The 114,448-nt window shown below is 64.0% G+C and carries 104 protein-coding genes (1 of these 104 running past the window's edge); 56 read left to right on the top strand and 48 right to left on the bottom strand.

Features of this window, described 5'->3' with window-relative positions; translation table 11 throughout:
• The first annotated feature begins 626 nt into the window (after positions 1-626).
• From RT513_RS03020 to RT513_RS03000, 5 genes are all read left to right on the top strand, one after another.
• Positions 627-1,955, top strand: coding sequence for a sensor histidine kinase (locus tag RT513_RS03020; protein WP_290689055.1), 1,329 nt, complete (start codon positions 627-629; stop codon positions 1,953-1,955).
• Positions 1,933-2,613 carry a response regulator transcription factor gene (locus RT513_RS03015; protein ID WP_290689057.1) on the top strand — a complete coding sequence of 227 codons (681 nt, stop codon included), beginning with the start codon at positions 1,933-1,935 and terminating at the stop codon, positions 2,611-2,613. Before RT513_RS03020 ends, RT513_RS03015 begins: the two co-directional genes overlap by 23 nt.
• 246 nt (positions 2,614-2,859) lie before the next feature.
• Positions 2,860-3,843, top strand: a complete 984-nt coding sequence (locus tag RT513_RS03010) for an iron ABC transporter substrate-binding protein (RefSeq protein ID WP_290689059.1) — start codon at positions 2,860-2,862, stop codon at positions 3,841-3,843.
• 14 nt (positions 3,844-3,857) lie between these two features.
• Complete coding sequence (locus tag RT513_RS03005; protein ID WP_290689061.1) at positions 3,858-5,447, top strand: ABC transporter permease; 1,590 nt, start codon at positions 3,858-3,860, stop codon at positions 5,445-5,447.
• Positions 5,444-6,502, top strand: a complete 1,059-nt coding sequence (locus tag RT513_RS03000) for an ABC transporter ATP-binding protein (RefSeq protein ID WP_088214671.1) — start codon at positions 5,444-5,446, stop codon at positions 6,500-6,502. Before RT513_RS03005 ends, RT513_RS03000 begins: the two co-directional genes overlap by 4 nt.
• Before the next feature lie 179 nt (positions 6,503-6,681).
• Here RT513_RS03000 and RT513_RS02995 read toward each other — a convergent pair whose 3' ends face one another.
• From RT513_RS02995 to RT513_RS02950, 10 genes are all read right to left on the bottom strand, one after another.
• Positions 6,682-7,731: a linear amide C-N hydrolase gene (locus tag RT513_RS02995; protein WP_290689064.1), complete on the bottom strand. Its 1,050-nt coding sequence runs from the start codon at positions 7,729-7,731 to the stop codon at positions 6,682-6,684.
• Between the two features lie 1,115 nt (positions 7,732-8,846).
• The gene (locus RT513_RS02990; RefSeq protein WP_313533523.1) at positions 8,847-9,518 is read right to left on the bottom strand and encodes a phosphoribosyltransferase; all 672 of its coding nucleotides are present in this window, start codon (positions 9,516-9,518) and stop codon (positions 8,847-8,849) included.
• Positions 9,515-10,678 carry a M20 aminoacylase family protein gene (locus RT513_RS02985; RefSeq protein ID WP_290689068.1) on the bottom strand — a complete coding sequence of 388 codons (1,164 nt, stop codon included), beginning with the start codon at positions 10,676-10,678 and terminating at the stop codon, positions 9,515-9,517. Before RT513_RS02985 ends, RT513_RS02990 begins: the two co-directional genes overlap by 4 nt.
• Before the next feature lie 2 nt (positions 10,679-10,680).
• Positions 10,681-12,462 carry an adenine deaminase gene (locus RT513_RS02980; protein ID WP_290689070.1) on the bottom strand — a complete coding sequence of 594 codons (1,782 nt, stop codon included), beginning with the start codon at positions 12,460-12,462 and terminating at the stop codon, positions 10,681-10,683.
• Complete coding sequence (locus RT513_RS02975) at positions 12,459-13,379, bottom strand: nucleoside hydrolase (protein WP_290689072.1); 921 nt, start codon at positions 13,377-13,379, stop codon at positions 12,459-12,461. The genes RT513_RS02980 and RT513_RS02975 overlap by 4 nt, the downstream gene beginning before the upstream one ends.
• Before the next feature lie 4 nt (positions 13,380-13,383).
• A complete protein-coding gene (locus RT513_RS02970) occupies positions 13,384-14,409 on the bottom strand; it encodes an ABC transporter ATP-binding protein (protein ID WP_290689074.1) in 1,026 nt (341 codons plus the stop codon).
• A complete protein-coding gene (locus RT513_RS02965; RefSeq protein ID WP_088214679.1) occupies positions 14,402-15,181 on the bottom strand; it encodes an ABC transporter permease in 780 nt (259 codons plus the stop codon). Before RT513_RS02965 ends, RT513_RS02970 begins: the two co-directional genes overlap by 8 nt.
• Entirely contained in the window at positions 15,178-16,005 is an 828-nt protein-coding gene (locus RT513_RS02960) for an ABC transporter permease (RefSeq protein ID WP_088214680.1), read from the bottom strand. Before RT513_RS02960 ends, RT513_RS02965 begins: the two co-directional genes overlap by 4 nt.
• Before the next feature lie 77 nt (positions 16,006-16,082).
• Positions 16,083-17,108, bottom strand: a complete 1,026-nt coding sequence (locus tag RT513_RS02955) for an ABC transporter substrate-binding protein (RefSeq protein WP_290689078.1) — start codon at positions 17,106-17,108, stop codon at positions 16,083-16,085.
• On the bottom strand, positions 17,108-18,175 hold the full coding sequence (locus RT513_RS02950) for a LacI family DNA-binding transcriptional regulator (protein WP_218821907.1): 1,068 nt from the start codon (positions 18,173-18,175) through the stop codon (positions 17,108-17,110). Before RT513_RS02950 ends, RT513_RS02955 begins: the two co-directional genes overlap by 1 nt.
• Positions 18,176-18,765: 590 nt before the next feature.
• Between RT513_RS02950 and RT513_RS02945 the strand changes: the two genes are divergently transcribed.
• Positions 18,766-20,763, top strand: a complete 1,998-nt coding sequence (locus RT513_RS02945) for a BCCT family transporter (RefSeq protein WP_290689082.1) — start codon at positions 18,766-18,768, stop codon at positions 20,761-20,763.
• A 74-nt stretch (positions 20,764-20,837) separates the two neighbouring features.
• Here the strand turns inward: RT513_RS02945 and RT513_RS02940 are convergent, their stop codons facing one another.
• On the bottom strand, positions 20,838-21,698 hold the full coding sequence (locus RT513_RS02940) for a GH25 family lysozyme (RefSeq protein ID WP_290689084.1): 861 nt from the start codon (positions 21,696-21,698) through the stop codon (positions 20,838-20,840).
• 230 nt (positions 21,699-21,928) lie between these two features.
• Between RT513_RS02940 and purU the strand changes: the two genes are divergently transcribed.
• Entirely contained in the window at positions 21,929-22,813 is an 885-nt protein-coding gene (purU, locus tag RT513_RS02935) for a formyltetrahydrofolate deformylase (protein WP_290689086.1), read from the top strand.
• 543 nt (positions 22,814-23,356) lie between these two features.
• On the opposite strand, the gene RT513_RS02930 is transcribed toward purU, so the two are convergent.
• Positions 23,357-23,908 (bottom strand): TetR/AcrR family transcriptional regulator, encoded by a 552-nt coding sequence (locus tag RT513_RS02930; RefSeq protein ID WP_088214686.1) that lies wholly within the window; start codon positions 23,906-23,908, stop codon positions 23,357-23,359.
• A 110-nt stretch (positions 23,909-24,018) separates the two neighbouring features.
• Here RT513_RS02930 and RT513_RS02925 point away from each other — a divergent pair, with 110 nt between their 5' ends.
• Genes RT513_RS02925 through RT513_RS02915 form a run of 3 tightly spaced genes read left to right on the top strand, consistent with a single transcriptional unit; the run spans position 24,019 to position 27,784 of the window.
• Entirely contained in the window at positions 24,019-24,516 is a 498-nt protein-coding gene (locus RT513_RS02925) for a (2Fe-2S)-binding protein (protein WP_088214687.1), read from the top strand.
• Positions 24,513-25,544 carry an FAD binding domain-containing protein gene (locus RT513_RS02920; protein WP_290689090.1) on the top strand — a complete coding sequence of 344 codons (1,032 nt, stop codon included), beginning with the start codon at positions 24,513-24,515 and terminating at the stop codon, positions 25,542-25,544. Before RT513_RS02925 ends, RT513_RS02920 begins: the two co-directional genes overlap by 4 nt.
• A complete protein-coding gene (locus tag RT513_RS02915; protein ID WP_290689092.1) occupies positions 25,541-27,784 on the top strand; it encodes a xanthine dehydrogenase family protein molybdopterin-binding subunit in 2,244 nt (747 codons plus the stop codon). The genes RT513_RS02920 and RT513_RS02915 overlap by 4 nt, the downstream gene beginning before the upstream one ends.
• Positions 27,785-28,058: 274 nt before the next feature.
• Here RT513_RS02915 and RT513_RS02910 read toward each other — a convergent pair whose 3' ends face one another.
• Genes RT513_RS02910 through RT513_RS02890 form a run of 5 tightly spaced genes read right to left on the bottom strand, consistent with a single transcriptional unit; the run spans position 28,059 to position 32,710 of the window.
• Positions 28,059-29,105, bottom strand: a complete 1,047-nt coding sequence (locus RT513_RS02910; protein ID WP_290689094.1) for a P1 family peptidase — start codon at positions 29,103-29,105, stop codon at positions 28,059-28,061.
• Between the two features lie 9 nt (positions 29,106-29,114).
• Positions 29,115-29,858, bottom strand: a complete 744-nt coding sequence (locus tag RT513_RS02905) for an amino acid ABC transporter ATP-binding protein (RefSeq protein WP_290689096.1) — start codon at positions 29,856-29,858, stop codon at positions 29,115-29,117.
• 3 nt (positions 29,859-29,861) lie between these two features.
• The gene (locus RT513_RS02900) at positions 29,862-30,971 is read right to left on the bottom strand and encodes an amino acid ABC transporter permease (protein WP_290689098.1); all 1,110 of its coding nucleotides are present in this window, start codon (positions 30,969-30,971) and stop codon (positions 29,862-29,864) included.
• 4 nt (positions 30,972-30,975) lie between these two features.
• Positions 30,976-31,821, bottom strand: coding sequence for an ABC transporter substrate-binding protein (locus tag RT513_RS02895; RefSeq protein WP_290689103.1), 846 nt, complete (start codon positions 31,819-31,821; stop codon positions 30,976-30,978).
• 28 nt (positions 31,822-31,849) lie between these two features.
• Positions 31,850-32,710 (bottom strand): D-amino-acid transaminase, encoded by an 861-nt coding sequence (locus RT513_RS02890; RefSeq protein WP_290689105.1) that lies wholly within the window; start codon positions 32,708-32,710, stop codon positions 31,850-31,852.
• Between the two features lie 149 nt (positions 32,711-32,859).
• On the opposite strand from RT513_RS02890, the gene RT513_RS02885 reads away from it, so the two are divergent.
• Positions 32,860-33,804, top strand: coding sequence for a LysR family transcriptional regulator (locus tag RT513_RS02885; RefSeq protein ID WP_290689107.1), 945 nt, complete (start codon positions 32,860-32,862; stop codon positions 33,802-33,804).
• On the opposite strand, the gene RT513_RS02880 is transcribed toward RT513_RS02885, so the two are convergent.
• Together RT513_RS02880 and RT513_RS02875 are read right to left on the bottom strand one after the other, a co-directional pair.
• Complete coding sequence (locus RT513_RS02880) at positions 33,789-34,403, bottom strand: PadR family transcriptional regulator (RefSeq protein WP_290689110.1); 615 nt, start codon at positions 34,401-34,403, stop codon at positions 33,789-33,791. The two genes, RT513_RS02885 and RT513_RS02880, sit on opposite strands and share 16 nt — an antisense overlap.
• A 56-nt stretch (positions 34,404-34,459) precedes the next feature.
• A complete protein-coding gene (locus RT513_RS02875; protein WP_290689112.1) occupies positions 34,460-35,398 on the bottom strand; it encodes a LysR family transcriptional regulator in 939 nt (312 codons plus the stop codon).
• A 128-nt stretch (positions 35,399-35,526) separates the two neighbouring features.
• Between RT513_RS02875 and chvE the strand changes: the two genes are divergently transcribed.
• From chvE to RT513_RS02835, 8 genes are read left to right on the top strand one after another with little or no spacing between them, the layout of a single operon-like run.
• Positions 35,527-36,591, top strand: a complete 1,065-nt coding sequence (gene chvE, locus RT513_RS02870) for a multiple monosaccharide ABC transporter substrate-binding protein (protein WP_088214697.1) — start codon at positions 35,527-35,529, stop codon at positions 36,589-36,591.
• 52 nt (positions 36,592-36,643) lie between these two features.
• Positions 36,644-38,251 carry a multiple monosaccharide ABC transporter ATP-binding protein gene (mmsA, locus tag RT513_RS02865; protein WP_290689114.1) on the top strand — a complete coding sequence of 536 codons (1,608 nt, stop codon included), beginning with the start codon at positions 36,644-36,646 and terminating at the stop codon, positions 38,249-38,251.
• Entirely contained in the window at positions 38,248-39,456 is a 1,209-nt protein-coding gene (gene mmsB / locus RT513_RS02860; protein WP_290689116.1) for a multiple monosaccharide ABC transporter permease, read from the top strand. Before mmsA ends, mmsB begins: the two co-directional genes overlap by 4 nt.
• 3 nt (positions 39,457-39,459) lie before the next feature.
• Positions 39,460-40,428, top strand: a complete 969-nt coding sequence (gene araD1, locus RT513_RS02855; protein ID WP_290689118.1) for an AraD1 family protein — start codon at positions 39,460-39,462, stop codon at positions 40,426-40,428.
• Between the two features lie 42 nt (positions 40,429-40,470).
• Positions 40,471-42,216, top strand: a complete 1,746-nt coding sequence (araD, locus tag RT513_RS02850; RefSeq protein WP_290689120.1) for an L-arabinonate dehydratase — start codon at positions 40,471-40,473, stop codon at positions 42,214-42,216.
• Positions 42,216-43,115 (top strand): 2-dehydro-3-deoxygalactonokinase, encoded by a 900-nt coding sequence (locus RT513_RS02845; protein WP_290689122.1) that lies wholly within the window; start codon positions 42,216-42,218, stop codon positions 43,113-43,115. Before araD ends, RT513_RS02845 begins: the two co-directional genes overlap by 1 nt.
• On the top strand, positions 43,112-43,723 hold the full coding sequence (locus tag RT513_RS02840; protein ID WP_290689124.1) for a 2-dehydro-3-deoxy-6-phosphogalactonate aldolase: 612 nt from the start codon (positions 43,112-43,114) through the stop codon (positions 43,721-43,723). The genes RT513_RS02845 and RT513_RS02840 overlap by 4 nt, the downstream gene beginning before the upstream one ends.
• Complete coding sequence (locus tag RT513_RS02835; RefSeq protein ID WP_290689126.1) at positions 43,720-44,577, top strand: SMP-30/gluconolactonase/LRE family protein; 858 nt, start codon at positions 43,720-43,722, stop codon at positions 44,575-44,577. The genes RT513_RS02840 and RT513_RS02835 overlap by 4 nt, the downstream gene beginning before the upstream one ends.
• On the opposite strand, the gene RT513_RS02830 is transcribed toward RT513_RS02835, so the two are convergent.
• From RT513_RS02830 to RT513_RS02810, 5 genes are all read right to left on the bottom strand, one after another.
• Positions 44,578-45,501 carry a Gfo/Idh/MocA family protein gene (locus tag RT513_RS02830; RefSeq protein ID WP_290689129.1) on the bottom strand — a complete coding sequence of 308 codons (924 nt, stop codon included), beginning with the start codon at positions 45,499-45,501 and terminating at the stop codon, positions 44,578-44,580.
• A 91-nt stretch (positions 45,502-45,592) separates the two neighbouring features.
• Positions 45,593-46,705: an ABC transporter permease gene (locus tag RT513_RS02825; protein WP_088214705.1), complete on the bottom strand. Its 1,113-nt coding sequence runs from the start codon at positions 46,703-46,705 to the stop codon at positions 45,593-45,595.
• A gap of 1 nt (position 46,706) precedes the next feature.
• Positions 46,707-49,475, bottom strand: a complete 2,769-nt coding sequence (gene rbbA, locus RT513_RS02820; protein WP_290689135.1) for a ribosome-associated ATPase/putative transporter RbbA — start codon at positions 49,473-49,475, stop codon at positions 46,707-46,709.
• The gene (locus RT513_RS02815) at positions 49,472-50,539 is read right to left on the bottom strand and encodes an HlyD family secretion protein (RefSeq protein WP_088214707.1); all 1,068 of its coding nucleotides are present in this window, start codon (positions 50,537-50,539) and stop codon (positions 49,472-49,474) included. Before RT513_RS02815 ends, rbbA begins: the two co-directional genes overlap by 4 nt.
• Before the next feature lie 759 nt (positions 50,540-51,298).
• Positions 51,299-52,021 carry a GntR family transcriptional regulator gene (locus RT513_RS02810; RefSeq protein ID WP_290689137.1) on the bottom strand — a complete coding sequence of 241 codons (723 nt, stop codon included), beginning with the start codon at positions 52,019-52,021 and terminating at the stop codon, positions 51,299-51,301.
• 109 nt (positions 52,022-52,130) lie between these two features.
• On the opposite strand from RT513_RS02810, the gene dctP (RT513_RS02805) reads away from it, so the two are divergent.
• Genes dctP (RT513_RS02805) through RT513_RS02785 form a run of 5 tightly spaced genes read left to right on the top strand, consistent with a single transcriptional unit; the run spans position 52,131 to position 57,826 of the window.
• The gene (gene dctP / locus RT513_RS02805) at positions 52,131-53,111 is read left to right on the top strand and encodes a TRAP transporter substrate-binding protein DctP (protein ID WP_088214379.1); all 981 of its coding nucleotides are present in this window, start codon (positions 52,131-52,133) and stop codon (positions 53,109-53,111) included.
• Positions 53,112-53,124: 13 nt separating this feature from the next.
• Positions 53,125-53,676 carry a TRAP transporter small permease subunit gene (locus RT513_RS02800; RefSeq protein ID WP_088214380.1) on the top strand — a complete coding sequence of 184 codons (552 nt, stop codon included), beginning with the start codon at positions 53,125-53,127 and terminating at the stop codon, positions 53,674-53,676.
• The gene (locus tag RT513_RS02795; protein ID WP_088214524.1) at positions 53,676-54,989 is read left to right on the top strand and encodes a TRAP transporter large permease; all 1,314 of its coding nucleotides are present in this window, start codon (positions 53,676-53,678) and stop codon (positions 54,987-54,989) included. The genes RT513_RS02800 and RT513_RS02795 overlap by 1 nt, the downstream gene beginning before the upstream one ends.
• 21 nt (positions 54,990-55,010) lie before the next feature.
• Positions 55,011-56,303, top strand: a complete 1,293-nt coding sequence (locus tag RT513_RS02790) for a malonyl-CoA decarboxylase domain-containing protein (RefSeq protein ID WP_290689334.1) — start codon at positions 55,011-55,013, stop codon at positions 56,301-56,303.
• The gene (locus tag RT513_RS02785; RefSeq protein WP_290689141.1) at positions 56,300-57,826 is read left to right on the top strand and encodes a malonate--CoA ligase; all 1,527 of its coding nucleotides are present in this window, start codon (positions 56,300-56,302) and stop codon (positions 57,824-57,826) included. Before RT513_RS02790 ends, RT513_RS02785 begins: the two co-directional genes overlap by 4 nt.
• A 47-nt stretch (positions 57,827-57,873) precedes the next feature.
• Here the strand turns inward: RT513_RS02785 and RT513_RS02780 are convergent, their stop codons facing one another.
• Positions 57,874-58,932: a glycerophosphodiester phosphodiesterase family protein gene (locus tag RT513_RS02780; RefSeq protein WP_290689143.1), complete on the bottom strand. Its 1,059-nt coding sequence runs from the start codon at positions 58,930-58,932 to the stop codon at positions 57,874-57,876.
• A 220-nt stretch (positions 58,933-59,152) separates the two neighbouring features.
• Between RT513_RS02780 and RT513_RS02775 the strand changes: the two genes are divergently transcribed.
• Genes RT513_RS02775 through RT513_RS02765 form a run of 3 tightly spaced genes read left to right on the top strand, consistent with a single transcriptional unit; the run spans position 59,153 to position 61,782 of the window.
• The gene (locus RT513_RS02775) at positions 59,153-59,989 is read left to right on the top strand and encodes an ABC transporter ATP-binding protein (protein WP_088214382.1); all 837 of its coding nucleotides are present in this window, start codon (positions 59,153-59,155) and stop codon (positions 59,987-59,989) included.
• Positions 59,989-60,771: an ABC transporter permease gene (locus RT513_RS02770; RefSeq protein ID WP_290689146.1), complete on the top strand. Its 783-nt coding sequence runs from the start codon at positions 59,989-59,991 to the stop codon at positions 60,769-60,771. Before RT513_RS02775 ends, RT513_RS02770 begins: the two co-directional genes overlap by 1 nt.
• A 21-nt stretch (positions 60,772-60,792) precedes the next feature.
• Positions 60,793-61,782: an ABC transporter substrate-binding protein gene (locus tag RT513_RS02765; protein ID WP_290689148.1), complete on the top strand. Its 990-nt coding sequence runs from the start codon at positions 60,793-60,795 to the stop codon at positions 61,780-61,782.
• 57 nt (positions 61,783-61,839) lie between these two features.
• Here the strand turns inward: RT513_RS02765 and RT513_RS02760 are convergent, their stop codons facing one another.
• From RT513_RS02760 to RT513_RS02740, 5 genes are read right to left on the bottom strand one after another with little or no spacing between them, the layout of a single operon-like run.
• Positions 61,840-63,525, bottom strand: a complete 1,686-nt coding sequence (locus RT513_RS02760) for an amidohydrolase (protein ID WP_290689150.1) — start codon at positions 63,523-63,525, stop codon at positions 61,840-61,842.
• Between the two features lie 16 nt (positions 63,526-63,541).
• Positions 63,542-64,570 carry an extracellular solute-binding protein gene (locus RT513_RS02755; RefSeq protein ID WP_290689152.1) on the bottom strand — a complete coding sequence of 343 codons (1,029 nt, stop codon included), beginning with the start codon at positions 64,568-64,570 and terminating at the stop codon, positions 63,542-63,544.
• Between the two features lie 22 nt (positions 64,571-64,592).
• On the bottom strand, positions 64,593-65,396 hold the full coding sequence (locus RT513_RS02750) for an ABC transporter permease (protein ID WP_088214387.1): 804 nt from the start codon (positions 65,394-65,396) through the stop codon (positions 64,593-64,595).
• Positions 65,389-66,297, bottom strand: a complete 909-nt coding sequence (locus RT513_RS02745) for an ABC transporter permease (RefSeq protein ID WP_290689158.1) — start codon at positions 66,295-66,297, stop codon at positions 65,389-65,391. Before RT513_RS02745 ends, RT513_RS02750 begins: the two co-directional genes overlap by 8 nt.
• A gap of 3 nt (positions 66,298-66,300) precedes the next feature.
• Positions 66,301-67,365 (bottom strand): ABC transporter ATP-binding protein, encoded by a 1,065-nt coding sequence (locus RT513_RS02740; RefSeq protein ID WP_409518392.1) that lies wholly within the window; start codon positions 67,363-67,365, stop codon positions 66,301-66,303.
• A gap of 302 nt (positions 67,366-67,667) precedes the next feature.
• Here RT513_RS02740 and RT513_RS02735 point away from each other — a divergent pair, with 302 nt between their 5' ends.
• The 8 genes from RT513_RS02735 (at position 67,668) to paaZ (ending at position 75,281) form a co-directional block, all read left to right on the top strand.
• On the top strand, positions 67,668-68,501 hold the full coding sequence (locus tag RT513_RS02735; protein ID WP_290689162.1) for a PaaX family transcriptional regulator C-terminal domain-containing protein: 834 nt from the start codon (positions 67,668-67,670) through the stop codon (positions 68,499-68,501).
• Positions 68,502-68,685: 184 nt separating this feature from the next.
• Positions 68,686-69,678 carry a 1,2-phenylacetyl-CoA epoxidase subunit PaaA gene (gene paaA, locus RT513_RS02730; protein WP_088214390.1) on the top strand — a complete coding sequence of 331 codons (993 nt, stop codon included), beginning with the start codon at positions 68,686-68,688 and terminating at the stop codon, positions 69,676-69,678.
• 44 nt (positions 69,679-69,722) lie between these two features.
• On the top strand, positions 69,723-70,007 hold the full coding sequence (paaB, locus tag RT513_RS02725) for a 1,2-phenylacetyl-CoA epoxidase subunit PaaB (protein WP_035709888.1): 285 nt from the start codon (positions 69,723-69,725) through the stop codon (positions 70,005-70,007).
• Positions 70,007-70,795: a 1,2-phenylacetyl-CoA epoxidase subunit PaaC gene (gene paaC / locus RT513_RS02720; RefSeq protein WP_290689168.1), complete on the top strand. Its 789-nt coding sequence runs from the start codon at positions 70,007-70,009 to the stop codon at positions 70,793-70,795. The genes paaB and paaC overlap by 1 nt, the downstream gene beginning before the upstream one ends.
• 4 nt (positions 70,796-70,799) lie before the next feature.
• Entirely contained in the window at positions 70,800-71,324 is a 525-nt protein-coding gene (gene paaD / locus RT513_RS02715; RefSeq protein WP_290689170.1) for a 1,2-phenylacetyl-CoA epoxidase subunit PaaD, read from the top strand.
• An 18-nt stretch (positions 71,325-71,342) separates the two neighbouring features.
• Entirely contained in the window at positions 71,343-72,419 is a 1,077-nt protein-coding gene (gene paaE / locus RT513_RS02710; RefSeq protein WP_290689172.1) for a 1,2-phenylacetyl-CoA epoxidase subunit PaaE, read from the top strand.
• Complete coding sequence (locus RT513_RS02705) at positions 72,412-73,158, top strand: Phenylacetic acid catabolic protein (protein WP_290689174.1); 747 nt, start codon at positions 72,412-72,414, stop codon at positions 73,156-73,158. The genes paaE and RT513_RS02705 overlap by 8 nt, the downstream gene beginning before the upstream one ends.
• Before the next feature lie 47 nt (positions 73,159-73,205).
• Positions 73,206-75,281 carry a phenylacetic acid degradation bifunctional protein PaaZ gene (gene paaZ, locus RT513_RS02700; protein WP_290689176.1) on the top strand — a complete coding sequence of 692 codons (2,076 nt, stop codon included), beginning with the start codon at positions 73,206-73,208 and terminating at the stop codon, positions 75,279-75,281.
• Positions 75,282-75,326: 45 nt separating this feature from the next.
• On the opposite strand, the gene RT513_RS02695 is transcribed toward paaZ, so the two are convergent.
• The 4 genes from RT513_RS02695 to paaG all read right to left on the bottom strand — a co-directional run bounded on the left by RT513_RS02695 (position 75,327) and on the right by paaG (position 78,591).
• Positions 75,327-75,926 (bottom strand): TetR/AcrR family transcriptional regulator, encoded by a 600-nt coding sequence (locus RT513_RS02695; RefSeq protein WP_088214395.1) that lies wholly within the window; start codon positions 75,924-75,926, stop codon positions 75,327-75,329.
• A 66-nt stretch (positions 75,927-75,992) separates the two neighbouring features.
• Positions 75,993-77,303 carry a phenylacetate--CoA ligase PaaK gene (gene paaK / locus RT513_RS02690; protein WP_290689179.1) on the bottom strand — a complete coding sequence of 437 codons (1,311 nt, stop codon included), beginning with the start codon at positions 77,301-77,303 and terminating at the stop codon, positions 75,993-75,995.
• Positions 77,304-77,344: 41 nt separating this feature from the next.
• Positions 77,345-77,776: a hydroxyphenylacetyl-CoA thioesterase PaaI gene (gene paaI, locus RT513_RS02685; RefSeq protein ID WP_290689336.1), complete on the bottom strand. Its 432-nt coding sequence runs from the start codon at positions 77,774-77,776 to the stop codon at positions 77,345-77,347.
• A 26-nt stretch (positions 77,777-77,802) separates the two neighbouring features.
• Positions 77,803-78,591, bottom strand: coding sequence for a 2-(1,2-epoxy-1,2-dihydrophenyl)acetyl-CoA isomerase PaaG (paaG, locus tag RT513_RS02680; protein ID WP_290689181.1), 789 nt, complete (start codon positions 78,589-78,591; stop codon positions 77,803-77,805).
• Positions 78,592-78,834: 243 nt separating this feature from the next.
• Between paaG and RT513_RS02675 the strand changes: the two genes are divergently transcribed.
• The 5 genes from RT513_RS02675 (at position 78,835) to RT513_RS02655 (ending at position 83,394) form a co-directional block, all read left to right on the top strand.
• On the top strand, positions 78,835-79,989 hold the full coding sequence (locus tag RT513_RS02675; protein WP_290689183.1) for an ABC transporter substrate-binding protein: 1,155 nt from the start codon (positions 78,835-78,837) through the stop codon (positions 79,987-79,989).
• A gap of 101 nt (positions 79,990-80,090) precedes the next feature.
• Entirely contained in the window at positions 80,091-80,963 is an 873-nt protein-coding gene (locus RT513_RS02670) for a branched-chain amino acid ABC transporter permease (protein WP_290689185.1), read from the top strand.
• Between the two features lie 4 nt (positions 80,964-80,967).
• Positions 80,968-81,924: a branched-chain amino acid ABC transporter permease gene (locus tag RT513_RS02665; protein ID WP_290689187.1), complete on the top strand. Its 957-nt coding sequence runs from the start codon at positions 80,968-80,970 to the stop codon at positions 81,922-81,924.
• Entirely contained in the window at positions 81,921-82,706 is a 786-nt protein-coding gene (locus RT513_RS02660) for an ABC transporter ATP-binding protein (protein ID WP_290689189.1), read from the top strand. Before RT513_RS02665 ends, RT513_RS02660 begins: the two co-directional genes overlap by 4 nt.
• Positions 82,693-83,394 (top strand): ABC transporter ATP-binding protein, encoded by a 702-nt coding sequence (locus RT513_RS02655; RefSeq protein WP_290689191.1) that lies wholly within the window; start codon positions 82,693-82,695, stop codon positions 83,392-83,394. The genes RT513_RS02660 and RT513_RS02655 overlap by 14 nt, the downstream gene beginning before the upstream one ends.
• A gap of 5 nt (positions 83,395-83,399) precedes the next feature.
• Here the strand turns inward: RT513_RS02655 and RT513_RS02650 are convergent, their stop codons facing one another.
• Complete coding sequence (locus RT513_RS02650; protein ID WP_290689193.1) at positions 83,400-84,446, bottom strand: substrate-binding domain-containing protein; 1,047 nt, start codon at positions 84,444-84,446, stop codon at positions 83,400-83,402.
• Positions 84,447-84,616: 170 nt separating this feature from the next.
• On the opposite strand from RT513_RS02650, the gene RT513_RS02645 reads away from it, so the two are divergent.
• The 7 genes from RT513_RS02645 (at position 84,617) to pcaD (ending at position 91,983) form a co-directional block, all read left to right on the top strand.
• The gene (locus RT513_RS02645) at positions 84,617-85,690 is read left to right on the top strand and encodes a sugar ABC transporter substrate-binding protein (protein ID WP_290689194.1); all 1,074 of its coding nucleotides are present in this window, start codon (positions 84,617-84,619) and stop codon (positions 85,688-85,690) included.
• A gap of 62 nt (positions 85,691-85,752) precedes the next feature.
• Positions 85,753-86,598: an ATP-binding cassette domain-containing protein gene (locus RT513_RS02640; protein ID WP_290689195.1), complete on the top strand. Its 846-nt coding sequence runs from the start codon at positions 85,753-85,755 to the stop codon at positions 86,596-86,598.
• Positions 86,595-87,848: a sugar ABC transporter permease gene (locus RT513_RS02635; protein WP_290689196.1), complete on the top strand. Its 1,254-nt coding sequence runs from the start codon at positions 86,595-86,597 to the stop codon at positions 87,846-87,848. The genes RT513_RS02640 and RT513_RS02635 overlap by 4 nt, the downstream gene beginning before the upstream one ends.
• A 12-nt stretch (positions 87,849-87,860) precedes the next feature.
• Positions 87,861-88,589 carry an SDR family oxidoreductase gene (locus RT513_RS02630; RefSeq protein ID WP_290689197.1) on the top strand — a complete coding sequence of 243 codons (729 nt, stop codon included), beginning with the start codon at positions 87,861-87,863 and terminating at the stop codon, positions 88,587-88,589.
• Position 88,590: 1 nt separating this feature from the next.
• Positions 88,591-90,201: an FGGY-family carbohydrate kinase gene (locus tag RT513_RS02625; RefSeq protein WP_290689198.1), complete on the top strand. Its 1,611-nt coding sequence runs from the start codon at positions 88,591-88,593 to the stop codon at positions 90,199-90,201.
• A gap of 98 nt (positions 90,202-90,299) precedes the next feature.
• On the top strand, positions 90,300-91,205 hold the full coding sequence (locus tag RT513_RS02620) for a LysR family transcriptional regulator (RefSeq protein ID WP_290689199.1): 906 nt from the start codon (positions 90,300-90,302) through the stop codon (positions 91,203-91,205).
• A gap of 1 nt (position 91,206) precedes the next feature.
• Positions 91,207-91,983, top strand: a complete 777-nt coding sequence (gene pcaD / locus RT513_RS02615; RefSeq protein WP_256947237.1) for a 3-oxoadipate enol-lactonase — start codon at positions 91,207-91,209, stop codon at positions 91,981-91,983.
• A gap of 29 nt (positions 91,984-92,012) precedes the next feature.
• Here the strand turns inward: pcaD and RT513_RS02610 are convergent, their stop codons facing one another.
• From RT513_RS02610 to RT513_RS02595, 4 genes are read right to left on the bottom strand one after another with little or no spacing between them, the layout of a single operon-like run.
• Complete coding sequence (locus RT513_RS02610; protein ID WP_290689200.1) at positions 92,013-92,729, bottom strand: SDR family NAD(P)-dependent oxidoreductase; 717 nt, start codon at positions 92,727-92,729, stop codon at positions 92,013-92,015.
• Positions 92,726-93,016, bottom strand: a complete 291-nt coding sequence (gene catC, locus RT513_RS02605) for a muconolactone Delta-isomerase (RefSeq protein ID WP_290689201.1) — start codon at positions 93,014-93,016, stop codon at positions 92,726-92,728. The genes RT513_RS02610 and catC overlap by 4 nt, the downstream gene beginning before the upstream one ends.
• 1 nt (position 93,017) lies before the next feature.
• Positions 93,018-93,314 (bottom strand): YciI family protein, encoded by a 297-nt coding sequence (locus tag RT513_RS02600; RefSeq protein WP_256947238.1) that lies wholly within the window; start codon positions 93,312-93,314, stop codon positions 93,018-93,020.
• 8 nt (positions 93,315-93,322) lie between these two features.
• Positions 93,323-94,660, bottom strand: coding sequence for a short-chain fatty acid transporter (locus RT513_RS02595; RefSeq protein ID WP_290689204.1), 1,338 nt, complete (start codon positions 94,658-94,660; stop codon positions 93,323-93,325).
• A gap of 215 nt (positions 94,661-94,875) precedes the next feature.
• Between RT513_RS02595 and RT513_RS02590 the strand changes: the two genes are divergently transcribed.
• Positions 94,876-95,889, top strand: a complete 1,014-nt coding sequence (locus RT513_RS02590; protein ID WP_290689206.1) for a cyclase family protein — start codon at positions 94,876-94,878, stop codon at positions 95,887-95,889.
• A gap of 11 nt (positions 95,890-95,900) precedes the next feature.
• On the opposite strand, the gene RT513_RS02585 is transcribed toward RT513_RS02590, so the two are convergent.
• The 5 genes from RT513_RS02585 to dctP (RT513_RS02565) are packed head-to-tail and all read right to left on the bottom strand — an operon-like array spanning position 95,901 to position 100,050.
• Entirely contained in the window at positions 95,901-96,752 is an 852-nt protein-coding gene (locus RT513_RS02585; protein WP_290689208.1) for a shikimate dehydrogenase, read from the bottom strand.
• Positions 96,749-97,189 (bottom strand): type II 3-dehydroquinate dehydratase, encoded by a 441-nt coding sequence (locus tag RT513_RS02580; protein ID WP_290689210.1) that lies wholly within the window; start codon positions 97,187-97,189, stop codon positions 96,749-96,751. Before RT513_RS02580 ends, RT513_RS02585 begins: the two co-directional genes overlap by 4 nt.
• Positions 97,190-97,203: 14 nt before the next feature.
• Positions 97,204-98,505 carry a TRAP transporter large permease gene (locus tag RT513_RS02575; protein ID WP_290689212.1) on the bottom strand — a complete coding sequence of 434 codons (1,302 nt, stop codon included), beginning with the start codon at positions 98,503-98,505 and terminating at the stop codon, positions 97,204-97,206.
• A complete protein-coding gene (locus tag RT513_RS02570) occupies positions 98,502-99,011 on the bottom strand; it encodes a TRAP transporter small permease (RefSeq protein ID WP_088214416.1) in 510 nt (169 codons plus the stop codon). Before RT513_RS02570 ends, RT513_RS02575 begins: the two co-directional genes overlap by 4 nt.
• Before the next feature lie 49 nt (positions 99,012-99,060).
• Positions 99,061-100,050: a TRAP transporter substrate-binding protein DctP gene (dctP, locus tag RT513_RS02565; RefSeq protein WP_088214417.1), complete on the bottom strand. Its 990-nt coding sequence runs from the start codon at positions 100,048-100,050 to the stop codon at positions 99,061-99,063.
• A 139-nt stretch (positions 100,051-100,189) separates the two neighbouring features.
• Between dctP (RT513_RS02565) and RT513_RS02560 the strand changes: the two genes are divergently transcribed.
• From RT513_RS02560 to radC, 5 genes are all read left to right on the top strand, one after another.
• The gene (locus tag RT513_RS02560) at positions 100,190-100,870 is read left to right on the top strand and encodes a GntR family transcriptional regulator (protein WP_290689227.1); all 681 of its coding nucleotides are present in this window, start codon (positions 100,190-100,192) and stop codon (positions 100,868-100,870) included.
• The gene (locus tag RT513_RS02555) at positions 100,867-101,526 is read left to right on the top strand and encodes a GntR family transcriptional regulator (RefSeq protein WP_290689229.1); all 660 of its coding nucleotides are present in this window, start codon (positions 100,867-100,869) and stop codon (positions 101,524-101,526) included. The genes RT513_RS02560 and RT513_RS02555 overlap by 4 nt, the downstream gene beginning before the upstream one ends.
• Positions 101,527-101,553: 27 nt before the next feature.
• Entirely contained in the window at positions 101,554-103,434 is a 1,881-nt protein-coding gene (locus RT513_RS02550; protein ID WP_088214533.1) for a bifunctional sugar phosphate isomerase/epimerase/4-hydroxyphenylpyruvate dioxygenase family protein, read from the top strand.
• A 92-nt stretch (positions 103,435-103,526) separates the two neighbouring features.
• Positions 103,527-105,575: a catalase gene (locus RT513_RS02545; protein WP_290689231.1), complete on the top strand. Its 2,049-nt coding sequence runs from the start codon at positions 103,527-103,529 to the stop codon at positions 105,573-105,575.
• Between the two features lie 405 nt (positions 105,576-105,980).
• Entirely contained in the window at positions 105,981-106,721 is a 741-nt protein-coding gene (gene radC, locus RT513_RS02540) for a RadC family protein (RefSeq protein WP_088214421.1), read from the top strand.
• Between the two features lie 534 nt (positions 106,722-107,255).
• Here the strand turns inward: radC and RT513_RS02535 are convergent.
• From RT513_RS02535 to RT513_RS02520, 4 genes are all read right to left on the bottom strand, one after another.
• Positions 107,256-108,053, bottom strand: a complete 798-nt coding sequence (locus RT513_RS02535; RefSeq protein WP_290689235.1) for an enoyl-CoA hydratase-related protein — start codon at positions 108,051-108,053, stop codon at positions 107,256-107,258.
• Complete coding sequence (locus RT513_RS02530) at positions 108,050-108,841, bottom strand: acyl-CoA dehydrogenase family protein (protein WP_290689237.1); 792 nt, start codon at positions 108,839-108,841, stop codon at positions 108,050-108,052. The genes RT513_RS02535 and RT513_RS02530 overlap by 4 nt, the downstream gene beginning before the upstream one ends.
• Positions 108,838-109,998 (bottom strand): acyl-CoA dehydrogenase family protein, encoded by a 1,161-nt coding sequence (locus tag RT513_RS02525; RefSeq protein ID WP_256947239.1) that lies wholly within the window; start codon positions 109,996-109,998, stop codon positions 108,838-108,840. Before RT513_RS02525 ends, RT513_RS02530 begins: the two co-directional genes overlap by 4 nt.
• A 64-nt stretch (positions 109,999-110,062) precedes the next feature.
• A complete protein-coding gene (locus RT513_RS02520; protein WP_088214424.1) occupies positions 110,063-110,875 on the bottom strand; it encodes an IclR family transcriptional regulator in 813 nt (270 codons plus the stop codon).
• 177 nt (positions 110,876-111,052) lie between these two features.
• On the opposite strand from RT513_RS02520, the gene RT513_RS02515 reads away from it, so the two are divergent.
• The 3 genes in view from RT513_RS02515 to RT513_RS02505 are tightly spaced (at most 28 nt apart) and all read left to right on the top strand, a layout consistent with a single transcriptional unit that may run on beyond the window.
• Entirely contained in the window at positions 111,053-112,273 is a 1,221-nt protein-coding gene (locus tag RT513_RS02515) for a CaiB/BaiF CoA transferase family protein (RefSeq protein ID WP_290689241.1), read from the top strand.
• Between the two features lie 11 nt (positions 112,274-112,284).
• The gene (locus tag RT513_RS02510) at positions 112,285-113,451 is read left to right on the top strand and encodes an acyl-CoA dehydrogenase family protein (protein ID WP_290689243.1); all 1,167 of its coding nucleotides are present in this window, start codon (positions 112,285-112,287) and stop codon (positions 113,449-113,451) included.
• 28 nt (positions 113,452-113,479) lie between these two features.
• On the top strand, positions 113,480-114,448 hold the 5' portion of the coding sequence (locus RT513_RS02505) for an acetyl-CoA hydrolase/transferase family protein (protein WP_290689245.1). It continues 291 nt past the right edge of the window; only the first 969 of its 1,260 coding nucleotides appear in the window; its start codon is at positions 113,480-113,482; its stop codon lies beyond the right edge, outside the window.

Raw genomic sequence — 114,448 nt, 5'->3', positions numbered from 1 at the left:
GTCGAGGGGCTTGGGGCTGACGCCCTTGAGAGCCGGTTCTCCGTCGCGGCGAGCCGTGCCGGAAAGTTTGCGTGGGTGCATGGGCGCGGCCAGGTATCCCGCAGATCGCGCCTTGTGGAACGCAGCCACCCCTCCCGCTTCACATGCGCAGGAGGGGTATTCAAGTCACGCTCGATACTCCGCCCAACCGGGTTGTTGATCTCATGGAACTGCCAGCATTCCCAACGATGCCTAGGCAAGTACCTTCGACCGATGCCCGGATCAGCTATCCCTCCTTCCGACCGAATAGTGGCGGCGGGCGGTGCGCGGGTGTGGTTATCATCGCCGCATGGCAAGGATTTGCTCGGCCGGATAGCGGGATGACGACTATACGTGCGGTCGGATTAGCGCCTCTGGGAGCACGGTAGCGGGTGATGCAAGCAGCACCGCCCCGCAACGGGCGAAAGCGCCGTCCCCGCGATCATTCCAGCTTCGGGTCCACCAGCTTCGGATTGACGCTCGCGGCGAGATGAAGAAACCTCTCCCATCTTGTTCCCCGCCTGGCCACTGGATCCGAAAGAAGCATGACACCCGCTCCCTCAAGGCAAGGAAAGCACCGTACCGGACGGGCCGCGTTTGCTGAGCCCATGAGGCAGTTCATCCTGCTCGCCGGCAGCGTGCTGCTTGCCGGGATGATCGGCACCGGCTTCTGGGTCAACGGGGAGGTCCGAAAGATCGTCACGCAGAATGCCGGGGCCGTCACGGCGCTCTATGTCGATGCGATGATCACCCCGGCCGCGCAGGATCTCGAACTGCCGGGAGGGATCGGCGATGCCACCCGCACCCTGCTGGAGGAGATCGTGCGGCGCGGAGAGCTGAGCCGGCAGGTGTCGGCTTTCAAGCTCTGGAACACGGCGGGGGAGGTCGTGTACAGCACCCGGCCCAGGATGACCGGCCAGGCCGGGAGAGACAATCCGCGGTTGAGAGCCGCCCTTGACGGTCAGGTTCATGCCGCGCTGCGCAGGGTGACCATGCCGCCGGAAGCCGAACCGCAGGATCTGATGGAGGTCTATAGCCCCGTCCATTCGACGACCACCGGTCAGGTCATCGGCGCGGCAGAATTCTATACCGGCAGCGAGACCTTGCGCGCGAACCTGTTCCGCAGCCAGTTGAACAGTTGGCTTGCCGTCGGACTGGTGACGCTGGGAATGTTTGCGGCCCTCTACACGCTTTTCGCCCGCAGCGCGCGGACGATCAGGCAGCAGAAAGCGGCGCTGGACGACAAGATTGCCGAGCTTTCGGCTTCGCTCGTCCACAATGACGCTCTGGCGCGGAAAGTGGAGCGGGCAAATCAGCGCGCCACGGAGATCAACGATCTCACGCTGAAGAGGCTGTCGGCAGATCTGCATGACGGGCCCGCGCAACACCTCGCCTTCGCCGCGATGCGCCTCGACGGCGTCAAGGGACAGGAAGAGGTGGCAGAGGCGGTGGATGCTGCCCTGACCGAACTGCGCTTCATCTGTCGCGGCATGGTGTTGCCCGAACTTCGCAAGCTCGACGTTGCGGCGATTATCCGCCGCGCCGTCGCCGCGCATGAAGCCAGAGTGCGGCAGGGCGTCACGCTCTACATGCCGGATACGCTGGCGGCATTGCCGCTTCCGCTGCGCAACTGCATCCATCGTTTCGTGCAGGAAACCCTCAACAATAGCGCCCGCCACGCGCCGCGGGCCGATCTGGCGGTGCATGTCCGCTCCACGGATGGCGGCATCGGTATCGAGGTTACCGACACCGGTCCCGGCTTCGATCCGGGCGCCGAAACCGCGGGGCTGGGGCTGGCCGGACTGCGGGAACGAGCGCTCAGCCTGCGCGGAACATTCAGCTTGCGCAGCGACGAGGGGGCAGGCACATCCGTTGCCATGTGGTTGCCCGCATGCGCCGAAGGCAAAGCTCCTAATGACACGCATCCTGATCGTTGACGACCACCCGATCTTCCGACGCGGCTTGGCCCTGTCCCTCGCCGAGGCGGGAGATCTCGTGGTTTGCGGAGAGGGGGCCACGGCGGAGGAGGCCGTTTCCCTTGCCCGGAGCCTGCGGCCCGATGTGGTTCTGCTCGATCTTTCGCTGCCGGGGGGCGGATTGTCGGCGCTGCCTGCGCTGCGCCTTCTTACCGGGGTGGCCGTCGCGGTGCTGACCGCCTCGGAGGACAGCGACGATCTGACCAACGCTTTGTCGGCGGGAGCGGCGGGATATATCGTCAAGGGCGTGGGAGGCCGCACATTGATCGACGCGGTGCGCACCATTGCCCGGGGGGAGGGTTACGTCACTCCGACGGTCGCCGCCCGTGTCATCTCCGAGATGGGGCGCGACGCAAGGATGAGCCTCCCCGCCTGCGACGATCAGCAGGCGGGACTTCGTGCGCGTCTGCTGGACCAGCTCACCCCGAGGGAGGCCGCGGTGCTGAGGCTGGTGGCGGAGGGACGATCCAACAAGGAAATTGCCCGCCTTACGGAAGTGCATGAAAAAACGGTCAAAAATCACATGACCCGCATTCTCTACAAGCTGAACGCCCGCAACAGGACAGAGGCCGCAATGCTGCTGCGCGGTGAACGGGGCGGGGTCGGGACACCGGACTAAAGTCCCGGAAGGTCCGGCATTGGTCCCGGGCCAATTTCGATGAGTTTTTTTGTCGGCTATGCAGTCCGCGACAGGCCGTGGGCCCGCGGAAAGGGAAATCCTCCGCCCATGGTGTCGCCTTCAGCCAGACCCGCGCGATGCGAAGGGGCCAGCAAACGAGCATGCAGTCGGCAGGCCAACCGGTAATCGTCGGGGCGCCGCTACCACCGGGCCCGCGACTGCCGGGCCGATTACGAGGATATACCCATGAAGACCACACTCCTCTGCGGCATTGCGTTTGCATTCGCGGGTTCGATGGCCTCTGCCGACTCGCTTGTGATCTATTCCGGTCGTGGTGAGGCCCTGGTCGCCCCACTCATCGCTCAGTTCGAGGCCGAAACCGGCATTGATGCCGAGGTCCGCTACGGCTCCACCTCCGAGATGGCGACGCTGTTGATGGAGGAGGGCACGCGCACCCCGGCCGACGTGTTCTGGGCGCAGGATGCCGGGGCCCTTGGCGCGCTTTCATCGCAGTTCGCCGACCTCTCCCCCGCCGTCAGTGAAACGGTGCTGGAGGTATTCCGCGATCCGTCGAACAAATGGGTAGCAACATCCGGGCGGACCCGCGTTCTGGTCTATTCTCCCGAGCGTGTGCAGGAGGCCGACCTGCCCCGCGCAATCACCGATCTGACGGATGCGAAATACAAGGGCCGCGTTGCCTGGGCGCCGACCAACGGTTCGTTTCAGGCCTTCGTGACCGCCTTCCGCCTGACCCATGGCGATGAGGCTGCAAAGGCCTGGCTGGAGGGTATGAAGGCCAACGAAACCAAGGTCTTCAAGAACAACGGCACCCAGATCGAGGGCATCGCCAATGGCGAGGTGGATTTCGGACTGGTGAACAACTACTACTTGGGTCGCTACACAGCGAAAGACGACAAGTTCCCGGTGGACCAGACCCATTTCGGCGCAGGTGACATCGGCAATCTGGTGTTGGTCGCGGGGGCCGGTGTGACAGAGGCCTCCGACAACAAGGACGCCGCGCAGAAGTTCGTGGATTTCCTCCTGTCGCCCGCCGCGCAGCAGTTCATCACCCTTCAGGGCAACGAATACCCGGTGCGGCAGGGCATCATCCCGCAGGCGACCCTCGAACCGCTTGCCACGGTGGAGGAAATCAGCCCCAAGGTCGACGTGAACAAGCTCGGCGATCTTGAGGGGACGCTGGCGCTGCTGCGTGACGTGGGTCTGCTCTGAGCCTGAGTCCGACGGTGAGAGTGACAACGGCGGGGCAGAAGCCCCGCCCTCCGCTTGTTGTGGTGCTGCCCGTTCTGCTGGTGCTGGGGGGAACATGCCTGCCGGTGATCTATCTGCTGATGCGCGCCTTTGCCGCAGAGCCTGAACAGATCGCCCAGATCGTGCTGCGAGAGAGGAACCTGCTGCTCCTCGCCAACACGTTGAAGCTGGTGGCGCTGGTTCTGGGGCTGGGCACGCTGATCGCTTTGCCGATGGCCTGGCTGGTGACGCGCAGCGATCTTGGCCACAGGCGGCTCGTGTCCTTTCTGATGGTGCTGCCGCTGGCGGTGCCTGGCTACGTCATGGCCTACGCGATCATCGGCCTGTCCGGGTATTACGGGTTCCTGAAGCACTGGTTCGGCCTGTCGCTGCCGCCGCTGCGGGGGCTGTGGGGCGCGGGACTGGCGCTGACGCTCTACACGTTTCCCTATATCTTCCTGAATCTGCGGGCAGCGTTTCTCGGCATGGACCCGGCGCTGGAGGAAACCGCCCGCAGCCTTGGCCGGTCGCGGACATCCGTCTTTCGCCAGGTCGTTCTGCCCCAGCTATGGCCCGCGCTCGTTTCGGGCTGGCTGGTCGTCGGGCTTTATGTGATCGGCGATTTCGGAGCCGTCGCTCTGATACGGTATGAGGTTTTCAGCTACGCGATCTATACCCAGTACAGCGGCGCCTTCGACCGCACCTATGCGGCGTGGCTGGCGTTGATCCTGCTGGCGATGACGGTGGCTGCGCTGTTCGCGCAAGGGCGGCTGACCCGCAATCGCCGTTTTGCCGCCACGGGCAGCGGGGCGCGGCGGCTTGCGCAGCCCATCGCGCTCGGGGCATGGCGCTGGCCCGCGCGTCTGTGCGTCTGCGGCGTGGCGCTGGCCGCGCTCGGCCTGCCGCTGATGGTGCTTCTGCACTGGATGCGGCTCGGCCTGCCGTCGCTGAACGCGGCTGATCTGGGGGCGGCGATGACCGCGACGGTGCTGATCGCCGGGCCCGCCGCACTGGTCGCCATGGCGCTGGCCTTGCCGGTCGTCCTGCTTGACCTGCGCTGGCCCGGGCCACTCTCCCGCCTGGCGGAGCGGCTGGCGTGGTTGGGCTATGCAACGCCCGCCCTTGCACTGGCGCTCTCGCTCGCATTCCTGACGTTGCAGGTGGCCCCGGTACTCTATCAAACCCATGCGCTGCTGATCTTTGCCTATGTCATCAGCTTCATCGCACTGGCGTTTGGGCCGATCCGGCTGGCGCTGATGCAGATCGGCCCGCATCAGGAAGAGGCGGCCCGTGCGCTTGGCGCTTCTCCTCTGCGCGCGTTTGCCAGCGTGGTGATGCCCCGCCTGCGACGCCCGATGATCGCTGCAGGCATCCTTGTTTTCGTCATGGTGGTGAAAGACCTGCCCATCGCGTGGATGCTTGCCCCCACCGGCACGCGGACCCTCGCCACCACGATCTTCGCCCGCACCGGAGAGGGGATGATGGCGGAAGCCGCGCCGTTCGCGCTGGTCCTGATCCTCTTTTCGGCGGTATTCGTCGGGCTGATCCTGAAGTACGAGGGCGGCGGAAGGGGAGCGCGAAAGTGACGGAAGCTCTGCTGCAACTCGAAGGCATCGAAAAACGCTTTGGCGCCACCACGGCCGTGACGGACATCTCGCTGACGGTGGCTGCGGGTGAAATCCTTGCCCTGATCGGCCCTTCGGGTTGCGGCAAGACAACGACGCTGCGAATGATCGCGGGGTTCGAGACGCCGGATGCCGGGCGTATCATGCTCTCCGGTCGCGATGTCACCACCCTGCCGCCGGAACGGCGGAAGGTCGGGATCGTGTTTCAGGATTATGCGCTCTTTCCCCACATGACCGTGGCGGAGAACATCCTTTTCGGATGCAGAGACCCCGCTGCGCTGCCCCGGCTCCTCGCCATGGTCGGGCTGAGCGGGCTGGAGCACCGGTTCCCGGACCAGCTTTCCGGCGGACAGCAGCAGCGGGTGGCGCTTGCCAGGACGCTGGCCTTTCAGCCGCGTCTGATCCTGCTCGACGAGCCGTTCTCGAACCTCGATACCGACCTGCGCACGGCTGCCAGACAGGAAATCCGCCGTCTGCTGAAGGCAAGCGGCTGCGGGATCATCATCGTTACCCACGATCAGGACGAGGCGCTCGGCTTTGCCGACCGTGTTGCCGTGCTGCGCCATGGCCGACTGCTTCAGTGCGGGCCGGTGCACGAGGTATACGAGCGTCCCGCGGATGTCTTCGTCGCGCGCGCCCTTGGCCGCACGAACCTGATCCCTGGGCTGCGCGACACCGCCGGTCATTGGGCGGAAACCGCCATCGGGCGTATTCCCGTGCCCGATGCGCGGGCGGGAGAAATCGTGTTTTCCGTGCGACCGCAGGACATTCTGCTCAGCCCCGTCAAGGGCGATCAGGCTGGCAATGGGCAGGTGGTTGCATCGGAGTATCGCGGGCGCTTCACGATCTGCACGGTGGATTGCGCAGGCCTGCTGGTGGAGGCTGAAAGCCGCACGCCTTTCCGGGATGGTGCGAATGTCCACGTCGGTTTGCGGCCCGATGTTACCCCTGCGCCGGTGAGCCCGCTCCCCGAACAGCCCGGAACGGGGCCAGCATTTCCAGACCCTCCGCTCTGATCGGCGCGATGCAGTCCGGCGGCGGAGCGTATCGCAACCGTCACATATTCTTCGAGAGCAGCACCCATACGGCAGGACGAGAGGGGGCGGCTAAGAAGCGTGTCGCTGGATATGGGGTGAGCTGGCACCCACAATGGACAGCGAAAGGCGGCACACAGTGGAAGCGCGCCCGCCCGGCCTCACTCTGCCGGTTCGAAGCGGAAGGGTTTTGCGGGCGTGAACTTGCCGGATACCTCCCCGGACTGAAGGGCGACCATATCAACGCCCACATCCAGCCAGCGCACCCCGCTGTTCGCGGCAAAATCAAGACGTTTCAGATCGACCCAGAAGACATTGGGCGAGATCGCGGATTCCACATAGAACAGCCGATCCTTCTGATCCGCCACCACCCGCCACCGCGTGGTCGAGAGGTTCGGCGCTTCCGGGGTAGTGATGCCGTACGGCACAGAGGTATTGCGGATCACGCTGAAGGCCGCCGCAGCCGCCTCGCGCGGGTCGTCGGATTGTACGACCATGTCGATATAGGTTCCGGCCCGCACGAAACGGTCGGAAGCGCGGGTGGTGCCCGGCAGCATCTCCCGCGGATTGACGCCCCGCCAGTAGGCGGCCACTGCCAGCTGCTCGGGATAGGGCGGATCGTTGGTCATCACCCTGTATTCGGGGCCATGATGGATGATCAACTCGCCATCGATCCATTCGAGGATGGCGCTGTCGCCGCTCGCATCGGACAAGGACAGATGCACCGTCGTCAGCCGCCCCGGCTGTACCGGAACATCCCGCGTCACGACATGGAAGGGCCGCGCCTTCAGGTCCGCCACGGCCTCCGCCACGGTGGCATAGTTGTCCAGGAAATACTGCGCCCAAACCGACAGCGACATCTGGGGTGTGCTGCCGTCGTCTTCGGGATAATCCGAGCTTTCCAGCCACAGCATGTTCGCGACCAGCCCGGTCTCGTTCATGCCGTCGACGGTGGCGATGTCATAGCCCGAGACGATCAGGCTGCCGTATTTCGATGTCCACTCCAGCGAGCGCGGCCCGGCCTCGCCCGTGCGGGTCATGCGGCGCGGAAAGACCCACAGGTTGGACAGCATCGGCAGGCTCCAGTCCATCGACCGCGCCGTCAACACCCGGCCTTCCGGCCCATGATAGACCACACGGGTGCAGGCCTCGGCGACAGGAGCGGCGGTGAGCGCGGCAATGGCTCCCGTGGCGAGAAGCAGGCGCAGCATGGGATTTCCTCTTTTCAGAACTGTCGGAAGACGCTTGATTGTCCGGTCATCGTAGCATCGAAATCTCCGCCGCCATCGCGATAATCAGCAGGGAGCCGCAGCGCACTTCTGAAAACCGTTGCCATCCCTGCGGCACCATGATGGGCGCGGCGCCCTCCGAAAAGAGGAATCGAACTTCCTGATCAACACGCGTGATGGAGATGGAGTGGTCGCGGCGCTCACATGGAAACCGGCCTGACGGCAAGACATCGGCGACCGATGCTCATCACCGGCGCCGGAACGGAGAGCGACGGTGCGACGCCCCTGGGCGGTTGCTCAGAGGGGACGCGCTCGTGGTCGGCATCCGTGGAAACATAGCTGCCTGTCCAATCTCCGTGTAGGCGCCCGAGGCGCTCTCGAAGGTTCGGGTGCCCCCTCCCGTCATACGGTTGCGGGTGATCCCCGCGGATCGCTTTGCGTACCTGCGGAGTAAGCGCGATGGAGATGTCGAGCGCGATCCGCAGGACCTTAGCAGGCTGCTGAAAAAGTTCTGAACTGTCATGCCTATGTACCGGAAATCGGCCCGGAAACGCCCGGAAGATTTCCGGCTGGATTTCGTCAGATGGTGTCAGATGGTGAACGATTTCCACTCCAACACAGGCCAAAAAGCCTTTTTCAGCAGCCTGCTAGATATGCTGGGCGCGACCATGGTACATGATAGCTGCGGGGGTCAGCAAACCGCAGAATGTCCAGCGATCAGAATTCGCAAGCGGTTCTGGTCGGCCTCTCTCGGATCCGAGGCGGCGACCAGTATTTGTGGCGACCGGAGCTGCATCGGCTGGATATCCAGGCCGTCACGGCCTCCGCGCGAAAAAGCAGCCGCCGTAGAGCCGACCGGGCTGCTGTTGAGGAGCCGCGTGAGGGGCGGCGGCTCCATCGGGTCCGCATTGCCGAACGCCACGTTACTTGCATATTTCGACCGGTCAGCAGAAGGGTCCCGCAAAGGGCTGATGATCGTGGACGGCGAGGGTCGTGCCTGTCGCGGCTGCCCTGTGCTCGTTGTCTCGCGCGAGCGCACAGGCGAGACGGCATACGGTTCCACGCAGCATGGGCAGGAGAAGAGGATGCCGGCCCGTTCAGGACCAGCGTCCTTGCGTGTCCTTTTCCAGCAGCGGCGTGATGAAGCAGCCGCGTACGCGGGCGTTCCACCCCTCCGCCCCGGCCGGATCGCGCCAGCGGTCTGACTGAAGCATCGCAGTGCCGATCACGACCGGTCGAACGCCGAGCGTCTCCAGCAGCGACAGCCCGGCGCGGATGGACCGGCCGCTCGATATCACGTCGTCAATCAGCGCCACGCGGCGGTTCACCAGCAGTGGCAGCATGCGCGGGTCCATGTAGAGCCGCTTCACCTGATCCGGCGTCGTTACGGAGGAAAGCGGCACGGACAGCGTCTCCTCATACCAGAACTTGCGCGAGGTGCCGAGCGGCACATAGCGGCTGTGGCCCAGCTGCCGCGCCACCTCCGCGGCGAGTGTCAGCCCCAGCGTCGGCAGGCCGACCACCACGTCCGGCTCGAATTCCGCCAGACGCGCGGCCAGATCGGCGGCGAGCGCGTCCAGCACGGCGAAGCTTGCCTGATTGACGATCAGCGAGGCCAGCCCGTGCCGCCCGTCGGGCAGCGGCCTTATCGGCAGGCGGAGGCGCCGTCCATCCGCCAGCGTAGCGGTGTAGAACCCATCGTGGTGCAGGGGCGCGTCGGGCCCGGGCGGCAGTATCTCCTGCCAGAAGTCATGAGGTTCCATCGTCATTCCGCCGCAAGCTCGCGTTCCACCAGCCGCGTCCAGAACCGCACGCCGGGACCGATTGCCGCATCATTGAAGTCATAGCCGCCGTTGTGATGGATAGCTCCCTCCACGGCCGGGCCGTTGCCCAGCCAGACGTAGCAACCGGGTCTACCTTGCGCGAGCGCGGCGAAATCATCCCCTGCGGTGGAGGGCGGAAACGCGGTACGGACCTTCCCGAAGACATCCCACGCCGCACCGAGAGCGCGGGATGTCGCGTCGGGGTGGTTCACCACGGGCGGGATGCGCCGGATGTAGCGGTAGTCGGCGGTGAGACCGAACGTCATGGCCGTGCCCTCCACCAGCCGCCCGATCTCCGCTTCCAGTTGATCGCGCACCTCGGCGGAATAAGCGCGCGCCGTGCCGCCGATCTCCACCGTTTCGGGGATCACGTTCAGCACCTCCGCCTGCCCCGCCTGCACCGAGCAGGCGCTGACCACCGCCGGTTGCAGCGGATCCACCACCCGTCCCACGATGGTCTGCAAGGCGGTGAGGAAGCTGCCCGTCGCCGTCACGGGGTCGCGGCCCAGATGCGGCTTCGCCCCGTGAGTGCCGATCCCGCGGAAGGTCACCCGCCAGCTGTCGGAGGAGGCGAGCTGTGGCCCCTCCACCACCGCGATCTCATCAGGGTCGAGACCCGGCATGTTGTGAAGCCCATAAACTGCGTCGCAGGGGAAGATGTCGAAAAGCCCGTCCGACACCATGCGATCCGCACCCCCGCGACCCTCCTCCGCAGGCTGGAAAATGAAATGCACGGTCCCGGAGAAATCCCTCCGCCGCGCCAGCTCCCGCGCCGCGCCGACCAGCAGCGTGGTATGCCCGTCATGGCCGCAGGCATGCATCTTGCCGGGCACAGTGGATTTGTAGGGCCGATCCACCAGCTCCGGCATGGCCAGCGCATCCATATCCGCCCGCAGCCCTATACGGCGTGTCCCGTTGCCGATCTGGAGCGTGCCGACGACCCCGGTGCCGCCAAGGCCGCGATGCACGGCGATCCCCGCCTCCTCCAGAAGCGTTGCGACGATATCTGAGGTGCGGTGCTCTTCGAAACCCAGTTCCGGGTGGGCGTGCAGATCGCGGCGAAGCGCCGTCAGAAAGGGGAGGTCGGCGTCTATCGTGTCGCTCATGGTCATGTCCCGGAAAGGATGTCGAGGATGGGCGACGACAGAACGCCCCCGCGCGAGATGTCGGCAATGCCGAGATCGGTCTGATGCGGGCCGAGGTTGCAGGCAAGCGTCGCGCCGAAGCAGGCCTTGAAGATCAGGTAGGGGGGCTGCCAGTCCACGACGCGATCCATCGCCTCGCGAAGCGCCGCGAAATCGGCCGCGACCTCTGCCAGAACCGAGGGCGATACCAGACCCGAGACCGGGAAGGGCAGAAGCGCCAGGACCTCTCCTCCCGCCGCCGCGGCCATCCCGCCTCCCGCCGCGATGACGGCATTCGCCGCGACAGCCATATCCTCCGGGTTGCCGCCGAAAACTGTGAGGTTGTGGCTGTCATGGGAGACGGTGGTGGCGAAAGCTCCCCTCCACGCGCCCCATTCCCGCAGGAAGCCGGCCCGCGGCGCAGGATCGGCAAGGCCGTGACGATGCGCAACGGCGATGAGCGTCGCTCCCTCCGGCGGCACGACGACACCCTCCGCCACGGCAGTTTCCGCCTCTCCCCAACGGGTGAAGCGCGGTCTGTCGATGGTGGCGACGCGGACACGGTCGCCGGCGGCGCGGATGCGGAAATCATCAGCCGTCAGCGCGGAAAGCCGGATGGAATGCAGAAAATTCCCCGCTTCGGCCTCGACCGAAGGGCGCAGGACTGCGCCCTCACGCGCCACGATCCTGCCATTTGCCACGACGTGGCCCGCAACGAATGCCTTCAGATCGTCGAAGATGACGATGTCGGCCCGGCGACCGGCTGCAATCAGTCCCAGATCGTCCCGCCCGATCTTCCGCGCGCCGTTCAGCGTTGCCGCCTGCAGCGCCCATTCCGGCGGCAGGCCATAGCCGACAAGCCGGCGCACTACATCCGTCAGCCCGCCGCCGTGCAGGAGATCGTCGGGAAAGACATCATCGGTGCAGAGCGACAGGGTCTGGGGCAGATGTCCAAGCCGGTTCAGTTCCGCTACGAATTCGGGCAGCAGATGATCGTGCGAGCCGCGGAGTTCGATGAACAACCCGGCCCGCAGCTTCTCCATCAGGTCGGAGCCGGAGGTCAGCTCATGATCCGAGCCGACGCCTGCCGCCATGAACGCCTGCAACGCCGCCCCGGTCAGCCCGCGGGCGTGACCGCAGACCGGCTTTCCGGCAGCGAGCCCGGCCTGCACGATGCCGCTCATCCGCGGCTCACCGGCGATGACGTCGCGCATGTTCATCACTTCGGCCACGCCGCCGATTTCCGGGCGGGCGAGCAGCCGGGAGACCGTTGCCGCATCGAAATCGGCGCCAGCGCGCTCCTGCCCCGGCGCGGAGGGCACGCAGGAGGGCGCAAGCACCACGAACCGCAGCGGCAGATCCTCCGTCGCCCGGATCGCGTAATCGACCCCCGGGATGCCGTGCACATTGGCGAATTCATGCGGGTCCCAGAGAACGGTCGTCACACCGTGGGCAAGTACCGCATCGCAATAGGTCGCAGGCGTCACCATCGAGCTTTCGACATGCATATGCGTGTCGATGAGGCCGGGAGAAAGGAAGGCTCCTGCCACATCCAGAACCTCTCGCCCGTCGCTGCGGGTGCCCGGCGCATGGACGGAAGCGATCAACGGGCCGACGATGCCGATATCCGCGGGCCGGTGCTCCCCGGTCACCATGTCGATGAGGGTGCCGCCCCGGATCAGCAGGTCGAAGGGTTGATCGCCCCGCGCCGCGGCTGTTGCACGAAGGCGGAGGCGTCCCTCGGCAAGGTCCAGTGGCTGTCTCATTTTCCGGCCTCCCAATGCAGCGCGGCGAGCACGGCTTCACGAACCTGCGTCCTGTCGCAGTCGGCGGCGAAGCGGGCGTTGAAGATGGCGTGGCTCGCCCGCGTCTCCACCACGGTGCGCCCCCGCGTCAGGTGACCGCCGCATTCGACGTCGATCCGCGCGGGCTCGAATGTTATCAGATCGGGCCGGGCGAAGACGACTGCCGCCGCCGGATCGTAAAGCGCCATGGCAGGACGCGCCCGCGACAGGGCGATATCGACGAAGCCGCCAAAAAGGTCGGCAAGAAGTTCTGCGTTGATGCCCTGCGCCCTCCGCAGAGCCTCCACATCCTGTGGCGTGGCGAGGATCCTGCGGCAGAAATCCAGATCGACCATGGTCAGCGGCAAACCCTGGGCGAGCACGATGGCGGCGGCCTCCGGGTCTGCAAAGGCGTTGAACTCCGCCGAGGCGGTGTGATTGCCACGGGTAAGGCCGCCCCCCATCCACACGAGATCATCTATGCGGGAAGCAAGGTCCGGCCGCGCCAGCGCCAGAGCCGCCAGATTGCCCAACGGCCCGAGGGCGAGAATGCGATGCGGCCCGTCCCCTTCCAGCCAGCGGCATAACGCGGCAAAGGCATCGCTCACCGGCAGCGGTTCCGCTTCTGGAAGGGTGCGGCCCCGCGTCGGGATGCCGGTCTCGCCAAGGATCGTCTGGGCCGTCTCCAGCCGCCCCATGACGGGCAGGGCGCGCCCCATATGGATGGGAAACCGCCAGCCGAAGGCCGCGGCCGCCCCGGCGGCGTTTCGGCACACCTGCGCCAGCGGCGCATTGCCGAAGGTGAGCGACACGCCGTCGATCGCAAGGCCCGCATTCTGCACGACCAGAACGGCCGCGATATCGTCAAAGCCCATGTCGGTGTCGATCCAGACGCCCATGATGCTATCCGAAACGATGGAGGGGGGCGGCGGCGTCCAGCGGCAGATCGAAGCGCACCGCATCGCCCAGCTGATGCGCCGGTTTGCCTGCATCGACCTCCGTCTTGATCGGGCCGAGCGGGGTGTCCAGCACATATTCACGGGTGCTGCCGGCGAATGACGTGCCGCGCACCGTGCCCGAGTAGGGACCAGCGCCGAGCGGTACCGCATCGGGACGCCATGCGAGGCCCGCTGCACCCGCCGCATCGGCAGACAGGGAAATGTCGCCGCCTTGCGTGATCATCCTGCCGTCCTTCACCGCGAAGATATTCTCGAACCCGACGAAATCCGCAACGAAGTTGGAGGCGGGGCGGTTGTAGATATCCTCGGGCGTACCGATCTGCTCGATGGCGCCGTCGCGCATGACGACGATCCGGTCGGCCAGCGCCAGGGCCTCCACTTGATCATGTGTGACGAAGATCATCGTCACGCCGCTTTCCTTTTGCATGCGCTGCAATTCGTTGCGCATTTCCAGCCGGAGACGGGCGTCGAGGTTGGACAACGGTTCATCCAGCATCAACACCTTCGGCTCCATCACCATGGAGCGGGCAAGAGCCACGCGCTGCTGCTGGCCGCCGGAGAGTTCGGGCGTCTTCCGGCTCGCGAATTTCGCGAGGCCGACGGACTTGATCGCCCCTGTGACGCGCGCGTCAAGCTCGGTCCCCGAAACGCCCTTCAGGCGCAGACCGAAGGCCACGTTCTCATACACCGTGAGATGGGGGAACAAGGCGTAGGACTGAAAGACCAGCCCGACTTCCCGCTTGTTGGCAGGGGTATGGGTGATATCGCGCTCATCGAGCCGGATCTGCCCCGATTTTACCGGCATCAGACCGGCAATGGCGCGCATCGTGGTGGTCTTGCCGCAGCCCGAGGGGCCCAGCAGAGCGATCAGCTCCCCCCGACGGATGTGGAGGTCCAGGCCGCTGACGGCAGGGGTCTTGCCATAGGCCAGCGTGAGCTTGTCGAGAACAAGAAAGGACGCATCAGACATAGCGCGAGAACCCCAGAAAACGTTCGGCTGCGAAAACGATGCCGATGGACAGGAAGGCGAGAAGAGAAGACAGGGCCGCGATGGAGGGATCGAACACGATCTCCATATACCCCAGCATATCCACCGGCAGCGTGCGGACCCCCGGCCCGGAGAGGAACAGCGACACCGGCACCTGATTGAAGCTGGTGACGAAGCCCAGAATGAAGGCGGACAGGATGCCGCCGCGGATATTGGGCAGAACAACACGGAAGAAGGCCCCGATCCGCGATGACCCGAGCAGGACAGCCGCTTCCTCCATGTCGGACCGCAGGTTCGCAAGGCTGGCAGACACGACGCGCACCGCATAGGGCAGCACCAGTGCAGTGTGGGCCACGAACAGCGCCAGCGTGATCGGAATGCCGACAGGGATCACGAAATAGCGCAGCAGCGCCAGACCGACGATGATGCCGGGCACGATGATCGGCAGGGAAACCATGAACCGCACCGTCTCCGCCCCCGGCAGCCGATAGCGTGACATCGCATAGGCCGCCGGAATACCGAGGAGCAGCGCCACAAGCGTGCCGCCGATAGCAAGGAACATCGACGTGGCGAAGCTTTGCCGGAAGCTCTCCACCGTAAAGACCTTGGCGATCCACTTGAGCGAAAATCCCTGAGGCGGGAACGCCAGCGTGTCGCCCGCCGAAAAGGACGCCGCGACGATGATGAAGAATGGCCCGATCAGGAAGATCATGACCAGCAGGAGGATCAGCGGTGCAAGCGCCTTGCGGATCATTTGCCACTCCTTGCCGAGGCGATGCGGCGCAGCAGGATGTTGGCGGCGAAACTCATCACGATCAGGATGAAGGCGATGACGCTGGCCGCGACGAAGTTGTTGGCGACCGTGACCTGCTGGTAGAGCAGCGTCTCCAGCATCAGCACCTTGGATCCGCCAAGGATCGCGGGCGTGATATAGGCGGTAAGGGAGCCGGTGAAGACCAGCGTGCCCCCGATGATCAACCCCTCCCGCGTCAGCGGCAGGATGACCTTCCAGAACACCTGAAACCAGCTGGCCCCGAGAACCCGGGCAGCAGGAACGACATCGCGGGGCAGGTTCTCCAGCGCGCTGATGAGCGAGATGATCATCAGGGGCAGAAACAGTTGCAGAAGCCCAATGAACACCGCCGTCTCCGTGAACAGGAACCGCACCGGCTCATCCGTCAGGCCGAACAGCTGCAGTGCCTGATTGACGATGCCGGTGCGGCCCAGAATGACGATCCAGGCATAGGTCCGCGCGACGGGCGAAATCATCAGCGGCAGGATGACAAGCCCGATCATCCGCCCCTTGGCCCCCGGAGGCAGCGACACGATGGCATAGGCGGTAACGTAACCGATCACTGCCGCCACAGCGGTCACGGTCAGCCCGAGCCGCAGGGTACGCAGGAAGATCGTCCTGTTCAGGGGCTGCGAAAAGAAATCCACATAGGCCGAGAGCGTCCACTGGCCGGAGGAGCGGAAGCCTTCGGACAGCAGGAGCGCGACCGGGATCAGAAAGACAATGGCTGCGAAGAGCGCTGCCGGAAGGGCAAGCGCCAGCGCTTCTGCCCGGTTCTGGAACATGGGGATGAGCCTTTGCTACGGGGAGGATCGGCCGGGAGAAGGGGGCCTCCTCCCGGTCTGCTGACGGTCCCTGGCGGTTATTGTCCGACCTTGGCGTTCCAGTCGGCGAGCCAGCCGTCACGATTGTCGAGCGAGATGGAGGAGGGGATCAGCTTCAGGTTCTTCACCGTCTCCTCGCCATAGGTGATGTTCTGGGCCACCTCGTCAGAAACGCGGACTTCGGCATTCGCGGGGCTGTCCACCAGCTTCTCCGCCAGTTTCGTCTGCACCTCGGTCGAGAGCCAGAAATCCATGAATTCCAGCGCCAGATCCCGGTTCTGGGAGCCCTTGGTCACCACCATGACATTCATGCCACCCGTCTGCCCTTCCTTGGGCGTCGCCCAGGCAAGCGGCAGGTCCAGCTTGGCGAAGGGCGCCCAGGAGAAGCGGCCGATAGGGGCCGCCCAGATTTCCTCCTGCTGCATGAGCTGCACGAGCTGCGAGGATTTGACGTAGAAGGTCACGATCTCGTCCCGCTTGGCGCCCACCGCTTCGATCGGACCCTTCAGATCCGGCGTGTCCTGCCCGAGCGCGATGCCCAGCATGTAGAGCGCGGGCGGCCCCTGATTGGTGGTGACGTTCGGGAAGGCCATGTGGGAGACCACGTCATCCTTGAGCAGGTCGGCCCAGGATTCGATCTTCATCTTGTCGGTCCGATACACGATGGATGTCGCGTAGAAGGTGTAGCCCACGCTCATCCCGTCGCCATTCGGATCCTTGGCGATGTCGTAGAGCTTGTCGTAGTTGGTGAGCTTTGCCGTATCTATCGTGTCGGTCAGGCCCGCGCGGCTGGCCTGCAGCGCATCGGCCATGGAGACCACCGCCATGTCGATCACCGGCCTCGCCTTGTTGGCCTCCATCTTGGCCAGACGCTCGACGCTGTTGCCGGTCTCTACGACGAGCTTGCACCCGCATCGGGCCTCGAACGGATCATAGACCAGTTCCTTGAATTCATCCTGCGCGAAGGCATAGACGGAAATCGTCAGCGTCTTCTCCTGCGCCTGAGCGCCGGAAAGGCTGAGGGCAAGGGCTGTGGCAGAAGCCAGGGCGGTCCGCAGTTTCATTAATGTCTCCCTCCATGTTGGGCGGTTCTTCTGTCGGCGGTGCTTGGCGGGGCCGCGGTCTGGCGCACGACAAGTGTCATGGGCACCCGCTCCAACGCAGGTGAGGCCAGCTTGACGGAGCCGGAGGAGAGCGGCCCCTCCGGGGTGGCGAGGTTGTGCTCTATCGCATCGGTGAGGGCCATGATCGCCCGCTCGGCGATCAACGGCAGGTCCATCCGCACCGTCGTCAGCGCGGGCCGGACCACGGAGGACCACAGAAGATCATCGAACCCGGACACGCTGGCCTGATCGGGCACCCCGATACCCGCGCCCAGCAGTTCGGTGAGCGCGCGGATGGCCAGCAGGTCGGATACCGTGGCGAAGGCAGTGAAACCTTGGGCGAACTTATCTGCCAGCCGCAGGGGCTGGCCCGGGCCGGATTGCCGCTCGATCCGCTCCGCCCACATGACCTCGACCACATCGGGATGACAGGATCGCATGCCGCCCACCCTGTCGTTCTGCACGTTCGAGGTTGGATCGTTTCCGAGGATCAGCACCTTGCGATGACCGAGCGACAGCAGATGCGACATGATCAGCCGCCCGCCCTGCCAATGGTCGGCGGAAACCGTGTTCCCCGGCGTGGAGGGGCTGTCGATCACGGCGACAGGGCTGCCGATATCCGCAATCCGGCTGCCCCGCCGCGGCACGACGACGATCCCGTCCACGCCCCGTTCCAGCAGGCGCGCGATGGCCTCGGTCTGCATGGTGACGTCATCGCGGGCATCCGCGATCAGAACGGCGTAGCCGACATTCGCCGCGGCCTGCTCTATGGCGCGGGCGATCTGCGGGAACAGCGGATTGGAAATGTCCGGCAGCACAAGGCCGATGACATGGGACCGACCCGTCCTCAACGCCCGTGCCGCCCGCGCAGGCACATAGCCCATCTCGGCGGCGGTCGCCCTGATCCGCTCCGCCACTTCCGGCGACACACGCCCCTTGCCCGAGAGGGCATTCGACACCGTTGCGACCGATACATTCAGGCGCGCGGCGATCTGGCTGAGGTTGGGACGTATGCGGGTGCTGGTCACCGGCGCTGCCATCGACTGATTAAACGATTAAGCACGCCTAGACGAAACAGTTCCCCCTGTCGACCGTTTTTGATGCCGGCGTGCGCTAAAAGTAACATGGAGGGTGTCCCACGGTGGCCCCCGAGTCTCGATGTGAGCAAGTGCTTTTCAGACGACCGGCCAGTGATGCGGAGTTTGGCCATGCTTGTAGGTTGCAGAAGCCGTTGCGGGACACTCCACCCGTCACCATTTCAGCCCCGCTGAGGCAAAGAAACAAGCACCATTGCGTCGAAGGCGCGTCACAGTATTCAGCCATACCCTGGATCGCCGGCAAACCGAACGACCTCAGAGCAAGAGCGGTAAACGGCTTCCGACATCAGTCATCCGCGCTTCCTCCGACAAGAACGGTATCGCGCCGTTACCCAGGGTAAGAAGGGGGAAATGCCGTCCGAAGGGGCGGGCTGCCGCGTCCTGCAGCTTGCGGAATGTCGGTTCTCCTCCGGGGCGTGTGACGCGAAAGCAGGGGCATTGCATTTCCGACGCGGCAGAGGCTTGGAAACGGCTCCCTCGAAACCATCATGAGGGGGAACACTCCTTCCGATGGAATTCCAATGTTCAGCAGCTTTCGGATCAACCCGCCGGTATTTTTCGGATCACTGGCAGTCATATTCCTGTTTCTCGGCGTCGCAGTCATACTGCCGGGAGAAGCTGCCAGCATTTTTGCGAAGGTACAGAGCTGGATCCTGAACCGCTTCGGCTGGCTCTACCTGCTGGCTGTGGCGATATTCCTCATCTGGGTGCTGATCTTCTGCATCGGGGAGGGGGGCAATCTACGGCTTGGACCGGATGAATCGACCCCGGACTTCAGTTTTTCCGCCTGGGTCGCGATGCTCTTTGCTGCCGGCATGGGCATCGGGCTGATGTTTTACGGCGTGGGTGAGCCGATGACCCATTTCCTTGCCCCACCCACCGCCGAACCCCATTCCGTGGCGGCGGTCCGGGAGGCGATGTCGGTCACCTTCTTCCACTCGGGCATACATGCCTGGGCAATCTATGCGGTCGTCGGCCTGTCGCTGGCCTATTTCGGTCATCGCTACAACCTGCCGCTCACGATCCGGTCCGGTCTCTATCCCCTGCTGAAGGAGCGGATCAACGGGCCGATCGGGCATGTGGTGGATATCTTCGCGGTCGTGGGCACGATTTTCGGCATCGCCACTTCGCTCGGGGTGGGCGTGTCGCAGATCAACGCGGGGCTGCATTACCTGATCGGCCTTCCCATCGGTCTGTCGATCCAGATCCCGACCATCGTGGTGGTGACTGCGCTTGCGACCATCTCTGTCGTAAGCGGGCTGGACAAGGGGGTGCGGATCCTTTCGGAGCTGAACCTCGTGGTCGCGATCATGCTGATGATCTTCGTCCTTCTCGTCGGTCCCACCGCTGAACTCTTCCGCGACTTCGTTCAGAATATCGGACTTTATCTCGACACGCTGGTGCTGCGGACCTTCAACATCTATGCCTATGAGCCGACGCCGTGGATCGACGCCTGGACCCTTTTCTATTGGGCATGGTGGATTTCCTGGTCACCTTTCGTGGGCATGTTCATCGCGCGGATCTCGCGCGGGCGGACCGTTCGGGAGTTCGTGCTCGCCGTTCTGTTCATACCCTCCGGGTTCACGTTCTTCTGGATGACGGTGTTTGGAAATACCGCCATCTTCGTAGATTCGACGGTGGCGAATGGCGAATTGGGGCAGGCCATCGCCAATGACGTATCCGTCGGGCTGTTCCAGTTCTTCAGTTATCTGCCGTTCCCTGCGGTGACCTCCGCACTCGGCGTGTTGCTGGTCGCGGTGTTCTTCGTGACCTCGGCGGATTCGGGTTCTCTCGTGATGGATACGATTGCCTCGGGAGGAGAGTCGGATACGCCAGCGATTCAACGGGTGTTCTGGTGTGCACTGTCCGGCGTCGTGGCGGCTTGCCTGCTCGTGGCAGGCGGGCTTGGCGCGCTCCAGTCAGCGACCATCGCGAGCGCGCTGCCCTTCACCTTCGTGATGCTGGCGCTGGTTCTGGGGTTGCAGATGGGGATGCGATCGGACCTTGCGCAGAAACGGCTCAGAACGGCGCGGCGTGCTGCTGCCCCCGCCGTTGGTGTGAGCTGGCAGAAACGGATCGCATTGCTGCTGCATTCGCCGACAGAGGCAGAGGTGCAGCGCTTCATCGCGCGTGACGTTCGCTCCGCGCTTGATGACGTGGCGATGGAGCTCACACGCCGGGGGCAGGAAGCCTCCGTGCAGGACGCGGATGGAGGAAGCGTGGAACTCCGCTCCCCTGCCGAAGACATGCGCGACTTCGTCTATGGCGTGGGGCCAGTTGCGCTGCCGCTACCCTCCTTCTCCACCCGCAGCGTCGATCACCCGGGTTACCGCTATGAGGCGCGAACCTACTTCTCAAGCGGAACAGAAGGTTACGATGTCATGGGGTTGACGCGTGAGGCTCTGATTGCCGATGTGCTGACCCAGTTCGAACGGTATCTGGTCTTGGTCCAGCGCCCGGAATCGCAACTCATGCACGGCGCGCCCGAACACGCGGCGGAGCGCCCGGCGGAAGGATAACGCCCTGCGGCGTGAATGCGGCCCGGAATGCGGCCCGGAACATCTGCCGTGCCGCATCCACGCCGCAGGGCGCATCATTTCTGCCGCCGCCGATCTGTCCAGACGGCCCATTGCGCGGGCGTTCCGGCAAAGGCGTTGAGGTCCACACCTCCGTACACCCCCGACACGACACCGGTGCCGGTATATTGCCAGAAGGTCCACCTTTCTTCGGGATAGCGTTCCGAGGGATGGGCCGAAACCGCGCGCAACCAGAACTCATATCCACGAAGCGCACCAAGGTTGTTGTGGGCATAGAAATCCGGCGTGGTGTAGATGACGGGGGCGGTGCCGTAATGGCGGGTGACGATCGCGGCGAACTCCCGGATATAGGCCTGCACCGTGGCGGCATCCGGCCGCCGGCGGCACGTGGGGGAGGTGTGGTTCCACTCCATGTCCAGCACAGGCGGCAGATCCCCCGCCCGCCGCGGCACGTTCGCGATGAACCATTCTGCCTGCTCGCTGGGCGTCCGGCAGAAATAATAGAAGTGATAGGCGCCCACCGGAACGCCCGCCCGGCGCGCTGGTTCGGCATTGACGGCATAGCCGGGGTCCAGAAAATCTGCGCCCTCCGTAGCCTTCAGCCATGCGAAGCTTACCCCGCCCGCTGCGACCTGTCGCCAGTCGATGCGCCCCTGATACCGGGCTGCGTCGATGCCATGGACGCGATAGTGATCCGGCGACAGGCCGGACCAGGCATGGGGCCGGGTGTCTCCAAAGGAGCGTGGAATACCGGGGGCGGAGTGGTCACTCACCTTGAGCGGAACGGGTTGTTCGAGCCTCCCACCCCTGTATTCCTGCGATCCATCCGGCCCCGCTCCACCGCAGGCCGTCAGCACCGCCATCGTGAGAGCAGCCATCATGCCGGGCAGCAATGCCCGCGTCCCCGACCGGTCCATGTTCCACCCCCCTCGTTTTGACGCATGATAGCGGTTCGGCAGGGCGGGTCCATCGTGGTGGCATCGAAGCAGGTCACTTATCAAGGCCTTTACCCAACAGAAAAACCAAGATGTCACCGCCCGGATCCGGGGGGCTTACGGCCCGCGCGCTGACGCAGTAATGCTACTCCTTGCGCAGCCGTTTTCCGGCTTCGGCCGGCTCGCCCCTACCACCTCGACGGAAGACGAAGATGACCAAGTATTGCCTGACCGTTGCCTGCCCGACCCGCCGCGGCATCGTCGCTGCCATCGCCACCTATCTGTCGGATAATGGTTGCAACATCACCGACAGTTCGCAGTTCGATGACGCACAGACGGAGCGGTTCTTCATGCGGGTGAGCTTCACCTCGCAGGAGGGCGCGAGCCTTGCTGCGCTGGAGGAGGGGTTTGCGCTCACCGCACAGGCCTTTGCCATGACCGCGAAGTTCCACGACGAGGCCGAGCGCATGAAGGTGGTGATCATGGTGTCGCGCTTCGGGCATTGCCTGAACGACCTGCTCTACAGATGGCGGATCGGGGCGCTGCCGATCGACATCGTGGCGGTGATCTCCAATCACATGGATTATCAGAAGGTGGTGGTCAACCACGATATCCCCTTCTACTGCATCAAGGTCACCAGGGAGAACAAGCCCGAGGCCGAGGCGCAGCAGATGCGTATCGTGCGTGAAACGGGGGCGGAACTGATCGTGCTGGCCCGCTACATGCAGGTGCTGTCGGACGAGATGTGCAAGGTGATGTCGGGCCGGATCATCAACATCCACCACTCGTTCCTGCCGTCCTTCAAAGGCGCGAACCCCTACAAGCAGGCCTATGAGCGCGGGGTGAAGCTGATCGGCGCCACCTCCCACTACGTCACCGCCGATCTCGACGAGGGTCCGATCATCGAGCAGGACACAATTCGCGTGACCCATGCGCAGTCGCCTGAGGATTATGTCAGTCTGGGCCGGGATGTTGAGGCGCAGGTGCTGGCCCGCGCCATCCACGCCCATATTCATCGCCGTGTTTTCCTGAGCGGAAACAAGACGGTGGTCTTCGCCGCATCCCCCGGGAGCTATGCTTCGGAGCGGATGGGCTGATCGGCAGCACGCAGATCCGAGTCTGACGATCCGCAGTGCTGCCGGCCACCCGGCTTCTCCGTATCTTGGCGCTTGGCAGGCTGTGAGGAAGGCTTTTAGCATTGGAGCGGAAATCGGTCGCCATGCGAGGAAACCGGGCCGAGAATCTACATTTCGGGGCTTTCGTCACTCGACTATCCGATTTCCAAGGAGGGGCACGACACCTCTGAACCTTTCAGCGGCCTGTTAGTAACGCGGCCGGATTTGCCTGCGCGCCCGTGTGCCTGCGCCCGTGTGCAAGAGAGCGAGCGGCGACCCGAAGGACGCAGGGGCCACTAGCACAACCCGGATGTTGGGCCACCGCGCCGAGGGGTGGGTGCAAACCTGCACCGCGACATCCGCCGCAACGCCCGAAATCTGTTCGCTGATTGGTTCGGGGTCGTCCCGGAGGGGTCGGCGCGGTGATGCCGCCGCGCGCCGCAGATGATCGGCGGTCCGGCGTTCGCGTCATCAGGCCGGGGCCCTGCACCCCGGCAGGAAAGCAAGACCCGGCAGCCCTGCATTTCAGGGGCGCGCGAGTCCGGACAGGAAAACCTCCAGAAGCAGTTGGGACCGGGCGGGATCGGCCCCTGGTCCGTAGGACAATCCGATGAGGACACGCATGAGGTCTTCGGGCGTCACATCCGGGCGCATGGTGTCCGCCGCCACGGCGCGGGCGTGCAGAGCGGCGAGCGCCGACCGCATACGCGCTGATTGGTCTGAATAGAAAGGGGCGGCAGGGTCGATCACCGGCGCCAACGCGGCGATCATCCCCTTCTTGGTCGCCATCATGTCGAGCGCGGCTGTCATCCAGCGGCCCAGCCCTTCATCCGCCCGCATCGTCTCTGCCAACCGCACAAGCTCTTCCACCTCCCGCTCATAGACCGCCTGATAGAGAGATTCACGTGTGGGGAAGTGGCGATAGAGCGTGCCTATACCCAATCCGGCCCTGCGGGCGACGGCTTCGAGGCTCGCACCTTCGGCGCGGAAGACCTCGCGCGCGGCGCTGAGTAGACGCTCACGGTTGCGTATCTGATCCGCGCGGGGTTTTCTTGCCTTCGGCTCACTCTCGCCCATCTGTTACCCGTTGCCTCTTGCCCATTGCAAAACGGAGGCACCCTCCGTATAAACAGATCATGGCATCGCGCCACCCCACTTCCCGACAGCTTACCGCCAGAGAGGGAAAGATGACACAGAGCCTTCATCTCACCATAAACGGAATGGCGCAGACTATCGCGCTCGACGATCCGCGCGTCACGCTGCTTGATCTCCTGCGGGAGCGGCTTGGTCTGACCGGCACCAAGAAGGGCTGCGATCGCGGCCAATGCGGGGCCTGCACGGTTCTCATTGACGGGCGACGGATGAACAGTTGCCTGAAACTCGCGCTGAGCTGCGAAGGCGCGGAAATCACCACGATAGAAGGGTTGGCCACCGCAGACGGGCTGCACCCGGTTCAGGCGGCCTTCATCGAGGCTGACGGGTTCCAATGCGGCTACTGCACCCCCGGCCAGATCATGTCCGCCGTCGCTCTCATCGCCGAAGCGGAGGCCGGGATGGATCCCGAGCGCGTGCGGGAAGGGATGAGCGGCAACATCTGTCGTTGCGCCGCCTATGCCGGGATCACCGAAGCGGTGCTGGACGCCACACGGCAACTTTCCGCGACCGCTGAAAGGAAATCCGCATGAGACCCTTCGACTACAGTCGCGCCGCGACGCTGGAGGAGGCGATGGCCGCGGGGCCCGGCGCCGCCCTTCTTGCGGGGGGCACCAATCTTCTCGACCTGATGAAGCTCGACGTGGCGCGGCCTTCCGCGCTCATTGACATCGGTGGACTTCCTGGCCTGGACCGGGTGGAGGAGGCGGAGGGAGGCTTGCGGATCGGCGCGCTGGTGCCGAATGCCGATCTGGCCCGGAATGCCGCGGTGCTGGCGCGCTATCCCGCCGTGGCGGAGGCGGTTCTGTCGGGTGCGTCCGGCCAGCTCCGCAATGCCGCGACGACCGGCGGCAACGTGATGCAGGAGACGCGGTGCAGCTATTTTCAGGACGTGTTGTCCCCCTGCAACCGGCGGGAGCCGGGGACGGGTTGCGGCGCCCTTGGCGGCGTGACGCGGAACCATGCCATTCTCGGCTGGACCGAGGGCTGTATCGCTACCCACCCCTCCGATCTCTGTGTGGCGCTTGCTGCCTATGATGCGGTGGTCGAGATCGCCGGGCCGACAGGCAGGCGCGAGGTGGCGATGGAGACCTTTCACCCGCTCCCCGATGCGGAGGGGGCCGGCCCGCCACCACTGGCGCGAGGAGAGGTCATCACGCACATCCGTCTGCCTGACTCCGGCGCGATGGCCCGTCACGCCCGGTATGTAAAACTGCGCGAGCGCACATCCTTTGCCTTCGCCATCGTGTCGGCCGCTGCCGCTCTGGATGTGCGGGACGGCCGTATCATGGCGGCGCGGCTGGCGCTTGGCGGGGTCGCGGCCCGGCCATGGCGCTGCCGGGAGGCGGAGGAGGCGCTGAAAGGTGCCGCTCCGGGAGAAGATGCCTTTGCCGCCGCGGTTGCCCTTTCTTTGGCAAATGCAGCACCCTCGGGCGATAATGCGGCCAAGATCCCGCTGGCAGGGCGGATCGCAGTCCTCGCGCTCAACCGTGCCGCCCTGGGAACGCCCGACCGGCTTCCCGCCCTTCCGGCCTCCGTTTTTGAAGGAGATGTCTCATGACCGACGTGCTTCCCATGCAGGGCCATGTGCGGCTCGGTTCCAACGCGGGTCAGTCGATGACGCGCCGGGACGGTATGCTGAAAGTCACGGGCCGCGCGCCCTATGCCGCTGACCGGCAGCCCGAGGGGCTGCTTCACGCGGTGGTCGCCATTGCGGGTATTGCGCGGGGTCGCGTCACACGGCTGGATACCGAAGCGGCCGAAGCGCATCCGCGCGTGGTCAAGGTTTATACCCCCCGGAACCGTCCGCCGCTGGCCAAGGGCCCTGACGAGAAAATTCACGGTTTCGCCTGGCGTATGGAAGCCCTGCAGGACGACAGCGTGCGCTACGCCGGGCAGCCCATCGCGCTGGTGGTCGCAGAGACGCTCGAAGCCGCGATGGAAGGTGCGCGGCTTCTGAACCCCTCCTATGAAGCCCAGCCGCCCCGTATGGGTCTGGATGGCGGCGTTCCCTATACGCCGAAAACCGTCGGCATCGGCGGCGAGCCAAGCCGCGAAGCAGGCGATATGGAGGCCGAACGGGCGCAGGCGCCGCGGCGTTTCGAAACCACGGTGGAAACTCCGGCGCAGTATCACAACGCCATGGAACCGCATGCGATCACCGCCGAGTGGAAAGGCGACCGGTTGGAGATCGACACGCCGAACCAGGCGATCGGATTGGCAAAGATCAGCTTCGCGACCTATCTCGGGATCGATCCCGGCAATATCCTGATCCGCAGCCCGTTTCTGGGCGGCGGCTTCGGCTCCAAGGCGATCCTTTTCGGCGCGCAGCTTCTGACGGTTCTGGCGGCGAAGGATCTGGATCGCCCGGTGAAGCTCGCGCTGCGCAGGGATCAGATGTATGGCCCCGTCGGGCACCGGCCTGCCACCCGGCAGACGGTGCGGCTCGATCTGGATGACGCAGGGGATATCCGGGCGCTGGAGCACCACACCGTTTCGGTTGGCTCGGCGTTTGACGACTTTCTGGAGAGCGCGTCCAACGCCTCTCACAGCGTCTATGCCACGCGGGCACTGCGGACGACCCATGGTGCGGTGAGGGCGGATACCGGCACGCCGGGGCCGATGCGCGCGCCGGGGGAGGCCTCTGGCTCGGCAGCGCTTGAGGTGGCGGTGGATGCGGCAGCGTTTGCGATGGGCATGGATCCGCTGGCCTTCCGCCTGAAGAATTATGCAGAGACGGACCCGGCTTCCGGCCTGCCTTTCTCCTCCAAGGCACTCCGGGAATGTTATGCCCGCGCGGCCGAGGCTTTCGGGTGGGAAGGGCGTCCCTTGCACCCCCGGCAGATGCGCGAGGGGCGGTTGCTGAAGGGCTGGGGCATGGGCACCGCACAGTTTCCCTGCCCGATGTTTCAGGCCGCGGCGCACGCGACACTGCACGCCGACGGGAGCGCCGTCGTTGAGACCTCTGCCGCGGATATGGGGCAGGGCGCATGGACGGCTCTGGCCCAAATTGCCGCGGATGGGCTGGGGATAGATATCGCTCGGCTGGAGTTCCGCTCCGGTCAGTCCGATTTGCCGGATGCGGGCGTGGCCGGGGGATCGGGGCATACCGCGACGGCAGGCACCGCGCTGTTCAACGCCGGAGCCGATGTCGTGCGCCAGCTCGCCGATCTGGCCGTGCAGGATCCGGCATCGCCGCTCTTCGGTGCGGGCAATGCCGGGGTGACCGCGCGCGACGGGCGGCTGTGGCGGAACGACGATGATGGCCGCAGCGAGGCCTATGAGGACATCCTCGCCCGGGCGGGGCTGGATCTGGTGCGCGGCAGCGGATCGGGCAAGCGGGATGCCTCGGTCGGTGAGGCGCGTGCGATGTTTTCCCACGGCGGGGTATTCGCAGAGGTGCTGGTCGATCCCGATCTGGGGCAGGTGCGTGTCAGCCGGCTGATCGGAGCATTTGCGGCAGGCCGCATCATCAATCCGCGCCTCGCCCGCAGCCAGCTTCTGGGCGGCATGATTTGGGGTATCGGGTTTGCATTGCAGGAGGAAGCGATCCACGATCCCCGTACGGGGCGGTTCACGAATGCCGACCTTGCCGGATATCATGTGCCGGTGAATGCCGATGCGCCGTTCGTGGAAGCGATGACCGTGCATGAGGACGACCCCTTCGTGAATGCGCTCGGCATCAAGGGGGTGGGGGAAATCGGCGTGACAGGCACCGTGGGCGCAATTGCCAATGCGGTATGGCACGCGACCGGCGTTCGGCCTGCCAGCTTCCCGATCCACCCGGAGAGCCTGATCTGACGCGATCGTGAGCTTGCGTTATGAGTTATGCATCTGCAGCAAGTCAGGCTTGCTCAGGCGGTCACTTGCAATCCGCAAGCGGATCGACGAAATAAGTCCCACAGCGCTTCGGCGCTAAGGGTTTCCCAAGGCTCACTCCTCCTCCCCGAGCCTCGGAAAATGGCGGCGACCCCCTCCTCCTCCCTGGGGTCGCCGCTTCCCTCCCTCTTCCCGATACAGCTTGTGCCAGAGCCGCGCCTTTCCACATCCGGCGCGCCGTCGGCCATCTGGCGCGTCAGCGAAGGTCTGCGCCGCGGCCCTGATCTGCGAGCCATTGGCCAAGCGAGGGCAGCCAGGCGCCGTCTCGTCCCACAAGCGGTTCGGCGGCGGTCAGCGCGTTCAGCACAGCCTCCTCCGTCGCCTCGGCGGCAGCACGGAAGGCGAGATCGATCTGCTCCTCCGCCAGGACGCGGGGCGAGAGGAAGGCCGAGCCATCATGTGGCACGGGGTCCGCCGTGGTGAAGGCCAGCGCAATATCGCCGCTGCCATTGCCCCAGAAGCTGCCCAACCGTGCGAGCCCCGCTCCCGCCCGGCGGGCGATCCGGGTAAGCTGACGGCTTTCCAGCGGCAGATCGGTTGCTAGCAGGATGATGACAGAGCCCCGCTCCGGCGTGGCAGGTATCATCCCCTCGGGCCGCGGGCGCCGCCCGTCCGGCAGGACAAGATCGCCGGCATTGCCGAAATTGGCCTGCACCAGCGCGCCCAGAGTGAAGCGCTCTCCCCCGACCTCCATCACGCGAGATGAAGTTCCTGTTCCGCCCTTGAAGCCAAAGGCGGTCATGCCGGTGCCGCAGCCGACGGATCCCTGTTCCACCGGCCCGCTCTGCGCGGCATCCAGAGCGGCCTCCGCATCCGCTTCCGTCACGGCCAGCGCCCGGATATCGGAAAGCACCCCGTCATTGCATTCGCACACCACCGCGTTGACGGTCGATGTCTCCCGCCCGATGGCAGGATCGGCGGCCAGCGCCCGCCGGATCAAAGCGGTTGTGCAGGCGCCCACGGCAAAGGTGTTCGTCAGCAGGACGGGGCTTTCCAAGGTGCCCAGCTCCTCCACCTGAACCAGCCCTGCCGACTTGCCGAAACCGTTGATGACCGCGACCCCCGTGCGAAGCTTCTGACGGAACATGTCGCCAGGATGCGGAACGACCGCCGTCACGCCGGTATTGATCTGCCCGTGGCGAATCGTCCTGTGCCCGACCATGACCCCCGCCACATCGGTGATGGCGTTGAGCGGGCCGGGGGGAAGAATACCGGGGACGATCCCGAAATCACGGATGAGCATCGGAGCCTCTCAGAGACGACCCGCCTCGATCAACCGCTTCAGGAAGGCCTGTGTCCTCTCCCCCTGCGGCGCGCCGAAGATCTGATCTGGCGGACCCTGTTCATAGACCTTGCCGTTCTGAAGGAAGCAGATGCGGTCCGCAACCTCCCGCGCGAAGCCCATCTCATGTGTAGCGAGCACCATGGTCATCCCCCGCTCCGCCAGATCGCGCACGATGTCCAGCACCTCCGCTACCAGCTCCGGGTCGAGCGCCGAAGTGATCTCGTCCAGCAGCAGCAGCATGGGATCCATCATCAGCGCGCGCACGATCGCGACCCGCTGCTGTTGGCCGCCGGAAAGCCGGTCGGGATAATCCTTCGCCTTGTGAGCAAGCCCGATCCGGTCCAACAGCATCATCGCCTTTTCCTCCGCCACGCGGCGGGAGAGGCCCAGCACCTTGACCGGAGCAAGGGTGGCGTTTTGCAGCACCGTCATGTGCGGAAACAGGTTGTAGCCCTGAAAGACGATGCCGATCTCGCGCCGGAGCGCATCCAGATCGACGCCCGGCCCGGTGATCCGCTCGCCATGAATGCGGATCTCGCCTTCGTTGATCTCCTCCAGCCTGTTGATGCAACGGAGGAGGGTTGATTTCCCACAGCCGGATGGCCCGATCAGGCAGACGACCTCATGTTCGCCCACGTCGAGCGTCATGCCGGAGAGGACCTCCATCTGGCCGTAGCGTTTCACCGCATGATCAATTTCGACAAGTGCCATGGATCAGCCCCCCGAACGGATGCGTCGCCGGTCGCGCTCCGTCAGCTTGTCGACGAGCCGGGCCTGCGGAATCGTGATGAGGATGAAAAGGATCGCCACGGTCGTCACGGCGGAGAGGTTGAAGTTGTTCGCGGCTATGATCTTTGACTGGTTGAAGGCGTCGATCGTGCCGATGATCGCGACGAGCGCGGTGTCCTTCTGCAGGCTGATGCAGTTGTTCATCAGCGGCGGAACGATGCCCCGCAGGGCCTGCGGGATCACCACATAACGCATGGTGCGTGCATGGGAGAGCCCGAGCGAGCGGGCGGCTGCGATCTGGCTTTGGTGCACGCTCTCGATGCCCGCCCGGTAAACCTCCGAGGTATAGGCCCCGTAGGTCAGCGTCAGCGCGATGATCGCGTAGGAGGTGGAGGACAGGTTGGAAAGAACAGGCAGATTGGTTAGCGGCAAGCCGAAGCCGATCAGATAGATGGTGATGATCGCGGGCAGCCCGCGAAACAGATCGCCATAGATGATGGCGAGCGTACGGATGGGCTTTCCCGCCTCTCCCGGCAGCGTTCTGGCGATGGCGACGGCAAGCGACCAGATCAGGATCAGCACCCAGGAGACCGAGAAGATGACGATATTCGTCCAGAAGGCGGCGAGAATCTTGCCGGCCGAGGCGGCGATGAGCGACAGGTCGAAGAACGTCCGGCTGACAGCCGCATCGTTGACCGTAAGAAACCATGCCCCGGCGGTCAGGATCAGGAGTGCGCCCGCATAGGACATGGCCCGGAAGCCGAGATCGGATGCCAGCGCCCCGAAGGCCCGTGCAGTCGTGGGTTCCGCCGCCCGGCCCGCGGCCCGTGCCGTCGCGACCGCCCGGCCGCCGATCCAGACCACATAGGCCGCGAGTGCCAGGCACAGCGCCCCGACCAGCGTCACCGGGAGCGCTTTCCACCCCTGGGAGACGAGGTATCCGCCGATGTGCTGCACCGAAATCGCCACGATCGCGAAGGTGAGCATTCCGACGGCAAGCCCGGTGGCGGCGCGGCCCATATGGGTGCGGATGCGGTTCCGGGCGCGCCATTCGGCGGCGCGCCCCTCGTTGCCGTGTTCCTCGACCACGGTCATCGGCTCAGTATTTCCAGACGGGAATGTCAGCCGGGGATACGCCGCCCCACGACGGTTTGAGGTAAAGGTCGGAAAGCTTGTCGAGCGACCCATCGGACTTGAGATCGGCGATGATCTGGTCGATGACCGGCTTGGCTTTCGAGCCCTTGGGATAGATGCCAGCCGTCTGACAACCGGTTTCGTACTGCCCGACGGTCTCCAACTTGCCGTTCGACGCGGCGACCTGACCCATCACGATGGACAGTTCCGTCATCACCGCGTTGACGTTGCCAGCCGCTGCGGCGGTGAACATGGCGCCCGTATCGTCGAACACGCTGAGGTTCTTCACCCCGAGCTTGTCCTGAGCGAACGGGACCATCGTCGTACCCGCCTGAGTCCCGAGCTTCACGTCCCGGATATTTGCCTCCGTCACATCGGCACCCTTCTTCGCAGCGATACCATAGGCGGGGAAGGCATAGGGCGTAGAGAAATCGACAACCTTCTTGCGCGGTTCGGTGACGGAGATCAGCGCGAGCGCGATGTCGTAATCGCGGTTCTGCCCCGCCACGATCGATTCAAAGGAGGCGTTCTCCAGCTTCACCTTCTCCAGACCCAGCCGATGCGCGATGTTCACGGCCATACAGAACTCGAACCCGTCCTTGATCGTCTCGGGCGTGTCGCCGTTGAACTGACCAACCGCGGGGAGGTTGATGATGACGGTGAACTGCCCCGGAACAGCCGGTTCGATGCTGGCCGCCCCCTTTTCGCCATAGAGCGGGCAGTCCCCATAGCCCTCGGACGCATGAACGGCGGGGGCGAGGGCGAGGGCCAGCGCCGCCGTGGCGGCCTTGAGCAGGATTTTCGTCTTCATTTCCGTGTCTCTCCTGTTGGTTTTTGTATCAGTTTGTTTGGGCGGGCTGAGCAGAGACCTCTGCAAGGTAAAGGGTCTGCAACCGTCGGGTCAGCGGGCCGGGGCGCCCGTCGCCGATGCGGCTCTGCCCGATGCGGACGACCGGCGTGACGAGGCTGGTGGCGCTGGTCTGGAAGGCTTCCGTGGCGGCCTCCGCTTCGGCGGTCGTGAATCCGCGCTCTTCCAGCACCAGACCGGCTTCCGCAATAAGCTTCAGGACGGCGGCACGGGTGCAGCCGGGCAGGATCGCCCGCGAATTGCCGCGTGTGACCAGCGTGTGGCCGCGGATGATGAAGGCGGAGGCGGAAGCACCTTCGGTGATGACACCGTCCTCATGCAGCCATACATCGGTATAGCCCGCCCGCTGCGCCGCCTGCTTGGCCAGCACCTGCCCGAGCAGCATCGTCGTCTTGATGTCCCGGCGCATCCAGCGAAGATCGGGTTGCAGATCGACGGCGATCCCCTCCCGCTGCGCTGCGGTATCGAGAAGCTGCTTTTGCTGGGTGAAGACGACGAAGGTTGGCGACAGCCCCGCGGCGGGCAGGAAATCCCGCTCCTGTACCCCGCGCGACACCTGCATATAGACCGTACCCTCCTCGAGACCGTTCGCGTCGACAAGATGGCGCTGTATCCGCTCGATCTCCGGCAGCGGCCTCGGCAGCGGAATTCCTATCTCCGCAAGGGAACGCTCCAGCCGCGCCAGATGCCGGTCATTGTCGATCAGCCGGCCGCCGATCACCGCCGTCACCTCGTAGATCGCATCCCCGAACAGGAACCCCCGATCCATGAGGGGCAGCGTCGCCGCCTGCAGGGGCAGGAATTCCCCATTGATATGGACGATGCGGGGCATGGCTGGCGTCTCCGGTTCTGTGCTGCAACGTTAAGCCGGGGGCGCACTCCAAAACCAATGCTCAATTTTTCCGACACCAGTCCGTTTTTGCATAACCCCTCTTGTCAGGCGCAATGGCTCGCGTAGGAAGGGTTGGAGAGGGTCGCGACATGGAACTGAAGTGGCTTGAGGACTTTGAAATGCTGGCGAATACGCTCAGCTTTTCACGCGCGGCGGAGGCGCGTCACGTTACCCAGTCCGCTTTCAGCCGCCGTATCCGGCAGCTTGAAACCTGGCTGGGTGCGTCGCTCATCAATCGGGCGACGGTGCCGGCCGAGTTGACCCGCGAGGGGCGCGCGTTCCTGCCCGTGGCGCAGGAGGCGATCCGCGCCTTTTATGCTGCGCGGGATGCGTTGCGACCGCAGATTGCCGACCATGCGCAGGTGACATTTGCGGCTCTTCATACGCTCACCGTCACGTTCTTTCCCGGCTGGCTGGACCGGCTCACCGCCTCCGTACCCGACCTTAGAAGCGCAATCATCCCGGATCGCGGGGGGATCGAGGCCAACCTTGGCGCATTGACCGAAGGGGAGGCGGACCTCTTTCTGACCTATGCCCACCCGACAGTGCCGTTCATCCTCGATCCGCAGCGGTTCGACCATCTGGTGCTCGGGACGGAGCGGGTGCTGCCGGTCGCCGGTGTGGAGGTGCGGACATCCTGCGGGGCGAGCCTGCCCGGTGAGGCGCTGCTTGACCGTACGATCGCCGCAGGGGAGCGGATGCCCTATCTCTGCTATGGGGAATCGTCGTTCTTCGGCGTGGCGCTGGGGCGCCTGTTCGGCAAAAGGCCGGATCTGCTGCGTGATACCGTGCATCAGAACACGATCTGCACAGGGTTGAGGACGCTTGCGCTGGCCGGGCGCGGGGTCTGCTGGCTGCCGGAGACGTTGGTCACCGATGATCTGTCGGCGGGACGCCTGCGCCTTGCCAGCACCGACCCTGCGTGGACGATGGAGGTTCAGATACGCCTTTACCGCCCCGCCACTCTCCGCCGCCCGATTGTGGAGCGTATCTGGCGGACGGTGGCGGGAGGCTTGGATCAGTCTTTGCCCTGAAGGCCGCGCAGTTCCGCAACCGTGCGCCGGAGGATCTCGCCCGCGCGCTCCTGTACCTCGGGCGGAGCCTCGCGCAGATCGAACAGTGCGGCCCGGAGCGCCATGCGCATTTCGGAAAACGGCCGCTTGTGCCGGCCATCATCTCCTTCGCTCCGGCGCATTTCATCAAAGCGATCACCCGCACGACCTATCGCACTTCGCAACGCTTCGACGGCTTCCTGCGCATCGGCAAGATGCGCGCGACCGGCCTCCGTGGGGCTGTAGGACCGCCGGTTGCCATCGGTTTGCGCTTCGGCCAGGCCGGCATCCTCCAGATAGGAGAGTGCGGGATAGATCACCCCCGGGCTTGGCACATACAGTCCCTGGGACAGTTCCTCGACCGCGCGGATGATCTCATAGCCGTGGCGCGGCTGCTCCGCGATCAGGGAGAGGATCAGCAGTTGCATCCCCTCTGCGGAAAGCTTGCGCCCGCGCATGAACCGCCGCTCCGAAAAGCGGGGCTCGCCGTCCCTGCGAAAGGGGGAGCCACCGCCGCGCCGCCCCTCGGGGCCTGGATGAAAGCGATGGTGATGGTGGTGATGATGAAAGATATGTCTCATGTTTTCTCCTTAAGATATATCGTAAGATATGTCTGAATATCTCACGCACAAGACCCTTACGCTGAAAACTGGTGGAGCCGGATTTCGTCTGTCACCAAACTCCGAAGACGACGCGCAGCGGGAGAAAGCGCGCGCCCTCGTATCGTCAGCACATCATAGGGCGGCACGATGACAGGCATTGCCAACTTCAACGTCTTCAGCCCGGAAGCGCGGCCCCCATGGGTCAGGAGAGCCGCGACTTCCGACGCCATCGGCCCGATCGCGTCGGAGTCCCGCAACAGAGCTATCATGAGCACCAGCGAGGATGTCGCTATGACATCCGCTGGAACGGGCGCATTGTTCCGCAGGAGCGCGCGCTCCACCGCCAGACGGATCGGCGTGCCCCGCTCCTGAATGATCCAGGGATGGTCAGACAGGGCCGTCACAGGGACGTCGGCCGCGCCGGCAAGCGGATGGCCGTCTCGCACTACGAAGTGGACCATCTCCACCTGGCCTGCGGTGATCTCGAACGCCGCTGCATCCGCATCACCGGGAAGCCGCGCCACGACAAAATCGTACTCCCCTGCCTCCAGCCCCCGCACGAGCTGCGGTGAAGGGCCGACATCCAGCCGAAGTTCAACGTCGGGAGCCAGCGCCTTCAGCTTTCGGACAGCAGGCACAACATAGCCAACCGCGGGCCCTGTCACGGCCCCGGCCCGGACAAGGCCGCCGCGTCCCTCCGTCATCTCCTGTACCTCTCGGGACAGGTCGGTCATCGCAGTCATCATTCCCTGCGCGCGACGAATGAGAATGCGCCCAAGCAGGGTGGGCGCCATGCCGCGCGGATGACGCTCGAAAAGCGGCGCGCCGACGATCCGTTCGATTTCCGAAAGCATGCGCGATGCAGCAGGTTGCGTGAGCGCCAGAGCCTCCGCCGCAGACTGAAGGCGCCCATGTTCCGCAATCGCGGCGATCAGGCGGAACTGCGACAGTTTAAGGGCCAGAAGCGCCGACATAGATATACCATAATCGATATGTCAAACAGCCATAAACTCATTTGTATGATATGTCGAAGCCTTCTACCCTTGCGACATCCGTGGGAGCGGAGACCGGTCATCGCATCGGTCAAAGGGAGGGGAAAAGCATGAAGATCAGGGCATTCGCGGCGGCGGTCGCGATGATGGCGTCGTTTGCGGCAGTTCAGGCCGATGCGCAGTCCAAGGGACTTGTCGGCATAGCCATGCCGACCAAATCCTCGGCGCGCTGGATCGATGACGGCAACAATATGGTCAAACAGCTGCAGGCTGCGGGCTACGACACCGATCTGCAATATGCCGAGGATGATATCCCGAACCAGCTTGCCCAGATCGAAAACATGATCACCAAGGGCGTGAAGGTTCTGGTGATCGCCTCCATCGACGGCACGACGCTGACCAACGCGCTGGAGAATGCAGCCGCCTCGGACATCAAGGTCATCGCCTATGACCGGCTGATCCGCGAGAGCGACGCGGTGAGCTACTACGCCACCTTCGACAACTTCAAGGTAGGCGTGCAACAGGCCACGAGCCTGGTGAGCGGGCTGAAGGAGCGCTTCCCGGACGTGAAACCGTGGAACGTGGAGCTGTTCGGCGGTAGCCCTGACGACAACAATGCCTTCTTCTTCTACAACGGCGCGATGTCGGTTCTTCAACCGATGATAGACAGCGGTGAGGTGGCGATCCCGTCCGGCCAGATGGGCATGGACAAGGTGGGCACGCTGCGCTGGGATCCGGCGACGGCGCAGTCGCGGATGGATAACCTTCTGTCGGCACAATACGGCAACCGGACGCTGCACGGCGTGCTGTCGCCCTATGACGGGCTGTCCATCGGCATCCTGTCGTCGCTGAAGGGTGTGGGCTACGGCTCCGGTGGCATGAAGATGCCGATCGTCACGGGGCAGGACGCGGAGGTGCCTTCCGTCAAGTCCATCAAGGCGGGTGAGCAGTATTCCACCATCTTCAAGGATACGCGCGCGCTTGCAGCAGTGACGGTGAAGATGGTCAACGCCGTTCTGGAAGGTTCTGAGCCCGAGATCAACGACACGACCACCTATGACAACGGTGTCAAGGTCGTGCCCTCCTACCTGCTGGAACCGGTGCCGGTGGACAAATCGAACTATGAGCAGGTTCTTGTCGGCTCCGGCTACTACTCCGACGCGCAACTGAACTGACAGCCCCATGCCCGTCGCAGGAGCGGCGGGCTTTTTGCAGGCGGGAGGGGCCATGGCGACACTTCTGGAAATGCGCGGGATCGGCAAGAGCTTTCCCGGTGTCCGCGCGCTCGACCGGGTGGACCTGAGCGTTGAGACGGGAGAGATCCACGCCATCTGCGGAGAGAACGGCGCCGGAAAATCGACGCTGATGAAGGTGCTGTCCGGGGTCTATCCGTATGGCAGCTACGAAGGCGACATCGTTTACGACGGCAAGCCCGTCGCCTTTGCCGGGATACGCGACAGCGAGGCGCAAGGCATCATCATCATCCATCAGGAGCTGGCGCTTGTCCCGCTGCTCTCCATTGCGGAGAACCTTTTTCTCGGCAACGAAGTAGCCGCGCGAGGGGTCATCAACTGGCCGCTCGCCTTCCGCCGCACGAGCGAGCTTCTGGCCAAGGTCGGTCTGTCGGAAGTGCCGACCACGCGGGTGGAAAAGCTCGGGGTCGGCAAGCAGCAGCTCATAGAGATCGCCAAGGCGCTGGCCAAGGACGTCCGGCTCCTGATCCTCGACGAGCCGACTGCGGCCCTGCAGGAGAATGACAGCCAGAAACTTCTGTCCTTGCTGCTGGAACTGAAGAAGCAGGGCGTCACCTCCATCCTCATCAGCCACAAGCTGAACGAGATCGGGCGGGTCGCGGACAGGGTGACGGTGATCCGCGACGGCTCCACCGTGGCCACGCTGAACCGCGCCGAAGTGACCGAGGACCGGATCATCCGCGACATGGTGGGCCGCGACCTCGCCAACCGCTACCCCGACAGGGAGCCGCAGGTCGGCGAGGTGCTGATGGAGGTGCGGAACTGGAACGTCTGGCACCCCGACCTGCCCCGGCAGGTGATCCGCGACGCGGGCTTCACTGTGCGGCGGGGAGAGATCGTGGGCATCGCCGGGCTGATGGGTTCGGGGCGGACCGAGCTTGCCATGAGCCTTTTCGGCCGGAGCTACGGGCGCAACATTTCGGGTGACGTGGCGATCCGCGGAACCCCTGCCGATCTGACGACCGTCAACCGGGCGATCGACGCGGGGCTTGCCTATGTGACGGAGGACCGCAAGGGTCTGGGCCTCATTCTGGAGGAGCCGATCCTGCGCAACATCTCCCTCGCCAACCTGCGGGGCGTATCGCAGAAAGGCGTCCTGTCGCGCGGGCGGGAGCAGCTCGTCGCCGAGGGCTATCGCAAGGATATGCGCATCCGTACGCCCGGGGTCTTTCAGCGTGTCGTGAACCTTTCGGGCGGAAACCAGCAGAAGGTGGTGCTGTCGAAATGGCTGTTCACCGAACCGCAGGTGCTCATCCTCGACGAGCCGACGCGGGGCATCGACGTAGGGGCGAAATTCGAGATCTACGGCATCATGAACAGGCTGGTTGCCGAAGGGAGGGGGATCGTCATGATCTCGTCCGAGATGCCGGAACTCCTAGGCATGTGCGACCGGATTTACGTGATGAACGAGGGGCGGATTCTGGGTGAGCTGTCGCGGCAGGACGCCAGTCAGGAGCGCATCATGGCCCTCATAATGCGGGATGCGGCACGGGCGCGACCGGAAACCGGTCCCGCTGGTCCGCCGCCGGGAAGACCTGAGGATCACGCGCCTCCTTCCCCCCCGAGGGAGGCCACGCTGTGAGCAGCCTCGATACCGACAAGACCCCCACACGGCCAAAGGGCATCGGCGCGCATCTGGGCGGCCATTTGCGCGAAAACGGAATGATGCTGGCGCTGGTCGCCATCGTGATCTTCTTTCAGATCATGGTGGGCATGCAGGGCGTGGATTTCTTGTCCGCCCAGAACATTACCAACCTGTTCCTGCAGAACAGCTACGTCATCATCATGGCGCTCGGCATGCTGCTCGTCATCGTGGCAGGGCATATCGACTTATCGGTAGGGTCGGTCGCGGCGTTTACCGGCGCGGTATCGGCGGTTCTCACCGTGCAGCTTGGCTGGCCGGTGTGGGCGGTGATCCCGACGGTTCTGCTCGTCGGTGCGCTGATCGGGGCGGCGCAGGGGTACTGGGTTGCGTTCTGGCACATTCCCTCCTTCATCGTGACGCTGGCGGGGATGTTGGTGTTCCGGGGCCTGACGTTGTGGTTGCTGGCCGGGCAGAATATCGGACCATTCCCTCGCGCGTTTCAGGGGCTTTCCACCGGGTTCATTCCCGACCTGTTCGGCGTGGGGCGGCCCAACGTCACCACGCTGGCCCTTGCCGGGATCGCGGCTGTCGCCATCGTCTGGACGGGCCTCAGGGCGCGCCGGCATGACGAGGCATTCGGGATAGAGCCGGAGCCGATCGCTTTCTTCTGGCTGCGCAACATCGCCGTCGTGGCGGCGCTGATGTTCGTGGCGTGGAAGCTGGCCTCCTTCCGGGGCCTGCCGAACGTGGTGCTCATCATGTCGGTGCTGATCGTCCTCTACGCCTTCTTTACCGAACAGACGACAACGGGGCGACGCATCTACGCTCTCGGCGGCAATGAAAAGGCGGCGCGGCTGTCGGGTATCCGCACCGACAGGCTGGTGTTCCTGACCTTCGTCAACATGGGGGTTCTGGCGGCTCTGGCGGGAATGATCGTCACCGCGCGGCTGAATTCCGCAACCCCGAAGGCGGGGGTTGGGTTCGAACTGGACGTGATCGCGGCAGTGTTCATCGGCGGCGCTTCCATGTCCGGGGGGGTAGGGCGGATCATCGGCGTCGTGATCGGCGCTCTCATCATGGGCGTGATGAACAACGGCATGTCGATCATGGGGATCGGCATTGACTATCAGCAGGTCATCAAGGGGCTCGTTCTGCTCGCGGCGGTGATCTTTGACGTTTACAACAAACGGAAGCAGGGCTGATCCATGCTCTTGTCACAACTGAAGGCGGGCGGCGTTGCCGTCCGTCCCCGTGCCGGTGCGCAGGCCCGGCTGATAGCGGATGCCACCATCCTCGCGCTGGCGGAGGAGGCGATCAGGCGACGTGCTCCGCTGAGCGCGGTGCTGCCCGAGGGGGGAGAGGCGGTCGATCTGCGCCGTCTGGCCGCCGAGGGGGCGCTGGACGTTCCGCTTCGCCATCCGGAACCCGCGCGCATGTTTCTCACAGGGACGGGGCTGACCCACACCGGGTCGGCCGCCGCCCGGGATGCGATGCACGCTTCCGCAGAAGGCCTTTCTGACAGCATGAAGATGTTCCGTATGGGTATGGAGGGGGGCCGTCCGGCCGCGGGCACCATCGGGGTGCAACCGGAGTGGTTCTACAAGGGCACGGGCCTCAATGCGGTGGCCACCGGCGACCCGCTTTTCAGCCCCGGTTTTGCGCTGGACGCAGGAGAGGAGCCGGAAATTGCCGCCTTCTATCTGATCGGCCCGGATGGCACCCCTTTCCGGGTGGGGTTCAGTCTGGCAAACGAATTTTCGGACCATGTGACGGAGCGCATCAACTATCTGTTTCTCGCCCATTCCAAGCTGCGCCCGGCCGCTTTCGGGCCTGAACTGCTGGCGGGGCCGCTTCCCGACGATATCCGCGGCACGAGCCGCATCCTCCGGGATGGCCAGGTGATCTGGGAGAAACCCTTTCTTTCGGGAGAGGCGAACATGAGCCACACGCTGGCCAATCTGGAGCACCACCACTTCAAATACGACCTGTTCCGGCAACCGGGTGACCTGCATGTTCATATGTTCGGGACGGCGACCCTGTCCTTTGCCGATGGAGTGAAGGCGGAGCCGGATGACGTGTTCGAGCTCTCCGCTCCCGCCTTCGGACTGCCACTTTCCAACCCTCTGAAAGTGACGGATGCGGAGTGTCGCCCCGTCGCTGTCACCCCGCTCTGATGAATCTGTCTACCGCGACCCCATGTTGATGGAGACTGGTCAATGTCCCGATTCACGCCGAAACCGTGGCCGCGCAAGCTCAGGTCGCAGGAGTGGTTTGGCGGCACTTCCCGCGACCATATCTATCACCGGAGCTGGATGAAAAATCAGGGTTTCCCGGCCGACCTCTTCGACGGGCGCCCGGTGATCGGCATCCTGAATACCTGGTCGGAGCTTACCCCGTGCAACGCGCATTTGCACGACCTGGCGGAGCGGGTAAAGCACGGCGTCTATGAAGCTGGCGGGTTTCCCGTGGAGGTGCCGGTATTCTCCGTGGCGGAGTCGAGCTTCCGCCCTTCCGCCATGATGTTCCGCAACCTGGCTGCGATGGCGGTGGAGGAGGCGATCCGCGGCCAGCCGATGGACGGCTGCGTGCTGATGGTAGGCTGCGACAAGACCACGCCCTCGCTGCTCATGGCGGCGGCATCCACGGATCTGCCCTCCATCGTGGTAACGGGCGGGCCGATGTTGAACGGCTGGTTTCGGGGCGAGCGGGTGGGATCGGGCACCCATCTGTGGAAGTTCTCCGAAGCGGTGAAGGCCGGGGAGATGACACAGTCCGAGTTTCTGGAAGCCGAAAGCGCCATGTCCCGCAGCCCCGGCTCCTGCAATACGATGGGCACTGCTTCCACGATGGCGAGCATGGCCGAGGCGCTCGGCATGGCGCTTTCGGGCAATGCCGCCATCCCCGCAGTGGACAGCCGGCGCCGGATGATGGCGCAGCTGACGGGCCGGCGCATCGTGCAGATGGTCAAGGATGACCTGAAACCGTCCGACATCCTGACGCGCGATGCGTTCGAGAATGCAATCCGCACCAACGGCGCGATCGGGGGCTCCACCAACGCGGTGATCCACCTTCTGGCGCTGGCTGGCCGGGTGGGGATCGACCTCACACTCGATGACTGGGACCGGCTCGGCCGCGATGTGCCGACCATCGTGAACCTGATGCCGTCGGGCAAATATCTGATGGAGGAGTTCTTCTACGCAGGCGGCCTGCCCGTGGTCATCAAGCGTTTGGGGGAGGCGGGGCTTCTGCACAGGGACGCGCTCACCGTTTCCGGGCAGACGGCGTGGGAGCAGGTGGAGAATGTGACCAACTGGAACGAGGACGTGATCCTGCCCGCCGAGCGCCCCTTGACCGATCACGGCGGCATCGCGGTTCTGCGGGGCAACCTCGCGCCGAACGGAGCCGTGCTGAAACCCTCTGCCGCCAGTCCGCATCTCATGCAGCACCGGGGCCGCGCCGTGGTTTTTGAGGACATCGACGATTACAAGGCGCAGATCAATGACGAGGCTCTGGAGATCGACGAAACCTGTGTGATGGTGCTGAAGAATTGCGGGCCCAAAGGCTATCCGGGCATGGCGGAGGTCGGCAACATGGGCCTGCCGCCCAAGGTGCTGCGAAAGGGCATCACCGACATGGTCAGAATTTCGGACGCACGCATGTCGGGCACTGCCTATGGCACCGTGGTCCTGCATACCTCGCCGGAGGCCGCGGTGGGTGGACCGCTCGCCGTGGTGCGCTCGGGTGACATGATCGAATTGGATGTGCCCGCCCGGAGCTTACGGCTCGATATTTCCGAGGCGGAGCTGGCTGCCAGGCTTGCGGACTGGCGCCCCGAGATCCATTCGCCGGAAACCGGGTATGCACGCCTTTTCCACAGCCACGTGCAGCAGGCGGACACCGGGGCGGATTTCGATTTTCTCAAGGGGTGTCGTGGGGCGGCCGTCGGCAAGGACAGCCATTGATGCAGCGCGGGGTGGAGTGGATCGCTGCGGATTGGGGAACGACCAACCTCCGCCTGTGGGCGATGGCGGCGGATGATCGGGTGCTCGCCCGGAGGGCATCGGAGGAGGGAATGGGCCGTCTCTCGCCCGAATGCTACGAGCAGGCGCTGATACGCATGGTCGGGGACTGGCTGCCGGAAGGCCGCGTGACGCCGGTGCTGATCTGCGGCATGGCGGGCGCGCGGCAGGGCTGGGTGGAGGCGGGGTATCGCCCGGTTCCAGCGCATCCGCTCGGCCTGCCGCTCACACGCGTGCCGACCTCGGATCCCCGCATTTCCGTCACCATTCTTCCGGGGCTTTCTCAGGAAAGCCCTGCCGATGTGATGCGGGGGGAGGAAACCCAGATCGCGGGCGCGCTGGCACTCCGCCCCGGACTTGCCGGGCCGCTGTGCCTCCCCGGAACCCACAGCAAATGGGCAGAGGTGGAGGCAGGGCGCGTGATCCGTTTTACCAGTTATCCGACGGGCGAACTCTTTGCGCTTCTGTCGGAGAAGTCCGTACTGCGGCACGGGTTGACGGGGGAGGGGGAAGATTGGTCGGCTTTCGACGCCGCTGTTGCCGCCACCATCGCGGCACCCGCGCGCGTCTGGGCAGAGCTGTTCCCGCTCCGGGCGGCATTTCTGTTGCACGGCCTGCCCGCAGCCGCGGGACGTTCACGACTCTCGGGCCTGCTCATCGGGGCGGAACTTGCAGCGGCGGAACCCCGGGGAGAAGTCACGCTGATCGGTGCCGGCCCGCTTATGCGGCGCTATGCGCGTGCATTGCGCATCGCAGGCGTAACCACCCGACAGATCGAGGCGGAAGATGCCGTGCTGGCGGGGCTTTCCGCCGCGCGCGCCTTGTGGAAAGAGGCGGTATGAGAAACATCATCGCCATCCTGCGCGGCATCCGACCTGAGGAAGCCCTCGCCCATGCGGAGACGCTGCTGGATGCGGGTATCGAGGTGCTGGAGGTCCCGCTCAACTCCCCCGATCCATTCGACAGCATCGCCTTGCTTGTCGAGCGTTTTGGGGCGCGGGCAAGGATCGGTGCCGGCACCGTCCTGACGGTGGCGGAAGTCGCGCGGCTTGCGGAGATCGGCGCGGCGCTCGTCGTCTCACCCAACTCGGACGCGCGGGTCATCCGCGCCACCCGGGCAGCGGGAATGGAAAGCTGGCCCGGCGTCATGACACCGACCGAGTGTTTCGCGGCGCTGGAGGCGGGGGCAAGCGGGCTGAAGTTCTTTCCCGCCTCTATCATCGGACCGTCCGGCCTGTCGGCCATGCGCGCGGTCTTGCCGCTCGGAACGCCCCTCTATGCCGTAGGGGGCGCGGGACCGGCGAGTTTTGCGGAATGGTTTCGGGCCGGAGCCAGCGGCTTCGGCATCGGCTCCGCGCTTTATCGGCCGGGGCAGGACGCTCTCACGACCGGCCTGAAGGCACGGGAAATCGTCGCCGCCTATGATGCCGCGATAAGGAAATCGGGATGAGAGTTCTTCACGATACGGCCGCAGAGCTGGGGGAAGGCGCCTTCTGGCATCCGGAGCGGCAGGCGTTCTTCTGGTTCGACATCTTGCACAAGCGCCTCCACGCTGTTCAGGCCGGTACACTGCAGGTCTGGGAGATGCCGGAGATCGCATCGGCCCTTGGCTGGGTGGACCGGGACAGGGTTGTCCTGTCGACGGAGACGGGACTACACCTGTTCGATCTCGAAACCGGGGAGAAACGACAACTCGCCGCGATTGGGGCGGATGACCGGTCAAGCCGGTCCAACGATGGGCGCGCGGATCCGTGGGGTGGCTTCTGGGCTTCCGTCATGGGCCGAAAGGCGGAAGCGGGGCGGGGCGAAATCTGGCGCTGGTGGGAGGGAGAGCTGAGGCAGGTCGTGAATGGCTTGACCATCCCCAACGCCATCTGCTTCGACCTGTCCCTCGCCCGCGCCTATTACGCCGATACTGCGCGAGGTATCGTCTGGAAACAGCCGCTCGATCCCAAGACAGGCTGGCCGGAAGGGGTGCCCGATGTCTTCCTGGACCTCTCGTCCGAGGGGCTGAACCCGGACGGCGCCGTAGTGGATGCCGAGGGGCGGTTCTGGAACGCGCAGTGGGGGGTAGGGCGCGTGGCAATCTACGGCTCGGATGGTCGGTTTCTCAACGCCCTCTCCGTGCCCGCACGGCAGCCGAGCTGTCCGGCCTTTGGCGGTCCCGGATATCGCCATCTTCATGTCACAAGCGCATGGGAGGGTATGTCGCAAGCGGAGCGTGCAGCCGACCCCAACGCAGGCAAATCCTTCGTGGGGGAAGTGGAGGCACAGGGACTGCCGGAGCCGCGAGTTCGGGTTTAGTCAGTCCTCGAAAGGCGCAACCTCCCGCCGTCTGCCGAGAAGGAAAGCGTCTGCGACATGCCGGAGCGGGGAGACATCCACATCCGACGCACCCTCATCGATGAGGGTGCGGAACCTTGCGTAGAGACGGCGGTACTCACTGTCCGGTTCGGCCATCCGCTCCACCCCGTCAACCGACAGGATGCTCCCCCCTTTCGACAGCAGAACCGGGCCTTGCTCGGTGTCCAAAGCGATATCCCAGGTCTGCGGACCGGTTTGCCGCCAGTCGAAAATCACCGTCACCGGCACACCGCTTTCCGTGCGGAATGTCAGATCGGCGGCGATGGGCGTGGCGCGGTTGGCAGGGAAAGAGAGGTCCGCATGTGCAAGGAACATCGTCTCCGGCAGGATGCGCGTGACAATGGAGAGCGCGTTGATACCGGGGTCGAAGACACCCAGCCCCCCCGGCTCCCATATCCATGCCTGGCCCGGATGCCAATGGCGCACATCCTCCTTCCACGTGACATGCACGGCGCGGAGCTTGCGCCGGCGCAGGAGGTCCCGCGCCGGTGCGACGCCGGCAGCCTCCCGAGAGTGCCATGTCGCGAAAAGTGTGAGCCCGCGGGCCTCCGCCAGCTCGACCAGCGCCGCGATTTCCGAAAGGGTGGCACCGGGCGGCTTCTCCAGCATCACATGTTTGCCTGCCAGCAGGGCCGCGCGCGCCTGATCGAAACGCCCCTGCGGCGGGGTGCAAAGCGTGACGGCTTGAACATCGGGCGCGGCGCGGAGAAGCGTATCGATATCGGGAAAGGATGGAATGCCCGGCAGCGTGGCATTCCTGCTTCCTATGGCGCGGAGGTCCAGCCCCGCTGTTTCCCCAATCGCCGGAAGATGTTGATCCCGCGCAATCTTTCCAAGGCCGATGAGGCCTAGTCCGATGGTCATTCCACCCTCCCGCGACCACACCCGTGATCGGGGATAACCCTATTGCGGCACCGGACGGCGGTAAAGGACGTTACCCGCTGCGGCTGCCGGTTCAACGCAGAAAGGCGCGAAACTGCTTGAGCGCGAGTGCGAAGAGTGCAGCCCCGATGACAAGCAATGCCAGAAATTGTGGCCAGACCACGGCAAATCCAGCCCCTCGGAACAGGATTGCCTGGGACAGAATGACAAAGTGGGTTGTCGGCGCACCGAGCATGATATTCTGGATCACCTCTGGCATGCTCTCCCTTGGTGTCATACCGCCGGAAAGAATCTGAAGCGGAAGCAGAACGAGAATGAGGAGCAGGCCGAACTGCGGCATGCTCCCGGCAATCGTCGCCAGAAAAATCCCCAGCGAGGTCGTTGCGAAAAGCATGAGGACGGTGCCCGCCAGAAACAGCAGCAGTGAGCCCTGCAACGGCACCCCGAGCCAGATCTCCACCACCAGCTTCAGGCTGACGGCCGCCGCCACCAGCACGATCAATCCCATGGCCCATACCTTGGAAATCATGATCTCCAGCGCGGTGACCGGCATGACCAGAAGATGCTCCACCGTGCCATGCTCCTTCTCGCGGATCAACGCCGCGCCCGTCAGAACGATGGACAGGAGCGTAATGGAGAAAGTTACGTTGTTCACCGCACTGAACCAGGAGGTATTCAGCTGCTGATTGAATTTTGCCCGAAGCACCATATCCACCGGCACGGCACCGGCCTGGCGCGTGCGGGAGAGATATTCGGAGATCTCGCTCGATACGATCTGCTGTATGTAACCTGCGCCGGTAAAGGCCTGCGACAAGCGCGTTGCATCCACGTTCAACTGGATTTCGGGTCGTTTTCCTGCAAGCAGATCCTGTTGGAAATTCAGGGGGATATCGAGGGCAAAGGTGTCCAGACCTGCGTCCATGCGGTTGTCCATCTCGGCGATCTGTATGTCGCTCGGTGCCACGAAATAGGGTGGATAGAAGGCGGAACCGATTCTCGCAGAGACCTGTGACCTGTCCTCGTCCACGATGCCGATTGTCGCGCGGTTCAGCGTCTGCGGCGTCGCACGAGAGGAGGAATAGACGGAAAGCGTGAAGCTGTAGACGATCAGCACCATCATTATCGGATCGCGGAGCAGTCCGACCAGCTCCTTCAAGCCCAAGTTCCAGATGTTCTGAACGCGCATGTCACCTGGCCTGTTTTTGAAGCAGCATGACACCAAGCCCCATGATGATCGGCGCAGTAATTGCCAAGGACCACATATCCCGCGAGAGTTCGGCGAACCCCAGACCCTTGGAAAAGACCCCGCGAGAGATCGTCACAAAGAAACTCGTGGGATAGATGCGCCCGACGAATGCCCCGACACCTTCGAGCGAGGACACGGGATCGATCAGCCCGGAGAATTGCACCGCGGGGATCAGCGTGAGCAGCGCTGTGCCGAAGATCGCCGCCGTCTGGCTGGAGATGAAACTGGACACCAGGAGGCCGAGTCCGGTTGCCGCAATCGCATAGAAGAACGCGGCGACCGCAAGAGTGAGGAAATTCCCTGTTAGCGGGACCTGAAAGACCGTCGTGGTCAGCAGCGTGAGAAGCAGAAAGTTCAGCATCGCCAGCACCACGTAGGGCAATTGCTTGCCCATCAGGAACTCAAGCCGCGTCACCGGGGTCACATAGAGGTTGATGATGGACCCCAGTTCCTTTTCCCGCACCACGGAAAGAGCCGTCAGCATCGCCGGGATCACCAGAAGCAAGATGGGGATGACTGCGGGCACGATGGCATAGATGCTGCGCAGTTCCGGATTGTAGCGATAGCAGATTTCCAGCCCATAGGCCCCCGCTGCGGCAGCCTCACCAAAACGCTCGCCGATCTGGCGTGCAAGCCAGCCGGAATGCAGGCCCTGCACATACCCGCGTACCGTTTCGGCACGCTGGGGATTTGCCCCATCGATCCAGACGCCGATTTCGGCGGCATCGCCGCGAGCTACGGACCGTGCGAAGCCGGACGGGATTTCCACCGCAAGGGCGAGCTTTCCCTGCTGCATCCGGCGGTCCATGTCCTCATAACTGGTCAGCGGTGCCTGCTCCACGAAATATCGCGAGCCGGAGATATCAAGCGTATAATCGCGGCTCAGGTTGGTCTGATCCCGGTCCAGCACGGCAAAGGACAGGTCCTCCACATCCATATTGATACCATACCCGATGACGAACATCAGAATGACACTGCCGAGAAGCGCCATGGTAAGCCGGATCGGATCGCGCAGCAGCTGCAATGTCTCCAGCCGTGCGTAGCTGAGCAGGCGGCGAACATCGAAGCTCCGCATGACCGGCTCCTCTCGCGCGACCTGCTCAATATCGTCGGCGCTGCCGGTTTCGGCGTTGGCGCCCTGTGCCTCCTCCAGATAGGCGATGAAGGCTTCTTCGAGCGTCTTCGCGCCTTTGCTGTCGATGATCGCCTGGGGCGTATCGCTGATAAGAACACGCCCTGCATTCATGAAGGAAATACGATCGCAAAGTGCGGCCTCGTTCATGAAATGGGTGGAGACGAAAATCGTCACCAGGTCCTTTCGGGACATGTCCGCAAGAATGCGCCAGAAGTTCGCACGTGCGATGGGATCCACGCCCGAAGTCGGCTCATCAAGGATGAGGATTTCGGGTTTGTGGATCGTCGCAACGGCGAGGGAGAGACGTTGGCGGATGCCGAGCGGCAGGTCATCCGGCAGCGCCTCCATCACGGTGGAAAGGTTGAAGCGTTCCTCCGCCTCGGCAATGCGGGCGGGAATATCATCTTCCGGTATTTCGAAAAGGAGCGCGTGGAGCTTCAGGTTCTGGCGCACCGTAAGCTCGCTATAAAGCGAAAACGCCTGACTCATGTAGCCGACACGTCGCCGGATGGACATGTCGTTCGAGTCCACCTCCCTGCCAAATAATCTGGCCGTCCCTTCCGTTGCGGGGAGAAGCCCTGTCAGCATCTTCATCGTGGTTGTCTTGCCCGAGCCGTTGGAGCCCAGAAAGCCGAAGATTTCCCCTTTTTCGATGCGAAAGCTCACATCGTTGACGGCAGTGAAATCGCCGAACTTCATCGTGAGATGTTCGGCCTCGATGGCGATCGTCTGATCGCTCCCGGCGGGCCGTGGCGGCATCACCATTTTGCTGCCGCCCTCCTGCGCTTCTTTTGGCAGCAGGCTCACAAAGGCATCGTCGAGCGTCTCTGTCCCGGTCTGTTGCAGCAGATCGGCCGTTGGGGAGGAAGCAAGAATCTTCCCCCCATTCATCGCTATCGTCCAGCCGAACCGCTCTGCCTCCTCCATATAGGCGGTGGCGACGATCACGCTCATTCCGGGGCGTGCCTTGCGGATGTCGTCAATCAGATCCCAGAACTGGCGGCGGGAAAGCGGATCCACTCCGGTTGTCGGCTCATCGAGGATCAGGAGTTCCGGATCGTGGATCAGCGAGCAGCAGAGGCCAAGCTTCTGTTTCATCCCCCCAGACAGCTTGCCCGCCGGGCGATCAGCGAAGGCAGACAGACCGGTCGCCCGGAGCAAGCCGTCGATACGCTGCGTGCGCTCTTCGCGATCCTGCCCGAAGAGCCTGCCGAAGAAATCGACATTCTCAAAGACCGACAGCGTGGGATAGAGGTTCTTGCCAAGCCCCTGCGGCATATAGGCGATGTCGGGCATGATCGCCGTGCGGTGCGAGTCGGAGGCGATGTCACCGCCGAGGACCTCCACGGTTCCGACCTGTATCTCGCGCGCGCCGCAGATGAGCGAGAGAAGGCTCGATTTCCCGACCCCGTCTGGGCCGATAAGCCCGATCATCCTCCCTTTCGGGACGTCGAGCGTGATGTCATCCACAGCGACGGTCTTGCCGTAGGTCTGGCTCAATCCCTTGATGCGGACGACATATTCCTCCGCCCGTTTTTCGTCAGGCCCAGGCGATACGTCGCTGTTGTCGGTCATTGCACGACGTTCCGAAGATTCTCGGGCCATTCCGTGTCAGCATCTATCTTTACGTAGGCGGTGCCGGGCAATCCGGTCTTCACCACGTCGAGGTACTTTCTGAGCAGGTCAGGGGACACGCGAGCGCGGACGCGGAACATCAGCTTCTCCCGCTCATCCGCCGTCTCCACGGTCTTCGGTGTGAACTGAGCCACGTCGGCAACGAAGCTGATGACGGCGGGGATCACATCCTGTGGCGCTGCATCCAGAACAATGCGCGCTTCAGAACCCACCGCTAGTCGACCCGCCTGCGCGGTCGGCAGGAAGAAGGTCATGTAGACATCCGCGAGATCGACCAGATTCAGCACTCTGCCTCCTCCGGCGAGTACCTCTCCCTCTCTGGCGACCAGATATTGCACGCGCCCGTCACGCGGAGACGTCAGGGTCGAGTCGTTGATGGAGGATGCGATCGCGTCGATGGATGCTTCTGCGGCGGCGACGGCAGCATTCGCATCCACAACGGCTGCGCGGGCCGCCCCGATCCCCGCATCAGCGGCGGCCGATTGGGCTTCTGCGGCAGCAAGCGCCGCCTTGGCCTGCTGTGCCCCGCCGCGGTCGTTGTCAAGCGTCTGCTTGGAGAGGTTATCGTTCTTGGCCAGTGCTTCCGACCGTTGAAGCCGCCGATCCGCCACATCGAGAGCGGATTGATATTGGTCCACGACGGCCAGCGCCTGACGCTTCTCTGCCTCCCGCTGTGCGACGACGGCATTGGCCGTTTCCACCGAGATCCGGGCCCGGTCCCGTTCGGCCTCCGCTTGTCGGCGCTGCGCCTCCAGCTGGACGATATCCATGCGGGCCAACACCTGACCATGCTGGATGAGGTCACCTTCGGCGACGAGCAGCTTGTCCAGGCGCCCCGCACTCAGCGCGGAAATGTCGATTTCCGTGGCCTCGATGCGTCCGTTGCCGGAAGCGATACCGGACGGAAGGCCCGGCTCGTTGAACCGCTTCCAGGCCGCGTACCCACCTACGGCTGCGATCAGAACCAATCCCGCCAGCACCCAGCGCTTGTCGATCTTCGCCATCACCAGCCTCCAGCTGTACTGCTTCTCACGGTATCGCTTAATTTCACGGTTTCAATCTCCACTGTGGCCCTTCTTCGCAGAAGCATGAATATGACATAATTATAACTACGGCATTTATGGATACGGCAAATGCATGCCCAAGCGTGGAGCTCCTGCCATGCTACCTGATCAGAACCGGTACCAGTCACCTTTGCTGGCCCTTATCCACGCGGTGCGATGCACGGGATCAGTATCGCATCGCAGCGGACGGCGCAGGACCGGCCAAACCCAAGACCCCGGTCGTTACCCCGGCCTCGATTTTCGAGCTAACCTGCCCGCCCCGCCATTCCGTATTTGCAGGGTCACAATTGTGCGCTAAATATTCACTAATATAGATATATTACGCTAGGACATTCAGCCTGGCATCGTCAGGCCGCTTTCGAGTGCAACGACGACTATGAGGATGCAGGCCCATTACTTCGACGTCGCCATGGCGATGGCGGCGGACCGCCGTATTGGTTGCGTGGTTTCGGCTACAGGCTGCTAAAAAGCGCTTTCATGCCTGTGGGGAGTGGAAATCGTTCAAAATCCGGTCGGAAATTTACCCACTTCGGATTATTCCGAGGTTCAATTTTCCAATTTCCAAAGCATAGACAGGATACTCCAAGGCTTTTTCACCAGTCTGCTGCGCCCGCGCAGTAACCAGCCTTGAGCGCGAAGGAATATAGCACTCCGCACCTTGCCTCCGACCTTCAGTGGCGGCTCGATCTTGGTGTTCGGTCATCCCTCGGGGCCTGTTCCGGCAGGCAAATGGCGCTGTGAAGGATTCTGGCGGCCTCGGATTGCGGTTCGATAGCCGACAGCAAGGTCGTTAAAGCGCGCGCCCTGAACCGCAATGTGATCACGCATGACCCGTGTCACCCTTGCTTCGTCGCCATCAGCCAGTGCCGCTACGATCAGCCTGTGCTCCCGAAGGGATTCGGCCAGCCGCCCCCGGACCCGAAGTTGCAGGCGGCGGAAAGGTTTGAGCCTGCGGTGCAACCGCTCAGCCTCGGCCGCCAGGAACCGGTTGCCGCTGGCATGATAGATCAATTGGTGGAACGTCTGGTTCGCGCGATAATAGTCGTCAAGATCGTTCCGGTGGACTGCGTTCTCGCATTCCACAAGCGCTGCCTGAACATCCTTCAGTTCGGTGTCGGTCATACGGCGCGCGGCGTAGCGGCCGCAAAGCGCCTCTATCTCGGCCATGACATCGAACATCTCGACAATCTCGTCCAGCGCCGGAAAGCGCACAAATGTGCCGCGCCGCGGACGAAGTTCGAGCAGGCCAGACGCTGCAAGAGATTGAAATGCCTCGCGAAGAGGCGTTCTTGACACCTCGAGCTGCTCCGCCAGCTTCACTTCGTCCAGCCTTTCGCCATCAGCGAAAAAACCCTCGACGATCATTTCCTCAAGAGTCCTGCGAACCTTGTCGGTACGCCGATCGGGCGGGAATGGCTCCATTTTGCATCCTCTGCTGGCGCTCGTGTATACAATAAGCTTGACGTAGCATGCACACAACGCCAACCTTGCAGCGTCGCGTGGCAGCGCGTCACCTTTGGGAGGAGGTCACATGCAGTTTTTCAAGGTTGCAGCGCTTGCTGCGATCCCGTTCATCTCGACTGCAGCGGGTGCAACGGAATTGCGGCTTTCACATCAGTTCGCCCCCGGTGATCTGCGGCACAAGATTGCGCAGATGGTCGCCGATGAGGTCGCCGCCGCGGATGTCGATCTTACTATCAGGATTTTTCCGTCCGGCTCTCTTTTCAAGGCCACAGAGCAGTATCTGCCGTTGAGCCGGGGCCAGCTGGACATGACGGTGTTCCCCCTGTCCTACGCCGGGGGCCAGCGCCCAGAATACAACCTCACGCTCATGCCCGGCCTCATCAAGAGCCACGACCATGCCGCGCGGATGAACGCCTCGCCTTTCATGGGCGAAATCGAGAAAATCCTGAACGAGGACGATATCGTCACACTCGTGCATGGCTATCTGGCGGGCGGCTTCGCGAGCGTGGACAACTGCATTCGCAAGCCGGAGGACGTGAAAGGAAAGACGGTGCGCGCCGCCGGCAAGGGGTTTGAGGAGATGCTGCAGGCCGCAGGCGCCTCCATTTCGTCCATGCCCTCGTCGGAAACCTACAACGCCATGCAGCAGCATGTTCTTCAGGCGCTGAACACCTCCTCTTCCTCCTTCGTCTCCTTCCGGCTTCAGGAACTGGCGAAGTGCTACACGCCCGCGGGCGATGTTGCGCTGTGGTTCATGTATCAGCCGCTGCTGATCAACAAGACGACCTTCGAGGAACTGACGGAGGACCAGCAGAAGGCGCTGCGGGACGCCTCGGCCAAGGCTGAAGCCTACTATCTTGAGGAGGCCAAGAAAGAGGATGCGACCTCCACCGAAGTCTTCCGCGCCGCCGGTGTCGAGATTGCCGAGATGACCCCGGAGGATTTCGCGGCCTGGAAGCAACTGGCCGAACAATCCTCCTACGCGATCTTCGCAAAAGACGTGCCGGACGGGCAGAAGCTGCTCGACATGGCGCTGTCGGTCGAGTGAGCGGGGACCCTTCATGTCGGTCACAACCGCCCCGGCGGTGATGCCGGTACGGGCGAACCCTTTCATCCGTACCGTCCGCGCCCTCTCGACGCTCTGCGGCTGGATCGCGGCCGCGCTGACGGTGATCGCGCTGTTCGTGACGTGCCACATGATTTTCGTCCGGGCCGTGCTCGGACAATCCACGATCTGGCAGACGGAAGCGGTCATCTACATGATGATCGCCGCGACCTGCCTTGGCCTGCCCTATGTCCAGATGCTCCGGGGGCATGTGAACGTCGATCTGGTGCCGCTTTGGCTGGGGCCCGCCGCGCGCCGGGTGCTTGCCTATGTGGTTTTGCTGGCGACGATAGCGGTGGTCGCAGTGGTGGCGTGGTATTCTTGGGACGTGTTCCATCAGGCTTGGCGGCGCAACTGGAAAAGCCCCTCTGTCTGGGCGCCGCCTTTGTGGATCCCGTATCTCGCCTTGCCCATCGGTTTTGGCGCGTTTCTTCTGCAACTGCTGGCGGACCTCATCGGGCTGATAACCCGCAGCGAAGCTCCGTTCGGCATCAGGGAGGAGGGATGATGGATCCGCTCTCGCTCGGCCTGCTGGTCGCCGTCGTAACGGTGGTCGTGCTTTTCTCAGGCGTATCCGTGGCGGTGGGGCTGCTGATCGTCTCGGCGTTCTTCCTGCTGATATTCGACGGCACCCGGTCGCTGGAGATGATCCCGGAGATCTTCTTTGCGGACCTGAACAGCTTCGCCATCCTCTCCATTCCGATGTTCATCATCATGGGTGCGGCGGTGGCCTCCACCCGCGCCGGGGCGGATTTGTTCGAGGCGCTGGAACGCTGGCTCACACGCGTGCCGGGAGGGCTGGTGGTATCGAACCTCGGCGCCTGCGCCCTTTTCGCGGCCCTCTCCGGCTCCAGCCCCGCCACCTGCGCCGCGATCGGCAAGATGGGCATCCCGGAGATGAAGAAGCGCGGCTACCCGGATACCGTCGCCGCCGGCTCCATCGCCGCGGGCGGCACGCTGGGCATTCTGATCCCGCCCTCCGTCACGATGATCGTTTATGGCATCGCGACAGAGACCTCCATCGGGCGGCTGTTCCTTGCCGGTGTGATGCCGGGGATCATGCTGGCGCTGATGTTCATGCTCTGGTCGATCTGGGCCACATGGCGGTCGGGCAACACGACCGTCCTCTCACCCCGTCACTATTCGCTGCGGGAGCGGCTGGAGATCCTGCCGCGGGTCCTGCCCTTCCTGCTGGTCGTGATCGGGGTGCTCTATGCGCTTTACGGCGGCGTTGCCACGACGTCAGAGACAGCGGCCGTGGGGGCGGTGCTCTGTCTCATCATGGCCATCGTCATCTACAGGATGTGGAGCTTCCCGGCGATCTGGAAAGTGCTGCGCGACAGCACGCGGGAAAGCGTGATGATCCTCTTCGTGATGGCGGCGGCGGGTGTGTTCGCCTACATGATGTCCTCCCTCTTCATCACCCAGTCCATCGCACAATGGATCGCGGGGCTGGAGGTCAACCGCTGGGTGCTGATGCTCATGGTCAACATCCTGCTGCTGGTTGCCGGGTTCTTCCTGCCGCCGGTGGCCGTGATCCTGATGACCGCGCCCATCCTCATGCCCATCCTGCAGGCCGCCCAGTTCGACCCCTACTGGTTCGCCGTGATCCTGACCATCAATCTGGAGATCGGGTTGATAACACCACCCGTGGGGCTGAACCTTTTCGTCATCAACTCCATCGCGCCCGACATATCCTTGAAGACCATTCTGAAGGGTTCTGCGCCCTATGTGGGCTGCATGGTTCTTGCCATCGTCATCCTGTGCTTCCTGCCCGGAATTGCGACATGGCTGCCCGATCTGGTCATGGGGCCGGTTTGAAAGGGAATGTGAATGAGTCGGATCGCCTTCTTCGCCGACATGATGGGGACGCTGTTCGACCGCCGCGCCCCCGTCGCGCCCGCTCCTAGCCCCGAAGCCGTCGGGCGGTTGTGCCTCGCCCTCCTCTCCTCGCAGGGGGAAGTGTCGGGGGTACGGATCGCGCGGGACATTCTGGCCCATTATCGCGCGATGATGGCAGAGGAGCGCCGCGCCTTCTTCGATTTCATGGCCGCGCAACTGGATATCCAGCCGGACAAGGTGATCGAGGCCGCGACACGCTACCGTGACACGCCTGATGCAAAGGCCATGGCCCGGCTGGCTCGGGAAGCGGAGCCGCGGCGGCAAGAATTGCTCCGCCGGCTCAATCAAGCGCCGGGCGCGACCGAAGAACTCGTGCGGATGCGTCTGGACCTGCTGCGTCTGCTGCCGCAGGCGCCGGAGCTGGGGGTGATAGACCTCGACTTCCAGCATCTGTTCGCAAGCTGGTTCAACCGCGGCTTCCTCGTGCTCCGTCCGATCGGCTGGGGCACACCGGCGAGCATTCTGGAGAAGATCATCGAATACGAGGCCGTGCATGCGATCAACGACTGGGAGGAACTGCGCCGCCGCCTCCTGCCCGCGGATCGGCGCTGCTTCGCCTTCTTTCACCCCGCCATGCCGGAGGAGCCGCTGATCTTCGTTGAAGTCGCGCTCTGCGACGGGGTTCCCGGCTCGGTGCAATCGCTGCTCGCGGAGGAGCGGCCGGTGTTGAAGGAGAGTGCCTTCGACACCGCGGTGTTCTACTCCATTTCCAACTGTCAGGAGGGGCTGCGCGGCATATCCTTTGGCAATTCCCTCATCAAGCAGGTCGTGGAGGAGCTGCGGCGCGATCTGCCGCAGGTAAGCCGCTTCGTCACGCTCTCGCCCATCCCCGGTCTGTCCCGCTGGCTGCGCGACCAGAACGATGCGGGGGCGGCGGAACTGCTGGAGGCTGCGGGCGCCCGCGATGTGGAACGGCTCGCCCCCCTCGCCACCGCGCTCCGTCAACATGCCGCTGATTACCTCATCCACGCCAAGCGCGGTGACGGGCAGCCCGCCGATCCGGTGGCGCGCTTCCATCTTGGCAATGGTGCGCTGGTCCATGATGTTCATGCGCTGGCGGACGTGTCTCCGAACGGTCTTGGCCAGTCCTGTGGAGCCATGGTGAACTATCTTTATGACCTTGCCAGGGTCGAGCCAAACAACGAAGCCTTCGTGGTGAACGGAACCGTCGCCACATCGAAACAGATCGAAGCCCTGCTCGCGCAGGGTGCAAGGACAGGAAGACGCAAATGAGCAATCCGCTTTACGACGCGCTTGTGGCCCCGCTGGCGGACCGGCAGGACTGGGTGCTGACCGACGGCTCCGGTCGGCGGGTCACCGGGGTCGAACTCCATCGCATGGCGCTCTCGGCCGCGAAGGCGCTTGTTGATCTGGGCATTGCGCCGGGTGACCGGGTGGCCGTGCAGGTGGAAAAAACCCCCGAGGCGCTGGCGCTTTACCTCGGCGCCATAACGGCGGGTGTCGTGTTCCTTCCGCTCAACACCGCCTATACTGCGGATGAAGTGGACTATTTCGTAGGCAACGCGCGTGCGGCCCTGCTTGTCGGTTCGCCGGACAAGGCGGAGGCGCTCCACGAGGTCGCTTCCCGCCACGGGGCGAAATTCGAGACGCTCGATGCCGCCGGGAAGGGCAGCTTCACTGAACGCGCGGCGGATGCAGGTGCGGAGTTCACTCCGGTGGAACGGGCGGAGGATGATCTGGCCGCGATCCTCTATACTTCGGGAACGACCGGCCGGTCCAAGGGCGCGATGCTCACGCAGCGCAATCTTCTGTCCAATGCCGAGGTGCTGGTGCAGGCATGGCGCTTCACTTCCGAAGATGTGCTCCTGCACGCCCTGCCGATCTTCCATACGCACGGGCTCTTCGTGGCCTCCAATGTGTCGCTTCTCTCGGGAGGAAAAATGATCTTCCTGCCGGGGTTCAAACTCGATCAGGTCATCGCACATCTGCCGGAGGCGACGGCGATGATGGGCGTACCGACTTTCTACACCCGGCTCCTGGACGATCCACGCTTCACGAGGGCGCTCGTCGGCCATATGAGGCTGTTCACCTCCGGCTCGGCCCCCCTGCTCGCCGAAACGCATCGCGCGTTCGAGGATCGGACGGGCCACCGTATCCTTGAGCGCTACGGCATGACCGAAACCAACATGACCACGTCCAATCCCTACGAGGGCGAGCGCCGGGCCGGCACGGTGGGGCCTGCCCTGCCCGGTGTGGAGGTGAAGATCACCGACCCGGAAACCGGAGCCACCCTCCCCGCGGGTGAACCGGGGATGATCGAAGTGAGGGGACCGAACGTCTTCAAGGGCTATTGGGAGATGCCTGAAAAGACGCGGGAGGAGCTGCGCGACGACGGGTTCTTCGTCACCGGCGACATCGGCGTGATTGATGCAGAGGGCTATGTCACCATCGTCGGGCGGCAGAAGGACCTTATCATCACCGGCGGATACAACGTCTATCCTAAGGAAATCGAGCTGATCCTGGACGAACAGCCGGGGGTGCTGGAAAGCGCGGTCATAGGCGTACCGCATCCCGACTTCGGCGAGGCCGTCGTTGCGGTGCTTGTGCCCTTGGCAGGCGAAGCGCCGGATGTCGCGGCAATCGGGGCGGCAATGGGCCAGAGCCTTGCCCGCTTCAAGCAGCCCAAACACGTTGCAGTCCTGAACGAACTGCCAAGGAATACCATGGGGAAGGTGCAGAAGAACCTGCTCCGGGATAAGTTCAAGACGCTGTTCGTCCCGGCCAAAACCGCTTGATGCGGGTTGCGGGCGCCACACCGGCGCCCGCATGGTTCGTACCGTGTTCAGGCCGTCTTGCGGCGCCGCAGGATGACAAGACCGCCCAGACCGGCTGCGAGCAGCGGCAGCGCCGCGGGAACCGGAACCGGCGCAAGGCTGTCCACGACGGCGCGGCCGAAATCCGTGTAATCGGTGAAGAAACCATCCAGACCCCAGTCCAGCATCGGGCGGATCATCGTGAAGGCCTCGTCTTCGCTCAGCGGGCGGAAGGTATAGGCGTGCACGACCAGATCGAGATCATGCGCCGCGTCGATGAATTCCTTGGTGATCCCGCCGTAGCTGACGCCGACGCCGTCCGCGATCCCGGCGATCTCGGCCAGCGTGAAGAACCCGTCCGTTCCGGCAACCCCATAGACGCCATCCACCATGCGCACTGACCCCAGCTGCGCGAGGATGGCCTGCATGCCCTGCTGTTCCAGCGCCTCGCCCATCTCGATCACCGAGGCGCGTACGAAGGATTGGAGGATGACCTTGTCCTCCGCATCCGTGTAGCCCTTGTCCTTCAGCGTCGCGATGATCGCCTGGTTCTGCGGCGAGTTATAAGGGGTCTTGGACTCGGGATAGACCCCGACGGAGGTGCCGTTCGCCTGATTGTGGGCGGTCAGCAGGTCCAGCACCTCGCCCAGCGTCGGCACCTTGTAGGGGTCCGCCATGCCGGGCGTGAAACCGGGATAGGTCGAATCCGGGCGGGCAAGCGCGCCGGTCGGCTCAACCGTCAGCGTCTTGATCTCAGCCAGCGTGAAATCCGACACCTTGTATCCGCCGTTCCTGGGAGCAAAGAGCGACTCCACATTCGTCGTCCGGTTCAATGTCGCGTCATGCATGGCGACCAGCGCGCCGTCAGCAGTCATCTGGACGTCGGGCTCGATGTAGTCCGCACCCAGCTTCAGCGCGAGTTCATAGCCACCAAGCGTCTCCTCCGGGAGATAGCCGCTGGCCCCGCGATGCGCGACCACGATGGGCGCCTTGCCGGAAAGGGTGCCATAGGTCGCGGCCTCGGCAATCGGCGCGGAAAGCGCGGTCGCCAAGAGGGCCGTGGCGGCAAGCGTGATCCGAGAGGTCATGGGATTCTCCATCAGAAAGATTTCGCGCGAATTCGTCGCGTGGCCGGGACCATGACCGCCAAGATTGACAAAACGACGACGCTTTGGCGACCGTTTCGCGCAAAGGTTGTGACATGGTAATGGCCTTTCGCGAACATTTGCAGCCCGCTCTCGCCGGTGGCGCTCTTGCAGAGGATTTCGCTGCCACTATAAGGTCCGTGCCAAGGGGGAGGCCGCAGAAATGCCGCAGTCGGGAGAGGGCCGCAGCGATCCGCAAGCGGTCGCTGTCAGTCTTGACGCCGTGGACATCAGTTTCGGCGTCGGAGGGAAATCGGAATTTCGCGCCGTTGCCGGTGCGGATCTGGAGGTCTCCAAAGGGGAATTCGTTGCCATCGTCGGGCCGACAGGCTCCGGCAAATCGACGCTGCTCAACGCGGCGGCCGGTCTTCTCCGCCCGAGCGCCGGTATGGTGAGGATCGAAGGGCAGCCGCTTCAGGGGCTGAATGCGCGCGCAGGCTATCTCTTTCAGGCCGACGCGCTGATGCCGTGGAAGACCGCGCGGGACAATGTGGCCATCGCGCTCGAAATTGGCGGCACACGGCGGAGGGAGGCACTCACTCGCGCCGATGACTGGTTGGAAAAGGTGGGCCTCAAGGGGTTCGGCGACCGCTATCCGCATATGCTGTCGGGAGGGCAGCGCAAGCGGGTTGCGATGGCGCAGGTGCTCATCCGCGATCCGGCGATCCTGCTCATGGACGAACCCTTCGGCCCGCTCGACGCGCAGACCCGGCTGATCATGGGGGATCTGCTGCTGGAGCTGTGGCAGCAGGATCGCAAGGCGGTGATGTTCGTCACGCATGATCTGGAAGAGGCGATCTCCCTCTCCGATCGGGTGGTGATCCTCTCGGCAGGACCTTCCGCACGCATCATCGGTGACTTCGCCATCCCGCTCTCTCGGCCCCGTGACGTTTCTGAGATCAAGCTGACCCCGGAATTCCAGTCGCTGCATCGCGAGATCTGGCACCTCCTGAAGGAACAGGTGCTGCAAGCCTACAGCAACAAGGAACGGGTGTCCTGATGTCGAAACCGGTGCTTCTGGCCCTGCAGACATTGGTCGCCCTGGTCGCGATCGGTTTCTGGTGGGTCCTTACCAATACCACCCTCTTCGGCGATCCCGCGCGCATCCAGTTCTTCTTCTCGACGCCCGGCGATGTGCTGGCCCAGATCGTGCGGTGGTTCTCAACCGGCACGATCTGGTATCACCTTTGGATCACCCTTCTGGAAGCGGCGCTGGCCTTCATCCTGGGCACATTGGCGGCGCTGATCCTCGGGTTCTGGCTCGCCCGACGGCCACGGCTTGCCGCGGTCTTCGACCCCTATATCAAAGGGGCGAACGCCCTGCCCCGCGTGGTTCTGGCGCCGATCTTCACGCTCTGGTTCGGTCTTGGCATCTGGTCGAAGGTCGCCCTCGGCTTTACGCTGGTGTTCTTCATCGTCTTCTTCAACGTCTATCAGGGCGTGAAGGAGGTGAACCGGACCGTGCTTCAGAACGCGCGGATGCTCGGCATGACGGAGCGGCAGCTTCTGCGCCACGTCTATCTGCCCTCCGCGTTGAGCTGGGTGTTCTCCTCCCTCCATGTGTCCATCGGCTTTGCGGTGGTGGGCGCGGTGGTGGGTGAATATCTGGGTTCGTCGGCGGGTCTGGGCTATCTCATCGCGCAGGCGGAGGGCATGTTCGATATCGCCGGTGTCTTTGCCGGCATGTTCGTGCTTTCGGCCTTTGTGCTGGTCATCGACTGGCTGGTGACGCTGGCGGAGCGGCGTCTGCTGATCTGGCAGCCGGGGCGCGACAACCACTGATTTCTGGAGGGAGGAACGGAAATGGGCTTTGGAAAGCATCTCTTCGCGACTCTGGTCGCCGCAACACTTGGGCTGCCTGCTGCGGCCGATACGGTGAAGATCGCCATCGGCGGTTCGAGCTGCATCTGCTACCTGCCGACCGTATTGGCCAAGGAGCTTGGCAACTATGAGAAGCACGGGCTGGATGTCGAACTCATAGATTTCAAGGGCGGCTCCGCCGCGCTGAAGGCCGTCGTCGGCGGCAGCGCCGATGTGGTGTCGGGCTATTATGAGCATACCATCAGCCTCGCTGCGAAACGGCAGCAGCTCGCGGCCTTCGTGGTGATGGACCGTCTGCCGGGCATCGCGCTGGTGGTCGGGCCGGATAAACAGATATCAACCGTTGCCGATCTGGCGGGCAAGACCGTGGGGGTCACCGCGCCGGGGTCTTCGACGGATTTCTTCCTGAAATACATGCTTTCGCGCGAGGGGCTGGACCCAAGTTCCGCCTCTGTCGTGGGCGTCGGCGTCGGCGCGACGGCGGTCGTCGCGCTGGAGCAGGGCGGGATCGACGCGGTCGTTACGCTGGATCCTGCCATCTCGCAACTCAAGAACCGGCACGCCGATCTGAAGATGCTGGTGGATACCCGCAAGGAGTCGGATGCGCGCGCGCTCTTTGGGGCGGACTATGCGGGCGGCGCGCTCTACACCCGGCAGGAGTGGATCGACGCCCACCCCGAGGCAACGCAGGCGCTGGCCGCAGCCATCGTGGACACGCTGAAATATATCCATGAAACTCCGCCGGAGGAGATCGCGGACAGGATGCCTGCGGAACTTGTCGGAGATCGTGACATCTACGTGGAATCGCTGAAAAGCAGCCTCGAGATGATCTCGCGCGATGGGCTGATGGAAGACGGCGCGGCAGAGGCGGTGCTCAAGGTGATGAGCTTCAACTCTCCGGAAATCGCCGCGGCGAACGTCGATCTGTCCAAGACCTATACCAATGCCTTTGTGGAAAAGGCCTCGCAGTGAGTGCTCATCGCCCGTGACCGGCTCACGGGCGATGCCACTTTCCAGCGTAGGCGGACATCACGCCCGATAGACGATCCTGCCGCCTGCGATCGTAAGCCGGACGCCTGCGCCGGGGTACTCCTCCGGTGCGAAAGCTTCGATATCCGCATCCAGCAGAACCAGATCAGCGGCGAAGCCGGGCGTGAGCCGTCCCGTCAAGTGATCGAGATGGGCCGCCCAGGCGCCGCCCGCGGTATAGGCGCGGAGCGCCTCCATGAGCGACACACGCTCATCCACCCCGGCGGGATAAGGACCACGGGACCCCTGGGCGCTGAGACTGCGGAGCACATCGACATCGGCGACCGGCCAGTCTGAGCCGAAGGCAAGGGGCGTACCTGTCTCTGCCAAGGTCCGGCAGAGGTAGGCAGTGCGCCACAGCGCGGCCGGCATCACCGCTTCCATCGTGGCCAGCGGAAAATCCATCGCCCCCGGCGGGTGCGATGGCTGGAGGCTGGCGGTTATCCCATTCGCGGCGAGGCGTGGCACATCGACCGTATCGATCAATTCGATATGCTCGATACGATGGCGGCTGTCGCGCGCCCCGTTCGCGCGTCGCGCCGCTTCGTAGCCGTCGATTGTGCGTCGAACGGCGGCGTCACCGATGGCATGCACCGCGATCTGAAGACCCCGGCGGTCAATCTCCTTGCAGATTTCCGCAAAGCGTTCGGCGCTGAACAGCGCCTCGCCCCGCTCCCCGGGATGGTTCGCGTAATCCTGAAGCAGGAATGCGGTCCGGCTTTCCAGTACGCCATCCATGAACATCTTGACAAAGCCGGAGCGGAGCCACGCGCCGCTGAAATCGGCGGACATGGTGCTGGCACGATCCAGCGCAGAGAGGTCCATGTGCGGTTTGAAGTGGAAAGGCACCACGACGCGCGCGGTAAGCCGCCCCTCTTCCTCCATCTCCCGGAGCAGGGTAAGGGTGTAGCGGTTGCCGTCCATGTTCACCATCGTGGTGATCCCATGACGCGCACAGTGGGCAAGACCGGCCGCGATGATCTGTTTGTCGGCGGCCCGGCGGGCGGCATCCGGCCAGGGGTCCGGTTCCTCGCCCGTGGCAATGCCCAGCTGCAGATGTCCCGTGCCATCCAGATCCAGCACCGGGCCAAAGGCCTCGAACTCCCGCAACTCACCAGTGGCCAGACCGTCCGGCCCCATGACGATCACATGTCCTGGGGGTGTCTCGGCGCCGCGAAGCAGGCCCGCGGCCTCCAGAGCGGCGGTGTTCGCCCAGACGGTATGATGATCCGCCGCCATCATCGCCACCGGCCGGTCCGCGATCACCGCATCCAGATCGTGACGGGTGACGGGGTGATCGAGAATGTCGTAGGTCGCACCATGCGCCATGAGCAGCGGCGCATGGGGATGTTTGCTGGCATAACACCGAAAAGCGGCGGTGAGCGCCTCCCTCCCGCGCACCCCGCCGAGGTGGAGCCGGTCAAGCTCCAGCCCGCCAAGGAGAAGGTGCAGGTGACTTTCCACGAAGCCCGGCAGCAGCGTCCGCCCCCCTGCGTCGATGACCTCCGTTCCCGGGGCTTGCAGATGCAGGATATCAGCACCGAGCCCGACCGCGAGGATACGACCCCGCGCGATGGCGACCGCCTCGGCGCGGGGCCGGTCGGTATCCATCGTCAGGACGCGTGCGTTGGTTATGATGAGATCTGCAGCGACGGGCGCCGTCGCTGCGCCTGTAAAGCCGGTCATATGCGCGTCCGGGCAGTTACTTCTGCAACTCCGTCCAGATCGCCGTCTGATAGTCCAGCGCCTTGCCGGTGCAGCCCGGCAGGAACCGTCCAGCGGCGCGGGCGGCCTCGGGCACCACGACTTCGGGCGCGGTTTTCATGTCTTCCGGCATGAAGGCCTCAGATCCGGCGATACCGTTGGCATAGCGCGCAAAGGCGGAGATCAGGGCCGCATTCTCCGGCACCATGATGAAGTCGAGGAACTTGTAGGCCTCATCGACATTCTTCGCATCCGACAGCAGCGCGACGGAATCCATGAATAGCGGATAGCCTTCCTTGGGATAGCCATACTGGACCTTTCCCTGCGTATTGATCCGTGCTCGCATGGTGGAGCCGTTCCAGTTCACGGAGGCTGCCCAGTCACCGTTCGAGAGGCGCTCCGTCGCGCCATAGTCCATGGAGATCCACTTCGGCTTGGCGGCGAGAATGGTGTCGCGCACCTTCTTCATGACCGCCGGATCCTCCGAGCAGGGCTCGCCGCCTGCATACATCGTGGCCAGCGCCAGAACGTCGCTCATTTCCGGCACGACGTTCACCTTGCCGACCAGTTCTGCCGGAGGGTCGAGGAAGATGGCGGAAGTGTTGATGTCCCCCGAATAGACACCTGTATTCACCGCGACCCCGGTGGACCCCCATTGCCACGGAATGGTGAACTTGCGCCCCGGATCCCAGACGACCTCCCGCCATTCGGCAGCGATATTGCCGATATTCGCCAGCCGCGAATGATCAAGCTCCTGGATCAACCCGCGATCCACCCAGAAACGGACGTAGTTGGCGGAAGGCACAACCAGATCGAAACCGGAACCGCCGGCCCCCACCTTGGCGATTGCCACATCGTTGGAATCATAGTCGGTGACCGTCACCTTGATGCCGGTTTCATCCTCGAATTTCTTCAGCAATTCAGGGTTGGTGTAGTTGCCCCAGTTGTAAAGCTGCAGCTGACCCGCCGCGTAACCGGTGGTTGACAACGCGCAGAGCAGGGCTGCGGAGGCGAGCAAGGTCTTCATGGTGATCTCCCGTCGATGTCGATTATTTTTTCTTTGGTGTGAGCAGAAAGAAAGCCGTCAGCAGCACGACGGTCAGCGCGAGCAGCAGCGTCGAGATGGCGTTCACCTCCGGTGTAAAGGCGCGTCGCATCTGGCCGAGCATGTAGGTCGGCAGTGTATCCTGACCGCCCGATTTCACGAACTCCGTTATGACGACGTCATCGAGCGAAATGACGAAAGCCAGCATGGCGCCCGCAAGTATGCCCGGTGCGAGGTTGGGCAATGTAACCCATCGGAATGTCTGCCACGGCGTCGCATAGAGATCGGCCGCCGCCGTCTCCAGCGAAAGGTCCATCCCTTCGAGCCGCGCGCGGATCGGCAGGTAGGCGAAGGGGATGCAGAAGGCCGTATGGGCCGCGATCAGCCAACCCAGCCCCTGATAGCCCGTCCAGAGTTTCAGGATACCGAAGAAGATCATCAGCGCCACCGCCGTCACGATCTCTGGGACCATGAGGGGTTGGTTGATGGTCATGTAGATCAGCGTCTCGCCCCGGAAGGCACGGCGGCGTGTCGTCCCGAGGGCGGCCATCGTGGCGAGAAGGGTGGAAAAGACCGCGGCGAAGCTTGCGATGATGAGCGACCTCAGCGCCGCCGCCTTAACCGCCTCGTTCTCCCACGCATGGGTGTACCACGAAAGCGAGAAGCCGCCCCACATCGCCACGGATTGCGAGGCGTTGAAGGAATAGATCACCAGAGTGACGATCGGCAGGTAAAGCAGGACAAAGGCAGCCACGGCCACGGTCGCAAAGCCGGGAAGCCGTGTGGCGTCGAAATGACCATCAGCCATGCGGATCCCTCCCCTGCCCGGCCGCACGGATATAGGCCATGAGCGCCAGCGCCACGATGAGGAGCAGCGTCATCGACAGCGCCGCCCCCAGCGGCCAGTTTCGCCCCTGAAGAAACTGAAGTTCGATGAAATTGCCGATCATCATGTTGCGTCCGCCCCCCAGTACCCGCGGCGTGACATAGGCACCGAGCGAAGGCACGAAGACCAGAATGGAGCCAGCGATGATCCCCGGCCGGACGATGGGCAGGACGATGCTTCTCAAGGCGCGCCATCGGCTGGCATAGAGATCGTAGCTGGCCTCCAGGAGCCGCATGTCGAACCGGTCTAGCGCGGCATAGAGGGGCAGGACCATCAGCGGAAGATAGACATAGGCCATCCCGATCAGCACGGCGAGGTCGGTATAGATGATCTGCAATGGCGCCTCGATCACGCCGAGCCGGAGCAGCACGGTGTTCAGCACCCCTTCGTTGCGGATGATCTCGTTGATCGCGAACGTGCGGATCAGGATGTTCGTCCAGAAGGGTATGGTGATGAGAAACAGCCATAGCGCGCGAGCCTGCGGCGGCCGGGTCGCGATGAACCATGCCGTTGGAAAACCAAGCACGAAGGTAATGAGCGTCGTCATCAGCGACAGCCACACCGAGCGCCACAGGATCGCCAGATGTGCATCGGCGAGGCGGTAGGCCTCATCGAAAATGTCATAAGTGAACAGGACCGACACCCAGCCATCGGTAGAAAAGGCCCAGGTGACCGTGCCCGCATCGTTCCGCGTCAGGAAGGAATAGACCAGCAGGATGAACAACGGCCCCACCGCCGCAAAGAGCAGCACCACGAGAGCGGGCAGCGAGAGCAACCACCCGTTCCGAGCGGAGCGCCGCTCCATCTCCGTCTCACCCCTCATTCGTCAATCCCCCAGCACATGGGCCGCGCCGGGTGCGACCCGGAGACCGACCTGCTGGCCCGGTTGGAGGGCGGACATACCGTCAACCGCCGATTGGGCCCGTGCGATGAGCGGTGTTTCGTCTGCGAGAGCGAGGTGGTAATGCGTGTCCGTCCCGAAATAGATCGCGCTGCGAACCTCCGCTGGGATCGCGCCCTGTTCCTCCGGGGCGACGATCCGGATATGTTCGGGGCGAATGGTGAGGGTGACCTCCCCCCGCGCGGGCTCTTCGACGGGGAGCAGAAAGCCACCCGGCAGCCGGACGCCTTCACCCGTCGCGATGCCACGGAGGAGGTTGGTTTCGCCGATGAAGGCGGCGACGAAACGGTTTGCCGGGCGGGTATAGACCTCTCGCGGGGTGCCTGTCTGCTGAAGCCGCCCCGCGCTCATCACCCCGATACGGTCGGACATGGTCAACGCTTCCTCCTGGTCATGGGTGACGAAGACGAAGGTGATCCCGGTTTCCGTCTGAAGGCGTTTCAGCTCGACCTGCATCTCCTTCCGCAACTGCAGATCCAGCGCCGAAAGCGGCTCGTCCAGCAGAAGCACCTTCGGCTCGGGAGCGAGCGCGCGGGCCAGCGCCACACGTTGCTGCTGGCCGCCCGAGAGCTGGCTGGTCCGCCGTCCGGCGAGCGAGTCAAGCCTGACAAGCGACAGCATCCGCTCCGTCCGCTGCCGCTGCTCCGCCCGCGACCGCCCGAGCATCTTCAGACCGAAGGCGATGTTTTCCGCAACCGTGAGATGGGGGAAAAGCGCGTAGCTCTGGAACACGGTATTCACGGGCCTGCGGTTCGGCGGCAGATGGCTGATCGCCGCGCCGTCCAGAAAGATCTCTCCCTCCGTCGGCATCTCGAACCCCGCAATCATGCGCAGGAGAGTGGTTTTGCCGCAGCCGGATGGGCCAAGCAACGTGAAGAACTCTCCCTGCGCGATCTCGAGCGACACATCATCCAGCGCCCGGACGCTTGCCTCTCCCCGCCCGAATGCCTTGCTGACGCGCCGGATGGTGATCATGCTCTTTTCCGTCACGTCCCCGCCTTTCGCATCCGGCCATTGTTTCGGCGCATGTTCCGATCTTCCGGTCAGGGCCTGTTGGCTGGCAAGCCCCCAAAGGCCGCGGAAGCGGAGTCGCCCCGCCTCCGATGCAAGGTTGCACATTTTTGTATCGTTCGGGGTGGAAATCCCGCTTCACCCCGATACTTCCGCCGCGCTTTTGCGCGTATCCGGCGGGGACTCTGGCAGTGCTTCCTCCCGAAGCGGCGTGAACCCGCTCTTGCGGAGAATTTGCTCTCTCCGCTAGGGGTTGAGACCGGGAACGGATGGTGAGGAACATGAAGGGCGACGAGGCGATAGCACGCTTGCTGGACGGTGTGGAGCTTCGGTCTGCTCCGTTCATCGTCACGATCTACGGCGATGTGGTGGTGCCGCGTGGCGGAGTGCTCTGGACGGGCACGCTGATCGACATCTGCGCGCGCGTCGGGATCAATGAATCTCTCGTGCGGACGGCGGTCTCCCGTCTGGTGGCGGCCCGGCAGCTTGCGGGCGAGCGGGCCGGCCGACGGAGCTATTACCGTCTGGATGCGTCGGCCCAGACGGAGTTCGGCCATGCCGCCCGGCTGCTCTATTCGACCGAGAAGCCTCCGCGCGGATGGCAGGTTCTCCATGCCCCCGATCTTGCGGAGGTGGAGGCGAAGCGGCTCCGCCTAGGTCATATGGGCGGGTCTGTCTATATTCGGCCCGACCGGGATCAGGCGCCGCCGCCCGGTGCGCTGCTGCTGCGCGCGGCGCCGGTGGACAGCCCGGAGGCACTGGCACGCTTCTGGGATCTCTCCGCCTTGCAGGAGCAGTATCATGATATCAACCGCCGGTTCGAGGTGCTGCTGGATGCGGTGCTGAAAGGCGCGCTGTCGGATGAGGCATCTCTGGTGGCGCGGCTGCTGCTCGTGCATCTCTACCGCAACGTCCTGCTCCGCGATCCGCGCCTGCCGCCCGCGGCGTTGCCTGCCGATTGGCGGGGAACGGCGGCGAGGGCATTGTTCCGGCGCAGCTACCTGGCGCTTTCGGAGGCGGCCGAACGGCATATCGCCGCGAGCTTTGAAGGTCTTGACGGCCCCCTGCCCGCCCACACCCCCGAAAGCGATATGCGACTTGCCGGATTGAGCTAAAAAATCCATCACCTTCAGTGGCTTGTTCCGGTGACCCGCAATACATCACACAATTATCTATTTTAAGGCTTTTCATGTGATGTGTTATGGCGTATCAAGATCCGGGGACTGGCGAAGGGGGATTCGATCTCGCCGGTCTGCGGTCGCCGACTGTTTGCGGCACGATTCTGGAGGAGGTTAGGCCATGTATGCACAGCTCGTGAAATCCGAAGGCTCCAAGCATCGTGATGAGATGACGCCGCAGGAGCTCGCCTTTCAGGACCGCATCGACCGCGGGGAAAAGATCGAACCGAAGGAATGGATGCCGGACGGGTATCGCAAGACCCTGATCCGTCAGATCGGCCAACACGCGCATTCTGAGATCGTCGGCCAGCTGCCGGAGGGCAACTGGATCACCCGCGCGCCCACGCTTCAGCGCAAGGCCATCCTGCTCGCCAAGGTGCAGGACGAGGCGGGCCACGGCCTCTATCTCTACTCCGCCGCTGAGACGCTTGGCGTGAGCCGGGACGAGCTGCTGGAGAAACTCCACAGCGGCAACATGAAATATTCCTCCATCTTCAACTATCCCACGCTGACATGGGCGGACATGGGTGCGGTGGGCTGGCTTGTCGATGGGGCGGCGATCATGAATCAGGTGCCGCTGCAACGCACCAGCTACGGCCCCTACAGCCGCGCGATGATCCGCATCTGCAAGGAGGAATCCTTTCACCAGCGGCAGGGCTACGACATCATGATGAAGATGGCGAACGGCACGCCGGAGCAGAAGGCGATGGCGCAGGATGCCCTTGACCGGTTCTGGTATCCCTCTCTGATGATGTTCGGACCCTCCGACAAGGACAGCGTGCATTCCGCGCAATCCATGGCGTGGAAGATCAAGATGAACACGAATGACGAGCTTCGGCAGAAATTCGTCGATCAGACCGTTCCGCAGGCGGAATATCTGGGGCTGACCGTCCCCGATCCCGATCTGAAATGGAACGAGGAAAAAGGCGGCTACGATTTCTCCGAGCCGGACTGGTCGGAGTTCTTCGCCGTCATTCAGGGCAACGGCCCGTGCAACGCGGAACGCCTCGGCGCGCGCGTGAAGGCGTGGGAAGATGGCGCGTGGTTCCGCGACGGGCTGATGGCCCATGCGGACAAGGCCGCAACGCGGCGCTCTGCCATCGCAGCCGAGTAACCCGCGTCCAGCCAGAATATCCAGCCTCCCGGGAGGAGCAAGACATGTCCAGCGAATGGCCCCTGTGGGAAATCTTCATCCGTGGTCAGCACGGCCTCAATCACCGTCACGTCGGCAGCCTGCATGCGCCCGATGCGGAGATGGCGATCCGTAACGCACGCGACGTCTATACCCGGCGCAACGAAGGCGTTTCGATCTGGGTCGTGCGCTCGAACGAGATCACCGCTTCGTCGCCGTCCGACAAGGGGCCGCTGTTCGAGCCGTCGAACAGCAAGGTCTATCGTCATCCGACCTTCTTCGACATTCCCGAAGAAATCGGGCATATGTGATGGGCGTCGCGGTTGAAACGGTAAGCAGGGCCACTTTAGCCGAATGGCTTCAGCGGCTCGGTGACAATGCGCTGATCCTCGGACACAGGGTCTCCGAGTGGTGCGGCCATGCCCCCGCGCTGGAGGAGGATATCGCGCTCGCTAACCAGGCGCTCGATCTCATCGGTCAGTGTCAGCTCTGGCTGGAATATGCCGGCGAGGTGGAGGGCAAGGGCCGCAGCGCGGACGATCTGGCCTATCTGCGCGATGCCGGTGCCTTCCGCAATCTCTTGCTGGTCGAACGCTCGAATGGCGACTTCGGCCAGACCCTGATGCGGCAGTTCCTGTTCGACGCATTCCATCTGGAACTGATGGGCGCCTTGAAGGGCTCGACCGACATGCGTGTGGCGGAAATCGCGGCCAAGGCGGAAAAGGAGGTGGCTTATCATCTCGAACGCTCCGCCGATCTCGTGATCCGTCTCGGGGATGGCAGCGCGGAAAGCCGTGACCGGATGCAGAAGGCGCTCGACCTGCTCTATCCCTATACGGGCGAGATGTTTGCGGATGACGATCTCGACCGCGACGTTGCGGAGGCGGGCATCGCTCCGTTGCCCTCAAGCCTGAAGGACGCATGGGACCGCACGGTGCGGGATGTGCTGGCCGAGGCCACGCTGACCCTGCCTGCCGATGTCTGGCAACACGGCGTGAAGGGTCGTGGCGGCAAGCGCGGCCTGCACAGCGAACATCTGGGCTACATTCTGGCCGAGATGCAGTTTCTGCAACGCGCCTATCCCGGCGCGCGCTGGTGATGCGATGGACGGCGCTGCGCATCCCGATCTGGCAGAGGTCTGGCACTGGCTTTCCGAAGTGCCGGACCCGGAGATCCCGGTCATCAGCCTGACCGATCTGGGCATCATCCGCGACGTGGCGTGGGAGGGCGAAACCCTAGTCGTCACCGTCACGCCCACCTATTCCGGCTGTCCTGCCACCGCGATCATCAACCTTGATATCGAGACGGCACTGCAGAACCGGGGCATAGAACAGGTGCGGCTCAAGCGGCAGTTGTCCCCGCCCTGGACGACGGACTGGCTGACCGAGGAAGGCCGGCAGAAGCTCCACGACTACGGGATCGCGCCGCCTGTCGATGGCACCGCGGCGGACGGGCGGCTGGCGGGGCGGATCTCCCGGCTGGCGGGCAGCAGCAACCTGACCATTGCCTGCCCCCGCTGCGGCTCCGCCCGGACCGAGAAGATCAGCCAGTTCGGCTCCACGCCCTGCAAGGCGAGCTATCGCTGCCAGGATTGTCTGGAGCCTTTCGATTACTTCAAGTGCATCTAGGATGCCGAGGATACCCAAATGGCACGCTTCCATCCGTTGACCGTCACCGATGTGCGCCGTGAGACTCGCGACGCCGTTGTCGTCACCCTCCGCCCGCGGGAGGAGGACAGGGCACTGTTCGACTTCACGCAGGGCCAGTATCTGACCTTTCGCCATGATTTCGATGGCGAGGAGCTGCGCCGCAGCTACTCCATCTGCGCGGGGCGCGACGAGGGTTGCCTGAAGGTCGGGATCAAGCGGGTGGATGGCGGGGCCTTCTCCACCTGGGCCAACGAGATGCTGGGCGTCGGCGACCAGATCGAGGCGATGCCGCCCATGGGCCGGTTCTTCACCGAGCTGGACCCGCGGGCGTCCCGCCAGTATCTGGGCTTCGCGGGCGGCTCCGGGATCACCCCTTTGCTGTCGATCATCAAGACGGTGCTGGCGCGGGAGCCGGGGTCCAGGTTCACGCTGGTCTATTCCAACCGCCAGATCAACACGATCATGTTCCGGGAGGAGCTGGAGGATCTGAAGAACCTCTATCTCGGGCGGCTGTCCATCATCCATGTGCTGGAGCAGGAGGGACAGGAGATCGACCTGTTCACCGGCCGGATCGACGCGGAGAAGATGCGCGGGCTGTTCACCCACTGGCTTGATGCGGATTCAATAGACACCGCCTTCATCTGCGGGCCGGAGCCGATGATGCTGGCCATTGCGGAGAGCCTGCGCGCTCAGGGGCTGCGGGACGACCAGATCAAGTTCGAGCTTTTCGCCAGCGGACAACCGGGCCGGGCCAAGGCCCGTGCGGTGTCACGCGGGGCGGTCAACCCCGGTGCCGGCACGCAGGCGACGGTGACGCTCGACGGGGCGACCCGGACCTTCGAGATGCCGCGGCAGGGGCAGTCGATCCTCGATGCGGCGATCGCGGCCCAGATGGACGCGCCCTATGCCTGCAAGGCGGGTGTATGCTCCACCTGCCGCTGCAAGGTGCTGGAGGGCGAGGTGGAAATGGCGGTGAACCATGCGCTGGAGGATTATGAGGTCCGCGCGGGCTATGTCCTTTCCTGCCAGGCCATGCCGCTCAGCGACCGCGTCGTGGTGACCTATGATGAATGATGCGATGTCCGTAGAAGAGTATCTCGCACAGGGCGGAGTGCTGACGACACCTGACAACGTGCCCGCCCGCTACCGGGGAGAGCTTCTGCGTTTGATGTCCTCTTTCGTGGACAGCGAGCTTGCAGCCTCCGCCGGATTCGCTGCGTCGATCAATCATGCGCCCGGCATCAAGGCACGGATCGCCGCAAGCCGCATCACGTTGGAGAAGGCGGACCATGCGGAGCGGGTGCTGGCGGTGATGGCCAGCTTCGGCGCCGATGCGGCCCGCTACGAGACGACCCATGACTGGGCCGCCCGTCTGCCGCGCGATGCGGATCTGGGCCAAGCGCGACAGGAAGGCGATATGCGCCTTTCGGTTTTTCACTATCCGATCACCGGCTGGACGGATGCCGTGGTGATGAACGTGTTGCAGGGCTTGGCGACGGGTGTCCAGATGGGCGAGTTGACCCGGCTCTCCTATGCGCCGCTGGCCGAGGTGTTCCGCGCCATCGCCCCGCGTGAGAAGCGGCATCGGGAACTCGGATCGGAGGGCCTTGCGCAGCTCGTGCTTTCCGACCGGGAAGGTGTGCGTGTCGCGGTGGATTACTGGTGGCCCCGGGTCGGAGCGGGCTTCGGAGTGGCCGGATCGGACCGGTTCGCGACATTGCAGCGCTTCGGCCTCCGGCATGAGACGAATGAGGAGCTGCGCGCCCGCTGGGAGCAGTGCAGCAAGCAACATCTGGCCGATCTCGGCCTGTAATCCCGTGCGGGGATGACCCGCTGTCAGACCACGTTTGAGGAACCCCAATGACCGCAACCGTCCAGCCCCCGCGCCGTCTCGAAAGCTATGTCTGCGGCGCATGGGCGCCGGGTCAGAAGACGGGCGCCACCTTGCTTGATGCAGCCACCGGGGCGGAGGTCGCGACCATCGACTCCACCGGGATCGACTTTGCCGATGTGCTCGACCACGGACGGAAGGCAGGCGCAAGGCTGCGCGCCATGAGCTTCCATGACCGCGCCCTGATGCTCCGTGCGTTGGGGATGGCGCTGATGGAGCGGAAGGAGGAGTTCTACACCGAGAGCTTCCGCACCGGCGCGACCCGTGCCGATGGATGGGTGGATATCGAAGGCGGCATCGGCACGATGCTGACCTATGCCTCGAAGGCGCGCCGTGAACTCCCCAATGCCCGCGTGCTCACCGAGGGCGACGTGGAAGGGCTTTCCCGCGACGGCAGCTTTGTCGCCCAGCATATCCTGACCCCCCTTCAGGGCGTCGCGGTGCATATCAACGCTTACAACTTTCCCGTCTGGGGGATGTTGGAAAAGATCGCACCCAGCCTCATCGCGGGCATGCCCTGCGTGGTGAAACCGGCAAGCCAGACGGCCTATCTCACGGAACTTGTCGTGCGCCGCATCGTGGAGACGGGTCTTCTGCCGGAGGGCGCGCTTCAGCTCATCTGCGGCTCGGTGGGTGATATGCTCGATCACGTGACCGGGCAGGATGTCGTGACCTTCACCGGATCGGCTGCGACGGGCCAATCGCTCCGCGCCCATCCCTCCATCGTGGGCAATTCCACGCGCTTCACCATGGAGGCCGACAGCCTGAACGCCTCCGTCCTCGGGCCGGACGCGGTCGCGGGCACGCCGGAGTTCGACCTGTTCGTGAAAGAGGTCGCACGGGAGATGACGTCCAAGGCGGGGCAGAAATGTACCGCCATCCGGCGGGTCATCGCTCCCCGCAGTCAGGTGGAGGCGCTTGTGGACGCGCTGCGGTCGCGGCTCGCCAAGACGCCGCCCGGTCTGCCGGAGGACGAAGCCACCCGCATGGGCGCGCTTGCCAGCCTCGCCCAGCGAGAGGAAGTGCGCGCCCGGATCGCGGAACTTTCCAAGGTGGCGGAAATCGTCGCAGGCGATCCCGACACCGTCACGCTGGCAACGGGCGATGCGGACAGGGGAGCCTTCCTCAACCCTGTCCTGCTGCATGCAGCCCAGCCCTTCAGCGCCGCTGCGGTGCATGAGGTCGAGGCATTCGGCCCGGTCTCCACCGTCATGCCATACGACGATCTGGACGAGGCGCTGGCCCTTACCCGCATGGGCAAGGGATCGCTGGTCGCTTCCGTCTTTACCGACGACCCCCGCGTCGCGGAAGCAGCGGTTGTGGAAGCTGCCCCGTTCCACGGACGGATCCTCATCGGCAACCGCGCCTCCGCCAAGACCTCCACCGGCCATGGATCGCCGCTCGCGCCGCTGGTGCATGGCGGCCCGGGCCGCGCGGGGGGTGGCGAGGAAATGGGCGGGATGCGGGGCGTGAAGCATTACATGCAGCGCACCGCCGTGCAGGGGACGCCCCGTCTTCTCTCCGTCGTCACCGGGCGCTGGATGGATGGGGCGGAGGTGCGGAGCGATATCCATCCCTTCCGCAAGTCTCTGGAAGACCTGCAGATCGGCGACCAGCTCATCACCGCTGCCCGGCAGGTGACCCAGGAGGATGTGGAGCATTTCGCCGATTTCACCGGCGATACGTTCTATGCCCACATGGATGAGGCCGCGGCGAAGGCGAACCCGTTCTTCGATGGCCGGGTGGCGCATGGCTATCTTATCGCCTCGTTCGCCGCCGGGCTGTTCGTGGAGCCGAATCCCGGGCCTGTCCTTGCCAATTACGGTGTGGACAACCTCCGTTTCCTGACGCCGGTCTATTTTGGCGATACGCTTCAGGTCCGTCTGACATGCAAGGAGATCAATCCGCGCGCCAATGCCGACCACGGCGAGGTGCGCTGGGACTGCCGCGTCACCAACCAGAAGGGAGAGGTCGTCGCGCAGTATGACGTGCTGACCATGGTGGCGAAAAGCTGGCCGATGGCGGCCGCGCACGCGGCGGAGTGAGAGGATAGGGTCCGGCGACGAACCCGCCCTTCCTTCTACAGGCTGTCAGCGGACGGCGCGGATCCCTTCAAGGATCAGCGTCGTCGCCACGTCGGCGTAATCCTCGCGGCTGATACGTCCCCCCTCGCGGAACCACATGTACATCCAGTTCATCATGCCGAAGAGCGACATTGTGACCGGCGTGAGCAGCGGTCTTTCCCTGTCCTTCAGCTCCGGGTTCAACTGGTCGAGGACGGTGGAGAAACGGCGGACGATACGGCGTTCGATCATGAGAATTTCCTCTCGTTGCGCTTCGGAGAGGGTGGAGGCAGCATTGAGCTGCACCTTGTGTTCGTTATCTGCACCGCGATAGGCTTCCAGCACTGAACCGACAAGCTGGCGGAGACGTTGATCGGGAGAGAGTGCAGGGTCGTCCGCCTCTGCCACGACGCTGTCCAGCTCCGTCAGATGCGTGACAATGATGGCAAAGATCAGCGCGTCCTTGCCCGGATAGTAATGATAGAGAAGCGCCTTGGATACCTGCGCCTGAGCCGCTATCTGAGACATGGAAGCTTTGTCCATGCCTTGTTCGGCAAAGACCTGCGCCGCGCAATCAAGGATCACGCGCCGCTTTTCCTCAAAATCCTGCGCCCGCGTTCGCGCCATGGGTCGCCCCTCCTGACATCGCCCTGAGGCGGAGCAGTCCGCCGACCCAGCGTCGGCGGACTGATTTCAGCTTTTCGGCCGGTTGTCGATGACCCGCTTCGCCTTGCCCTCGGAGCGGGAGATACCCTCGCAGTCATGCACTTCGATCCGGGTGGAGACACCGACGATCGACTTGATGTGATGCGCAAGCTCCCTGGCGGATTTCGTGCGCGCGTCTTCTGCCGCGTGATCAGGCATGCATTCCACATGTACCGTAAGATTGTCCATCCGGCCGGATCGGGTGAGTTCGATCTGAAAATGCGGCGCAAGCCCCCGGCATTTCAGCACCTGCTCCTCGATCTGCGTCGGAAAGACGTTGACCCCGCGCAGAATGATCATGTCGTCCGAGCGCCCGGTGATCTTCTCGATCCGCCGCATGCTCCGCGCCGTACCGGGGAGAAGCCGGGTGAGGTCGCGCGTGCGATACCGCACCATGGGCAACCCCTCCTTGGTCAGCGTGGTGATGACGAGTTCACCCATTTCGCCGTCCGGCAGCGGCGCGCCGGTAACGGGGTCGATGATCTCGGGATAGAAATGGTCTTCCCAGAAATGCAGCCCATCTTTCGTCTCGACACATTCCATGGCCACACCAGGACCCATGATCTCCGACAGGCCATAGATGTCCACGGCATGCATGTCGAAGGCATCCTCGATCTCCTTCCGCATGGCGTTCGTCCACGGTTCCGCGCCGAAGATGCCGACGGCGAGGGAGGATTTGCGCGGATCGACACCCTGCCTGCGGAACTCGTCCAGGATGGAGAGCATGTAGCTCGGCGTTACCATGATGACGCGCGGCTCGAAGTCGTTGATGAGCGTGACCTGACGCTCGGTCATGCCGCCCGACATGGGAACGACGGTGCAGCCCAGCTTCTCCGCGCCGTAATGCGCGCCGAGCCCGCCGGTGAACAGGCCGTAACCATAGGCGTTGTGCAGGATGTCACCCGGCCGCCCGCCGCCCGCACGGATGGACCGCGCGATCAGCCCCGCCCAGACGTCGATGTCGTTTTGCGTGTACCCCACCACGGTGGGTTTGCCGGTCGTGCCGGACGAGCCGTGTATCCGGGCGAGCTTCTCCCGCGGGACCGCGAACATCCCGAAGGGATAAGTATCGCGGAGCTCCTGCTTCACCGTGAACGGGAATTTCGCCAGATCCTTCAGCGAATGCAGATCATCCGGGTGCGCGCCTGCCTCATCGAACCGGCGGCGGTAAAAGGCCGAGTTCGCGTAGGCATGAGCCAGCGACCGCTTCATGCGATCGAACTGAAGGGCCTCGATCTCATCCCGCGAGGCGGTTTCGATCGGGTCCAGATCCTCTTTGCGAGGGGTCAGGTCTTCCATGGTGCTCCTCCCTTGGAGTGTCTGAACGCAGCGGACTCCCGTCAGTCTTCGACGGGCAGGTGTGTGCCTTTCACGCTGCGGGAATGGCCGCGGAACTCAGCAATATGCTCGCCGCGCTGATTGGTGATGCGAATGTCGTAGATGCCCGACCGGCCGCGGCGCGAGACCTCGCGCGCTTCCGCCGTGAGCACATCGCCCACCTGACCGGGCGCGATGTAGGTGATGGAGCAGTGCTGGGCGACAACGGCCTGATTGTAGCTGTTGCAGGCGAAGGCAAAGGTGCTGTCGGCGAGGGCGAACATGAAGCCGCCGTGGCAATTGCCGTGGCCGTTCGACATGGCCGGGGTCACCGTCATCGTCATCGTCGCCTCGCCGGGCGCCACGTGGCGAAGCTGCATGCCGAGCCCCTGGCTCGCCGTATCGCCCTGCCACATGGCGGCGGCGCAGGCCTTTGCCACTTCTTCCGGGGTCATCTGACTGACAGGTTTCATGTCAAAGCTCATTTTCCGACGAAGACCGGAGAGCGTTTTTCCAGAAAGGCGGTAACGCCTTCGGCGTAGTCCGCGCTCCGCCCCGCCTCTCGCTGACAATCGCGCTCAAGGTCGAGCTGCGCATCCATGTCATTGGTCGCAGCGGCCTGAATGAGCCGCTTCGTCAGGCCGAGGCCAAGCGTCGGGCCTGCGGCCAGGCTCTTCGCAAGGGTCGTGGCGACAGGCATGAGATCCGCATCGTCGACGGCCTGCCAGATGAGACCCCAATCGGCCGCCGTCTGCGCCATCAGCGGCTCTGCCGTCAGGGCGAGCGCCTTTGCCCGTGGTTCACCCAGTATCCGTGCGAGGCTCCAGCTTCCGCCCGCGTCGGGGACAAGGCCGATGCGTGAGAAGGCCTGAATGAACTTCGCCGAGCGGGCCGCGATCACGATATCACAGGCCAGCGCAATGTTGGCGCCCGCCCCGGCAGCAACCCCGTTCACCGCACAGACGACTGGTTTCTCCAGCGCGCGGATCAGGCGAAGGGTCGGATTGTACCATGTCTCCAGTGTCGCGCCGAGATCGGGGGCGTCCTCGGACTTGCGGGGATCCCGGTCGCCCAGATCCTGCCCGGCACAGAACCCCCTGCCCGCACCTGTCAGCAGCACCGCTCGAATCGCAGGATCGTCCGTGGCCCGCTGAAACCCCGCACGGAGCGCTGTGTGCATCTCCTCATTGAAGGAGTTCAGTTTTTCGGGACGATTAAGGGTCAGCGTCAAGACGCCTTCGGCCATTGCCAAGCCTACTGTCGATGTCATTTTCGTCTCCCGGCCCAATATCTGACGGGCCCTCCAAGAATCATGTTGCATACACCGACCGGTCGGTCAATGATAAAGCAGGGCGAGGGAGACGCCCTGGGGAGGCCTGCCATGACTGACCTGTTCGACAGCGAACGGCCAACACGTCCCTGCGCGCGCGTCCGTTCCGTCGTGCCGAGGTCGGGAAAATCGGCCGCCCCGCAAATAATCACCTGACAATAACGTTTCTGGGAGGAGAGACCGATGAAGAAGGCAATGACCACTACCGCGTTGGCTGGCCTGGCTCTTGGCGTGGCGGCGCTGCTGCCATCCGGTGCATCCGCGGAGATCAAGATCGGCGCCAGTATCTCCGCGACGGGACCTGCCGCCTTTCTTGGCGACCCCGAGGCCAAGACACTGCACATGCTGGTCGAAAAGGCGAATGCGGCGGGCGGGCTGGACGGCGAGCCGATCACGCTGGTGCTCTATGATGACGGCGGCGACCCCAACAAGGCCCGCACCTTTGCGACCCGGCTGATCGAGGATGACGAGGTCGTGGCAATCATCGGTGGAACGAGCACGGGCACGTCGATGTCGATCCTTGCGGTGGCGGAAGATGCGGAGGTGCCGTTCATCTCTCTCGCCGGGGCCATAGACATCATTCAGCCGGTCAAGCCTTTCACCTTCAAGACGCCCCATACCGATCGCATGGCCTGCCAGAAGATCTTCGAGGATATGAAGAAGCAGGGCTATACGAAGATCGGCATGATCTCCGGCACGGACGGGTTCGGCGCGTCCATGCAGGCCCAGTGCAAAGCGGTCGTCGGCGATTACGGTATCGAAGTCGTGGCAGACGAGACCTACGATCCCCGCGATTCCGACATGACCGCGCAATTGACCAAGATCAAGGGCACGCCCGGCGTGCAGGCCGTTCTGAACCCCGGCTTCGGGCAGGGGCCGTCCATCGTGACGCGGAACTACAAGCAGCTGGCAATCGGTCTGCCCTTCTATCAGTCGCATGGCGTCGCCTCGGCGGGCTTCATCGAGCTGGCCGGCGCGGAAGCCGCCGAAGGGATCCGCCTGCCCGGGACCGCGCTGCTCATCGCCGATCTGCTGGCCGACGGGGATCCGCAGAAGGCGCCGGTCACCAGCTACAAGGTGGCCTATGAGGCGGCGACCGGAACCCCTGTCGGCACATTCGGCGGCTATGCCCATGATGCCTTCCTGATCCTCACCGATGCGATCAAGCGTGCCGGGTCCACGGATCCGGGCGACATCCGCGATGCGATCGAGGCAACCTCCGGTCTTGCCGGGACGACCGGGATCTACACGTTCGGCCCCGAGGACCATCTCGGGCTCGATCTGTCGGCCTTCCGTATGCTGGAGATCAAGGACGGCAACTGGGTTCCGGTCGACTGACCGGATCGCGCCGGCCGAGAGATCCCGGCCCCCGGACGACAGCCAGTGCCCTGCTCCACGGCGGGGCGATCCTCAGGTTACCGCCCACGGGAGCAGCCCAAGTGTCGGAATTCCTACAGTTCATCTTTTCCGGTGTGACGGTCGGCGCGGTTTACGCGCTCGTCGCGCTCGGTTTCACGATCATCTACAACGCTTCCGACGTGGTCAATTTCGCCCAGGGCGAATTCGTCATGCTGGGCGGGATGATCACGTGGTTCGCTCACGCGGCGGGCGTACCTCTGCCGCTTGCCGCCCTGACTGCCATCTTGGTGACAGCGGCGGTGGGCGTGGCGATCAACAAGCTCGCCATCGAACCGGCACGCGGCGCGCCTGTGGTGTCGGTCATCATCATCACCATCGGGGTGTCGATCTTCATACAAGGCGGCGCGCAAGTGGTCTTCGACAAGCAGATCCACAGCTTTCCCGCGTTTTCCGGCGATACGCCGCTTCGCATCGGAGGGGCCACGATCCTGCCGCAGAGCCTGTGGGTCATCGGTGGCGCGATCGCGGTCTTCGTCGGGCTGTGGGCGTTCTTTACCAGGACGCTGCTGGGACGCGCGGTGCTCGCCACCTCCAACAACCGGCTGGCAGCACAATTGGTGGGGATCAACACGACCTTCGTGATGACCCTGTCCTTTGCGCTGTCCGCCGCCATCGGAGCGCTGGCCGGGGTGTTGGCGACGCCGATCACGCTCACGGCCTACAGTGTCGGGATCGGGTTCGCGCTGAAAGGTTTCGCCGCGGCGATGCTGGGCGGCATGGGCAATCCCAAGGGCGCGCTGGTGGGCGGCTTCCTGCTCGGGCTGATAGAGGCGCTTACCGCCGGTTACCTCTCCTCACAGTACAAGGATGCGGTGGCCTTCGTGATGATCCTGCTCGTTCTCTTCGTCCGGCCGCAGGGGCTGTTCGGGCGCAAATCGACAGAACGGGTCTGATGCCATGAGGTTCAATACGAAAACTGCCACGCTGTCGGTGATGATCGCGCTCGTTGCATTGTCGCCGCTGCTGTTTCCCTCCAGCTTCTACTACCGGGTGGGGGAACTGGTGTTCGTGAACGCTATCGCCGTGACGGGCATCGTCATCCTGATCGGCTATGCCGGGCAGATCAGCCTTGGACATGCCGGCTTCGCCGGGATCGGCGCCTATGCCTGTGCGCTGGCACCAGTACATCTGGGGTTGTCACCCGCACTTTCCATACTTCTGGGCGCGGCGGTTTCCGCTGCTCTCGCCTACCTGGTGGGACGCCCGATCCTGCGGCTGAAGGGCTACTATCTGGGGGTCGCCACGCTGGGCTTCGGCATTCTCGTCTCCATGGTGCTGAACAATGAGCGCGCGCTTACCGGCGGGCCGGATGGGATGGCAGTGCCGGAACTCGGCCTCCGGGCTATGCTGAAGGGCATGGGGCTCGACCTGTCGAATGGCGAGTTCTGGTATTTCTTCTGCGGCATTTGCATGATCCTCGGCGCGTGGCTGGCGCTCAATCTGCATGACAGCCCCACGGGGCGGGCGTTGCGGGCGCTCCATGGATCGGAGGTCGCGGCGAGCACCGTTGGGATCGACGTCTCGCGGATGAAGCTCAAGGCCTTCGTGATTTCTGCGGTCTATGCCTCCGTTTCCGGTTCGCTTCTGGCGCTCCAGAACAAGTTCATCACTCCTGATGTCGCAGGTTTCATGCACTCGATAGAGATGGTGACGATGGCGGTCCTTGGCGGCGTCGGTTCGGTTCTGGGCGCGATTTTCGGTACCGCGCTTCTGACGGTGCTGCCGCAGGTGCTGACGGTGTTTGCCGAATACGAGCAGATGGTTCTGGGGCTGGTCATGGTTCTGGTGATGATCTTCCTGCCGCAGGGGTTGCTGCCCTCCCTCCTGCGCAAGCTGCGGAGGAACAGGGAATGATGCGCGACGGTAATCCGCTTCTCTCGGTGGAGGGGCTGGGCATCGCCTTTGGCGGGCTGAAAGCTGTAAACGACGTGAGTTTTTCCGTCCGCTCCGGAGAAATCGCCTCTGTCATCGGACCGAACGGGGCGGGCAAGACCACGCTGTTCAACATGATATCGGGCCTTTACCAGCCGGGTTCGGGGCGGGTCATGTTGGCGGGTGAGGATGTAACCGGCTTCGCGCCGCATCAGCTCGCGCGCCGCGGAATGAGCCGGACCTTCCAGAACCTGCAGATTTTCCAGTCGATGACCGTGCTGGAAAATGCGGTGACCGGCTATCACCTGCGGGAGAGGGGAACAGTGCTCGCGGATATGCTGGCGCTCCCCGCCGCACGTCGCCGCGCGCGGGAGGCGGAGGAAGGTGCGATGGCCCTGCTCGCACGCGTCGGTCTCGACCGCGCGGCGGGGAGAGAGGCGGGCAGCCTGTCCTACGGCTCGCTCAAACGGTTGGAGATTGCCCGCGCCCTCGCATTGGAGCCCAAGATCCTGCTGCTCGACGAACCCGCGGCCGGATGCAATGCCGTGGAGACGGAGGAGATCGACCACCTCATCGCCGCTGTGGCCGCATCAGGAGTCGCCATATTGCTGGTCGAACACGACATGAAGATGGTGATGCGGATCTCCAGCCATATCGTCGTGCTGGACCATGGCGAAAAGATCGCCGAGGGCGATCCGGCCACGGTCAGCCGCAATCCTGCGGTGATCGCCGCCTATCTGGGGGCCGAACATGCTGAAGGTTGACGGGCTGCGCTCCCGCTACGGGCGGATCGAGGTGCTTCATGGCGTGAACCTCCACGTTGATGCGGGTGAAATCGTGACGGTGGTTGGCGCGAATGGCGCGGGCAAGACGACCCTGCTGCGATGCCTTTCCGGTGTGCAGCCCGTGACCGCGGGTTCGATCATTTTCCGGGGGGAGGAGATCACCGCCGTACCCGCGTACCGGCGGCCCGCGCGGGGGCTGACCCAATCGCCGGAGGGGCGGCAGATCTTCACCAACCTCACGGTGGAGGAGAACCTGCGGCTCGGTGCCTATCTCTATTCGGACGAGCAGGTGGAGAAGGACATGCAGGATGCATTCGGCATGTTCCCGATCCTGCGCGAGAAGCGCAATCTGGCCGCTGGCGGCCTGTCGGGCGGTCAGCAGCAGATGCTCGCCATGGCCCGCGCGCTGATGGGACGTCCGGCCTGCCTGCTGCTGGATGAGCCGTCGATGGGATTGGCTCCGATCATCGTGCAACAGATCTTCGAGGTAGTGAAGGGGCTGAAGGACAGGGGCGTCACGGTGCTTCTGGTAGAGCAGAACGCCTTCGGCGCCCTGAAGATCGCGGATCGGGGTTATGTGATGGAAACGGGCGGTATCACCATTTCGGGTCCGGCGGAGGCGCTGATCGAGGACCCGCGGATACGCGAGGCATATCTCGGCATCTGAGCTAGCTAGCCGACGGGTTCCATCAGCACGGGCACGACGATCTGTCCTTTGGCCTGCGGTGCTTTCGCCCGGTCATCGAGCAGGGCGAACAGCGCCGTCAGCATGGCGGGCACGTCCTGACGCACCATGCCGACGTTGCCCGTCAGCAGAGCGGCGAAGGGATCCCAGTCGAAACAGCCGAAAAGACAGGCCTCGGGATCAAGCCGCCGCCTTTTCAGCCACCGCACGACCCCTTCCAGCGCGATGGTGGAATTGACGAAGATACCGTCCGCCAGTGGACCTTCCAGCGCGTCGAGAGCATGCTCCACCTTGTCGGCAGCATAACCGCAGGGAAGGATATGCGCCTCCTGCAAGGGGATTCCAGCCGCCTCATGCGCGGCGCGAAACCCCCGGATCCGTTCGAGCGTATTGTGGTCGGTCCGCCTGCCACCCAGAAACATCAACGGCTTTCTGCGCCCGAAGGCCGTCTCCGTGCGCGTCAGGATGAGGTGTGACAGATCGCGCGCACCGCCGAAATTGTCCGAAACCACCGAGGGCGCCGCCCGTCCGGGCAGGTCGAGATTGAGCGTGCGCACCCCGGAAGCAGCGCAGAGCTCGGCGATCCGGTCAGGATCGGTGGCCCCGGTCGCGACGAGACAATCCACCTGGTAGGACAACAATTCCCGCGCGGCCTCCAGCTCCAGTTCCGGGTCGCGCTGGGTGCAGGTGATGACGGGAAACAGCCCCCGCTCCCGTGCGCCGGCCTCGAATTGTTCGGCAATCGCCCCGAAATAGCGGTTGTCGTATTTCGGGACGATCATGCCCACGATGCCCGAGCGGGCGGACCGGAGCGCGCTGGCCTGCCGGTTCACCGCATAGCCCTGCTCCTCCGCGACGCGGTTGATCCGGTCGGCCAGTCCCGCGCTGATCCGCCGCTTCTTCCAGCTGCCGTTGAGCACGGCGCTCACCGCACTCGGCGAGGTGCCAGCGAGCGAGGCGAGATCATAGATCGTGGGCCGCCGTCGCTGGACCGTTTCTTCCGCGGGGAGGCTGTCGCCCTCTGCTCCCTTCATCGACGGTCTCCACTTGCTCTGCGCTGGATGCTCTTGACATTCTGCATCATGTTTTTCAATCATGCTACACCGATTGAGCGGATTTGCACAATCGGTGTAGCTGGGAGAATCGGGCGCGTGGTCAATACGCGACGCCCGGACGGCTACGACATCTCGCTGGGAGGAAAGAGATGACATCCACACGTTTTTCCGGCGCATTCGCTCCGCGTCTTGCGGCAGGCGTCGCCATGAGCCTTACGGTTGCCACGCTGGGCACGGCTGGCCTAGCACAGGACAATGCGACCGTTGCTTTCCTGATGCCGGATCAGGCCTCAACCCGCTATGAGCAACACGACTTCCCCGGCTTCAAAGCGGCGATGGCGAAGCTCTGTGCGGGCTGCACGGTGATCTACCAGAACGCCAACGGCAACGCGGCGCTTCAGCAGCAGCAGTTCAACTCGGTGATCACGCAAGGCGCGAAAGTCATCGTGCTGGACCCGGTAGACAGCGCCGCCGCCGCTGCGCTGGTGGAAATTGCACAGTCCCAGGACGTCAAGGTCATCGCCTATGACCGCCCGATCCCGGACAAGCCCGCCGACTATTACGTCTCCTTCGACAACAAGGCGATTGGGCAGGCAATCGCGCAGTCGCTCGTTGACCATATGAAAGCGGCGGGCGTGCCGTCGGGCGCCGGGGTGCTTCAGATCAACGGGTCTCCCACCGACGCGGCGGCGGGTCTGATCCGCGACGGTATTCATGCAGCGCTGCAGGCATCGGACTACAAGACGCTTTCCGAATTCGATACGCCCGAATGGGCGCCTCCCAAGGCGCAGGAATGGGCTGCGGGCCAGATCACCCGCTTCGGCGCCGACATCAAGGGTGTCGTCGCGGCGAATGACGGCACGGCGGGCGGCGCCATCGCGGCCTTCAAGGCCGCCGGGGTGAACCCTGTCCCCCCCGTCACCGGCAATGACGCGACGATCGCGGCGTTGCAGCTCATCATCGCCGGAGATCAATACAATACCATCTCCAAACCGTCGGAGGTCGTCGCGGCGGCTGCAGCGGAGGTCGTCGCCGCTTTTCTGAAAGGTGAGAAGCCGGAGGCGAAGGCCACCCTTTACGACACGCCCTCGCGGCTTTTCGTTCCGGCCGTGGTGACCGCGGAGAACATCAAGGCAGAGATTTTCGACAAGGGTATCCAGAAGGCCTCAGAGGTCTGCACCGGCGAATATGCCGCGGCCTGCGTGAAGCTCGGTATCCAGTGATGGCGCGCCCCCCTTCCCGCCGTGACGGGAAGGGGGGCGGTTACAAGGAAGGGTGACCCCATATGACAGCGGAGCAAGTCGGCGCCAGCGCGGCAGCCGCGCCCGAAAGCGTCAGGAGTATTCCCGGAGACACGACCGAAACGCCTATCCTGCGGCTCAAGGGGATTTCCAAGCAGTTCGGCGCGGTTTCTGCGCTCACCGACATTTCGCTCGACGTGCGGGCGGGAGAGGTGGTGGCGCTGGTCGGTGACAACGGCGCGGGAAAATCGACGTTGGTCAAGGTGCTGGCCGGCGTCCATCAACCCAGTTCGGGCACCATAGAGTTCATGGGCAAGCCGGTCACGCTCGACAACCCGCGCAAGGCGCTGGAGATGGGCATCGCCACCGTTTTTCAGGATCTCGCGCTATGCGAGAACCTCGATGTGGTGGCGAACCTTTTCCTCGGGCAGGAGCTGTCCCCCCTCCGGCTCGATGAGGTGGCCATGGAGGTGCGCGCCTGGACGCTGCTGAGCGAACTGGCCGCGCGGATCCCTTCGGTCCGGGAGCCCATCGCCTCGCTTTCCGGCGGGCAGCGGCAGACGGTGGCCATCGCGCGCTCGCTCCTGCTCGACCCGCGCATCATCATGCTCGATGAACCGACCGCAGCGCTTGGCGTCGCGCAGACGGCCGAGGTGCTGAACCTGATAGAGCGGGTGCGGGACCGGGGCCTTGGCGTCATCATCATCAGCCATAACATGGAAGACGTGCGCGCCGTGGCCGATCGCATCGCCGTGCTGAGGCTCGGGCGGAACAGCGGCACCTTTGATGCCGATGTGCCGCATGCGGAACTGATCGCCGCAATCACCGGAGCGACGGAGAATGCCGTCTCTCGCCGACGCGCCCGCAAGGAGCAGGAACTTCAGCAATGACCCTTCCCGACCGCAAGGCCGATGCCGCACGTCTTGACCGCTCCGACAGCCGTCTGCGCCGGGACGAGGGGCTGGGTGGCGCATTCACCGGCTTCATCGACCGGGTGCGCTCAGGTGATCTCGGCATGCTGCCGGTCATTGTCGGTCTGATCGTGATCTCGGCCGTGTTCAGCGTGCTGAACCCGGTATTTCTGGCGCCCAACAACCTCGTGAACCTGCTCTTCGACTGTGCGACGGTCGGGTTTATTTCGCTCGGTATCGTGGCGGTCCTGATGCTGGGGCAGATCGACCTGTCGGTGGGATCAATGAGCGGGCTGGCCTCCGCCATTGTCGGCGTCCTCTGGGTGAACATGGGTGTCGCGCTGCCGCTCGCCATTCTGGCGGCGCTGGTCTTCGGGGCGCTGGTGGGTCTGGTCTATGGCGTGTTGCTCAACCGGTTCGGGATGCCGAGCTTCGTCTCCACCCTCTCCGGGCTGCTGGCGCTCTTGGGGTTGCAGCTCTACATTCTGGGGCCGAGCGGGTCGATCAACCTGCCCTATGCGTCACCGCTGGTGCGCTTCGGCCAGATCCTTGTGATGCCGGACTGGCTTTCCTACATTCTGGCTGCGCTTCCGGGTGCGGCAATGCTTCTGCTCGGCCTCAGGACGATGCAGCGGCGCGCGGCGGCCAATCTCTCCTATCCCGGCCTCAGCGTGCTGATCCTCAAGGCTGCGGCGCTGACGATCGGGATCGAATTCGCAGTATGGTATCTCAATCAGGGGCGCGGCATCCCCTACATGTTCGTGCTGTTCGTCGCTCTCGTCGTGGTGATGGATTATGCGCTCACCCGGACGAAATGGGGCCGGTCCATGTTCGCGACAGGGGGCAATTCGGAAGCCGCGCGGCGGGCGGGCATCGATGTGCGGCGGATCACCATTTCCGCTTTCGTGCTCTGCTCCACGCTGGCGGCGCTGGGGGGTGTGCTTTCCGCCGCGCGGCTCGCCTCGGCAAGCCAGCAGGCGGGCACGGGCGACGTCAACCTGAACGCCATCGCGGCGGCGGTGATCGGGGGCACGTCGCTCTTCGGCGGACGGGGGAGTGCCTATTCGGCCCTTCTGGGGATCATTGTCATTCAGGCCATCTCCAACGGTCTGACGCTTCTCAACCTCAGCTCTTCGCTCCGTTACATGATCACGGGCGGGGTGCTGGCCATCGCGGTTATCGTGGACAGTCTCGCGCGGCAGTCGCGCGTCAGCCACGGCCGCGCATAAAAGGACGAAAACATGGCGGAACCGCTTAGCGGCAAGGTGGCCGCAATCACCGGTGCGGCCTCTGGCATCGGGCTGGAATGCGCCCGGACGCTGGTGACCGAAGGGGCGACCGTGGTGCTGATCGACCGGGCGGAGGAGCGGCTGAAGGCGCTCTGCGCCGAGATCGGGCCAGCAGCACTGCCGCTTACCGTCGATCTGCAGGACGGTCCGCAGGTCTCGGGCCTTCTCCCGCGCATCCTCGACCTTGCGGGATCGCTCGACATCTTTCACGCCAATGCCGGGGCCTATATCGGCGGTCCGGTGGCCGAGGGCGACCCGGATGCCTGGGACCGGATGCTGAACCTCAACATCAACGCCGCCTTCCGGTCTGTCCACGCGGTTCTGCCGTATATGATCGAGCGGAAGACCGGTGACATCCTCTTTACGTCTTCCGTCGCCGGCGTTGTGCCGGTGGTGTGGGAGCCCATCTACACTGCCTCCAAATTCGCCGTTCAGGCGTTCGTCCACACGACCCGCCGTCAGGTTGCCCCCCATGGGGTCCGCGTCGGTGCCGTTCTGCCCGGCCCGGTCGTCACCGCCCTTCTGGATGACTGGCCGAAGGCGAAGATGGAGGAGGCACTGGCCAACGGCTCCCTCATGCAGCCCAGTGAAGTGGCGGAGGCAGTGGTCTTCATGCTCACACGCCCGCGGGGTGTGGTGGTGCGCGATCTCGTCATTCTGCCCAACAGCGTGGATCTCTGAGATGCAGGCGGTTCTGGGCATCGATGTCGGCACGGGCAGCGCGCGGGCCGGACTTTTCGACCTTTCGGGGCAGGCACTGGCTTCGGCGAGCCACCCCATCCGGCTGTGGCGGGAGCCGGGCGGTATCGTTGAGCAGTCGAGCGCCGATATCTGGTCTGCTGTGTGCCATGCGGTGCGGGAGGCGATGGCGCGCGCCGCTCTTGGACCGGAGGATGTGCTGGGCGTCGGGTTCGACGCCACATGCTCGCTCGTCGTTCTGGGCGAAGGCGGCGTCCCCCTGCCCGTCGGCCCCTCGGAAGACCCCGCCCGCGACATCATCGTCTGGATGGATCACCGCGCCGTCGGACAGGCCGAGCGCATCAATGCCCAAGGCCATCCGGTGCTCGCCTATGTCGGCGGCCGCATCTCGCCGGAGATGGAAACGCCGAAACTCCTGTGGCTGCGGGAGAACCGGCCGGAGGTGTTCGACGCCGCGTGGGGGTTCTTCGATCTGGCGGATTTTCTCACATGGCGCGCGACGGGGGATATTGCCCGCTCAACCTGCACGGTCACTTGCAAATGGACCTACCTCGCGCACGAAGGCCGCTGGGATGCGAGCTATTTCCGCCAGATCGGATTGGGCCAACTGGCCGATGAGCAGTTTGCCCGTATCGGCACCCGGATCGTCGAACCGGGCACGCCGCTTGGCGAGGGGCTGACAGAGAGGGCTGCGTCGGAACTCGGCCTTCTTCCCGGTACGCCGGTGGGCGCGGGCCTGATCGACGCGCATGCGGGGGGCATAGGCACCGTCGGGGCCGAGGGCGATCCCGTGGCCAATCTCGCCTATGTGTTCGGCACTTCCTCCTGCACCATGACGACCACGGCGGAACCCGTTTTCGTCCCCGGTGTCTGGGGCCCGTACTTTTCCGCGATGGTGCCCGGCATGTGGCTGAACGAGGGCGGGCAGTCAGCCGCGGGCGCCGCAATCGAACAGCTCATCGCTTCCCACCCCGCCACGCAGGAAGCAGCCGAAATGGCGCGGGCGGAGGGAGAAAGCCTGCCCGCGTTCCTTGCTACACGGGCTGCGTACCGGGCGTCCTCCCTCCCCGAGGCGGTGCTGCTGGCGGACGGGCTTCATGTGGTGCCGGAGTTCCTCGGAAACCGCGCGCCCTTCGCCGACCCCCATGCCCGCGCCGTCATCGCCGGGCTGGGCATGGAGCGGGATATCGACAGCCTCGCTGCGCTCTATGTCGCGGGGCTTTGCGGTATCGGCTACGGATTGCGGCAGATCGTCGAGACGCAGGAGCAGGCCGGCGCGCATGTGGAGCGGATCATGATCTCCGGCGGCGCCGGTCAACTGCCGCTCGTGCGCCAGCTTCTTGCCGATACGACGGGCCTGCCGGTGCTTTCGGCGAAATCCGACGAACCGGTGCTGCTCGGCTCCGCCATCCTTGGTGCCATGGCCGGCGGTCTGGTCACCGACATGCGGGACGGCATGTCGCGGCTTTCCTCTGCCGGAGAGACGGTCTGGCCAGCGCGCGGCGATATCGCGACGCTTCACACCAGGCGATACACCGCTTTTCGTGCGCTTCAGGACGTGGCTCGCAGTCTCCGGTCGATCACGCAGGGATAAGGGCCGTATCACTCCTGCTCTATGTGCTTGGCGAGAAGCCGTTGCCCTTCCGGCGGATTTTGTTATCTGTCTTTCTGATAACAGCGGCTGAATGATACGTGCTCACGCTCAAACACTACGAACTTCTCGTCGTTCTGGCAGAGGAACTGCACTTTGGTCACGCGGCGGTGCGGCTGAACATCTCGCAGCCGCAGCTCACGCTTCAACTACAGCAGATGGAAGAGGTCGTCGGCGCCGTGCTGTTCGATCGGAACCGGCGACGGGTGCGCATCGCGCCGGCCGGTGCGCTGATCCTGCCCGAAGCGCGCGCCGTTCTGCGACAGGCCCGGCGGGCGGAAGACATCGCGCTTCGCGCCGGGCGCGGCATGATGGGGGAACTGGCGCTTGGCTATATCGGCGCGGCGGCCTTCAACGGCGTGCTGACGCAGCTTGTCCGTGACTACCGCGCGCGGGCGCCCGAAACGGTGCTGACACTGCGCCTCATGGACCTCGACCAGCAGATACCGGAGATCGCCGCGGGAAATCTGGATGCGGGGATCGTGCGGTTGCCCTATCCCGACATGCCGGAAAATGTGGCCAGCAGGACGCTCTGCGAGGAGAGCCTGTGGATTGCCCTGCCCTCCGACCACCCCCTCGCGGTGGAAAAACTCGTCGCGCTGGCCGCGTTGTCGCGCGACCCTTTCGTCGCCACGCATCTTCCGCCGCAGACGGGCTTTTCGGCGGCGATGCACGCGGCTTGCGCTGTGGCGGGGATCACGCCGAACATCGTGCAACGCTCGCCGCAGTTTGCCTCCATCGTAAGCCTTGTGGCGGCGGGGTTGGGCGTGGCCATCGTGCCCGAAGCCATCCGCAACATCCAAATGAGCGGGGTCGTTTACCGCCCGCTGACGGAGACCGGCGTTACCGCCAATATCTCGCTCGTCTATCGTGCGGACAGCGAAAGCCGCCCGCTGCACCTGCTCCTGTCCTGTCTGGACGGGAGCGATCCCGCTGAAGGAGACTGATTTGCGCCAAGAGATCTTCACCGCTGTCGATGGCATCCACCACGGCTGGCGCGCCCCGCAGGGCGACGCGCCGACGGTCGTCTTTGCGAATTCGCTTGGCACCGATCTGCGCGTCTGGGACCGGGTCGTGGCCCTGCTTCCGGAAAGCTGGGGCCTGTTGCGGCAGGACAAGCGCGGCCACGGGCTGAGCGTGGCGCGCCCTGTGCTGACCATCGAGACGATGGCGGATGATACTGAAGCGTTGCTCGACCACTATGACATCCGGCGCTTCGCGGGCGTCGGTCTGTCGGTCGGAGGGCTGATCATGCAGCGGCTCGCCCTCCGGCGGGCGGAGGGCATGAGCCATCTCGTGTTGTCGGACACCGCGGCGAAAATCGGCTCACCGGAAATCTGGAATCCCCGGATCGAAGCGGTGCGGAGCAATGGTATCGCCTCCATCAGCGCCGCGATCCTGCAACGCTGGTTCGCTCCCGGCTATGAGACGACCGAGGATTTCGCCATGTGGCGGACCATGCTGGAGCGGACACCCGCCGAGGGCTATGCGCAGGTCTGCGAGGCGATCCGGGATGCCGACTACACCGCCGATCTCGCGCATATCGCCCAGCCCACGCTGGTGATCGCCGGGGCGGATGACGCCTCAACACCGCCTGCCCTGGTCAAGGCGACGGCAGCGGGCATCCGGAACGCGACCTATGTGGAAATCGCTCGCGCCGGACATCTGCCCTGCGTTGAGCAGCCTGCCGAAGTCGCCGCCTTGCTGGGAAAGCACCTGGCCTGAGGAAAAGGGGCCCCCGCGGCCCCTTTCACCTAACCGACGGTCACACCGCCACAGACGAACAGGGTCTGCCCGGTGACGAACCCCGCCTCCGGCGCACAGAAGAAGGAGACGGCGTTTGCCACATCCTCCCCCGTGCCGATACGGCGGACCGGGATATGATTGATGATCTCCTGCGTTCGCGGCGCGTCGGGGGGATTGTTCCGCCAGAAGGCGTCGGTGCCGATCGGGCCCGGAGCAACACAGTTGACGGTGATGCCATGCGGGCCGAGCTCCAGCGCCCATGTCCGCGCCATGGACTGTGCCGCCCCCTTGGTCGCGGAATAGAGCGTGCGCAGCTCCTTGCCCAGCGTCACACGGCTTGTGTTCATCACGATGCGCCCGCCGCCCGCCGCTTTCATCCCCGGAAGGAACGCCTGCGCGCAGACGATGGAGGGGCGCAGGTTGATGTCCATCAGCCGCCCCATATCCTCTGCCTGCACCGCTTCCAACGGGGCGGGCATGACCACCCCCACGTTGTTGACAAGGCAGGTGACGGCAAAGCGGCTCGCGATATCCGCGGCCGCCGAACGGGCCGCGTCCAGATCGGAAAGGTCCACCCGAACGAAGGCATCGACGGCGGCTTCCGGCTCCGTGATGTCGAGGACGACGGTCTGAAAACCATCGCGCTTCAGCCTTGCGGTGATTGCCGCGCCGATGCCCCCGCTTCCGCCGGTTATGACGGCAGCACGGCGTTCGAACGCCGTCACAGATCCCCCTCCCGAACGGAGGAGGGATGCCGGCAGAGCGGGGTTACCGAGATATCCATGTAGGGATAGAGCGGCAGCGCCGTCAGCACCTCGTGCAGATGGGCATTGTCGCGGCAATCGAGGATGCTGACATTCGCATAGCTTCCGGCGACACGCCAGATATGCCGCCAGATGCCCTGCCGCTGCAGATCCTGCGAATAGGCCTTCTCTTTCGCCTTGATGCCAGCCACGGTGTCCTCCTCCATATCCTGGGGAATGTTCACCGTCATTTCGACCTGATAGAGCATGTCAGCCCTCCTGCAATGTGTTCCGTCCGTCGAGATAGGCCTTGCGCCAGCGGGTGACGAAGACGGTCTCGAACAGCCCGCCCCGAAAGAAGGGATCGGCGGCGATGAAGGCTTCTGCGGCGTCGCGGCTTTCCACATCCAGCAGATAGACCCCGCCGCTCGCAGCCTCTCCCGCGTCATCGAGCTTGGCTCCGCAGGCAAGGAGGAGAGCCTTGTTCTCCTCCAGATAGGCGAGGTGTTCCGGCCGGAGGCGGAGGCGCAGATCCCCCGCGCCCGGCCTGTCATAGGTTTCTACCATCCACGGCATCAGGCAGCTGCCCCCATTACACCCCAGATAGCGCAGGTGACGCCGAAGATCACACCGAGATAGAACAGGATCAGCACCATGTAGCCCATGATATCCTTGAGCTTCAGCCCGGAAATCGCCAGCGCGGGAAGAAGCCAGAAGGGTTGCACCATGTTGGTCCATTGATCACCGATCTGCACGGCGAGCGCTGTTGCGGGGATGGAAGCGCCAAGCTGATGCGCGGCTTCTGTCATCACCGGGCCCTGAATGACCCACTGCCCGCCGCCCGAGGGCACGAAGATGTTGATGAGCCCCGCCGAGATGAAGGACCACAATGGCAGCGTCTCTGCGCTGGAGAAGGACACGAACCAGTTGGAGAAGGTCACGACCAGCCCCGACCCGGCGAGAATTGCCAGAATACCGGCATAGAACGGATACTGGATGATGATGCCCCCCACGACGCGCACCCCGTCATTCACGGCGGCGAGAAAGCGGTTGGGCGTCACGAAGAGCGCGATCCCGAGGAACAGGAACAGCAGGTTCACGAAGTTCAGCGTGATGCCGCCTCCATCGAGCAGGTAGAGCACGGCGTAGATCAGACCGAACACTCCCATGCCGATGCCGATCACCGGGGAATTGTTGAGCCGATCGGCGAGGGTGTCGTATTTCTGCGGCTGATCCGATGTCTCGGACGCGGTGGGGGTGATGCGCTTCGCCTCGATGATCTTCTCGCCCGCTTTCGGATGCAGCATGGCATTGAACAGCGGCAGCGTGACGATGATGAGGAGGTTCATCACGATGAGATAGGGGGAAAAGATCGTCTCGCTGAGCGGGATCAGCCCGATCGAACTTTCAAGGAAATGGCCGGGCGTGTTGATGAGCAATGGCACCGAACCCGAAAGCCCCACGCCATAGACGGCAAAGCCGGAGTAACCGGCCGCGATCACCAGCGGGTAGTGCAGGCCCTTGACCTTCTGGCCCAGCTTCTGGGCAATCAGCGTGCCCAGCACCAGACCGAAACCCCAGTTGAGCCAGCTGCCGATTCCGCCGAAAAGCGTGGCGGCGATGACGGCTGCCTGAGGTGTGTGGATGCCGGCGACGACCCGATCCATCAGCCGGTCCACCAACGGTGTCTTGGCGAGGATGTAGCCCGCAAGCAGGATGACGGTCATCTGCATGGTGAACGCCAGAAGGTTCCAGAATCCGTCGCCCCAGTAGCGCGTGGCATCGACGAAATTCGTTCCCTCCCAGATCATCGCAAAGACGAGCGTCAGTCCGGTAAGGATGATCGCCACCACCAGCGGGTCCGGCATGTAGCGATTGACGATACGCGTGAAAAAGTTGGCGACTGCGGTCAATTTTCCCTCCTCCCAGGCACCGGATAGGGGCGCCAGGATTCTCCTATGATGCTCAAAGCTAATCAGTCATTGTCAGTTATGATGTCAACATATATGTTTGGGAAAGTTTCAGATGTCTTTCCGGGTGGAGGAAGCGATCCGGGGCGAGAGGGGTCATTCCCCTTGCGGTCGCGCTGCCAGATGGCCATCAGGGATCGTCAGACGGAGGAGTGACTATGCCGGAGTGGGTGAATCGACCGGAGAAATCCAACTGGGGGGATTTCGGGCCCGACGATCAGCTTGGAACGCTGAACTACATTACAGATGCGCGCCGGATGGAGGCCGCTGCGGAAATCCGTGAGGGGCGGGCGTATTGTCTGTCGCTGCCGCTGGATGTGCCGGGGCCGATTTCCCTCAACCCGCGCCGCAAACCGCCGCGCCTCGCCCCGACTTGTTCGGGCGAAACGCCCTATATCAATTTCCCCCTGAGCAATGTCGATCCGCTGCTTCAGGACGTGATCAGCGACGATCAGGTTCTGATGTCGATGCAGTTCTCTACCCAATGGGACTCGCTTGCACATGTCGGCGCGCTGTTCGACGCCGACGGGGATGGAGTGGCCGAGCGCTGCTACTACAATGGGCATCTTGCCGGGCGGGACATCCTGGGGCCGGAGGCACGGGGACCGAACACGTCCTTTGCGGAGCGGCTGTCGATCACGGAGATGGCAAAGACGCCGGTGCAGGGACGTGGCGTGCTGGTTGATCTCGTCCGCCACTTCGGCATGGACCGCACCGTCGTGGGTCGCGCCGCTCTCCACGACGCGATGCGGGCGCAGGGCGTGGTGATTCGTGAAGGTGACATTCTTCTGCTGCGGACCGGCTTTGCAGAGGCTCTCCTGGACATGCAGGCCAGCCCGGACCCGGCGCGGCTTGAGCGGACGGGCGCGGTTCTGGACGGTGCGGACGAGACACTGCACGACTGGATCACGGAAAGCCGCATCTCGGCCATCGCCGCCGACAATTACGCTGTCGAAGATGCCCATGCCGATCGCGAGGATTGCTGCCTGCGGCTGCCCCTCCACCATCACTGTCTGTTCAAGATCGGCCTGCCTCTGGCCGAACTGTGGTACCTGCGCGACCTGGCGGCCGCGCTGGAGGAGCGCGGGCGGCATGCGGTCTTTCTCACCGCGCCGCCGCTTTACATGCCCGGCGCGGTCGGCTCTCCTGTGACACCCGTCGCGACGATCTGACGGGACACCCCTCAGGCCGTGACGGGGGTCGCGGCCTGAAAGGTTTCGCGCATCCGCAACGGATCGGCCTCTTTTCCGGTGAACAATCGGAAGGCGCCGACCGCCTGAAACACCGCCATGCCGCTTCCATCCACGCTGCGGCAGCCTCGCTCTCGCGCGAGGGCCAGCAGCGGGGTGACGAGCGGAAAGTACACGACATCCGCGACCCAGTGCCGCGATGTGAGCAGGTCGGCGGGCAGCGGCAGGCCGGGATGCGCCGCCATCCCCATCGGCGTGGTGTTGATGAGCCCGTCCGCAGCCTCCATCGCCGCCGAGAGGTCGCTCACCACGTGGACATATGCGCGACCGGCGCTGGCGTTCATGCGAGCGGCCAGAGCCTCCGCCCGTCCGATGTCCATGTCGGAAAGAAGAAGCCGCTCCACGTTCATCGCCTGCGCCGCATAGGCGACCGCCGCGCCCGCGCCTCCGGCACCGAGTTGCAGGACAGTGGCGAGCGGTACATCGGGCAGCGTCTGCCGAAAGCCCTCAAGAAACCCCGACCAGTCGGTGTTGTGACCGACCCGCCCTCGCTCTCCGAACACCACTGTGTTGACCGCGCCAAGAGCAGAAGCATCCACAGACAGTTCGTTCAGCAGCGGCAGCACCGCCTGCTTGAACGGATGAGTGATGTTGAGACCGGCAAAACCCTGCGCCTCCGCCTCGGCGATGAGGCTCTCCAGCGAGGGGTTGGTTTGCGTCTCGACATCGATGAGATCGTAGCGGAGGCGGAAGCCCTGCGCGGCTGCCTCCGCCATATGCAGGCGGGGGGTGCGGGACTTCCCGATACCGGCGCCGATCAGCCCTACCCGGATCGGCGTGGTCATCGCGCTTCCCCCCCGATCATCTCTGCAATCGCGTGGACAGCATGGACGTAGCCGCGCGCGCCGAGCCCCGCCACGACGGCCGTTGCAACCGGAGAAACCAGCGACCGGTGATAGACCGCTTCGCGCCGGTGAATGTTGGAGATGTGGAATTCGATGATTGGACCGGAGAACATCTTCAGCGCATCCATCACCGGCACGGAAGTAAAGGTGAGCCCGGCGGGATTGATGATGATCCCCCGCCCACCCGTGTCGATCGCCTCATGAATCCAGTCGATGATCTCGTATTCGGCATTCGACTGATGGAACCGAAGGGGTGTGTCTCCGGCCGCCTGCCGCGCCCAGGTCTCCACTTCCGCCAATGTGGTGTGGCCATAGATCTCCGGCTCGCGCTTGCCGAGTCGGTTCAGGTTGGGTCCGTTCAGTATCCAGATGGTCATGAGAAGCTCTCAGTTCAGCCGGCGTAGCCCGCGAGACGCGGCAGCCACAGCACGAGGTCGGGGAAGAAGGTAATAAGCGCCAGGCAGAGCACCATCCACGCAAGGAAAGGCAGGCAATCGCGGATGATATCCTTCATGGGTGAGCCGGAGATGTTGGTCATGATGAACAGCAACAGGCCATAGGGCGGGGTTACCAACCCGAGCATGATGTTGACCACCACCACCACGCCGAAGTGGACAAGGTCGATCCCGAGCGCCTGCGCCGCGGGAATGAACACCGGCACGATGATGAGGAGGATCGCCGTCCCCTCCAGCACACAGCCCAGCAGCAGCAGGAGCACGTTGACCAGCAGCAGGAACTGCACGGGTGTCAGCTCCCACCCCGTCAGGACCGCGCGAAGGGTTTCGGGGATGTTTTCAACCGTCACTACGTAGTTGAACACCAGCGCGCCGCCGATCATCATGCCGATGGAGGCGGAGGTCTTGGCGCTGACCAATACGGCGTTGTAGCCCTCGCGCCAGCTCAGACTGCGGTAAAGGATCACGGAGATTAGCACCGCATAGGCGGCTGCGATCGCGGCGGCTTCGGTTGGCGTCGTCACACCTGTGTAGATACAGCCGAGCAGGATGACCGGCATCAGCAGCGTGGGAAGCGCCCGCCAGGTGACACGCGGCACCTCCCGAAGCGAAACGCGCGGCTCCACGGGGAAGTTGTGCCGCCTCGCATCCCAGGCGACCTGGAACATCTGCATTCCCGTCATCAGCAGGCCGGGCACCACACCCGCAAGGAACAGGTAGCCGATGGAGACATCGGAGACGAGCGCATAGACGACCATCGGAATGGACGGCGGCAGGATCGGCCCGATGACGGAGGTGACCGCGGTCAGTGCTGCCGCATAACTCGGCGTATAGCGGCCCTCCTTCGTCATCATGTTCTGCATCATGCGCCCCGATCCGGCGGCATCGGCGATGGCGGAACCCGACATGCCGGCAAAGATCAGGCTCTGCACGACGTTGATCTGCGCCAGCCCGCCACGCATATGGCCGACCAGCACGTTGCAGAACCGCAGCAGCCGCTCCGTCATGGAGCCGGAATTCATGATTTCCGCGGCAAGGATGAAAAGCGGCACGGCGAGGATGATGTAGTTCGAATACATCCCGTTCAGGAACTGCTCCGCGGCCGTGCCCATGTCCATCCCCGACATCCAGAGATAGAGAACGGAGCCGCAGATCATCGAAAGGCCGATCGGCAGGCCGAGCAGCGCCAGCGCCGTCATCATGGTGATGGCGAGGGAAAAGGGGCTTGCAAGGGTCATACGCCGGAACTCGCTGTCGTGGGATCATAGGCTTCCGGCGCCTGTCCGAAGACAGCCCTCCAGCCGATCCACAAATGACGGATGATCATGGCGATCACGAAGACGATGTAGATGGAATAGAGCCAGTCGAAGCGGAGCCGCAGATAGGCTGTCCGTTCCACCTTCATGAAGGTCACGTAATCCCAAGTCGCGGGAAGTGCCAGGAGGAAGATCGCGATCAGCGCCGTGCAGGTCGCCGCCGCCATCCAGCGCCGGGTTCTGTCCTTCGCCGCTCCGTATATCAGGTCGAACCGCATCTCCTCCCTGTCACGGATGACGAAGGAAGCCCCGAAAAGCACGAGCCAGATCCAGAGGATGACACTGGTTTCATGCGTCCAGCCCATCGGCATGTTGAGGACATATCGTGAAACGATCTGAATGAGAAAGACCACGAACATCGTCGCGAGCATCAAGACGAGGATGTCTTCGCAACGGCGCCGGAGCCAGGGAAGAAGCCGGGTCGGCATGGGCATTCTCCGATGAATGGAAATGGCGGCCCGGGGGCCGCCGGTCGCATCAGACTGCGGCGATCCGCTCGATCATGCCGGACGGCCATTCCTTGGCCAGATCGGACTCCAGATAGGCCTTCTGAACATGGCTGCGGAAGGCGGCCAGATCAGGCGCATAGACGTCGAGTCCCCTTTCCGCGAAGGACTTGGCAAGCTCCGTCTCCCGCGTGACGTGCTGCTCCGTGCTCCAGCCGATGGCATGATCGGCCGCCGTCTGAAACGCGGTGCGCTGTTCTTCCGTCAGCTTCTCCCAGAACCGGCCAGAGACGGTCAGAAGGTCGAAGGCGACCAGATGCGAGGTGAGGACGATCTGGTTCATCACCTCATAGAACTTCATGTTGTCCACGTTCGGCAGGGGATTGTCCTGCCCGTCGATCGCGCCGGTCTGAAGGCCGGTATAGACCTCCGCATAGGCCATGGGGGTCGGGTTCGCACCAAGCGCCTGCCCCAGGAATTGCCACGCCTCGCCCCCCGGCATGCGCAGCTTCACGCCGGCCATGTCGGCGGGTGTGGCGATCTTGCGGGTACCGCGAAGCCCGACTTGGCGCGTGCCATAGAAGGTGGGGCCAAGGATCTTGATGCCGAGCTGCCCTTCCGCCATCGCCTTCATCTCCGTCCCGACATCGGAGGCAAAGAAGCTGCGCAGGTGGCCGGCATCGCGGAACAGATAGCCGGAGGTCAGAATGGACCATGCCGGAACCTGGTTGGAGACATCCTGCGGCGCGATGTTCGACATCTCCAGATTGCCGCGCTGGAGGGCGACAAGCTCCGTCCCCTGCTTGAACAATGTTCCGCCGTAGAAGCCTTCGTATTTGAAGTCCGGTCCGATGCCTTCGGCAAACTGCTTCATCATTCCAGCCCGGATGTCCTGCTCCGAGAACACGGCGGAAAAACGAATGCGGCTTTGCTCGGCGGCGTGGCCGAGACGTGCAAGAAATGGCGTGGCAAGCATGGCCCCGCCGAGCGCGGCAAAGCCGCGCCGGGTCACTTCGGTCATGGTGTCCTCCCTTATGGCGAAACGCCCCCTCCGCGCTTCGTCCTGCGAACAAGGATGTCATCGGAAATTTCCGTTTTCAACTAGAGATTTTCATTTCATCTGATATTTTATGTTTTGACTGATGTTGCGGGAGGAACGGATGGGCACGGAAATCCGGGAAGAGACCGCGGGGGAAAGCGCCTATCGCCGCCTGCGGAGCGACATCATCTTCGGCAAGCTCGAGCCGGGACGGCGTCTCCGGCTGGAGCAATTGCGCGCGCGATACGATGTGAGCATAGCGACATTGCGCGAGATACTGACGCGGCTCGTGCCCGAGGGGCTGATTGTCGCGGAGAACCAGCGGGGGTTCGAAGTCGCGCCGATCTCCATCTCCGATCTGAGGGACATCGCGGAAATGCGTCTCCTGCTGGAGCGCCATGCGGTCGCCCAATCCTTTGCCAATGGTGATCTGGAGTGGGAGGCGTCGGTCGTGGCCGCGCATCACAAGCTCTCCCGCATGGAGGAGCGGATGTTGCAGGGGGATCATACCGTCAGCGAGACATGGAAACGATATGACCGCGAATTTCATGTGGCGCTGATTTCCGCATGCGGGTCTGCGGAGCTGCTGGTCACTCATGACCGAATATTCGACCGCTTCCTGCGCTATCAGGTGCTGCTGGTGATGTTCCGGGGCACGGTGGCGGCGGAGGAACATCACGCCCTGCTCCGTGCCGCGTTCGACAGGGACGTGCCGGCAGCGCAGGAGTTGCTTGCCCGGCATATCGGCGCCTGCATCGACTACACGGTTGAGCATGGCCTGCTGCGAGGAGATGCGGCATGACGGAAGACGTCCACCCCACGCTCTATGCGCGGCTCAGGTCCGACATCATCATGGGCAGGCTGGCACCGGGTCGGAAGCTCCGGCTGGAGACACTGCGGGAAACCTACGATGTGGGGACCAGCAGCCTTCGCGAATCGCTGACACGCCTTGCATCAGACGGTTTCGTGCTGGCGGAAGGGCAGCGCGGCTTTGAAGTAGCGCCGATTTCCCGCGCCGGTCTGCATGAAATTGCCGCGTTGCGACTGCTGCTGGAGGAACACGCCCTCGCCCGGTCCTTCGCTACGGGAGGGCTGGACTGGGAGGCCGCGGTGCTTTCCGCCCATCACAAGCTCGACGCGCATGAAGAACGGCTGGAAGCGGGGGATGCGGAGGACATCCCCGCTTGGCGCCGGAGCGACTGGGCCTTTCACCAGACGCTTATCTCCGCTTGCGGCTCGCGAGTGCTGATGCAGACGCACGCGGAGGTCTTCGACAAATATCTGCGCTACCAGATGATCGCATTGACCTTTCGCCCCGAAGTGTCCCGGCAGGAGCACAGGGCGCTGCGCGATGCGGCCTTGCGCCATGACAGCGCTGCGGCGGTTGCCATCCTCCGGGCACATATCAACGCGGGCGTGGCTCACGCCATGGACCACATGGAAGCGCTGACGCCATAATCGCAGCGGGACAAGACTGGAATGACCATGAAAACAGCCATTGCCACCGTTTCCATAGCGGGGATGCTTCCCGAAAAGCTGCGCGCCATCGCGAGCGCGGGTTTCGACGGGATCGAGATATTCGAGCAGGATTTCATCGCCTCCGATTTCAGCCCGCGAGAGGTTGGCCGCATGGTGCGCGATCACGGGTTGGAAATCATGCTGTTCCAGCCGTTCCGGGATTTTGAAACGCTCCCGGATCCGCTGCGGCGTCGCGCTTTTGCCAGGGCGGAGCGGAAATTCGACCTCATGGCGGAACTGGGCGTCGATCTGATGCTCGTCTGCTCCTCCGTTCATCCCGCCGCACTCGGTGGGGTGGACCGGGCCGCCAGCGACTTCCGTGCGCTTGGCGAAATCGCCGCAGCACGCGGTATCCGCGTTGGGTATGAGGCACTCTGCTGGGGTCGCTTCGTCCGGGACCATCGGGACGCGTGGGAGATCGTGCGCCGCGCCGACCATCCGAACATCGGGCTGATCCTCGACAGCTTCCACACCCTCGGCCCAAGAATAGACCCGGAAACGATCCGCGAGATACCGGGCGACCGCATTTTCTTCGTGCAACTGGCAGATGCTCCCCGGATAGAGATGGATCTGCTCTACTGGTCGCGTCACTTCCGCAACATGCCGGGCGAGGGCGATCTGGACGTCCCCGCCTTCATGCGCGCGGTGATGGCGACGGGCTATGCCGGTCCGATCAGTCTGGAGATTTTCAACGATCAGTTCCGCTCCGGCCTGCCCCGCCTTGTCGCCAATGACGGCAAGCGGAGCCTCATCGGGCTGATGGACGAGGTGAGCCGGGAAGAGCCCGATCTTCGTCTCTCCGGGCATAAGCAGCTTCCCCCTCCCATCCGCCCCGAAGGGGTCGAATATGTCGAGATGGCGACGGATGAGGCGACGCTCCCTGCCCTCGTCAGCTTTCTCACCAGTGCCGGTTTTTCTCAGGTCGGTCGGCACAGGTCGAAACCGGTCACGCGATGGCAGCAGGGCCGGGTGAATATCGTGCTCAACACCGGAAAAGAAGGGTTCAACTACAGCTCCTGGGTCACGCATGGTACCGCCGTGTCGGAGATCGGCATTCGCGTCCCGGACGCCGCAGACGCCGCCACCCGCGCCGTCGCCCTCATGGCGGAGCCGCATGGGGATCGGCTTTCGCCCGAAGACCCTGTCGTGCCCGCGGTCCGCGGCGTGGGCGGCACCGTTCTGCGCTTTGTCGATGACGGCCCCGAACTGCAAAGCCTATGGGAGCGGGAGTTCATCCCGACAGGCATCGCGCAGGGAAGCGGCATCACCCACACCGATCACATCGCCCAGACGATGGCCTATGAGGAAATGCTGAGCGCGTCTTTATTCTACAGCACATTGTTCGAGGCGGAGCGCATGCCCATGCTCGACGTCGTCGATCCGGACGGGCTGGTGCGCAGCCAGGCCATTCTCTCGGGCGCGCTACGCATCACGCTGAACGGTGCGGAAGCGCGGCGGACGCTGGCGAGGCGGTTCATCGACGACACGTTCGGCGCTTCGGTACAGCACATCGCCTTCGCATCCGACGACATCTTTGCAACAGCCGAGCAACTGGCGGAGCGGGGGTTCCCCTTTCTCGGCATCGGCGCGAATTACTATGCCGATCTGGCCGCCCGCTTCGACCTGAAGCCGGACTTCGTCGATCGGCTGCGACGCCTGAACATCATGTATGACGAGGATGGGCAGGGCTGCTTCTTCCAGTTCTACAGCACCGGTCAGGTGGGCGAGCTTTTCTTCGAGATCGTGCAGCGGCAGGGCGGCTATCAGGGCTACGGGGCGCCGAACGCACCGTTCCGCATCGCCGCGCAGAAGCGTCACCTGCGGCCGCTTGCCGTCCCGGAACTCTAAGACCACGTCGCCTGCCCGCCGAAAAGCTGCGGAACACGCCTGTCCGTTCCACGTTGGGAAGCAGCGAAGCGTCACGGTCAGGAGGCTCAGGCATGACCCGGCAAGGTTACGATAGCGAGCGCGGCAACGCGGGCGAAACCCAGCAGATGGCCACCGAGGGCAGCCCTGTCCTTACAACCAATCACGGGACGCCGATTTCAGACAATCAGAACAGCCTCCGTGCGGGGGATCGCGGGCCGACCCTGCTGGAAGATTTCATTCTCCGGGAAAAAATCTTCCATTTCGACCACGAGCGGATCCCGGAGCGGATCGTCCATGCCCGCGGCTCTGCGGCGCACGGCTATTTCGAATGCACCGATCCCATCCCAGACCTGAGCCGTGCGAGCCTATTTGCGGAAAAGGGGAATCGAATTCCCGTATTCGCCCGGTTTTCAACAGTCGCCGGCGGAGCGGGATCCGTGGATACACCGCGGGATGTCCGGGGGTTTGCCGTCAAATTTTATACCGAAGAAGGCAACTGGGATCTGGTCGGCAACAATATCCCGGTCTTCTTCATTCAGGATGCGATCAAGTTCCCCGATCTCATCCATTCCGTGAAGATGGAGGCCGACCGCGGCTTTCCTCAGGCCGCGAGCGCGCATGATACATTCTGGGATTTCGTCTCCCTGATGCCTGAGAGCATGCATATGGTGCTCTGGGCAATGTCGGACCGCGCCATCCCGCGTAGCCCGCGCATGATGCAGGGTTTCGGTGTGCATACATTCAAGCTGGTGAACGCAGCAGGCGAGGAGACGTTCGTCAAGTTCCACTGGCGGCCGAAGCTGGGGACGCAGTCGCTTGTCTGGGATGAATCGGCCAAGTTGCAGGGGGCCGACAACGATTATCACCGGCGCGATCTGTGGAATGCCATCGCGTCGGGCGATTTCCCGGAATGGGAATTCGGAATTCAGGCCTTCGATGCCGCGACGGCGGAGAAGCTGCCCTTCGACGTCCTGGATCCGACCAAGATCATCCCCGAGGAAGTCATCCCGCTCCGGATCATCGGGCGCATGGTGCTCGACCGCAACCCGGACAACCATTTCGCCGAAAATGAGCAGGCGGCTTTCCTGCCGTCCAACGTGGTGCCGGGGATAGACTTCACCGATGATCCCTTGTTGCAGGGGCGGCTTTTCTCATATCTGGACACGCAAAAATCCCGGCTCGGCACCACGAATTTCCACCAAATCCCGATCAACGCGCCGAAATGTCCCTTCGCGAACATGCAGCGGGACGGGATGATGCAGACCATGGTGCCGAAGGGCCGCTCCAACTACGAACCCAACAGTCTGGCCGATGCAGGGGAGGATCCCGGCCCGCGTGCCGCCGCGTCCGGCTTCAGGACCGCGCCGCAGCAGGTCGAAGGGCCAAAACTGCGTATCCGGGCGGAAAGCTTCAGCGACCATTTCAGCCAGGCCCGCCTGTTCTTCCGGTCCCAGACCGAGAGCGAACAGTCCCATATCGCCTCCGCGTTCACGTTTGAACTCTCCAAGGTGGAATTGGAGCATGTGCGCAAGCGTGTGCTCTCCCTGTTGCGGAATGTCGATGAGGCGCTCGCGGCGCAAGTGGCCGAGGGGTTGGCCATGGACCTCCCCGATCGCGCAACCCCTGCGCGGGAGCCGGTTGACCTCGATCTCTCCGATGCGCTTTCGATCCAGAAAAACTGGACCGCGACCCTCAACGGGCGCACCGTCGGCGTTTTGTTCGACGAAGGCTCCGATAAGGGTGAGCTGGAACGCGTTATCAAGGCAGTAGAGAGTGCGGGCGGCACGGCCTTTACCGTCGCGCCGAAAGTGGGCGGCCTGTCGCTCAAGGGTGGCAAGATGAAGGCCGATGGGCAACTCGCGGGGTCGCCCTCCGTGTTGTTCGATGCGGTGGCGCTCGTCCTTACACCGGAAGCCGCGAAGAAGCTGTCGCGCAACGGGGCAGCGGTCGCGTTTGTCATGGACGCATTTTCCCACCTCAAGGCGATTGGGCTGAATGACGGGGCGAAAGCGCTTCTCGACCGGGCCGGGGTGGAGGAAGGGCCGGGTGTCACGGGACTGGATGACTTGGCGGAGGCGGCGACGCAGCGGTATTGGGGGCGTGAAGCCAGCATGGAATGACGACGGCAATCGCACTAGCGGGCTGCTGCAAAATGCCGGGCATCTGGCGAAGCTTGGGTGGGAGGCCAGTTGATCCGCTCACCCGCCAAAACCTGTTGGCGGTTTCCAACAATGTGAGGACGATCTCTGCCTTGAGGCAGCCCCGGAGTGCTCTTTCCGCCGCCTGTTAAGACTATTTTTACCCTTCTCGCCCTAGCTTCTCCGCAAGAGCATGGGGAGTAATGAAAGGTGTGGTGGATCGGACGCCGCCGTCGTGAGGGTCAGCGCGACGGTACTCCTGCCCTTAGGCAAGATGGCCAGCAGAAGTCGGGTTTCTCGGCGGAAGCGCTTCGGGGTCTGGCGGAACTGGAGGCCCGGAGCGCCCCGCCCGATGCTTGGGCGCAGCCGTACGCACCCGCTTACCGGATGACCGATCGCCTGAAGCCTGACGCTGCCGCAGGAGGAGGGCTGGTCCGGGATGAGACCGGCGCGCAGCGCCCCCATTACTGGGGACATCGCGAACGCCTCCGCACGCGCTTCCTTGACGGCGGGCCGATAGGGATGCCTGAGTATGAACTGTTGGAACTGCTGCTCTTCAACGCGATACCGCGCATCGATGTGAAGCCGCTGGCGAAACGCCTTCTCGCCGCTTTTGGTGACCTTAACGGTGTCATCGCCGCTTCAGAACATCGTATAATGCAGGTGGAGGGGGCGGATCGCTGGGTCTGGCTGCAACTTCGCCTCGTTGATGCCTTCGCGCAGCGCATGGCGCAGACGCGCGTCCTTCAGAGGGAGGTCGTTTCGTCATGGGATGCTCTGGTGACCTACTGCCGCACCTGCATGGCGCATCGGGAGACAGAGCAGTTTCGCGTTCTTTTTCTGGATCGCAAGAACGCGGTGATCGCCGATGAGGCGCTCGGACAGGGGACAATCGGACACGTCCCGGTCTATCCGCGGGAGGTGGCGAAACGCGCACTCGAACTGGCGGCAAGCGCCGTCATTCTGGTCCATAACCATCCTTCGGGCGACCCCACGCCGAGCGACGACGACGTTCTGATGACCGAACGTGTCATCGCGGCCTGCGAGGCCATCGACGTCTCCGTTCACGACCACCTCATCATCGGCAAACACGCGGAGACGTCCTTCAGGACAATGGGGCTGATTTGAGGCGTCATGGCGCCGGATCCAACGGCCTCCGAAGGTGCTACAGCTTTGAAATGCAAAGAACGCGATGCATCATCGGCAGCCATTTCGTCGGGCCGCTCGGGGTGGCGCAAGCGGTTCAGGGTGTGAAACACCATCCTCACGGGATTGAAGCCGCAAGGAGTGACGTGCGGCTGTCGGGCCGTTCACCCGGTCGCTTGGGCGCTTGGCCATCGCGCAGGGCAGTGGCGCCGGCATCGGATTTGGGAGGCAATGCGGGTCGGAAGCCTCGTGAATCGCAACGTCCGTCGAGACGTTGAGTAGTGCTCACCACATTCACCGCCCGAGGCAGAACAGTTGGCGGTAATGATGGAGGAGAACGACCGCCGCCAACGCCGCTCGGCAGGAGGCTTTTGCCGGAGCATGGGCGTTGAGGCAGCCGCCGAGCCGATCCGTCATATATCGCCCGAGACGGTTCCCGGAACCCGACCGGCCGCTTGCCTCTCGCCGATCCTATCCAGCGCGCCGGATACGCGCTGAATAGGATGGCCGACGGCTCTAATCCTGAAAGACCGGCTTGCGGCGTTCGAGCAGGGCGAGCAGCGCCTCCCTGTGATCAGGTGTGTGCTGGATGATCGCCTGATAGCTGGCCGCCAGATCAAGGGCCGTCTCCAGCGGAAGACCCATCGACTGCCGGATAAGCCGCTTGTTGAGCCGGACACTCCGGGGTGCGAAGGAGGCGATGCGGTGCGCCATTTCCCGCGCTGCGGGCATCAGTTCTTCCGGCGGCAGGACATGGGTAACCAGACCCCAGTCCAGCGCCTCCGCAGCATTCAGGGTCCGGCATGTCAGAGCGAGTTCGACGGCACGGGGATAGCCCACGACACGCGGCAGATACCATGCCCCGCCATCGCCGGAAATCAGCCCGACCCGGAGGAAGCTCTCCGCGAAGCTCGCCTCCGTCGAAGCCAGCCGGATGTCGCACATGGTGGCGATATCCATTCCCGCACCGATCGCCAGACCGTTCACGGCAGCGATGGCAGGCACGTCCAACTGGCCGAACAGGCGGGGAAGCACCTGAATGTTGCGCCGGTAGGCCTCCTGCATTTCTGCGGGAGTTCCGGCGAACATCGGATGAGAGCCGTCCCGCATCTCCTTGACGTTTCCGCCGGAACTGAACGCCTCCCCCGCGCCGGTCAGAAGGATGCAGCCAAGGCTGTCGTCTTCGTTCGCCTCCGCCAGAAACGCCTCCAGTTCCCGGATCACGTCGTCCGACAGCGCGTTCCGCGTCTGGGGCCGGTTAAGCGTCAGGATGGCGACGGGTCCGTCGCGCTCGATGAGAACCGCCTGTGTCATGCCTCACTCCTTTCATCAGTCAGATAAGCCCACAGGCCCCCGGGTGCGGCGAGCGCCGCGCGACCCACCCGCGCCTCGCACTCCGCCTGCCGCCCGTTGTCGTCGCGCCATTGCCAAAGACGACGGGTGTAATGATGGAGCGGGTGCTCCTCCGTGAAGCCGATGGCGCCCATCACCTGATGGGCAGCAGCAGCGATGAAGGTTGCAGCCCGGCCCGCCTGTGCCTTGGCCGTCAGCCATGGGAGGGTGTCTTCGCCATCCGCCTCCGCCGCCTCCAGCGCCGCGGCCAAGGCTGCTTCCGTCAGCGCGAGTTCGGAGGCCGCTTCCGCCAGCAGATGCTGAAGCGCCTGAAATTTGCCGAGCGGGCGGCCAAACTGCTGGCGGGTATTGGCATAATCCACCGCAATTTCCATAACCCGCGCCATCGCGCCGGTCATCGCGGCTACGGTGAGAAGCGCGTCGTCGCGAGTAGCCTCTCCCTTAGGGGGTTCATCTGCGCCGAACAGGCCGCCGGGCAAGGGCCGCGCCTCCTCCCCGGCCAGCAGCGCAACCGGATCGACCGGCGCGGCATGCCAGCCAAGGCGCCAGCAGGCCACCGCCGCATCGCCGAGCGTGCCGCCCAGTCCTCCCTCGTCTTCCGCGCGCAGGAGCAGCGGCAAGCCCGCCTCCGTCAATGCCGCCCGGAGATGCTCTTCGCCTTCCGCACCGGCCAGTCCGGCCAGTCTGCGCGTGAGCAGGCGATCCAGCGTATCATCCATCATTCGGGCGATGTCGGTCATCTCGTTCATCTCAGGCCAAGCCCCCTCGCAATGATGCCCCTCAGGATCTCTCGTGTGCCGCCCCGGAGCGTGAAGCTCGGAGCGCTCAGGATCGCGGTGGCAAGCGCTGCGCCGCCCGAGCCTTCTCCGGGCCGGAGATCGGTGAGGCGGCGGGCGAGTTCCGGTATCTCCTGCTCGAGCGCCGTGCCCATATCCTTCATGATCGGCGCCAGTACGCCGACATCCTCGCCCGCGGCAAGACGGCGGTTGATACGGAGCGAAAGCTGGCGAATCGCGTTCATCCGCGCAACGACGCGCCCGATCTCCGCCTCTGCCATGCGGTCTGGTGCCTGCGCCGCCATATCCACCACAACCGAGAGCAGACCAAAGGTGGAAAGGATGCGATCCGGCCCACTCCTCTCGAACGCCAGCTCTTCGTTGACAAGCCGCCAGCCCGAGCCCTCCGGCCCCAGAAGGTGATCCTCGGGGACGAAGTTGCCATCGAAGGTGATCTCGTTCAGCTCCTCCTCTCCGCGCAGATCGCGAAGCGGGCGGACTTCCACCCCCTCGCCCTGCATCGGCACGACAAGCTGGGACAGGCCGGCATAGCGATCCTCCCCCCGCGGCGAGGTCCGGCAGAGCGCTATGACATAGTCCGCATGCTGGGCGTTCGTCGTCCAGACCTTGCGCCCGTGAATGCGCCAGCCACCCTCCACGCGCTCCGCCCGCGTTCGGATTGAGGACAGGTCCGAGCCGCTGTCCGGCTCGCTCATGCCGATACCGATCGTACATTCCCCGGTAACGATTTGCGGCAGGATCAGCCGCTTCAGCGCCTCGCTTCCGTTTCTGAGGATCTGCGGCCCGCTCTGGCGGTCGGCGATCCAGTGCGCCCCCTGGGGTGCGCCTGCCGCCAGCAGTTCCTCGCACACCACATAGCGTTCGTAGAGGCTGCGTTCATGTCCGCCATAGGCCCGCGGCCATGTCATGCCGATATAGCCGCGTTCCGCACAGCGACGGGAGAAATCGCGGCTCCATGTCGTCCATGTCTGGCGACCCGGGCGAATGGTGCCCCGCGCGGTTTCCTCCTCCACGAAAGCGCGAACCTCGGCGCGGAGCGCCCTTTCCCCCGGAAAGTCCGGGCGCGGCGCTTCTCCCTCCAGCCTTGGGAACAGGCGGGGAATACTCACGTGCGGCCCCTGCCACGGCTCCTGCGGCGCGCTGCCCTGCCCGCGTCGGGCGGTATCTGTCCTGTCATTCTTTCTCCCCCTCCCTCAAATCCATTCCCGCTTCATCCAGCAGGCGATGCAGTTGCGGCACATTGTCCGCGAAGTAGCCCGGACCGAACCGCCGTTCGATGGCACGCTGCATGATCAACGCAATCTCACCCATCCGGTCGAAGATGCGAAACAGCGGCCCCGCCACCGTGACGGAGAACGCTCGGCCACCCAACGGCAGGGGAACGGAGACCCCGCCCAGATCCTGGCTGAAGGCGGAGGCGCTGCGGAACCAGCCCCGGGCAAGCGAGGTGGCCATGCTTTCCTCCACCTCCTCCGCCGTCATGGGCGTGCCGGAGCCGTAGCGGGTGTAGCTTGCCCGTTTCAGCAGCGCGGTGACCTGCGCGCGGGGCAACTGGCACATGATCGCCTGACCGGAAGCCGTCCCATGCAGCGGCACCCTCCGTCCCGGCTCTGCGATGTAGCGTATGGCCTGCCGCGATTGGATAACCGACATCAGGATCGCCTGTTGCCCGCTCTGCGCGGCGATCCAGACGGTTTCCTGCGTCTGCGCGGCAAGATCGGCGAGCAGTTCCTGCAACCCTTCCGGCATCGGCTCCGCAGCCGCGACGTCCTGCGCAAGCGCGAGCCAGCGCGGCGTGGGATAATAGCCTCCGCGCGGTTTCGGCTCATACAGGAAACCACGCTCCACCAACGTCGAAATGATGTTGAACGCGCTGGACCGGGGCCAGCCGAAACGGGCGGAGATCTCCGCAAGGCTCGCCGGCCGCTGATGCGCGGCGAAGTATTCCAGCAGGTCGAGCACGTTGGCAGCCTGCTTCACGGCCATGATCAATCCTCACGTTTGTCCACATATATGGACATATAATACCTAAATATGGGCATAGCACAAATATTCATTGACACCAGCAGGAGAATCGCAATTAAGTCCATTAATGTGATCTTATAGTTCACATATATGGACATATTCGGGAGAGATGTCCGCTTTTCTGCCGGGAGGTTTTGAATGGGGCCGTTGAACGGAATCCGCATCGTGGACATGACGTCCGTTCTGATGGGGCCATACGCCACCCAGATGCTTGGCGATTTCGGGGCGGATGTGGTGAAGGTGGAGGCACCGGACGGGGATCTGGTTCGCAAGATCGGTCCGGCCCGCCACGCCGGAATGGGGCCACTCTTTCTCCATGCAAATCGCTCCAAACGGTCGATCACACTCGACCTCAAGGTGCCGGAGGGGCGGGAGGCACTGCTTCGGCTCTGCGCGGATGCAGATGCGCTGGTCTACAACGTCCGGCCCAAGGCCATGGAGCGGCTGGGCCTGTCCTACGAGGAAGTCGCTGCGATCAATCCGCGCATCGTCTATGCGGGCATGTTCGGTTACGCACAGAACGGCCCCTACGCGGCGCGCCCGGCCTACGACGATCTGATCCAGGGGGCCGCGACGATCCCCTATCTCTTTTCGCGTGTGAACGAAGGGCACCCCCGCTACGTGCCGACGGCGATGGCGGATCGCATCGTCGGGCTGGTCGCGGCCAATGCCATTCTCGCATCGCTGATCGAACGTGATCGGTCCGGCAGCGGCCAGCGGGTCGATGTGCCGATGTTCGAAACCATGGTGAGCTTCGTGTTGTCCGACCACATGGGAGGGCTGACCTATGAACCGCCGCTGGATAAAGGCGGCTACGCGCGGCAACTCTCCGCGGACCGCCGCCCGTATCAGACACAAGACGGCTATATCTGCGCGCTGATCTACAATGACGGTCATTGGCGTCGCTTCTTCACGGCAATCGGACAGCCCGAGATGCCGGAGGCCGACCCCCGCTTTCGCGACTTCGTCTCCCGCATGGCGCATATCGACGAGGTCTATGGCGAACTCTCCCGATTGTTCCTCACGCGGACCACCGCGGAGTGGATGGAGTTGCTGGAGGAGGCCGATGTGCCCGCCATGCCGATGTATGACTTCGAGGGCGTGCTGAACGACCCGCACCTGGCGGCCACGGGCTTCTTCCAGATGGTCGATCACCCGAGCGAGGGGAAAATCCGCCAGATGGCCGTGCCCGCGAAATGGTCACGCACCCCCGCGCTGCCGGAGCGCCTCGCGCCGCGGCAGGGGGAGAACACGGCAGAAATACTCCGGGAGGCCGGCATGACCACGGCCGAGATGGACGCCATGGCGCAGGCGGGGGCATTCGGCGCCCCGCCCGCTCCGACAGCGCGGCGCGCGTGAGGGGAAACGGAATGGATTTCGCACTGACTGAGGAACAGGAGGCCATCCGCGCCTCCGTCGCCGGCATCTGCTCGCGGTTCGACGATGCCTACTGGCTCAAGCGGGACAGGGAGGGCGGCTTCCCCCACGATTTCTATGACGCCCTCGCGCGGGAAGGCTGGCTGGGCATCTGCACGCCCGAAGCTTACGGCGGCGCGGGGCTGGGCATCACCGAAGCCGCGATCATGATGCGCGCCATCGCCGAATCCGGCGCGGGCATGTCGGGCGCTTCCGCCGTTCATATCAACATCTTCGGGCTGAACCCTGTCGCGGTGTTCGGCACGGAGGAGCAGAAGCAGCGGATGCTCCGCCCGATGGCCGAGGGGCGGGAAAAGGCGTGTTTCGCTGTGACGGAGCCCAACACCGGCCTCAATACCACGCAACTCAAGTTGCGCGCCGTGAAGAAGGGCGACCGATACGTGGTCAACGGGCAGAAGGTCTGGATCTCCACCGCGCAGGAGGCCGACCGTATCCTGTTGCTCGCCCGCACCACGCCGCTGGAAGAGGTGAAGAAGCCGACGCACGGGCTGAGCCTTTTCTACTCCCGCTTCGACCGCGACCGCATCCGCGTCACCGAGATCGAAAAGATGGGCCGCAAGGCGGTGGATTCGAACGAACTCTTCTTCGAGGATTACGAAATCCCCGCCGAGGACCTGATCGGCGAGGAAGGCCGGGGCTTTGAATACATCCTCCACGGGATGAACCCCGAGCGTGTCCTGATCGCCGCGGAGGCGGTGGGACTGGGGATGCTCGCCCTCTCGCGCGCGTCGAAATATGCCCGCGAGCGCATCGTCTTCAACCGGCCCATCGGGCAGAACCAGGCGATTCAGCATCCGCTGGCGAAATGCTGGGCGGAGTTGGAGGCGGCATGGATGATGGTGCTCTCCGCGGCCTCCGCCTATGACCGGGGTCTGCCTGCGGGAGCCGCTGCCAACGCGGCCAAATATCTGGCGGGAGAGGCGGGATTTCACGCCTGCGAAACCGCGGTCATGGTTCATGGCGGTTTCGGCTACGCCAAGGAATTCCATGTCGAACGCTATCTGCGCGAGGTATTCGTGCCCCGGATCGCGCCGGTGAGCCCGCAGCTCGCCCTGTCCTTCATCGCCGAACGGGTGCTGGACCTGCCAAAATCCTACTGAACGGACCACGCCTTGGGAGGGGAGGACCATGGCACAGCAGACCATCGGCATCGACACGGCGGAAGGGATGTTCCGGCCCGGCGACCGCGTGCTCATCCCCCAGGGAATGGGGGAGCCGCAGGCGCTGACGGCGGCTTTGGTCGCGGCGTCCTTGCGCCTGGAAGGGCTGACGGCCTGCGTCGGCATGGTCACTGGAGAGGCGCTGCTCGCGGAAAGCCGGCTGCGCTTTGAAAGCTACGGTATCATGGGGCGGATGACCGCGCTCCCGGCGGAGCGTATCGATGTCCTGACACTGCCCTATTCCGGTTACATTGACCGCATCGTCACCGGCGCGCTCCCCGCGGATGTGGTCTTCCTCCGACTTTCCCCCGCGCGGGGGGGCCGGTATCATCTGGGTATCGGCGATCTGCACCTGATTGACGCCGCGCGCCACGCGCGTGTCGTGCTGGCCGAAATCAGCACCGATGTCCCGCGCACGCCCGGCACGCTCTGGCCGGAGGAGGTGCCTTTTCTGGCAGTCGATGCCGAAGGCGCGCTGGCAGAACTCCATCCCGGCTCCTCTGATGAGACGGAGATGACCGTCGCCCGCCACGTTGCCGCGCTGGTGCCGGACGGGGCAGTGATCCAGCTGGGCATCGGGCGCCTGCCGCAGGCTGTCACCGCCGCGCTGATGGGCCATCGCGACCTCGGCCTGCATTCGGGCGCGATGATCGATGGCGTGGCCGATCTGGTGGAAGCGGGGGCCATCACGAACGCCCGCAAGGAGGTGGACGCAGGTGTCAGCGTTGCGGGAGTGCTGATGGGCAGCCGCCGGATCGCGCGTTTTGCCGACGGCAACCCGGCGCTCCGCCTCGCGCCCACTGGCTATACCCATGCGGCGCAGGTGTTGGCGCGGCTGTCCCGGTTTCACGCGATCAACTCCGCGATTGAGGTCGATCTCTTTGGTCGTATCAACCTCGAACGCGCCGCAGCCCGGCCGATGGCCGGACTGGGCGGA

Source organism: Haematobacter sp. (genome assembly GCF_032102465.1).
Lineage (GTDB): Bacteria > Pseudomonadota > Alphaproteobacteria > Rhodobacterales > Rhodobacteraceae > Haematobacter.
The sequence above is the reverse complement of the archived record's forward strand: the minus strand, read 5'-3'. Positions and strand labels throughout refer to the sequence as shown.

Bases quoted from the DNA above. Each gene is read 5' to 3' on its own strand.
- RT513_RS02880 (WP_290689110.1), bottom strand. From the start codon at position 34,403: ATGAGACATATCTTTCATCATCACCACCATCACCATCGCTTTCATCCA.
- RT513_RS02900 (WP_290689098.1), bottom strand. From the start codon at position 30,971: ATGACCGTGGTCGAGGAACACGGCAACGAGGGGCGCGCCGCCGAATGG.
- RT513_RS03010 (WP_290689059.1), top strand. From the start codon at position 2,860: ATGAAGACCACACTCCTCTGCGGCATTGCGTTTGCATTCGCGGGTTCG.
- RT513_RS02845 (WP_290689122.1), top strand. From the start codon at position 42,216: ATGCAGCGCGGGGTGGAGTGGATCGCTGCGGATTGGGGAACGACCAAC.
- RT513_RS02835 (WP_290689126.1), top strand. From the start codon at position 43,720: ATGAGAGTTCTTCACGATACGGCCGCAGAGCTGGGGGAAGGCGCCTTC.
- RT513_RS02675 (WP_290689183.1), top strand. From the start codon at position 78,835: ATGAAGAAGGCAATGACCACTACCGCGTTGGCTGGCCTGGCTCTTGGC.
- paaI (WP_290689336.1), bottom strand. From the start codon at position 77,776: ATGACCCCGGAAGAAGTGGCAAAGGCCTGCGCCGCCGCCATGTGGCAG.
- RT513_RS02640 (WP_290689195.1), top strand. From the start codon at position 85,753: ATGACAGCGGAGCAAGTCGGCGCCAGCGCGGCAGCCGCGCCCGAAAGC.
- RT513_RS02750 (WP_088214387.1), bottom strand. From the start codon at position 65,396: ATGGCTGATGGTCATTTCGACGCCACACGGCTTCCCGGCTTTGCGACC.
- RT513_RS02815 (WP_088214707.1), bottom strand. From the start codon at position 50,539: ATGGCGAAGATCGACAAGCGCTGGGTGCTGGCGGGATTGGTTCTGATC.
- araD (WP_290689120.1), top strand. From the start codon at position 40,471: ATGTCCCGATTCACGCCGAAACCGTGGCCGCGCAAGCTCAGGTCGCAG.
- RT513_RS02520 (WP_088214424.1), bottom strand. From the start codon at position 110,875: ATGGCCGTGAAGCAGGCTGCCAACGTGCTCGACCTGCTGGAATACTTC.
- RT513_RS02705 (WP_290689174.1), top strand. From the start codon at position 72,412: ATGAATGATGCGATGTCCGTAGAAGAGTATCTCGCACAGGGCGGAGTG.
- RT513_RS02760 (WP_290689150.1), bottom strand. From the start codon at position 63,525: ATGACCGGCTTTACAGGCGCAGCGACGGCGCCCGTCGCTGCAGATCTC.
- RT513_RS02915 (WP_290689092.1), top strand. From the start codon at position 25,541: ATGACCGACGTGCTTCCCATGCAGGGCCATGTGCGGCTCGGTTCCAAC.
- paaC (WP_290689168.1), top strand. From the start codon at position 70,007: ATGGGCGTCGCGGTTGAAACGGTAAGCAGGGCCACTTTAGCCGAATGG.
- RT513_RS02650 (WP_290689193.1), bottom strand. From the start codon at position 84,446: ATGAAGGGAGCAGAGGGCGACAGCCTCCCCGCGGAAGAAACGGTCCAG.
- RT513_RS02645 (WP_290689194.1), top strand. From the start codon at position 84,617: ATGACATCCACACGTTTTTCCGGCGCATTCGCTCCGCGTCTTGCGGCA.
- RT513_RS02590 (WP_290689206.1), top strand. From the start codon at position 94,876: ATGCCGGAGTGGGTGAATCGACCGGAGAAATCCAACTGGGGGGATTTC.
- RT513_RS02810 (WP_290689137.1), bottom strand. From the start codon at position 52,021: ATGGAGCCATTCCCGCCCGATCGGCGTACCGACAAGGTTCGCAGGACT.
- RT513_RS02830 (WP_290689129.1), bottom strand. From the start codon at position 45,501: ATGACCATCGGACTAGGCCTCATCGGCCTTGGAAAGATTGCGCGGGAT.
- catC (WP_290689201.1), bottom strand. From the start codon at position 93,016: ATGCTCTATCAGGTCGAAATGACGGTGAACATTCCCCAGGATATGGAG.
- RT513_RS02885 (WP_290689107.1), top strand. From the start codon at position 32,860: ATGGAACTGAAGTGGCTTGAGGACTTTGAAATGCTGGCGAATACGCTC.
- rbbA (WP_290689135.1), bottom strand. From the start codon at position 49,475: ATGACCGACAACAGCGACGTATCGCCTGGGCCTGACGAAAAACGGGCG.
- RT513_RS02510 (WP_290689243.1), top strand. From the start codon at position 112,285: ATGGATTTCGCACTGACTGAGGAACAGGAGGCCATCCGCGCCTCCGTC.
- RT513_RS02665 (WP_290689187.1), top strand. From the start codon at position 80,968: ATGAGGTTCAATACGAAAACTGCCACGCTGTCGGTGATGATCGCGCTC.
- RT513_RS02625 (WP_290689198.1), top strand. From the start codon at position 88,591: ATGCAGGCGGTTCTGGGCATCGATGTCGGCACGGGCAGCGCGCGGGCC.
- RT513_RS02655 (WP_290689191.1), top strand. From the start codon at position 82,693: ATGCTGAAGGTTGACGGGCTGCGCTCCCGCTACGGGCGGATCGAGGTG.
- RT513_RS02970 (WP_290689074.1), bottom strand. From the start codon at position 14,409: ATGTCTGATGCGTCCTTTCTTGTTCTCGACAAGCTCACGCTGGCCTAT.
- RT513_RS02945 (WP_290689082.1), top strand. From the start codon at position 18,766: ATGTTCAGCAGCTTTCGGATCAACCCGCCGGTATTTTTCGGATCACTG.
- RT513_RS02535 (WP_290689235.1), bottom strand. From the start codon at position 108,053: ATGACACAGGCGGTTCTCATCGAGCGCGACGGACCCGTCGCCATCCTG.
- RT513_RS02600 (WP_256947238.1), bottom strand. From the start codon at position 93,314: ATGGTAGAAACCTATGACAGGCCGGGCGCGGGGGATCTGCGCCTCCGC.
- paaG (WP_290689181.1), bottom strand. From the start codon at position 78,591: ATGACATCGACAGTAGGCTTGGCAATGGCCGAAGGCGTCTTGACGCTG.
- paaZ (WP_290689176.1), top strand. From the start codon at position 73,206: ATGACCGCAACCGTCCAGCCCCCGCGCCGTCTCGAAAGCTATGTCTGC.
- chvE (WP_088214697.1), top strand. From the start codon at position 35,527: ATGAAGATCAGGGCATTCGCGGCGGCGGTCGCGATGATGGCGTCGTTT.
- RT513_RS02530 (WP_290689237.1), bottom strand. From the start codon at position 108,841: ATGAACGAGATGACCGACATCGCCCGAATGATGGATGATACGCTGGAT.
- dctP (WP_088214417.1), bottom strand. From the start codon at position 100,050: ATGACCGAAGTGACCCGGCGCGGCTTTGCCGCGCTCGGCGGGGCCATG.
- RT513_RS02630 (WP_290689197.1), top strand. From the start codon at position 87,861: ATGGCGGAACCGCTTAGCGGCAAGGTGGCCGCAATCACCGGTGCGGCC.
- RT513_RS02735 (WP_290689162.1), top strand. From the start codon at position 67,668: ATGAAGGGCGACGAGGCGATAGCACGCTTGCTGGACGGTGTGGAGCTT.
- RT513_RS02560 (WP_290689227.1), top strand. From the start codon at position 100,190: ATGGGCACGGAAATCCGGGAAGAGACCGCGGGGGAAAGCGCCTATCGC.
- RT513_RS02840 (WP_290689124.1), top strand. From the start codon at position 43,112: ATGAGAAACATCATCGCCATCCTGCGCGGCATCCGACCTGAGGAAGCC.
- RT513_RS02955 (WP_290689078.1), bottom strand. From the start codon at position 17,108: ATGAAACTGCGGACCGCCCTGGCTTCTGCCACAGCCCTTGCCCTCAGC.
- RT513_RS02795 (WP_088214524.1), top strand. From the start codon at position 53,676: ATGGATCCGCTCTCGCTCGGCCTGCTGGTCGCCGTCGTAACGGTGGTC.
- RT513_RS02980 (WP_290689070.1), bottom strand. From the start codon at position 12,462: ATGAGACAGCCACTGGACCTTGCCGAGGGACGCCTCCGCCTTCGTGCA.
- RT513_RS02905 (WP_290689096.1), bottom strand. From the start codon at position 29,858: ATGGCACTTGTCGAAATTGATCATGCGGTGAAACGCTACGGCCAGATG.
- paaA (WP_088214390.1), top strand. From the start codon at position 68,686: ATGTATGCACAGCTCGTGAAATCCGAAGGCTCCAAGCATCGTGATGAG.
- RT513_RS02570 (WP_088214416.1), bottom strand. From the start codon at position 99,011: ATGCCGACCCGGCTTCTTCCCTGGCTCCGGCGCCGTTGCGAAGACATC.
- RT513_RS02925 (WP_088214687.1), top strand. From the start codon at position 24,019: ATGACACAGAGCCTTCATCTCACCATAAACGGAATGGCGCAGACTATC.
- RT513_RS02920 (WP_290689090.1), top strand. From the start codon at position 24,513: ATGAGACCCTTCGACTACAGTCGCGCCGCGACGCTGGAGGAGGCGATG.
- RT513_RS02875 (WP_290689112.1), bottom strand. From the start codon at position 35,398: ATGTCGGCGCTTCTGGCCCTTAAACTGTCGCAGTTCCGCCTGATCGCC.
- RT513_RS02975 (WP_290689072.1), bottom strand. From the start codon at position 13,379: ATGGGCGTCTGGATCGACACCGACATGGGCTTTGACGATATCGCGGCC.
- RT513_RS03015 (WP_290689057.1), top strand. From the start codon at position 1,933: ATGACACGCATCCTGATCGTTGACGACCACCCGATCTTCCGACGCGGC.
- RT513_RS02660 (WP_290689189.1), top strand. From the start codon at position 81,921: ATGATGCGCGACGGTAATCCGCTTCTCTCGGTGGAGGGGCTGGGCATC.
- RT513_RS02745 (WP_290689158.1), bottom strand. From the start codon at position 66,297: ATGAGGGGTGAGACGGAGATGGAGCGGCGCTCCGCTCGGAACGGGTGG.
- RT513_RS02985 (WP_290689068.1), bottom strand. From the start codon at position 10,678: ATGAGCGACACGATAGACGCCGACCTCCCCTTTCTGACGGCGCTTCGC.
- dctP (WP_088214379.1), top strand. From the start codon at position 52,131: ATGCAGTTTTTCAAGGTTGCAGCGCTTGCTGCGATCCCGTTCATCTCG.
- RT513_RS02635 (WP_290689196.1), top strand. From the start codon at position 86,595: ATGACCCTTCCCGACCGCAAGGCCGATGCCGCACGTCTTGACCGCTCC.
- RT513_RS02940 (WP_290689084.1), bottom strand. From the start codon at position 21,698: ATGGACCGGTCGGGGACGCGGGCATTGCTGCCCGGCATGATGGCTGCT.
- araD1 (WP_290689118.1), top strand. From the start codon at position 39,460: ATGCTCTTGTCACAACTGAAGGCGGGCGGCGTTGCCGTCCGTCCCCGT.
- purU (WP_290689086.1), top strand. From the start codon at position 21,929: ATGACCAAGTATTGCCTGACCGTTGCCTGCCCGACCCGCCGCGGCATC.
- RT513_RS02765 (WP_290689148.1), top strand. From the start codon at position 60,793: ATGGGCTTTGGAAAGCATCTCTTCGCGACTCTGGTCGCCGCAACACTT.
- RT513_RS02545 (WP_290689231.1), top strand. From the start codon at position 103,527: ATGACCCGGCAAGGTTACGATAGCGAGCGCGGCAACGCGGGCGAAACC.
- RT513_RS02755 (WP_290689152.1), bottom strand. From the start codon at position 64,570: ATGAAGACCTTGCTCGCCTCCGCAGCCCTGCTCTGCGCGTTGTCAACC.
- paaD (WP_290689170.1), top strand. From the start codon at position 70,800: ATGGACGGCGCTGCGCATCCCGATCTGGCAGAGGTCTGGCACTGGCTT.
- RT513_RS02775 (WP_088214382.1), top strand. From the start codon at position 59,153: ATGCCGCAGTCGGGAGAGGGCCGCAGCGATCCGCAAGCGGTCGCTGTC.
- RT513_RS02550 (WP_088214533.1), top strand. From the start codon at position 101,554: ATGAAAACAGCCATTGCCACCGTTTCCATAGCGGGGATGCTTCCCGAA.
- RT513_RS03020 (WP_290689055.1), top strand. From the start codon at position 627: ATGAGGCAGTTCATCCTGCTCGCCGGCAGCGTGCTGCTTGCCGGGATG.
- RT513_RS02895 (WP_290689103.1), bottom strand. From the start codon at position 31,821: ATGAAGACGAAAATCCTGCTCAAGGCCGCCACGGCGGCGCTGGCCCTC.
- RT513_RS02695 (WP_088214395.1), bottom strand. From the start codon at position 75,926: ATGGCGCGAACGCGGGCGCAGGATTTTGAGGAAAAGCGGCGCGTGATC.
- RT513_RS02580 (WP_290689210.1), bottom strand. From the start codon at position 97,189: ATGACCATCTGGATACTGAACGGACCCAACCTGAACCGACTCGGCAAG.
- RT513_RS02960 (WP_088214680.1), bottom strand. From the start codon at position 16,005: ATGTTCCAGAACCGGGCAGAAGCGCTGGCGCTTGCCCTTCCGGCAGCG.
- RT513_RS02585 (WP_290689208.1), bottom strand. From the start codon at position 96,752: ATGACCACGCCGATCCGGGTAGGGCTGATCGGCGCCGGTATCGGGAAG.
- RT513_RS02780 (WP_290689143.1), bottom strand. From the start codon at position 58,932: ATGACCTCTCGGATCACGCTTGCCGCCACGGCCCTCTTGGCGACCGCG.
- paaB (WP_035709888.1), top strand. From the start codon at position 69,723: ATGTCCAGCGAATGGCCCCTGTGGGAAATCTTCATCCGTGGTCAGCAC.
- RT513_RS02785 (WP_290689141.1), top strand. From the start codon at position 56,300: ATGAGCAATCCGCTTTACGACGCGCTTGTGGCCCCGCTGGCGGACCGG.
- paaE (WP_290689172.1), top strand. From the start codon at position 71,343: ATGGCACGCTTCCATCCGTTGACCGTCACCGATGTGCGCCGTGAGACT.
- RT513_RS02910 (WP_290689094.1), bottom strand. From the start codon at position 29,105: ATGCTCATCCGTGATTTCGGGATCGTCCCCGGTATTCTTCCCCCCGGC.
- RT513_RS02890 (WP_290689105.1), bottom strand. From the start codon at position 32,710: ATGCCCCGCATCGTCCATATCAATGGGGAATTCCTGCCCCTGCAGGCG.
- RT513_RS02800 (WP_088214380.1), top strand. From the start codon at position 53,125: ATGTCGGTCACAACCGCCCCGGCGGTGATGCCGGTACGGGCGAACCCT.
- RT513_RS02965 (WP_088214679.1), bottom strand. From the start codon at position 15,181: ATGATCCGCAAGGCGCTTGCACCGCTGATCCTCCTGCTGGTCATGATC.
- RT513_RS02825 (WP_088214705.1), bottom strand. From the start codon at position 46,705: ATGCGCGTTCAGAACATCTGGAACTTGGGCTTGAAGGAGCTGGTCGGA.
- RT513_RS02995 (WP_290689064.1), bottom strand. From the start codon at position 7,731: ATGCTGCGCCTGCTTCTCGCCACGGGAGCCATTGCCGCGCTCACCGCC.
- RT513_RS02990 (WP_313533523.1), bottom strand. From the start codon at position 9,518: ATGACGATGGAACCTCATGACTTCTGGCAGGAGATACTGCCGCCCGGG.
- RT513_RS02770 (WP_290689146.1), top strand. From the start codon at position 59,989: ATGTCGAAACCGGTGCTTCTGGCCCTGCAGACATTGGTCGCCCTGGTC.
- RT513_RS02575 (WP_290689212.1), bottom strand. From the start codon at position 98,505: ATGACCCTTGCAAGCCCCTTTTCCCTCGCCATCACCATGATGACGGCG.
- radC (WP_088214421.1), top strand. From the start codon at position 105,981: ATGACCGATCGCCTGAAGCCTGACGCTGCCGCAGGAGGAGGGCTGGTC.
- RT513_RS02930 (WP_088214686.1), bottom strand. From the start codon at position 23,908: ATGGGCGAGAGTGAGCCGAAGGCAAGAAAACCCCGCGCGGATCAGATA.
- RT513_RS02515 (WP_290689241.1), top strand. From the start codon at position 111,053: ATGGGGCCGTTGAACGGAATCCGCATCGTGGACATGACGTCCGTTCTG.
- paaK (WP_290689179.1), bottom strand. From the start codon at position 77,303: ATGGAAGACCTGACCCCTCGCAAAGAGGATCTGGACCCGATCGAAACC.
- RT513_RS02555 (WP_290689229.1), top strand. From the start codon at position 100,867: ATGACGGAAGACGTCCACCCCACGCTCTATGCGCGGCTCAGGTCCGAC.
- mmsA (WP_290689114.1), top strand. From the start codon at position 36,644: ATGGCGACACTTCTGGAAATGCGCGGGATCGGCAAGAGCTTTCCCGGT.